Source organism: Streptomyces sp. NPDC093801, assembly GCF_040701585.1.
Taxonomy (GTDB): Bacteria; Actinomycetota; Actinomycetes; order Streptomycetales; family Streptomycetaceae; genus Streptomyces.
In genome coordinates, this window is sequence record NZ_JBFBDP010000022.1 from 18149 (window position 1) to 129913 (window position 111765).

The window sequence follows — 111765 nt, forward strand, 5'->3', positions numbered from 1 at the left end:
CGTCGTCACGACGGAAACCACCGGACGGACGGTCATCGCGGCGGAAGCCACCACGGTCACCGCGGTCGTCACGGTTGAAGCCACCCGACGGACGGTCGTCACGGCGGAAACCACCCGACGGACGGTCGTCACGACGGTCGTCACGACGGAAACCACCGGACGGACGGTCATCGCGGCGGAAGCCACCACGGTCACCGCGGTCGTCACGGTTGAAGCCACCCGACGGACGGTCATCGCGACGGAAACCACCCGACGGACGGTCGTCACGACGGTCGTCACGACGGAAACCACCGGACGGACGGTCATCGCGGCGGAAGCCACCACGGTCGCCACGGTCACCGCGGTCGTCGCGGCGGTTGTCGCGGCGCTCGTAGTTGCCCCGGTCGTCGCGGCGCTCGAAGCTGCGCTGCTCCTGGGCGGCGGCCTGCGCGGCCTGCTCGGCCACGGCGGCGGCGAGCTCGGCCTCGGCGGCCTCGACGACCTCGGCGACGGCGGCCTCCGGGTCCTCACCGCGCTCGCGGGCGGAGCGGGCGACGAGGCGGTCGGCCTCCTCGCGCAGCTCGGCGGCGCGGCGGGTGGCGCGCTCCAGCTGCTTGGTCAGGTCGGCGACCTCGCGCTCGGCCTGCTTGGCGGCGTTGTTCGCGGAGTCGGCCTGGACCTCGGTGAGCGAGCGCGCACCGGTGATCTCGGCGACCTCCGGGTCGAACGCGCCGGCACCGCCGACGATGTGGCGCGAGGCGTCGACGCCCGCGTCCTCCATCAGGCGGAAGATCTGGCGGCGCTGGTGCGGCAGGGCGAGGGAGACCACGACGCCCGACTTGCCGGCGCGGGCGGTACGGCCCGAGCGGTGCAGGTAGTCCTTGTGGTCGCCGGCCGGGTCCACGTTGAGGACCAGGTCGATGCCGTCGACGTGGATGCCACGGGCGGCGACGTCGGTGGCGACGAGGGCGTTGACGTAGCCGTCCTTGAAGTCGGCGAGGACGCGGGTACGGGCACCCTGCGTCATGCCGCCGTGCAGCGCGTCGGCCTTCACGCCGGCCTCGACGAGCTGCTCGGCGATGCGGTCGGCGCCCAGCTGGGTGCGGACGAAGATGATGGTGCGGCCCTTGCGGGCGGCGATGGCGGCCGTGACCGGGGCCTTGTCCTTCGGCTTCACGACGAGGACGTGGTGGGTCATGGTCGTGACGTTGCCCTGGGCGCTGTCGACCTCGTGGCTGACCGGGTTCGACAGGTAGCGCTTGACCAGGGTGCCGATCTCGTTCTCCATCGTGGCGGAGAAGAGCATGCGCTGGCCGCCGGCCGGGACCTGGTCGAGCAGCTCGGTGACCTCGGGCAGGAAGCCCAGGTCGGCCATCTGGTCGGCCTCGTCGAGGACCGCGACCTCGACGTTCTCCAGGGAGCAGGCGCCGCGGTTGATGATGTCGCGCAGACGGCCGGGGGTGGCGACGAGGATGTCGACACCGCGCTCCAGGGCGTAGATCTGGTTGCCCATGGAGGTACCGCCGCAGACGACCTTCATCTTCAGGCCGAGGACGTCGCCGTACGGCTGGAGGGCATCCGCCACCTGCATCGCGAGCTCGCGGGTGGGGGTGAGGATGACGGCGCGGGGCTTCTTCTTCTCCGTGTAGCCGTCGGCCAGGCGGGCCAGGGTCGGCAGACCGAAGGAGAGGGTCTTGCCGGAGCCGGTGCGGCCGCGGCCGAGGATGTCCTTGCCGGCCAGGGCGTCCGGGATGGTCGCGGCCTGGATCGGGAACGGGGTGGTGACGCCGTTCTGGCCGAGCTTGCGCACGACGCCCTCGGGCAGACCGAGGTCCGCGAAGGTGACGGTGGGCTCGGCGTCGGCGCCGTCCTCGTCGGAGTCGGCGGCAGCGGCGTCGGCCGTCACGTCGGCCTCGAGCGCCTCGATGATCTCGTTCGCCTCCGCGGCCTCCATGGCCTCGGTGACCACAAGGGCCTCAACGGCGTCGACGATCTCGGTGGAGTCGTTCTCGGGCATGACGGAACGGTCAGAACTGGAAATGGACATGCGAAATGCGAAACCTTCCGGAGTCTCGGCACGCGCCCAAACTCCGTGAATCGCAAATCGACCGCCTCAATGCGGTCAGCCACGGCTAGGGAGAGTACGCGCCACACGGCGCTCTTCGGATTCGGCGCCGGGCAATGGGATCAAACGATCTATAACCATACGCACCCTCCCGGGGGTCTGGCAAGTCGTTCCTGCAACACCCCCTCCGACCTGCGACGGGATCGACGGGATCCCCGGCGGCGGCCCGCCTCCGCGGGCTCAGGCGATGCTCGGGCCGGGGGTCGCCGGGGCGGTGTCGCTCGGCGTGGGTTGCGTCACAGGAGGGGTGCTCTCCCCTCCGCCGGGCGTGGTGGTCGACCCTCCGGAGCCGCCCGACCCGGACCCGCCGGCCCCACCTGCCCCGCCCGCACCACCGGACCCGGACCCTGAACCGGAACCCCCGGCTCCCGACCCCGAGCCGGAGCCGGATCCCGAGCCGGAACCACCCGCCCCCGACCCCGAGCCCGAGCCGGAACCGCCCCCGGAGGGCACCTGGCCCCCCTGCCCGCCGGCCCCGCCCCCGGGGCCGGCCGACGGCGAGGGCGGGCCCGGCCGGCCCGCGGGCGCACCCGGGCCGGGGGACGCCCCGGTCGCCCCGGAGGCCTTGCCGGGCTCCCCGGACTTCACGCCCTGGGGGCCCGTGCCGTCCTTCACGCCGTGCCCGTTGCCGTGGATCCCGGAGCCGTGCCCCGAGCCCGACGCCGCACCGGCCCCGCCGGCGCCCCTGCCGCCGACCGAGGCGGAGGGCCCCGGCTTCGCGGCGTCCTCACCGACGCTCATGCAGCCCGCCGTCGCGGCCACCGCGAGGGCGGAGACGGCCAGTCTGAGGGTCGCGGACAGGGAAGGGGGCAATGGGCGCACGGGGGCACCTCCGGGGCGCGGGACGGAGTCCGCGATGAGCGGGTCAATGACCCCAACTCCCTTTACCCCGTAAGAGACACGCCCCTTGCGCGAGTTGCGCGGACGGCCCGCGGGTCAGGCCGACAGCGCCTGCGCCACCTCCGAGCCCAGCGTCACGGCGCCCAGGCCGACGAGCACCGAGGCCGCCACGTTCGCCGCGGCGAGGAACTTCCAGCCGCGCTCGGCGAGCCGCAGCGTCTCGTACGAGAACGTCGAATAGGTGCTCAGCGCCCCGCACAGCCCCGTCCCCAGCAGCAGCGACAGGTGCGAGGAGGCGGCGCCCGCGAGGGCGGCCCCGGCCAGCGCCCCGAGCAGCAGGCAGGCCCCCGCGTTGACCACGAAGGTCCCCCACGGGAAGACGGAGTCGTGCCGCGCCTGGACGGCCCGGTCGGCCAGGTACCGCAGCGGCGCCCCGACGACCGCGCCCGCCACCACCAGCAGCCAGTTCACGCGGCCCCCCGGGTCCGTACCGCCAGCCGCGTCAGCGAGGCCGCCGCCCACACGGCGCCCAGCGCGCCCACGACGGTCAGCCCGGCGTACGCCAGTGCGAGCCCGGCCCGGCCGGCGTCCAGCAGCCGCGAGAAGTCCACGGCGTAGGTCGAGAACGTGGTGAAGCCGCCGAGCACCCCGGTGCCGGCGAAGGGCCGCAGCAGCGGGTGCGGGGAGCGCCGCCCCTCCTCGCTGATCAGCGCCATCAGCACGCCGATCAGCGCGCAGCCGGCGACGTTGGTCCAGAAGGTCGCCCACGGGAAGCCCGAGGCCCCGGCCGGCCACAGCAGGGCCAGCGCGTAGCGCGCGGTCGCTCCCAGGGCCCCGCCGACGGCCACCGCCGCGATGACGCGGGCCTGCGGCTCGGCCCGCTGGGCCGGGACGTGGAGGTCGACGTCGGGGTCGATCGCCTCCGCCCCCGGCACGGGCCGGGTCACCCGTAGCCCAGGGCGTGCAGGCGCTCGTCGTCGATGCCGAAGTGGTGGGCGATCTCGTGGACCACCGTCACCTCCGTCTCGGCGACCACGCTCTCCCGGTCCTCGCACATCCGCAGGGTGGGATTGCGGTAGATCGTGATGCGGTCGGGGAGCACGCCGGCGTACCACTCGCCGCGCTCGGTGAGCGGGGTCCCCTCGTACAGGCCGAGCAGCTCGGGGTCTCCGGCCGGCGGCTCGTCCTCGACGAAGACCGCCACGTTGTCCATGAGTCGCGTCAGCTCCGGCGGGATCCGGTCCAGGGCCTCTGCGACGAGCTCCTCGAACTCCTCGCGCGTCATCTCCAGCACCCGGCCATTGTCGCCCCGCCGGGGGCGGTTCCCGCGCGCGGGCGGAAGTCGTTTTGGCGTTACCTCCTCCGATCCCATATGCTTCTCACGTCCCCGACGCGCTGGAAAGTGCCCGGCGGGCCTTTAGCCCTCATCGTCTAGTGGCCCAGGACGCCGCCCTTTCAAGGCGGTAGCACGGGTTCGAATCCCGTTGGGGGTACGCAACACCATGTGCAAGACTTGCTCTTGCACACACCAGGTCCTGTGGAGCAGTTGGTTAGCTCGCCACCCTGTCAAGGTGGAGGTCGCGGGTTCAAGTCCCGTCAGGATCGCTGAGGCTTGAAACAGTCTCGTGGCTGGGTAGCTCAGTTGGTACGAGCGATCGCCTGAAAAGCGATAGGTCGCCGGTTCGACCCCGGCCCCAGCCACAGAAGGAAGGCCCCGTCTCCGGACGGGGCCTTCCGCGTTTCACTCCTCCTCCGCCTCCTTGCGGGCCGCGCGCCGCCGGTGCAGCAGCCCGAAGGCCACCGCCGCGACGCCGATCAGCCCGAGCAGGGCCCAGTCCGGGACGGCGTCCGCCACGGCGCCCACCTTCTCCTCGACCGCGTACGAGTCGTCCACGTCCAGCAGCCCCGGCAGCGCGCTCGCCCCGTCGTACAGCAGGAACAGGGCGCCGAGGGCGATGAAGAACAGCCCGGACAGCAGCGAGGTCGTGTGCAGTTCCAGGCGTCCCAGCCGTACGGTGCGGCCGCGCAGCCAGCGCCGCCGGCCGAGGTCGAAACGCTCCCAGAGCAGGGCCAGCACGAACAGCGGTACGGCCATCCCCAGCGCGTACACCGCCAGCAGCAGGCCGCCGTAGACCGGGCTGCCGCTGACCGCCGCCACCGTCAGGACGCTGCCCAGGATCGGGCCCGCACAGAACCCGGCCAGCCCGTAGACGGCGCCGAGCGCGTACACCGACAGGGCGGTGGTCGGGCGGATCCGCCCCGAGAGCTCGGAGAGCCGCTTCGGGGCGAAGCCGAGGCCGAGGATCTGGGCCACCCCCAGCGCGATGATCAGCCAGCCGCCGGCCAGCACCAGCTGGTCGCGGTGGGAGTGGAAGAACCGGCCCGCGAACGAGCCGGCCGCGCCGAGCGGCACGAGGGTGGTGGCGAGACCCGCGTAGAAGATCCCGGTGCGGGCCAGCAGCCGGGAGCGGGAGTCGATGGAGTAGGCGAAGAAGGCCGGCAGCAGCAGGGCGCTGCACGGGCTGAGCAGGGCGAGGAGGCCGCCCAGCAGGGCGGCCGCGTACCCGATGCCGGTCACTGCCCGGCCCGCGCCTGGGCCTTGGCCCGGTCGATGGCCGTGGCGAAGGCCTCGAAGGGCTGGGCGCCCGCGATGGGCCGGCCGTTGACGAGGAAGGAGGGGGTGGACTGCACGCCGATGCGGTAGCCCTCCTCCCGGTCGCGCCGCAGGGCGGCCGCGGCCGGCTCGCCGGCCATGTCGGCCTTGAACCTCTCCAGGTCGGGGACCCCGGCTTCGCGGGCCAGCTCGACCAGCCGCTCCTCGCCGAAGCCCTTGGCCTTGGCGCCCTCGGCGTAGGCGGCGGCGTGGAAGGCGGTGAAGCGGTCCTGCTGCCCGGCCGCCCAGGCGGCCTTGGCGGCGGCCTCGGACTCGGCGCCGAAGATCGGGAAGTTGCGCCACTCGATGCGCAGGGTGCCGTCGTCGACGTACTTCTTCACCAGTTCGGGCTCGGTGTCCCGGGCGAACTTGGCGCAGTAGCCGCACTTGAAGTCGGAGTACTCGATCAGGACGACGGGTGCGTCGGTGCGGCCCACGGCGAGCTTGTCGCCGCTTTCGCGGCGGGCCAGTGCCTTCAGCTCGGCGGCGGCGCCGGTCTCGGGGGCGTCGGGGGCCGAGGCGCTGGCGCTGGCTCCGGCCGAGGTGCCGTGCTCCTTCTCCGGGGGCGCGGTGGCCTGCCAGGAGGCGAGGCCGAGGGCGACCGAGGCGACGGCGACCGCGGCGGCGTACAGAAGGGGCTTGCGGGAGGTCTTGCGGGGCGTGGGCATACGGGTGCTCCAGAACGGGACGTATAGGGGTGATACCGGCGAACCGGCTCCCCTACACCCGCATCACGGACAGCTCCACCGGTCCGGGCGCCCGCGGGGCGGGCCCGCGCACGGGCACCCGTACGCACTCGGCCCGGTACGGCCGCACCCCGTCGGGCGCGGGGCGCGCGGCGGGGACGGAGGCGTGCTCCTGCCCGGCCCGGGGCGGCACGGCCGGGGCGGTGCCGAGCCCGTCGGAGCCGGGCGCACAGGACGGCCCCCGCTCCGGGAGGACACCGGCGGCCGGGAAGGCCGCAGAGGCCGCGGACACACCGGAGGCCGAGGCAGCCGCAGGCGCACCGGAGGCCGCAGAGGCCGCGGACGCACCGGAGGCCGCAGAGGCCGCGGGCGCGCCGGATCCGGCAGCGGGGCGGACGCCCGGACCGGCACCCGGGGGCGTCACGCGCGCCGCGTCCGGGCCGGAACCGCCCGGAGCCGGATCCGCCCCGGGCGCGGAGGCCGCGGAGGCCGCCCGCGGGGCGGGAGCGGGGTCCGCCGCCGCCCGCAGGCCGCCGGCCAGGGCGAGGGCCAGCACACCCAGGACCAGCGCGAGCACGGCGGCGGCCGACGGGCACCACACGTGACGACGGCCTGACAAGGTGGGCTGCCTCTCACTCGCTCGGCTGGGGGACTCGTCCCGAAATGGTACGGGGCGGGGCACAAATGCGTTCGCCACCCGCCGGGCCCAGGTGAGATCCTCGATCAGGTATGTCTACTTCCTTCGCCGCCCTGCAGACGCTCCTCGGTGAGATCTCCCTCCGGGACGCACACCGCCTCGGCCGCCGCCTCGAGGGCGCCCGCCGCATCCGCAAGCCCGAGGCCAAGCAGGCCGTGCTCGACGAGATCGCCGCGGAGGCCGAGAAGGCCGCCGCGCGACTGGCCGGCCGCGCCTCGCGCATGCCGGAGGTCACGTATCCCGAGAACCTGCCCGTCAGCCAGAAGAAGGACGAGATCGCCGAGGCGATACGCGACCACCAGGTCGTGATCGTCGCGGGCGAGACCGGCTCCGGAAAGACCACGCAGATCCCCAAGATCTGCATGGAGCTGGGGCGCGGCGTCCGGGGCATGATCGGGCACACCCAGCCCCGCCGGCTCGCCGCCCGCACGGTCGCCGAGCGCATCGCCGAGGAGCTGCGTTCCGAGATCGGCCGCACGGTCGGCTGGAAGGTCCGCTTCACCGACCAGGTGAACCCGGACGAGACCTTCGTGAAGCTGATGACCGACGGCATCCTGCTCGCCGAGATCCAGACGGACCGCGAGCTGCGCGCCTACGACACGATCATCATCGACGAGGCCCACGAGCGCAGCCTCAACATCGACTTCCTCCTCGGCTACCTGGCCCAGCTGCTCCCCAAGCGCCCCGACCTCAAGGTCGTGATCACCTCCGCCACCATCGACCCGGAGCGCTTCTCCCGCCACTTCGGCGACGCCCCGATCGTCGAGGTCAGCGGCCGTACGTACCCGGTCGAGGTCCGCTACCGGCCGCTGCTGGAGGAGGACTCCGAGGAGAGCGACCGCGACCAGATCACCGCGATCTGCGACGCCGTGGACGAGCTCCAGGGCGAGGGCGCGGGCGACATCCTGGTCTTCCTCTCCGGCGAGCGGGAGATCCGCGACACCGCCGACGCGCTGATCAAGAAGAAGCTGCGCTTCACCGAGGTCCTCCCCCTCTACGCCCGCCTCTCGCACGCCGAGCAGCACCGGGTCTTCCAGCCCCACACCGGCCGCCGGATCGTCCTGGCGACCAACGTCGCCGAGACCTCCCTGACGGTCCCCGGCATCAAGTACGTGATCGACCCGGGCACGGCCCGCATCTCCCGCTACAGCCACCGCACGAAGGTGCAGCGGCTGCCCATCGAGCGGATCAGCCAGGCCAGCGCCAACCAGCGCAAGGGCCGCTGCGGGCGCACCAGCGACGGCATCTGCATCCGGCTGTACTCCGAGGACGACTTCAACGCCCGCCCGGAGTTCACGGACGCCGAGATCCTGCGGACGAACCTGGCCTCCGTCATCCTCCAGATGACCGCCGCCGGGCTCGGCGAGATCGAGAAGTTCCCCTTCATCGACCCGCCGGACCACCGCAACATCCGCGACGGCGTGCAGCTGCTCCAGGAGCTCGGCGCGCTCGACCCGGCGGAGAAGGACCCGAAGAAGCGGCTCACCCCGATGGGCCGCCAGCTGTCCCAGCTGCCGGTGGACCCGCGACTGGCCCGCATGGTCGTGGAGGCGGACAAGAACAACTGCGTCCGCGAGGTCATGGTCATCGCGGCGGCCCTGTCGATCCAGGACCCGCGCGAGCGCCCGTCGGACAAGCAGACCCAGGCCGACCAGAACCACGCCCGGTTCAAGGACGAGACGAGCGACTTCCTCTCGTTCCTGAACATGTGGCGCTACATCCGCGAGCAGCAGAAGGAGCGCGGCTCGTCCTCCTTCCGCCGGATGTGCAAGCAGGAGTACCTGAACTTCCTGCGGATCCGCGAGTGGCAGGACATCTACGCCCAGCTGCGCTCGGTCGCCAAGACGATGGGCATCCACGTCAACGAGGCGGACGGCGCCGAGACGAACATCCACGTCTCGCTGCTGGCCGGCCTGCTGTCGCACATCGGCCTGAAGGACACCGACAAGAACGAGTACCTGGGCGCGCGGTCCGCGAAGTTCGCGGTCTTCCCGGGGTCGGCGCTGTTCAAGAAGCAGCCGCGGTTCCTGATGTCGGCGGAGCTGGTGGAGACCTCGCGGCTGTGGGCGCGGGTCAACGCCAAGGTGGAGCCGGAGTGGGTGGAGCCCCTCGCCCAGCACCTGATCAAGCGCACGTACAGCGAGCCGCACTGGGAGAAGGACCAGGCGGCCGTGATGGCGTACGAGAAGGTCACCCTGTACGGGGTGCCGATCGTCGCCCAGCGGAAGATCAACTACGGCCGGATCGATCCCGATGTCTCGCGCGAGCTGTTCATCCGCAACGCGCTGGTCGAGGGCGACTGGCGCACCCACCACAAGTTCTACGCGGACAACCGCAAGCTGCTGACCGAGGTCGAGGAGCTGGAGAACCGGGCGCGGCGCCGCGACATCGTCGTGGACGACGAGACCCTGTTCGACTTCTACGACCAGCGGATCCCCGAGCACGTGGTGTCGGGGGCCCACTTCGACTCCTGGTGGAAGCACAAGCGGCGCGAGGAGCCCGAACTCCTCGACTTCGAACGCGAGATGCTGCTGACGGAGAAGGCGGCCGGGGTCACCAAGGCCGACTATCCGGACTCCTGGCGGCAGGGGCAGCTGAAGTTCCGGGTGACCTACCAGTTCGAGCCCGGCGCGGACGCGGACGGCGTGACCGTGCACATCCCGCTCCAGGTGCTGAACCAGGTCACCGACGAGGGCTTCGACTGGCAGATCCCGGGCCTGCGCGAGGAGGTCGTCACCGAGCTGATCCGCTCGCTGCCGAAGCCGATCCGCCGGCACTACGTGCCCGCGCCGAACTACGCCTCGCGCTTCCTGGAGCAGCAGCCCGCGCTCCGGGAGCCGCTGCCGTCGGTGCTGGCGCGCGAGCTCCAGCGGATGGTCGGAGTACCGGTCTCGGCGGAGGACTTCGACCTCTCCCGGATCCCCGACCACCTGAAGATCACCTTCCGGATCGTTGACGAGCGCCGGCGCAAGCTCGCCGAAGCCAAGGACCTGGAGGCCCTGCGGCTCCAGCTGAAGCCCAAGGCCCGCCAGGCCCTCTCCCAGGCCGCGGCCGCCACCGCCGAGCGGGCGGGCGGAGAGTCGGTGGAGCGCACCGGGCTGACCGACTGGACGATCGGCAGCCTGGTGAAGGTCTTCGAGACCCGGCGGGCCGGCCAGCCGGTGAAGGCCTACCCGGCGCTGGTGGACGAGGGGACGAGCGTCTCGGTGCGGCTCTTCGACACCGAGGCCGAGCAGCAGCGGGCGATGTGGCTGGGCACCCGGCGGCTGATCCTGCTCAACATCCCGGTCAACCCGGCGAAGTTCGCCTCGGAGAAGCTGACCAACCAGCAGAAGCTGGCCCTCTCCCGCAATCCGCACGGCTCCATCCAGGCGCTGTTCGACGACTGCGCCACCGCGGCCACGGACAGGCTGATCGCCGACCACGGCGGTCCGGCCTGGGACGAGGCGGGCTTCCGCCGGCTGTTCGACGCGGTGCGGGCCGACCTGGTGGACACCACCGTGCGGACCGTCCAGCAGGTGCAGCAGGTCCTGGCGGCCTGGCAGGCCTGCGAGCGGCGTCTGAAGGCCACCGGCAGCCTGGCCCTGATGGCGAACGTCGCGGACGTGAAGGCGCAGCTGGCGGCCCTGATGCCGACCGGTTTCGTGACCCTGACCGGGCTGAAGCGGCTGCCGGACCTGATGCGCTACCTGGTGGCGATCGACCGGCGGCTCCAGCAGATGCCGACGGGCGCCCAGCGCGACACCACGCGCATGGAGAAGGTCCACGAGATGCGGGACGAGTACCTGTGGCTGCTGGAGCAGTTGCCGAAGGGACGCCCCGTGCCGGAGGCCGTCACCGAGATCCGCTGGATGATCGAGGAGCTGCGGGTCAGCTACTTCGCGCACGCGCTGGGGACGGCGTACCCGATCTCCGACAAGCGCATCGTGAAGGCGGTGGACGCCCTCGCTCCGTGATCCGGTTCGACCTCACCCCCTGACCTGCTGTACAGTCTGACTCGCAGCCGAGCGATCGGCAGCGATCGAGGACCTGTGGAGCAGTTGGTTAGCTCGCCACCCTGTCAAGGTGGAGGTCGCGGGTTCAAGTCCCGTCAGGTTCGCAGAAACGTCAGGGCCCGTATCCCGCAAGGGATACGGGCCCTGACGCATTGCCGGGCCCGGCACCGGGCCCTCGCGGACGCGCTCCGCCACCCCATGATCACGCGGGGCTCACGATGCCCCTGGAAGCCCCTCAGGCGGCTCCGGCCGACCGCCCGGACCTCCCAGGCCCGCGCGCACGCCCACGGCCCCTCCAGGGCCCTTCCAGCCGACCGGGGGTGCACATCACCCAGAGGGGAGAAATCCCCCATTCGCGTGAGGCACTCTGCGCGGGACGTCCCTTTACGAGGCGCATTGCCGGATGTACAAGAGATATCAGCTGTGACGGGAGTCACCCTACGAGTTTTTGAGACTCATACGTTTATCGGAGCCCTACGGCTGCTCGATTTAATATGTGCAATGGCACCCACCCGTCCGGGATCCGGCCCGGTACCCGGCGGTAGCCTCCGGAGCCCCCGGGACCCCCGAGTCCCTCCGGGACCCCCGAGGACCTCCGGGCACAAAAAAAATCGCGCTGGACCCGGCGGAGTCCAGCGCGATCGACGACGGTGCCTGTTGGGGCAGGCCCCGCCGCATGAAGCTGTGTGGGTTCATCGGATTGGGGGATCCGATACGCACCCTTTAAAGCGGTGGTGCTGCGGGACCTCAGGCCTCGCTGCGCTGCTGCGGAATTCCCGCGAGCAGTGCGCGAACCTCGGCCTCGCGGTAACGGCGGTGTCCACCCAGGGTGCGGATGGACGTGAGCTTGCCGGCCTTGGCCCAGCGGGTAACCGTCTTCGGGTCCACGCGGAACATGGTGGCAACCTCAGCCGGGGTCAGCAGCGGCTCGGCATCAGGGGTGCGAGCGGTCATGAGCGGCCTCCTCGGGAGAACCGAACCATCTCGGTTCTTTCCTCTAAATTCTGCACCTTGGCCCACGTTGCCCGAAATGGACATACGCAGGCCGAGTCGGTTATAGGACGAACGGCTTGTCCTCGGCACTACAACTACACCATCCGTCCAGCCTCGACGGCCAAACCGATGGAATTGCCCTCCGAGGTGTTCATCAGCGGCGGAAGCCGATGGACCGCCCTATAACGGACAGTCACCCCACTGTGACGATCAGTCACAGAGCGATCAGGAGTCGTCAGACCCCCCATAGAGTGCAATACCGAGCATTCCGCCCGAAGTTGGGCGGAAGGAACCCTCCCCGGACTCCTTGTCCTATTTTGGCATGAGGATAGGGGATGGGCGCAAGGGCGTGGATAGTGCGGTCCGTCACGCTTGAGCCAATGGCCCGGATCGGGACGTAGGTCCTGGAACAAAGACCCTAATACCGTGATCAAGCCCCTGATCTGCGACTTGTGGGCCATTCAGCCGATCATGACCGATACGGGCGATACGCGTAGCGCCCGAACGGGTTCCGAACAGGTACGTCCATGATCTACGCAGACCCCGGCTCCGGAAAGGGTCAAGGCTGCCTCTAGTTCGCGAAAAGTCTCTCCCTCACCGCCCGCCAGCGCCCCGCCAGCTCCTCGTACACCGCCACCGCCCCGTCGTCGTCCCCCTCGCGCAGGGCCGCGATCCCCTCCGCGAGGTCGCGGGCCGACCGGTCGCCGGCCAGTCCGTCAGCCGGGAGCGCGTGCAGCAGCCCGCCGTAGTCCAGTTCGACCATCGACCTCGGGTGGAACTCCTCCAGCCAGCGGCCTACCTCCGCCAGCCCCTCCGCCAGCGGCCCGTACCCCTGCCGCCCCCGCTCCTCGGCCTGGCGCAGCGTCCGCAGACCCCGCGCGAGCCGGCGCCGCGCCTGCACCATCGGCGTCCGGTACCGCAGCCGCTCGCCCGGCAGGTACTCCCGCTCCTCGTCCGCCACCAGCACGAACCAGCGCAGCGGCACCTGCCACACCCCGGTGCGGATCCACGGGCGGGCGTCGGGGTTCCGCTCCCGCCAGGCCTCGTACTCGGCCGCGGCCCGCCGGCGCGCCGACGGCGGGAGCGCCGCGTCCAGCACCGGTGCCGGGAAGTTCGCCACCAGTTCCTCCAGCGCCAGCCAGCCGCGCAGCCGCGTCCGCCAGGGGCAGACCAGCAGCACCCCGTCCAGCTCAGCCGTGAACGCGTCCCCGCTCTCGTGCACCGGCACCCCGACCACGGGCACCCGCACCAAGTCGGACAGGGACCGGCGCAGTTCGTCCTGGGCGGTCGGCGCGGGCCCGCGCCGGGCGTACGCCGCCCAGTGCGTGCGCTCCGGTTCCGGGAAGGAGGACAGGGGTTCGTAGACCCTCAGGTAGGAGGCGTACGGGACCGTCGGCGCGGGGCGCGCGGACGGCGGCCGGAGGTCGGGGGATTCGCTCACCCCCTCGTCCTCCCCGTTCCGGAGGCCGGGTTCACCTCCAACTCGCGGCCCGGAAAAGGAATCCGGCGACCGGCGCGGGAGGGGTCCGCGACCCGGGAGCGTTCCGATCCCCGGACAAGGGCCACCCGTACCGGCCACAGGTCTTACTCTGCTCCCAGTGCGCCCTCCCCCACCCGCAGGGCGGGCGTCTTTCCGCCGCATCTCTTCCATGGGAGTCACCACCGTGACCGAAATGACCGACGGCGTCCTGCACACCCTGTTCCGCAGTGAGCAGGGCGGCCACGAGCAAGTCGTGCTGTGCCAGGACCGGGCCACCGGACTCAAGGCCGTCATCGCCATCCACTCCACCGCCCTGGGCCCCGCCCTCGGCGGTACGCGCTTCCACGCGTACGCCTCCGACGAGGAAGCCGTCCGTGACGCGCTGAACCTCTCGCGCGGCATGTCGTACAAGAACGCCCTCGCCGGTCTCGACCTCGGCGGCGGCAAGGCCGTGATCATCGGCGACCCCTCCGTCCTGAAGACCGAGGAACTCCTCCTGGCCTACGGCCGCTTCGTGGAGTCGCTCGGCGGCCGCTACGTCACCGCCTGCGACGTCGGCACGTACGTCGCCGACATGGACGTCGTCGCCCGCGAGACCCGCTGGGCCACCGGCCGCTCCCCCGAGAACGGCGGCGCCGGCGACTCCTCGGTGCTCACCGCCTTCGGCGTCTTCCAGGGCATGCGCGCCAGCGCCCAGCACCTGTGGGGCGACCCGACCCTGCGCGGCCGCAAGGTCGGCGTCGCGGGCGTCGGCAAGGTCGGCCGCCACCTGGTCGAGCACCTCCTGGAGGACGGCGCCGAGGTCGTGATCACGGACGTCCGCGAGGAGTCCGTGCGCGAGATCCTCGACAAGCACCCCGGCGGCAAGGTCACGGCCGTCGCGGACACCGAGGCCCTGATCCGCACCGAGGGCCTGGACATCTACGCCCCCTGCGCGCTCGGCGGCGCCCTGAACGACAGCTCCGTCCCGGTGCTCACGGCCTCGGTCGTGTGCGGCGCGGCGAACAACCAGCTGGCCCACCCGGGCGTGGAGAAGGACCTCGCGGACCGCGGGATCCTCTACGCCCCGGACTACGTGGTCAACGCGGGCGGCGTGATCCAGGTCGCCGACGAGCTGCACGGCTTCGACTTCGACCGCTGCAAGGCCAAGGCCTCGAAGATCTTCGACACCACCCTGGCCATATTCGCACGTGCGAAGGAAGACGGCATCCCGCCGGCCGCCGCGGCCGACCGGATCGCCGAGCAGCGGATGGCCGACGCCCTCGCCGCGCGCGCGGCGGCCCGCACGGCCTAGCCCCGCCGGGGTCCGGCCGGACCCCCGCCGGACCCCTGCCGGAGCGCGGCGAGACGGAACTCACTGCGCTTCGGCGGGTCGGCGGCCAGGAAAGCGTTAAAATCGCAGCTGACCAGCGAGTACGGGGTGTCCCGCTGGTTCTGTGGAGAGGCACGTCATGCGGGCGGCGTACCGTATGGCCGCGGAAGCAGGTACCGTTAAACCCCTACGGACGGTCTCTCCACGGAGAGCCCGCTCCGAACCATGAACGCGTGTCAGACTCTGGGGCCGTCGAGCCCCGTCACCGAGGGGGTCGAGCCATGGGGCGCGGCCGGGCCAAGGCCAAGCAGACAAAGGTCGCCCGCCAGCTGAAGTACAACAGCGGCGGGACCGACCTGACGCGTCTGGCCAATGAGCTGGGCGCATCGCCGACAGAGCCGCTGATCAGCGCGCCGGTCGAAGTCGATGACGATCTGGACGACGACGACCCGTACGCCAAGTACGCGGATCTCTACAACGATGACGACGAGGACGAGGACGACGAGTCCGGTCCGTCGGCGCACCGTCGCGGGGCTTGACGCGCAGCACCTCTGCATCGAGCGTCTGCACAGCCCAGCTCTTGCTGGCTGACAGCTGAAGAATGCCGAAACCCGGTCCAGGGCCTTGCCCCGGACCGGGTTTCAGCGCTGCTCAGCCCGCGTAGCTGCCGGTGAGGGCGGCACCCTCGGTGTGGTCGCCGCGGTCCAGGATCTCGCCCGCGACCCATGCCTCGACACCCCGGTCGGCCAGCGCGGTCAGGGCCACGTCCACCGACTCCTGCGGGACCACGGCCATCATGCCGACGCCCATGTTCAGGGTCTTCTCCAGCTCCAGCTGCTCGACGTTCCCCGCCTTGCCTACCAGGTCGAAGACGGCACCCGGGGTCCAGGTGGAGCGGTCGACCGTGGCGTGCAGGTGGTCCGGGATGACCCGGGCCAGGTTCGCGGCGAGGCCGCCGCCGGTGATGTGCGAGTAGGCGTGGACCTCGGCCGTACGGGTGAGGGCCATGCAGTCGAGCGAGTAGATCTTGGTCGGCTCCAGCAGTTCCTCGCCGAGGGTCCGGCCGAGCTCCTCGACGTGCTGGTCGAGGGACATCCCGGCGCGGTCGAAGAGGACGTGGCGGACGAGCGAGTACCCGTTCGAGTGAAGGCCGGACGATGCCATCGCGATGACGGCGTCCCCCGTACGGATGCGATCGGCGCCCAGGAGGCGGTCGTACTCGACCACGCCCGTGCCGGCGCCCGCGACGTCGAAGTCGTCCGGTCCCAGCAGGCCCGGGTGCTCGGCGGTCTCGCCGCCGACCAGGGCGCAGCCGGCGAGGACGCAGCCCTCGGCGATGCCCTTGACGATGGCCGCGACGCGCTCGGGGTGGACCTTGCCGACGCAGATGTAGTCCGTCATGAAGAGGGGCTCGGCACCGCAGACGACGATGTCGTCCATGACCATGGCGACCAGGTCGTGGCCGATGGTGTCGTAGACGCCCATCTGGCGGGCGATGTCCACCTTGGTGCCGACGCCGTCCGTGGCCGAGGCCAGCAGGGGGCGCTCGTAGCGCTTGAGGGCGGAGGCGTCGAAGAGGCCGGCGAAGCCGCCGAGGCCGCCGAGGACCTCGGGGCGCTGCGTCTTCTTCACCCACTCCTTCATCAGCTCGACGGCGCGGTCGCCCGCTTCGATGTCGACGCCGGCGTCTGCGTAGCTGGCACCGGTGGTCTTCTCTGTCATGACAGGCGAGAGCTTTCGTGTCGTTGCTGCGTGTGGTGCCGGGCCCCGGGAGAAGCCTCAAAGACAGGGCGCGGCGCAGGTGGAGCCGGGCCGGCCCGGGAAGGGCCGGCCCACGGACCTACGGGCGGCGGAGCGCGTCGGCGGCGTCGGTGCCGCCCGCGAGCTCGTTCTCCAGGAGCTGCTTGCCCAGGAGCTGCGGGTCGGGCAGCTCCATGGGGTACTCGCCGTCGAAGCAGGCGCGGCAGAGGTTGGGCTTCTGGATGGTCGTCGCCTCGATCATCGAGTCGAGCGAGATGTACGACAGCGAGTCCGCGCCCAGCGACGTGGCGATCTCGTCGACCGTCATGCCGTTGGCGATCAGCTCGGCCCGGGTGGCGAAGTCGATGCCGAAGAAGCACGGCCACTTCACCGGCGGCGAGGAGATCCGGATGTGGACCTCGGCCGCGCCGGCCTCGCGGAGCATCTTCACGAGGGCGCGCTGGGTGTTGCCGCGGACGATCGAGTCGTCGACGACGACGAGGCGCTTGCCCCGGATGACTTCCTTGAGCGGGTTGAGCTTGAGGCGGATGCCGAGCTGGCGGATCGTCTGCGAGGGCTGGATGAAGGTCCGGCCGACGTAGGCGTTCTTGACCAGGCCGGAGCCGTACGGGATCCCGCTGGCCTCGGCGTAGCCGACGGCGGCGGGCGTGCCGGATTCCGGCGTCGCTATCACCAGGTCGGCGTCGACCGGGGCTTCCTTGGCGAGGCGCCGGCCCATCTCGACGCGCGAGAGGTAGACGTTGCGGCCGGCGATGTCGGTGTCCGGGCGCGCCAGGTAGACGTACTCGAACACGCAGCCCTTGGGCTTCGCTTCTGCGAAGCGCGAGGTGCGCAGGCCGTTCTCGTCGATCGCGATGAGCTCGCCCGGCTCGACCTCGCGGACGAAGCTGGCGCCGCAGATGTCGAGGGCGGCGGTCTCGCTCGCGACCACCCAGCCGCGCTCCAGGCGGCCGAGGACCAGCGGGCGGATGCCCTGCGGGTCACGGGCGGTGTAGAGGGTCCCCTCGTCCATGAACACCAGCGAGAAGGCGCCCTTGACCTGCGGGAGGACCTTGGCGGCCGACTCCTCGATGGTCAGGGGCCTGCCGTCCTCGTCGGTCTGTCCGGCGAGGAGGGCGGTCACCAGGTCGGTGTCGTTGGTGGCCGCCACCTGGGTGGCGCGGCCGTCCTGACGGGGGAGGTCGGCGACCATCTCGGCGAGCTCGGCGGTGTTCACCAGGTTGCCGTTGTGACCCAGGGCAATGGAGCCGTGGGCGGTCGCCCGGAAGGTGGGCTGAGCGTTCTCCCAGACGGACGCTCCGGTGGTCGAGTAGCGGGCGTGACCGACCGCGATATGACCCTGGAGCGAGCCGAGAGAGGTTTCGTCGAAGACTTGGGAAACGAGGCCCATGTCCTTGAAGACGAGGATCTGGGAACCGTTGCTCACAGCGATTCCCGCGGACTCTTGTCCGCGGTGCTGCAGTGCATACAGTCCGAAGTAGGTGAGCTTGGCGACCTCTTCACCCGGAGCCCAGACACCGAAGACGCCGCAAGCGTCCTGGGGGCCCTTCTCGCCGGGGAGCAGGTCGTGGTTGAGTCGTCCATCACCACGAGGCACGTCCCCGAGTGTAGGCGAGATCGACCACTGGTCCGAATTGGGGACGGCCGGGAAATGTCACAGCACAGAGGGTGACCGAATGCCTCCGTCTCGCGATTCGATCTTTTGTTGACATCTACGAGGGCATTCGTACAGGCTCTCGCCCCATGCAGCCTCTCGGTGACCGCGCGGTCACCCTCGTCGAGCGCCGGCACGTGGACCTGGTCCGTGTCGCGAGCGCCATCTGTCGCTGTTTCGCGTAGCCGCAACTCCGCTTCTCCCTCCCACCCTTCCGCTCAGCCCCGGCCTGCCCCGGCGCGCCGCGCGCCGTCCCGCGCCCCGCCGGGGCGGGCGGCTGAGCCGTGCCCTGGAGTTCCTGTGTCTTCGCACAACAGCAAGTTTTCCCGCCGTGCCTTCGGAGGCGCCGTCGGAGCGACCGCGGCGGCCGCCGCCGCGGGGCTCGGAGCGGCTCCCGCCCGGGCCGCCGACGGGTCCGCCGACGCCCGTGGGGCCGCTCTCGGGGAGCGGGACTTCCGGGCCGCCCGCGAGCGCCGCTCACGGCGCCCGAACATCCTGTTCGTCCTGGGCGACGACATCGGATGGGCCGACCTGTCCTCGTACGGCTCCCCGCACATCAAGACCCCGAACCTGGACCGGCTCGCCCGCCAGGGGGTCCGGTTCACCGACGCCTACTCGGGTTCGGCGACCTGCTCCCCGACCCGTTTCAGCCTGTACACGGGCCGCTACCCGGCCCGTACGAAGGGCGGGCTGGCCGAGCCGATCGCCGACAGGTCGGTGGGCCTGGACCCGACGCACCCGACGCTGGCCTCCCTGTTGCGGGAGGCCGGGTACTCCACCGCGCTGATCGGCAAGTGGCACGCGGGCTACCTGCCGGACTACGGCCCGACCAGGTCGGGCTGGGAGGAGTTCTTCGGGAACTTCGGCGGGGCCCTGGAGTACTACTCCAAGCTGGGCCTGGGCGGCGAGTACGACCTGTACGAGGGCGACGCCGAGTACGAGGACCTGCGCTACTACACGAGGATCATCACGGAGCGGGCGAGCGAGTACGTCTCCCGCGACCACCACGGCAAGCCCTGGCTGCTGAACCTGAACTTCACCACGCCGCACTGGCCGTGGATCGCCGACGGGGACATCGCGGAGAGCGCCGGGATGGTCCGGCGGATCAAGGCGGGCGACGCCCGGGCGCTGTGGCACCAGGACGGCGGTTCGGTGGAGAAGTACAAGCAGATGGTGGAGGACCTGGACCGCTCGGTGGGCCGGGTGCTGGACGCGCTGAGGCGCTCGGGCCAGGAGGAGGACACCCTGGTCGTCTTCTCCAGCGACAACGGCGGCGAGCGCTTCTCGTACAACTGGCCGCTGTCGGGCAACAAGGCCTCCCTCCAGGAGGGCGGCATCCGCGTCCCGAACATCCTGCGCTGGCCCGCCCGGATCGACGGCGGCCAGGTCAGCCGGGTCCCGGTGTTCAGCCCGGACTGGACGGCGACCCTGCTGGAGCTGGCCGGGACCCGGCCGCACCGGGCGTACCCCCTGGACGGCGTGAGCCTGGCCGGGTACCTGCTGCGGGGTGAGGAGCCGGCCGAGCGGGACCTGTTCTGGCGGGTCCGCGGGGAGCGGGCGCTGCGGCGCGGGGACTGGAAGTACTACCGGGGGAAGTCGGGCCGCGACCAGCTGTTCGACCTGGCCGGGGACCTGCGCGAGCAGGCCGACCGCGCGGCGGCGGAGCCGGCCCGGCTGGCGCAGCTGCGGGCCGCCTGGGAACGGACGGACGCGGGACTGCTCCCGTACCCAGCCTGACCGGGGTCCCCGGCGGGAGCCCGCGTCCGGTCATTCGGCCGCCGAGGCCGCCTCGGCGGTCAGGATCCGGCCGTCGGCGGCGGTGAGGGTGAGGGTCCGGCCCCGCACCGTCCAGCTGAGGGTGCCCGCGCCGAAGAGGCCGGTCAGGGCCCGTTCGACCGCGCCCGCCGGGCCCTCGCAGGCCATCCGGGTGCTCGTGACGGGCCCGAAGGTGACGGTGGCGCCCTCGACGGTGGCCGCGGCGCTGAACCGGTTGCAGCCGAGGCTGCCGCCGGCGGTGCCGTCGGGTGCCAGGGCGAACCGGGCCCGGCCGGCCGCCCCGGCGGGGACCGGCACGCCGTCCAGGGAGGTCACGGTCCATTCGGTCGCGGTCAGCGGGGCGTCCGCCACCGGGGGCGTGGCGGAGGCCTGCCCGGTCGCGGCGGTGTCGCTCCCGTCCTGCGGGGCGGCGGTGCAGCCGGCGAGGGCCAGCAGGAGGGCCAGCCCTGCGGCGGCGGGCCCGGCGGGGTGCCTGGGGGTACGCATGCCCCTGGGACGGTCCCGGCGCCCGTCGGGTTCCCCCCTCAGCTCATCAGCGGCAGCAGCCCGGACAGGTCGGCCCGCTCGCCGCTGGCGCTGACCCGGGCCTCCGCCAGGGCCTCGGCCCAGCCGGTCCGGCCCGTGGCGAGCCGGAGCCAGGTGAGCGGGTCGGTCTCCACCACGTTGGGCGGGGTGCCGCGGGTGTGCCGGGGGCCCTCCACGCACTGGACCACCGCGAAGGGCGGGATCCGCACCTCCACCGACCCGCCGGGCGCCTTCACCGCGAGGGCGTCGGCGAGCAGCCGGGTGCAGGCGGCCAGGGCCTGCCGCTCGACGGGGATGTCCAGGCCGGCGGCCCGGTTCAGGTCGTCGGTGTGGACCACCAGCTCCACGGTCCGGGTGACCAGGAAGTCGGCGAGGGTCATGTCCCCGATCCACAGGTCCATCACACGGCTGCCGGGGTTCGCCTCCAGGGCCTCTGCCAGCCGGGCGCCGGCCCGTTCGAACAGCTCGGGGACCGGGGCGCCGGTGAGGGTCTCGCGGGCCGCCTCGGAGATCTTCCCGGCGAGGGAGGCCGTGGCGAAGGGCCACTCGACGGCGCTCAGCTCGGCGACGGCGGCCGGCGGCCGGGCCAGCCCCGCGGCCAGCGAGTCCGCGATCCAGGCGACGTGCCCGGCGAGGTCCCCGACGCTCCAGTCCCCGAGCCCGCTGGGCAGCCCCAGCTGCTCGGGCCCCAAGTCCCGTACGCCTTCGGCCACGTGCCCGAACTGCGCGGTGACGGCCGCGCGGATCTTCGCCTGGTCGTAGGTGCGCTGCTTCTTCTTGGCGGGCGACATGCCCCGACCCTACTGGGGCGGGGCGGCCGCCCGACACGGTCGCGGGCCCACGCGCCGAGGCCCCGCCCACGGGGTGTGGGCGGGGCCTCGGGCAGCCGGGGGCGGTCAGGCCAGGAGGGCCGGGATGGTCGCCTCGTGGGCCTCGCGGAGTTCGGCCAGGGGGAGGGTGAACTCGCCCTGGACCTCGATCTCCTCGCCGTCCACCACACCGATGCGGGTGGCGGGCAGGCCGCGGGCGCCGCACATGTCGGTGAAGCGGAGCTCCTCGCTGCGCGGGACCGACACGATGGCGCGGCCGGCGGACTCGGAGAACAGGAACGTGAACGCGTCCAGGCCCTCCGGGACCACGATCCGCGCACCGTTGCCGCCCTTGAGGCAGGACTCGGTGAGCGCCTGGATCACGCCGCCGTCCGACAGGTCGTGCGCCGCGTCGACCATGCCGTCGCGGGAGGCGGAGATCAGGATCTCGGCGAGCAGCTTCTCGCGGCCCAGGTCCACCTTGGGCGGCAGGCCGCCGAGGTGGTCGTGGACGACCTGGGACCAGGCCGAGCCGCCGAACTCCTCGGAGGTGTCGCCCAGCAGGTACAGCAGCTGGCCGGCCTCCTTGAACGCCATCGGCGTGCGGCGGTTGACGTCGTCGATCACACCGAGCACCGCCACGACCGGGGTCGGGTGGATCGCGGTGTCGCCCGTCTGGTTGTAGAGGGAGACGTTGCCGCCGGTCACCGGGGTGCCCAGCTCCAGGCAGCCGTCCGCCAGACCGCGCGTGGCCTCGGCGAACTGCCACATGACGCCCGGGTCCTCCGGCGAGCCGAAGTTCAGGCAGTCGGAGATGGCCAGCGGCTTGGCACCGGTCGCGGCGACGTTGCGGTACGCCTCGGCCAGGGCCAGCTGCGCGCCCGTGTACGGGTCGAGCTTGGCGTAGCGGCCGTTGCCGTCCGTGGCCATGGCCACGCCGAGGTTGGACTCCTCGTCGATGCGGACCATGCCCGCGTCCTCGGGCTGCGCCAGGACGGTGTTGCCCTGCACGAACCGGTCGTACTGGTCGGTGACCCAGGACTTGGAGGCCTGGTTCGGGGACGAGACCAGCGCCAGGACCTGCGCGCGCAGCTCCTCGGAGGTCTGCGGCCGCGGCAGCGCGTTCGCGTCGTCCGCCTGGAGGGCGTCCTGCCAGTCCGGACGGGCGTAGGGGCGGTGGTAGACCGGGCCCTCGTGGGCGACGGTGCCCGGGGGCACGTCCACGATCTGCTCGCCGTGCCAGAAGATCTCCAGGCGCTCGCCGTCGGTCACCTCACCGATGACGGTGGCGATGACGTCCCACTTCTCGCAGATCGCCATGAAGCGGTCGACGTGCTGCGGCTCGACGATCGCGCACATGCGCTCCTGCGACTCGCTCATGAGGATCTCCTCGGGCGAGAGCGTCGCGTCGCGCAGCGGGACGGTGTCCAGCTCCACGCGCATGCCGCCGGAGCCCGCGGAGGCCAGCTCGGACGTGGCGCAGGAGAGCCCGGCGCCGCCGAGGTCCTGGATGCCGGCGACCAGCTTCTCCTTGAAGATCTCCAGGGTGCACTCGATGAGGAGCTTCTCCTGGAACGGGTCGCCGACCTGGACGGCGGGGCGCTTGGTGGGCTTGGTGTCGTCGAAGGTCTCGGACGCGAGGACCGAGACGCCGCCGATGCCGTCGCCGCCGGTGCGGGCGCCGTAGAGGATGACCTTGTTGCCCGGGCCGGAGGCCTTGGCGAGGTGGATGTCCTCGTGCTTCATCACGCCGATGCAGCCGGCGTTGACCAGCGGGTTGCCCTGGTAGCAGGCGTCGAAGACGACCTCGCCGCCGATGTTCGGCAGGCCCAGGCAGTTGCCGTAGCCGCCGATGCCCGCGACGACGCCCGGCAGGACGCGCTTGGTGTCGGGGTGGTCGGCCGCGCCGAAGCGCAGCGGGTCCACGACCGCGACCGGGCGGGCGCCCATGGCGAGGATGTCGCGGACGATGCCGCCGACGCCGGTGGCCGCGCCCTGGTAGGGCTCGATGTACGACGGGTGGTTGTGCGACTCGACCTTGAAGGTGACCGCGTAGCCCTGGCCGACGTCGACGACGCCGGCGTTCTCGCCGATGCCGACGAGCAGGGCGTCGTTCTCCGGGGCCTTCTCGCCGAACTGCTTCAGGTGGACCTTGCTGCTCTTGTAGGAGCAGTGCTCGGACCACATGACCGAGTACATGGCGAGCTCGGCACCCGTGGGACGGCGGCCGAGGATCTCGCGGATCCGGGCGTACTCGTCCTCCTTGAGGCCGAGTTCCTTCCAGGGCTGCGCCGCGTCCGGGGTTTCGGTGGCGTTCTTGACGGTGTCGAGGCTCATGCGCTGACCAGCTTCTTCAGGACCGACGTGAAGAACGGGAGGCCGTCGGTGCGGCCGGTCCCGATCAGCGGCTCGACCGCGTGCTCGGGGTGCGGCATGAGGCCGACGACGTTCCCCTCGGCGTTGGTGATGCCGGCGATGTCGCGCAGCGAGCCGTTGGGGTTCACGTCCAGGTACCGGAAGGCCACTCGGCCCTCGGCCTCCAGTTCGTCGAGCGTGCGCTCGTCGGCGACGTACCGGCCGTCCATGTTCTTGAGCGGCACGGAGATCTCCTGGCCGGCGGTGTAGTCGCCGGTCCACGCGGTCTCCGCGTTCTCCACCCGCAGCTTCTGGTCGCGGCAGATGAAGTGGAGGTGGTTGTTGCGGAGCATCGCCCCCGGCAGCAGGTGGGCCTCGGTGAGGACCTGGAAGCCGTTGCAGATGCCGAGGACCGGCATGCCGGCCCTGGCCTGCTCGATGATGGTCTCCATCACCGGCGAGAAGCGGGAGATGGCCCCGGCGCGCAGGTAGTCCCCGTAGGAGAAGCCGCCCGCGAGGACGACCGCGTCGACCTGGTGCAGGTCCTTGTCGCGGTGCCACAGCGAGACCGGCTCCGCCCCCGCGAGGCGGACGGCGCGCAGCGAGTCACGGTCGTCGAGCGTTCCGGGGAACGTGACGACACCGATGCGAGTGGTCACCCTCAGGCCTCGACCTTCACGGTGAAGTCTTCGATGACGGTGTTGGCGAGGAACGTTTCGGCCATCTTGTGGATGCGGTCGAGGGCGGCCTGGTCGACCGGTCCCTCCACTTCCAGTTCGAAGCGCTTCCCCTGGCGGACGTCGGCGATCCCCTCGAAGCCCAGGCGCGGCAGTGCACGCTGCACCGCCTGGCCCTGGGGGTCGAGGATCTCCGGCTTGAGCATGACGTCGACTACGACGCGTGCCACTGGCACTCCCGATGAGGTGGTTGGTGCAAGGCGGTTCCCTCAGCGTACCCGTCCGAAATTTCTACGCGGGTAGATATCAGCCGGGGTCGCCCGGGCCGCGGTTTCGGCTTCACCAACGCTTCGCAAAATCCACCGGAAAACCACTCGCCCGGCATTGCGGCGGGACACGCGGGAGGAATTAACTGGGCTTCGCAATTCAATGGGAATCGCGGTACAAAGGAATCAGCCGGGACCGCAACATTTGCCGCTTCACGACGGGCAAGGTTTGCCGCATTCCACCGAAACCTCCACACAGGCGACATCACCGCACGTCAGCGCGCGGCGAGGCGCACGAAGGGACCGATATCCGTGGCGCAGCGCGTAGTAGTCACGATCTCCGACGACCTCGACGGCGGGGAAGCGGCGGAAACGGTGACGTTCGCCCTGGACGGTAAGTCCTACGAGATCGACCTCAATGTGGCGAACGCAAAGAAACTGCGGAAGAGCCTCGAGCCCTTCGTGGCCGCCGGCCGCCGCCAGTCCCGCTCGGGCAAGACCTTCAAGCACACGGCCGTCGCCCCGGACCCGGCGGTCGTCCGGGCCTGGGCCCGCTCCAACGGGCACGACGTGCCCCCGCGCGGGCGCATCCCGAAGGCGGTCTACGCCGCCTACAACGACGCCCACTGACCCCGGATTTGCCATGCACCCCCTCTGATCGGCTAGTGTGTGGATCACGCCGAGGGGCCAGGCCGAAAGGCCGGGAACCGAAGTCGTGCGGGTGTAGTTCAGTAGCAGAACACCCCCCTTCCAGGGGGGAGGCGCAGTGTGCAATCCCTGTCACCCGCTCTGCATCGCTTTACCGACCACGGTCGTGGATCAGGTAGAGTGAGGCACGCAGTGAACGGCCCACAAGCCGTCGCTGGGCATGCGGACGTAGCTCAGTTGGTAGAGCACCACCTTGCCAAGGTGGATGTCGCGCGTTCGAGTCGCGTCGTCCGCTCAGACGACAAAGGCCCCGATCTCAGATCGGGGCCTTTGTCGTTGTGGCGTGCGCCCGTGCCGTTGTGACGCGGCCCACTCCCGATGACAAATGTCATCGGGGGTCATGACAGCGCGCACTGCTCCCCCGCCAAGCCCGCCGGGAGCCTTGGAGCATGACCACCGACACAGTGATCCGGGCTCAGGGACTCCGCCGCGGCTACGCCGGGGGCTTCGAGGCCGTGCGCGGCATCGACTTCTCCGTCGCCCGTGGCGAGGTCTTCGCCCTGCTCGGCACCAACGGCGCGGGCAAGACCTCCACCGTCGAACTCCTGGAGGGGCTCGCCGCCCCCACCGGCGGCGAGGTCCGCGTCTTCGGGCTCGACCCGTACGCCCGCCGGGCCGAGGTCCGCCCGCGCACCGGGGTCATGCTCCAGGAGGGCGGATTCCCCTCCGACCTGACCGTCGCCGAGACCCTCCGGATGTGGGGCGGGGTCACCACCGGCGCGCGCCCGGCCGGGGAGGTGCTGGAGCTGGTCGGACTGGCCGCACGGTCCTCCGTACGGGTCAAGCAGCTGTCCGGCGGCGAGCGGCGCCGGCTCGACCTGGCGCTGGCCCTGCTGGGGCGGCCCGAGGTGCTGTTCCTCGACGAGCCGACCACCGGGATGGACCCCGAGGGCCGCCAGGACACCTGGGACCTCGTCCGGGAGCTGCGGGCCCAGGGCACCACCGTGCTGCTGACCACGCACTACCTGGAGGAGGCCGAGTCCCTCGCGGACCGGCTCGCGATCATGCACGAGGGGGAGCTGGTGCTGTCCGGCACGCCCCGGGAGGTCACCGCGACCCGGCCGTCCCGGATCCGCTTCGCCCTGCCCGACGGGGTGCCCGCCGGACGGCTGCCGCTGGCGCTGCGCGCCGCCGCCGACGGCCCGCGCGTGGAGATCCGTACCGACCGGCTCCAGACCGACCTCACCGTGCTGCTGCGCTGGGCCGAGGAGGCCGGGGTCGAACTGGCCGGGCTCGACGCCCGCCACGCCTCCCTGGAGGAGGCCTTCCTGGAGATCGCCCGGAGCCGCCGCGGCGCGGCCGCCGGCGCCCACCGCACCGACGGCACGATGGCGGGGACCCGATGAACGCGCTCATCCCGAACCCCGGCCGGCTCGCCACGCTGGGCCGGTCCGAACTGACCCTGCTGGTCCGCAACCGGGCCACGCTGAGCGTGGCCGTGCTGATGCCCGCGTCGATGGTCTTCGTCCTGCGCACGATCGCCGGCGGGGACACCGCGGCCGCCGTCGCCCGGGCCACCCTCACCGGGGGCATCGGGATGGTGCTGGTCCTCGTCGTCTACATGAACCTGGTCTCCGCCTACGTCGCCCGGCGCGAGGAGCTCGTCCTGAAGCGGCTGCGCACGGGCGAGGCCGGCGACCTGGAGATCCTCACCGGGACGGCGCTGCCCTCGGCGGTCATCGCCCTCGTCCAGATCGCCGCCCTCGCGGTGGCCGGGGCCGCGGTGCTGGGCGCGCCGCTGCCGCAGCACCCGGCGCTGCTGCTCGCGGGCGTCCTCGGCGCCCTGCCGCTGCTCGCCGGACTGGCCGCGCTGACCAGCGCCTTCACCCGGAACGTGGAGACCGCGGGACTGACGACGCTGCCGCTGTTCCTGGTGACGGCGATCGGCTCGGGGCTGTTCGCGCCGACGGACTCCCTGCCCGACACCGTGGCCCCGGTGTGCGCACTGCTGCCGCTCAGCGGGGTGATGGCGCTGGTCCGGGCCGGCTGGAGCGGCGGGGCCGGGGGCCACGAGCTGCTGGGGGCCGCGCTCAACACGCTGGCCTGGATCATGGTCACGGTGTTTGCTGTCCAGCGGTGGTTCCGCTGGGAACCGCGCCGCTAGACGAGGGAAAGAGCCGGGGGGACGGGCCGTGTCGAAGCTGACCGGGTGGTGGAAGAACCGCAGCAGTGCGGGCAAGGTCGAGGTGTACACGCGCTGGTCGTTCCACTTCTTCGTGCTCGTGGAGATCCTGTCCTTCGGGTCGATGGCCTTCACGGTCCGCGACCCCGCCTCCCCGAAGCCGCTGGCACCCGCCGTGGCGGCCTTCCTCGCGGTGTGCGCGCACTCCCTGCTCGTCGGGTTCCTGTCCTCCAGGGCCCTGGACGGGGTGACCGGCCGGCGCGAACGGCCGGTGCGGCTCGCGGTGGCCACCTCGGTCGTCACGGCCGCCACCGTCCTGCTCTTCCTCGGCCTGCGCCGGGTCGGCTGGCTCCACGAGGCCGCGGCGCCCGGACTGGTGGTCGGGGTGAGCTGCTTCGGCTGCGGATCCCTCGTGCTGACCCTGCAGAAGGTCCGCCACATGAGGCTCGTCCCCCTGGCCGCCGCCGCGGGGACCGCGGCGGCCGTCGCGGCGCTGGGCCTGCCGCTGAACGAGGTCGTCGGGTACTTCATCGGGGTCCTGATCACCTGTGCCTTCCTCGCCTTCACCTGCGGGTTCTCCGGATGGCTGCTGCGCACCGTCTACGAGCTCGACCAGGCCCGGGAGGTCCAGGCCCGGCTGGCGGTCGCGGAGGAGCGGCTGCGGTTCGGGCGGGACCTGCACGACGTGATGGGCCGCAACCTGGCGGTGATCGCCCTCAAGAGCGAGCTGGCGGTGCAGCTGGCCCGGCGCGAACGCCCCGAGGCCGTGGACCAGATGATCGAGGTGCAGCGGATCGCGCGGGAGTCGCAGAAGGAGGTGCGCGACGTCGTGCGCGGCTACCGCGAGGCGGACCTGGCCGTGGAACTGGAGGGTGCGCGCGGGGTGCTCAGCGCGGCCGGGATGGACTGCCGGGTGGAGTTCTCGGCGGCCGGGCGGGAGCTGCCGGGCGAGGTGCAGTCGGCGCTGGGCTGGGTGGTCCGGGAGGCGACGACGAACGTACTGCGGCACGGGGACGCCCGCAGCTGCCTGATCCGGCTGACGGACCGGGAGGCTCCGGGCACCCTGACGCTGCTGGTGGAGAACGACGGGGTGCCCGACGCCCCGGCCGGACCGCCCGGATCCGGGCTCGCGGGCCTGCGGGAGCGGCTCGCGGCCGTGGACGGGACCCTGCACGCGGGGCCGGCCGGGGGCGGCCGGTTCCGGCTGCGGGCCGAGATACCCCTGGACGCACGACGAGTGGAGGTGCGGGCGTGAGCCCCGTACGGGTACTGCTGGCGGACGACGAACACCTGATCCGGGGCGCGCTGGCCGCCCTGCTGGGGCTGGAGGACGACCTGGCGGTCGTCGCCGAGGCGGCCTCCGGGCCGGAGGCCCTCGCCATGGCGCGGGCGCACCGGCCCGACGTGGCGGTGCTGGACCTCCAGATGCCGGGGGCGGACGGTGTGAGCGTCGCCACATCGCTGCGGACCGAGCTGCCCGACTGCAAAGTCATGATCGTGACCAGTCACGGGCGCCCCGGGCACCTGAAGCGGGCCCTCGCGGCGGGGGTGCGGGCCTTCGCCCCGAAGACGGTGTCGGCGCAGCGGCTGGCCGAGCTGATCCGTACGGTGCACGCCGGAGGCCGTTACGTGGACCCGGAGTTGGCGGCCGACGCGATCAGCGCGGGGGACTCCCCGCTGACGGCCCGCGAGGCGGAGGTGCTGGAACTCGCGGCCGACGGGGCGCCCATCGCGGAGATCGCGGAGCGGGCCCGGCTGTCGCAGGGGACCGTGCGGAACTACCTGTCCTCGGCCGCCATGAAGCTCGGCGCGGAGAACCGTCATACGGCAGTGCGTCTCGCCCGGTCCCGGGGTTGGGTATAGTAGGCATCGCGCTGAGGCGCACAGGCGGACATAGCTCAGTTGGTAGAGCACCACCTTGCCAAGGTGGATGTCGCGCGTTCGAGTCGCGTTGTCCGCTCAGTGAACGAAGGCCCCGATCGGTTGATCGGGGCCTTCGTCGTATCAGCTCCAGGTCTGGCCGGTGAGGCGCTCGTAGGCCTCGACGTACTTGGCGCGGGTCTGCGCCACGACGTCCTGCGGGAGGACCGGCGGCGGGAGCTCGCCCTTGGAGTCCCAGCCGGAGGCCGGGGAGGCCAGCCAGTCGCGGACGTACTGCTTGTCGAACGAGGGCTGCGTGCGGCCCGGCTGCCACTGGTCGGCGGGCCAGAAGCGGGAGGAGTCCGGGGTGAGGACCTCGTCGGCGGCGACGAGCGTGCCGTCCTTGTCGAAGCCGAACTCGAGCTTGGTGTCCGCGAGGATGATCCCGCGCTCGCGGGCGATGTCGCGGGCGCGGCCGTAGACGGCGAGGGTGGTCTGGCGCAGCAGCGCCGCCGTCTCGGCGCCGGTGGTGCGGGCGACCTCCTCGTAGGAGACGTTCTCGTCGTGGTCGCCGACCTCGGCCTTGGCGGCCGGGGTGAAGATCGGGGCGGGCAGCTCGGAGCCGTCGACGAGGCCCTCGGGCAGGGCGAGCCCGCAGACCGTCCGGGACTGCACGTACTCCTTGAGGCCGGAGCCGGTGAGGTAGCCGCGGGCCACGCACTCGACCGGGACCATGTCGAGGCTCTTGCAGACCAGCGTGCGGCCCTCCCAGTCGGCGGGGGCGCCGGCGGGCAGGTCGGTGCTGATGACGTGGTTCGGGACCAGGTCCGAGAGCTGCTCGAACCACCAGAGGGAGAGCTGCGTCAGGATGCGGCCCTTCTCCGGGATCTCGGTGGGCAGCACCCAGTCGGCGGCGGAGATGCGGTCGCTGGCGACCATGACGAGGTTGCCGTCCTCGCCGCGGTAGAGGTCGCGGACCTTGCCGGTGTGGAGGTGGACGAGGCCGGGCACCTGCACCGGCTCGGGCTTTTCGACGAATCCGGGCACGGGGTCTCCCTGTGGTTCTGTACGAGCGCGGTTCCATTCTCCCGCACGGGGTGCCGTGCCCGGGGCAGGGGGGTGGGCCGGTCGTCCGGCCGGTCCGGGCGGTCCGGGTTCGGGGCGTCCCGTCAGTCCCGCTTGCAGATCCGGTCGAGGAGGTTGGCCGTCGCCCGCTGGATCCGCTCGTCCACGTGTCCGGGGCGGTCCAGGGCCGGGGACCAGGCGAAGGTGCCGGAGGCGAAGACGAGGGCCCCGCTGGGCGCCCGGTAGAGGGAGGTCTCCTGGTGGCGCTTGGCTCCCTCGCCGTCGAGGTACGGGGAGTGGGCGAGCAGGATCCGGTCCTGGTGCTCGGGGAGCTGGGTGCGCGGGAAGTACCGGTCGGCCTCGCCCGCGACCAGACCGTCGAGCTCGTCGTTCTCGGCGGCGCCGGTGGAGTCCCAGAGCCAGTGCGTGGCGTTGCGGACGATCAGGGGTGCGGGTTCCGGGACCCGGCCCGCGTACTGGATGCCGAGCAGCTGCTGTTCCGGGCGGTCCACCTCGCGCCACAGGCTGGGGCGGCCGGGGCCGCGGCGTTTTCGGCAGGTCAGGAGCCGGTCGGGGACTCCGGAGGGGGAGGGGGCCAGCTCGACCTGCCAGTACATGGTGTTGGCGGACAGGAAGACGAGCGAGGTGCCGCGGTCGCGGGCGCGCTCGACGGTGCGGCGCATGGGGAGCGACCAGTACTCGTCGTGCCCGGGGAAGACCAGGCCCCGGTAGCGGGTGGGGTCGACGCGGCCGGCGTGGAGGTCGCGGGTGTCGGCGTAGGCGAGGTCGTAGCCGTAGCGCTCGGCCCAGCGGATGAAGTCGTAGGCGTGGCCGACGTGCAGGGGCAGCCCGGCGCCCGCGTAGGGGCGGTCGAAGGAGACGGTGATGGCGGCGTCCCGCTCCCCGAGCAGCCGGCCCTCCTCGTCCCAGGCGTGGTACAGGCTGGCGCCGGTGTGGCCGTCCTCGGGGTAGAGGTTGTAGGCCTGCCAGGTGATGTCGGGGAGCAGGAGGAGCAGGTCCGCGGGGTGGTCGTCGCGGACCGTGAAGGGGATGTGGGAGCGGTAGCCGTCGGCGGTGGTGAGGACGGCCACGTACGCGCCGACGGTCCAGTACGAGGGGATCTGGAGCCGCCAGGACTGCCACCAGTGGTGGCAGGACACCGTGCGGTCGGCGGTGAGCGGGGGCGGCTGGACGATGCCGGACAGCCGGGGGCTGGTGGTGATCTTCGAGGCGCCGTCGCCGCCGTAGTGGCCGATGCGGTAGACGTCGACCTGGAACTGCTGGGGCGGGTCGACGGTGATGTGGAAGTCGATGGCCTCGCCGGGGGCCACGGCTCCGGTGGAGCTGAAGCCCTTGATCTGCCGGTGCACGTCGTCGGCGGTACGGGGGCCGCCGCCGCGGTGGGCGCCGGGCTTCTGGCCGGGCGCCAGGGCCGGGTCCACGTACCAGGGGACGACGTGGCCCGTGTCGTCGAAGTACAGCTCGCTGCCCCGGAACCAGGGCAGCGGGCCCTGGCCGAAGGGGTCGTTCACCGCGTGCGCGAGCGCACCCGATTCCCAGCGCCGGATCTGGTCCGCACCCATTCCGCTCCCCTCCCTCGCTCCCCCGAACGCGTTCTCGACACGGTGGCGCGGGCCGGGTTCGGACACCGGCGTCGCGACCGGTCCCAGCACATCACATAACGCACTCACTCCGTCACCGTTCGTCGTGAATTGACGGGAATGGAACCTGAGACGCCGCTTTGCATGGCGCGGCGGGTGGCGCCGGGGTGGCCCCCGGTGGCGCGGAGCCCTTGCCCGGCCGGGCGTGACGGCGGGCGCGGCGGCGTACGCGGGCACCTGCCGCCGGAGCGGGACGGCGGGCGGCCGGGCCCGGGGGGTGGCCGGGATCCGCGCCGGGGCGGGGCGCTTTCGCCGGGGCGGGGCGCTCAGACGAGGCGGACGGGCTTCTCCGGGCGGACGCCGAGCTCGGCGAGCCAGTCCCGCAGGGGCTCCGGGTCCCCGTCCTCGACGAGGGAGAGCACCCGGGCGGCGAGGTCGGCCCGCCGCTCGCCGCCGACCAGCAGGACCGGGCCGTCCAGCCAGTCCAGTCCGGGGTCGGCCCCGGCCGAGTCCACGGCCGCGCAGCACACCAGGGCGGTGACGTGGTCGGCCAGCAGGTCGCGGCCGCTGCGCGGGGGCTGGAGCGGGAACAGGGGCAGGGTGTCGGCGCCCCCGGACCGGCCTCCGGGGCCTGCCGTACGGGCTCCGGCGGTACGTTCCTCCCGCGCGAGGTCCCCGCTGAGCCGGCCGGCGAGGGCCTCGCCGGCGGCGCCGTCCCCGGCGGGGTCCGTGAGGTAGCCGAGCACCCGCTCCAGCGTCGGCCCGCCGAAGGCGTCGGCGGGGGCGGGGGCCTTCGCCGGGGCGGCCGCGGAGGGCGCGGGCCGGACGGCGATCGGCGCGGGGGCCGACGGCTCCGGGCGGGGCGTGCCGGAGGCGGCGGGGAGGCCCGGGCCCGCCGGGACGGACAGGGCGTCCAGGGCGGCGTGCAGGCGGGCCGCCTCCGTACGCCACTTGCGGTCGACGACCTCCTCCGGGTAGGCCGCCCAGTCCACCGGGGACCAGTCCGGGCCGGCCTCGGCCGGACCGCCGTGGAACAGCCGGGCCGCCAGCAGCGAGGCGGCCTCGTCGATCATCCCGGGCTGCTCCAGCAGGTCGCAGGCGGGACGCTCCCCGAGCCGCGAGGCGAAGCCTTCCGCCAGCCGGTCGCGCCGGGACAGTTCGGTCAGGGCGGAGACGACCCCCGCGTCGAGGTGCGCGGGCCAGCGGCCCATCCGCCAGGCGGGCAGCGCGACCCGGGTCAGCAGCCGGTCCCAGCCCGCATAGGCCAGGCCGACCTGCTCCTGGGCGACGGTGCGCATCCCCTGGTCCACCCCCTGCGCGCGCTCCGAGGCGGCCGCGGCCACCCCGCGCTCCATCTCGGCGGCGTCCGGCCCGCACAGCCGCAGCAGCAGCCGGGCCGGGCGGCCGACCAGCCAGCCCAGTCCGGGCCGGCCGCCGATGTCCGCCGCGGCGTCGAGCCCCCGGACGAAGCCGCGGGCGTCGGCTATGTCGGGGTGGGCGGAGGGGCCCGTGCCGGCGACGACGGGCGCGAGGAGGGCCCGCAGCTCCGCGACGCGCATCCACCACAGGAACGGCGAGCCGATCACGAGCACGGGGGCCGCGCCGGGCTCCGACTCCGGGCCGTCGGATATGCCGCTCCGGCGGTGCGCGCCGTGGCTGCGGTCCTCCAGCCAGCTGTCGCAGTCGGGGGTCAGGGCTATCGCGGAGGGCGCGGGCACGCCCATCCGGTCGGAGAGGTCCCGTACGAGCCGGTACAGGTCGGGCGCTGCGGCCTCGGGCAGCGGCACGGTGGGCGTCACGGCGGGGCTCGCCCGCAGCACCACGGCACCGAAGATCCCGCCCGCCAGCAGCACGAGCACGGCCACCGCGCAGACGGCCAGGGTCACGGAGGGCCAGGGGTCGCCGGCCAGCCTGCCCGTGAGCCGGGCGGTGACCAGCACCACGGCGAGGGCGGCGGGCAGCAGCACGGCCGCCATCGCCCGGCTGCGGACCCGCAGCACGGCGAGGGCCCGGGAGCGCGCGGACGGCACGCCCACTTCTGCGATCGAACCGGTTCCGGACACGGCCGGACCTCACCCCCTCTGCCCTGCGGCGGCTTTGCTCACTCCCCCACTGTGACACCCGCCACTGACATCGCAATGCCGGTGGGCCATGTGCCGGAATGCTTGCGCCGCACCCTAGTTGGGGTGCACGCGGCCGTCAGGCGGACAAGGGGACCATCACCCGATGGAATGGCTTTGGGTAAAGGTGGGTGCACTCGAGCGCCGCTGGAGGCAGGCGCACGCGGGCGCACGCGAGGGCCCGGCGCGCGCTGTCGCGCACCGGGCCCCCGGTTGCCCACAGGCCTGCTGGTCAGCGGCCCTCGGCCGCCTTGGCGGCGATGTCCGTACGGTGCTGCGCACCGTCGAGGCGGATCCGCGCGACGGCCTTATACGCCCTCTCGCGCGCCTGCGCCAGGTCGGAGCCGGTCGCCGTCACGGACAGCACGCGGCCGCCCGCGCTGACGACGGCGTCGCCCTCCTGCCGGGTCCCGGCGTGCAGCACGTAGGCCTCCGGCCCGTCCTCGGCGGCCACCTCGGCGAGGCCCTCGATCGGGTCGCCGGTGCGCGGGGTGCCGGGGTAGTTGTGCGAGGCGATGACCACCGTGACGGCGGCCTCGTCGCGCCAGCTCAGCGGCGGCAGCGCGTTCAGGGTGCCGTTCGCGGCGCCCAGCAGCACGCCCGCGAGGGGGGTCCGCAGCCGGGCGAGGACCACCTGGGTCTCGGGGTCGCCGAAGCGGGCGTTGAACTCGATCACGCGGGTGCCGCGGCCGGTGAGGGCGAGCCCGGCGTACAGCAGCCCGGAGAAGGGGGTGCCGCGGTGGCGGAGCTCGTCCACGGTCGGCTGGAGGACGGTCTCCAGGACCTCGTCGACCAGCTTCGGGTCGGCCCACGGCAGCGGGGAGTACGCGCCCATGCCGCCGGTGTTGGGGCCCTCGTCGCCGTCGAGCGCGCGCTTGAAGTCCTGCGCGGGCTGGAGCGGCAGCACGGTGACGCCGTCGGTGATGGCGAAGAGGGAGACCTCGGGGCCGTCGAGGTACTCCTCGATGACGACGCGGTCGCAGCCGGCGGCGTGCGCCCGGGCGGCCTCGCGGTCCCCGGTGACCACGACGCCCTTGCCGGCGGCCAGGCCGTCGTCCTTGACCACGTACGGGGCGCCGAAGGCGTCGAGCGCCGCGTCGACCTCCTCGGCGGTGGTGCAGACGTAGCTGCGGGCGGTCGGGACGCCGGCGGCGGCCATCACGTCCTTGGCGAAGGCCTTGGAGCCCTCCAGCTGCGCCGCCTCGCCGGACGGGCCGAAGACGGGGATGCCGGCCGCGCGGACGGCGTCGCCGACCCCGGCGACCAGCGGCGCCTCCGGGCCGACGACGACCAGGTCGGCGCCGAGTTCGCCGGCGAGCGCGGCGACCGCGGCGCCGTCGAGGGCGTCGACCGGGCGCAGCTCCGCCACCTCGGCGATGCCGGCGTTGCCGGGGGCGCAGTACAGCGCGGAGACGTCGGGGTCGAGGGACAGAGAGCGGCACAGGGCGTGTTCGCGGGCGCCGCCGCCGATGACGAGGACCTTCACGCCGCCCAGGGTAGCCCGGACGGCGTGGCCGGTTTCGTGCGGCCACCCATATACCGGGGGCCTACTCGTTCGTATATTCCTCCACAACGGTCGCTCCGAGCTCGCGCACGATCAGGTCGTGACCGGTCAGGGCGCTGTCGACGAGGTCGGGGTCGTCCGCCTCGGGCACGTCGTCCTCGGGGGCCACCGGCGGGGGCGCCTGCTGCACGGGGGGCTGCGGCGCGGGGGGCGCCTGCGGGGCCGGCGGCTGCGGGGACTGCTGCGGGGACGCGGGGGCCTGCGCCGGCGGCGGCGGACTGTACGCGGGCGCCGGGGGCGGGCTGTAGGCCGGGGCCGGGGCTCCGTAGGAGGGCGCCGAGGGAGCGGGGCCCCCGCCGCCGACGACGGCGTCGATCTTCCAGTGGACCTGGAACTGTTCGGCCAGCACCGCCTTGAGGACGTCCTCGCTGCCGCTGCTCGCGAAGTTGTCGCGGGCGCCGGGGTTGGGGAAGCCGAGCTGGAGGGTGGTCCCGTCGAAGCCGGTGACCTGGGCGTTCTGGCTCAGCAGGATCCAGGTGAAGCGGCGGCGGTTCTTCACGGCCTCCAGGACGCCGGGCCACATCGCCTGCACCTGGCCGGCGCCGGCCGCCATCTCGGCGGAGGGCGGGGCGGAGGCGGGCGCGGCGGGACCGGCCTGGGTCGGGGCCGGGGCGGGCGCGGGGGTCCGCGCGGGGGCGCCGCTGCCGGGCGCGGCCGCGGTGGGCCAGGCCCCTGCGGCGGGCGCGGCGGCTCCCGGCCAGGCGCCGGGGGCGGAGGCGGAGGGAGCGGGGGCCGCGGCCGGGGGAGCACCTGCGCCGGGCTGCGCCGCCCCGGGCCACGCCCCGGGCGCCTGCGCGGGGGCACCGCCGCCCGGCTGGGCGGCGCCGGGCCAGGCGCCGGCCGCCTGCGCGGGCGCGGCGGGAGCCTGGGCCTGCACGGGTGCGGGGGCCTGCACGGGTGCCGGGGCCGGCGCCGGGGCGGGGACGGGGGCCGGTACGGGCTCCTCCGCGGGCGGGCGGACGGCGGCGCGGGCTGCGGCCACCCCGCCCCCGGGACCGGCCGGGGCCATCCCGTGCGCGTCGGGCGCGGGCACGTAGCCCATGGCGGGCGCGGCGGCCGGGGCCGCGAAGGCGGCGCCGGCGGGCGGGCCGCTGCGCTCCAGCCGGTCGAGCCGGGCCTGGACGGACCGTTCGTCGTCGAAGGCGGCCGGGAGCAGCACCCGGGCGCAGATCAGCTCCAGCTGCAGGCGCGGCGAGGTGGCCCCGCGCATCTCCGTCAGGCCGGCGTTGACCAGGTCGGCGGCGCGGCTGAGCTCGGCGGCGCCGAACACCGACGCCTGCGCCTGCATCCGCTCCACCACGTCGGCGGGGGCGTCGATGAGCCCCTTCTCCCCGGCGTCGGGCACGGCGGCCAGGATCACCAGGTCGCGCAGCCGCTCCAGCAGGTCGGCGACGAAGCGGCGCGGGTCGTTCCCGCCCTCGACCACCCGGTCGACGACCTCGAAGGCGGCGGCCCCGTCCCCGGCGGCGAAGGCGTCCACGACGGAGTCGAGCAGCGACCCCTCCGTGTACCCGAGCAGGGAGGTGGCCATGGCGTATGTCACACCCTCCTCGCCCGCGCCGGCGAGGAGCTGGTCCATGACGGACATGGAGTCACGCACGGAACCGGCGCCGGCGCGCACGACGAGCGGGAGCACCCCGTCCTCGACCGCGGCCCCCTCGCGCCCGCACACGTCCCCGAGGTACTCGCGCAGGGTCCCGGGCGGCACGAGCCGGAAGGGGTAGTGGTGCGTACGCGACCGGATCGTCCCGATGACCTTCTCGGGCTCGGTGGTCGCGAAGATGAACTTGAGGTGCTCCGGCGGCTCCTCGACCACCTTCAGCAGGGCGTTGAAGCCCGCCGAGGTGACCATGTGGGCCTCGTCGATGATGTAGATCTTGTAGCGGCTGGACGCGGGCCCGAAGAAGGCCTTCTCCCGCAGGTCGCGGGCGTCGTCGACACCACCGTGCGAGGCGGCGTCGATCTCGATCACGTCGATGGACCCGGGGCCGTTCCTCGCGAGGTCCCGGCAGGACTGGCACTCGCCACAGGGGTCGGGGGTGGGACCCTGCTCACAGTTGAGGCAGCGGGCCAGGATGCGCGCGCTGGTCGTCTTTCCACACCCGCGCGGCCCGCTGAACAGGTACGCGTGGTTGACCCGGTTGTTCCGCAGGGCCTGCATCAGCGGGACAGTGACATGCTCCTGCCCGATGACCTCGGCGAACGACTCGGGGCGATAGCGGCGGTACAGCGCAAGGGACGACACGTCTACGAGGTTATCCGGGCCCACCGACAACAGCCGCCCGCCGCCGCCCCCGGAACGCAAAGCGCCCCCCACGCACCCGCCAGAGCCCACTTACCCTTGCTGCCTTCCGGCCCTGGGGGAGTTGGGTGAGATAGCGCCACGTGAGGGGCTGGGCCCCACCCTAGCGGATGGAACCCCCGGGAATCGAGCCCGCCCCGGCCGCCCTCCCCCGCCCCGACCCCCGATCCGGATCGTGTTCGCGAGCACCCCTCAACGTCTTGTATTGTTTGCGGCGGAGGATTCGCCTAGAGGCCTAGGGCGCACGCTTGGAAAGCGTGTTGGGGGCAACCCCTCACGAGTTCGAATCTCGTATCCTCCGCAGTCGCCTGAACAGGCGAAACGAAGACCCCGGACCGCTTCAGCGGCCGGGGTCTTCGGCATGCCCTGGTCTCATTCGCGGTCTCATCCATTCCTGACATTCATTACGTGTCGGGCGATATGTCGAGAGCGCCGGCAACGGCCCGTCAGCAGCTCGACCGCCGGGTGAACCCGTCCGTACGGCACTTGCGGATCGATGGGATGCGCGATCCTTGGTCCCGGTGCGGGCCAGATCTGGCCCTCTTGTGCGTTCCCCGCCGGGCGAGGTGCTGTCATGACGTTCCGATCCACACTGACCTCCTGGCTCGCCGGTCTCGACGGCGCGCGGCTGGCACGCGTCATCGCAACGCGCAAGGACGCTGTGGCCGCTCCGGAGCCCCGCTCGATGGAGGAGGTGGCGGAACGCCTTCAGCGGCCGGGGTCGGTGGCGCTCGTTCTGCCGCAGCTCCCGCTGCCGTGCCTGCAGGTAGCCGAAACGCTGGCCGCCCTGGGGGTGGTGTCGCGCGGCGCCCTGGCGAGGACCCTGGGAGCGACGGCGCCCGCTGCCACCCGGGAACTCGACGTCGTATTGGAGGCTCTGGCAGATCACGCGCTGGTTTGGCCGGACGGCGACGGAGATCTCCACATGGCCGGGCCGTTGCGGCACGCGTGGGACGCCCCCTTGGGGCTGGACGCTCCGCTGGAAACGCTTCTGGAGGGCGTGACCTCCGAGGGACTGCGCGGCATGCTCGTGGCACTGGGCATCAAGCCGGTCCGCACCAGGCAGCAGCGAGCGGCCGCTGTCCTGGAACACCACGGCGATCCAGAGCGCGTGGCCTCCCTGATCGCGAATGCCCCCTCTGCCGCCCGGGAGCTGCTTCAGCGACGAGCGGAGTCAGTGTCGCCGCAGACGGAGTTCATCGCGTTCGGGGCTCCCGGGGCCGATTCCCGGCCGGGCGCACGATGGGCCCTGGACCGGGGCTTCCTTGTCCGCGATCACCACGGATACGGGAGGGATCGCATGCCCGCCGAAGTGGCGCTGGCGTTGCGTGGGCCCGACTGGCATGCCCCGTTCCAACCCGTACCGCCCGCCGCGGAGCTGGTGTCCGTCACCGCTGTGGAGGCGGAGCGAGAGGCAGCAGCTGCAGCCACGGCCTTCGCGGCCCACGCCGCGTCGGTCCTGTCGGTCTGCTCGGCGGCTCCACCGGCCCGCCTGAAGTCCGGTGGGGTCGGTGCGCGCGAACTGGGCCGAATCGGCAAGACCGCACGTGCCGTTGACGTCATGGTGCGCATCGCCTTGGAGACCGCGTACTCGGTCGGGCTGCTGGCCACGGACGGCCCCCGCGTCGCGCCCACCAAGGAGTACGACGCCTGGGCAGCGCAGGAACCCGCGGCCCAGTTCGCCGTACTGCTTCAGGCATGGTGGAAGCTGCCGCTCACCCCGTCCCAGACCCGCGACGAGGATGACAAGGCGCTCCCGGCCCTGGCCGGACTGCCTCCCTGCGACGGCTGCCTGCAGGCGCGCGATGGGCTCCTCGCCGCGGCGGCACGGCTCCCGGAGGGGCGGGGCGCGCGGGTCGCCACGGATCTGGGCCCACTCGTCGCATGGCACCGCCCGCTCGCCCACCCGTCATTCTCGGATGAAACACCATTCGCCACTACGGTCAGCGAGGCCGAGCTGCTGGGCGTCATCGCCCGGGGCTCCCTCTCTCCGCTCGGCGCGGCTCTGCTGGCCGGTGACGCCGAGGAACTGGCCGCCGAGTGCCGGCGACTGCTGCCCGAGGCCACCGGCACTGCCCGGCTCGGCGGCGACCTCACGGCCGTCGTCAGCGGCACGCCCGCGGCACGCCTCGCCGAGCTCTTGGATGCGACCGCGGCCCGTGAGACCAGCGGGGCGGCGTCGGTATGGCGGTTCAGCGCCGACACCATCCGCCGGGCCCTGGACGCCGGCCGCACTCCGGACGGGATCTCGGCCGAGCTGACCGCCATTGCGGCGGGGCCCCTGCCACAGCCGCTGTCCTACCTCATCGCAGATGCGGCACGCCGCCACGGCCGGGTACGCATCGCCACCGCCGCCTGTGTCATCCACGGCGACGAGCCGGCGCTCCTGGCCGAGCTCGCCGCCCACCGAGGACTCACCTCACTCGGGCTGCGGCAGCTCGCGCCAACGGTGCTCGTCAGCGCCACCGCGCCCGACCAGACCCTGGCCGCGCTACGGAGCGAGGGCTACGCCCCCGTAGCCGAAGCCGCCGACGGAACCGTACGCATCGAGAAGGTCCCACCTCGGAGGGCCGCCGCTGTTCCGACCCCGCGGAAGAGCTCCGCGAAGATCGGCACGGGGCACGCGGCGCACCGGGCGGCAGAGGCGTCGGCGATTGTTGACGCACACCCTTTGGCAGCCCGACTGCTGAACGTCCCGCCAACCGCTCCCGAGCCCGATCCCTTCGGCGCCGGAGTTCCCTTCGGAACGGATACGGAGGAGATCGTCGCCGGGTACGCCAAGCAGCTGACCTACGCCGACGTCCGCCAACTCGGCCACGCCCTCGACGCCGGCACCGCCATCACGGTCGAATACGTCGCCGCCTCGGGCAGCCGCACCGTCCGCACCCTCAGCCGCCTCGAACTCGACCCGCCCTACCTCGAAGCGTGGTGCCACCTGCGGGACGCCGAACGAGTCTTCACACTGTCCCGCATCCACGGCGTCATGCCGACGTAGGCCAGGCCGTGCACGAGGTCAGCGCTGCAGCCCGAGAATCAGACGGACCGAGTCCTCCACACGGTGCAGTTCACCCGGAGCAAGCAGCCCCAGCCTTCTCCGCAACCGCGACTTCGCAACCGTGTGGAGGTCGGCGCAGTTCACGTACGACTCGTCGTACTTCGTGAGTCCGGCGTCAGGCCCGATCGGAACGTGCGTGACCTGCGGACCGGACGTGGCGGTGATCAGCGCCACCGTCACCGAGGCCAGCGGCTCCGCGATCCGGTTGACGGTGAGGACGACGACGGGGTGCGGCCCGACCGGTTGCGGCAGTGCGCAGACCCACACTTCGCCACGCAGCGCCGTGCCTGCGCTCACCACTGCATCTCGTCCGCTGCCGCGAGCTCTTCATCGGTCGGCTCGACCACGCCCTCGGGCAGAGGTGCACCCTGCTTCTCGTAGAAGGCGCGGATCTCTTCGGCCGCCCCGACCTCGGCCGCTTCCCGTGCGAGGAGCCTCAGCCCTTCGCGAAGGGCGTCCGAGGTCGAGTTGAGGTGCAGTGTCCGCATGACCTCCTGAAGGGCCTGCACCTCATCGCCACGGAGCCGGACCTGCGCCAGCCGACTGGGCCCGAGCACGGCCGCCGCCGCATTTCGCTTCACCGCCGTCGCGGCGGCCTTCTTGGCGGCCTTCTTCTTGCGAGCTTCTGTGGTCTCCACGCCCCCTCCAGCCTGTCGTACAAATGTCATACACATAGTGTGGAGTGGAGAGACCGACCCGGTCAAGGCAATCCCACAGGGCAGCCCTCACCGCACGGGCAAGACCGAACGCCGCGGCGAGGGTCTCATTCACCCCTGTCCGGGCCCGTCCAGACGGGGGCGAACTCGTTCGCTCCGCCGCAGGTCAGGGCGGGTATGGCCTCCTCCGTACCCCCGTACGGACATTTGGAAAGCGTGTGGGGGCAACCCCTCACGAGTTCGAATCTCGTATCCTCCGCCAGCCCAGAGGGCCGGATCCCGGCTTCCCGGCTCCGTTTCCCGTCCCGGCTTCCGTCCCGGTTCCCGTCTCACCCGGATGTGCGCAGCCGTGCTCCCGGGCGGTCCGCCCGGCGCCTCCCCCACGCCCCCGACCTCGCCCTCTAGCGGCGCTCAACGGGGGCTCCGGCGCCCGCGCCTACCGTCGGGACGGGATCGCGGTGTCCGCGTCCTCCGCCCTCAGGCGTCTTTTCAACAAGGAGTCCGACCATGACCGTTCGCGTCCTCGCCCTCGTCGGCAGCCTCCGGGCCGGCTCGCACAACCGTCAGCTGGCCGAGGCGGCCGTCAAGCACGCGCCCGGCGACGTCTCCGTCGAGATCCACGAGGGCCTCGCCGAGATCCCCTTCTACAACGAGGACATCGACGTAGAGGGTTCCGTCCCCGCCGCGGCGACGGCCCTGCGGGAGGCGGTGTCCGGTGCGGACGCGCTCCTGCTCGTCTCCCCCGAGTACAACGGCACCATCCCCGCCGTCCTGAAGAACGCGATCGACTGGCTGTCCCGCCCCTACGGGACCGGCGCGATCACCGGCAAGCCGGTCGCCGTCATCGGCACCGCCTTCGGCAGCTACGGCGGCGTGTGGGCGCAGGACGAGGCCCGCAAGTCCGCCGGTGTCGCCGGCGGCGCCGTCCTGGAGGAGGCCCGCCTCTCGGTCGCCGGATCCGTCACCCGCTTCGCCGACACCCACCCCGCCGACGACGCCGAGATCGCCACCGCGGTCCTCGCCGTCCTGGAGCAGCTCGCCACCAAGGCGAACGCCTGACGCACCCCGCGGCCGCAGCTCCGTCGGCCCTCCACGCTCTCGGCCGGGCGACCGGCCGGAAAGGAACACCGCCATGCTCACCCTGACTCCCCGCGAGGGCGCGGCCCCGAAGGTCTTCGGCCCGGCCCCGCACGGCCAGGGCTCCCAGATCTCCCCGATCATGCTTCAGGAGGAGCTGTGGGGGCGGATGCGCGCGCTGCCCTACGTGTACATGGCGCCCACGCTCGTCTCGGTCCCGCACGCCCGGGCGCTCTTCCTGCCCGAGGGCGTGGGCACGGGCCCGGCCGAGGCCTTCCAGCGCGGTAGGGAGTGGGCCCACATCCACCCCCACCACGACGGCTCCCTCCACCTCACGCTCCCGAAGGAGGCCGAGGAGGAGGTGATCTCCGCGGGCTGGGGCGTGCACCACCCGGTCCAGGCGGTGACGCTCGTCTACGGCCCCCGCAGCTATGCGGAGCTGGAGACGGTCTGGAAGATCGTCCACTTCTCGTACCGGTACGCCGTCGGCATGAAGTGACCCCTGGGGGACCTCAGCCAGGAGAGGGCCGGACCGCGGCGGCGGTCCGGCCCTCCGGCGTCTGCCGTCGTCCCATGGGCAGCCACTTCCAGACGGTCGTCGGCCTCGACGCCACTCCCGCCGACGCCGCGGCCCGCGCCGCCGCCGGGCATGACGGGGCCCGAGCGCCCTAGCGCAGCCGGTCGGCCGCCCAGCGGGCCCACTCCCGCTGCATCTCGTTGAGGCGCAGGCCGTACTCCAGCGCGATCCGGCCGTACACCGACAACTGGTCCTCGCCCCAGTCGATCGACCGCTCCAGGGCGCGCAGGGCCTCGTACTCCTCGTCGGAGTGGTCCATCAGCCCCGTCAGGTAGGCGCTCGCCTGCTCCCGGGGGAGCACACCGAGGAAGAAGACCCTCAGCAGGGTGTCGCTGCGGGGGGTGCGCTGCGGCCTGGTCTCCGTCAGCCAGTGGCGCAGTTCGGCCATCCCCTCGTCGGTGAGGGTGTACTCCTTGCGGCCGCGCGGGCCCTCCGCCGAGACGGTGATCAGCCCGGCGGCGGCGAGCTTGGACAGCTCGCCGTACATCTGGCTCTGGGTGGCGGGCCAGACGTTGGCCAGCGAGGTCTCGAAGCGCTTCAGCAGGTCGTAGCCGCTGGCCGGGCGCTCGGCGAGGAGTCCGAGGAGGGCGTGTCGAAGGCTCATGCCCCTCACCTTACATTCCATCCTTGACATGTCAGTTTTGGAAGGTCTACCTTCGACATGTCAGAACAGGAACGTCAGGGCAGCGAGCAGCACACAACCGGGGGTCTTCGATGTCGTACCTGCGCACCTTCCTTCCGTGGATCGTCTTCGCCGTGGTCCCCTCCGCCCAGTGGCAGTGGGGCGCGCTCGCCGCGCTGGCGGCCGCGGTCGCGGTGGCCGTGCAGCAGCGCCGCGAGGGGGCCGGGCCCGACGCGCTGATCATCGAGATCGGTTCGGCGGTCTTCTTCGCGGCCCTGGCGGGCATCGCCTTCGCCGACCCGGGGTCGGCCGTGCACGACTACTCGGCGGCCCTCTCCTCGGCCACGCTGGCCCTGGTCGCCGCCGTCTCGCTGCTCATCCGCAAGCCCTTCACGCTGGGCATCGCGAAGCGCACCACCCCCCGCGAGGTCTGGGGGCTGCGCCCCTTCGTCCGGGCCAACACGGTCATCACCGGCGCCTGGACGGCCGCCTTCGCCCTGACCGCCGGCGCGCTCGCGGTCCTCGCCCACGCAGGCCAGGGCCACTCGACGGCCGCCACGGCCGTCCAGGCCGCCGGCTTCGTCCTCCCGATGCTCTTCACCTCCCGCTACGTCGCCTCCCTCCAGACGAAGGCCGGTGCCCGATGACCACCTCCGACACGACCCCCCGCCACCTCTCCGGCAACTACGCCCCCGTCATGGACGAGCTGACGGCGCACGACCTGCCCGTCACCGGCCGGATCCCCGAGGAGCTGGCCGGCTGGTACCTGCGCAACGGGCCGAACCCGGCCGACGCCGCCTCCGGCCACTGGTTCTTCGGCGACGGCATGGTCCACGGCGTACGCCTCGAGGGCGGCCGGGCCCTCTCGTACCGCAACCGCTGGGTCCGTACGGCGCAGCTCACCGACGGGGCCCGGACGTACGACGGTCGCGGGCGGCGCGACCTCACCGCCGGACCGGCCAACACCCACGTCGTCCGGCACGCCGGCCGCACCCTCGCCCTCGTCGAGACGGCCCTGCCGTACGAGCTCACCCCCGCGCTGGACACCGTCGGCCCGTACGACTTCGGCGGGCGGCTGACCACCGCGATGACCGCGCACCCCAAGGCCTGCCCCGTCACCGGGGAGCTGCACTTCTTCGGCTACGGCATCGCCGAGGCCCCCCACCTCACCTACCACCGGGCCGACGCCTCCGGGGAACTGACGGTCAGCCGGCCGGTGGAGGTCCCCGGGGCGACGATGATGCACGACTTCGCCCTCACCGCCGGGCACGTCGTCTTCCTGGACCTGCCGGTGGTCCTCGACCTCGGCCTGCTGGGCAGCGGCACCATGCCGTACCGCTGGGACGACGGGTACGGGGCCCGGCTGGGGGTGCTGCGCCGCGACGACCCGTACGGGCGGGTGCGCTGGTGCGCCCTCGACCCCTGCTACGTCTTCCACGTGCTGAACGCCTACGACGCCCCGGACGGGACGGTCGTGGTCCACGTGATGCGCTACCCCGAGCACGCCCGGCGCGCCGCGGACGGGACGGTCGCCGGGGGCGGGGAGGCCGTGCTGTGGAAGTGGACGGCCGACCCCGCCACCGGGACGGTCCGGGAGGAGCAGTGCGACGACCGGCCGGGCGAGTTCCCCCGGATCGACGACCGGCTGGCCGGGCTGCGGGCGGAGCACGGGCACGTGACCTGCGGGAATTCCCTGGTCCGCTACGACCTGGAGACCGGGGCGTCCACCGCCCACGACTTCGGCCCGGCCCGGACGCCCGGCGAGGCCGCCTTCGCCCCGGCCGCCGAGGGGTCGCCGTCCGGGACGTCCGGCTGGCTCGTGACGTACGTCCACGACGCCGGGACCGACCGCAGCGACCTGGTCGTCCTCGACGCCGAGGACCTCGCGGCCCCACCGGTCGCCACGGTCCGCCTGCCGGCCCGCGTCCCGCACGGCTTCCACGGCAACTGGCTGGCGGACGCGGCCGGGTAGGGGACCGGCGGTCGGCGGGCCGGCGGGCCGGCGGACGGCGGGCCGGCGGGCCGGCGGGCCGGCGGAGGCGTACCGGACCGCCGTGGGCGACCTGGAGCGGATGACCCGCGACCTGGAGCGGGCGAAGGTCTGGGCGCTCCGGCCCCGGCCGGTGCGCGGGGGCGCCGATAGGGTGGGCGGGTGCCCTCGTACTCCATCGGTCAGGCCGCCGGTCTGCTGCGCGTGAGTCCCGAGACCGTCCGCCGCTGGGCCGAATCCGGGAGGCTGCCCGCCCTGCGCGCGCCCGACGGGACGCGGGCCGTCGACGGGCCGGCGCTCGCCGCCTTCGCCAAGGAGCGCGCCGCCGGGCTGCACCCGGTGCCGGACCGGGCCGCCGCCACCTCCGTGCGCAACTCCTTCGCGGGGATCGTCACCGCCGTCCGGATGGACGAGGTGGCGGCCCAGGTGGAGATCCAGTCGGGTCCGCACCGGATCGTCTCGGTGGTGACCCGGGAGTCGGTGGAGCAGCTGGGGATCGCGGTCGGGGTGAGCGTCACCGCCCGGGTGAAGTCGACGGAGGTCCACGTCAACGTACCGGGCGGACCGGGCGGGCCGACCGGGGCGTAGGCGCCGTGCTCAGCGGCAGCGGAGGGCGGCGTACAGGTCGAGCTTGTGGTCCAGGCGGGACAGGTCGCGGCCGGTCAGGACCTGCACGCGCTCCATCCGGTAGTGCACGGTGTTGACGTGCAGGTGGAGCGCCTGCGCGGTCCGCGCCCACGAGCAGTTGTTGGCCAGGAACACCTCCAGGGTCTCCCGCAGCATCCCGTCCCCGAGCGCCCCCAGCACCCGTTCGCCGAACACCGCCCGGACCTCCTCGGGCACGCCCGCCATCAGCCCGCCCAGGGTGTCCAGCTGCTCGACCCCCCGCACCGGGGCGACCGCGTCGGCGGCCGTCAGCGCGAAGCGGGCCTGGGTCAGGGAGGCCCGCAGGTCCTCCGGCCCGACGGCGGTCGCGCCCGCGCCGAGGCGCAGGTCGGCCTCCGGGCCCCCGCAGACCTGGAGCAGCGGCCACAGCCCGCGCAGTCCGGCCGCCGTGTCCTGCGGGGCGTGCGGGCCCTCGTACAGGACGGCCACCGCCTCCCCGCCGGCCGCCTCGCCCAGCGCCCACCGCACCCCCTCCAGGTGCGCGAGGGCTTCGGCCAGCGCCGGAACCGAGGTGGCCACCAGCACCCGGTACGGTCCCTGCGGCGGGAGTCCGGCGGTGGTGAGGGCCTCCTCCAGCGCCGCGGGCTCGCAGTCCGCCGACAGCAGCCCGGCCAGCTCCCGCCCCGCCGCCCGCGCGGCGGCGGCCTCGCGGTGGGCCGGGCCGTCGCGGTGCTGGGCCAGCACCTCGGCGATCTCGTGCAGCACGCGCGGCGGCGCCGCGTCCGCGTCGGGCAGGTGGAGCTGCCAGGCGTCGTACGGGGAGCCGTCGGCCTCGATCCGCAGCGTGAGCCCGCCCCGGGAGGGCGAGGCCGCCCGCTGGGCGGGGATCACGGGGGCCGAGGGCGTACGGGCCACCGTGCGGCCGCTCGCGGTGAGCAGGTAGCAGTCCACCCGGCCCAGGTGGGCGCAGGCCCGCTCCAGCAGCTCGCCGGGCGCGGCCCCGTCCTCCAGCAGCCGGCTCAGCTCGGCGCGCGCGTTGGAGGGGAGGGCGAAGGTCCGGGTCGGCCGACGGCTCAGGTCCCCCCAGTGCCGCAGGTACACGGCCTCGGTGACGGCCCGGAAGCTGGTCCGCGCCGGGACGGCCACGATCGGCACCCGGTGGGCCCGGCAGGCGTCGACGAGGGCGTCGGGGACCCGCCCGTGGGTCTCCTCGCCGGCCAGCAGGGCGGTGGCCCCGGCGTCGGCGAGCGCCGAGACGAAGCGGTCCGCCTTCCCCAGGTCGCCGTCCGCCCACCACACCAGCCCGCTCAGCACGATCTCGCCGGGCCCCAGGAAGCGGCCCGGGTCCTCCAGGTCGGTGGCGGTGACCCCGCTGACCTCCTGGCCGAGAAGGGCTTCCTCGCCCCAGAGCAGGGTGAGGCCGAGACTGTCGGACCGGAGCAGGTCGAGGACGTGCATGGCAGGGACTCCTTGCGGTGGGGATCACCCACATTCGCCAGGCGAATACGAGGAAGCCCATCGTAAATGCAAGGGCATCGCCCGCCTATGCCCCGTCTGTGCCCCTTGGTGAATCCTCCAGGACGGCCGCTTCCGGACTGTCTTGTTTCCGTGGCCTGGACCAGTCGTTTCGCCCCCTTCGCCGTTGCTTCACTGAAGCGCACGCCCCGGACGACAGAGAGGCTGGTGGCGCGAAATGGACCTCAACACGGTGCTCGACGTGCGCGATGCCCGCCGCCGCGAACCCTGGCGCCCCGGCGACGCCTTCCTCGGCGGGGGCACCTACCTCTTCTCCGAGCCGCAGCCCCACATCCGCCGACTCGTCGACCTCTCCCGGATGGGCTGGCCGCCCCTGTCGTGGCAGCCCGACGGCTCCCTCGACATCGCCGCGACCTGCACCATCACCGAGCTGTCCCGCTTCGGCCGCAGCCTGCCGGCCCCCGCCGCCCCGCTCTTCGAGCAGTGCTGCCGGGCCTTCCTGGCCAGCTTCAAGATCTGGAACATGGCCACCGTCGGCGGGAACCTCTGCAACGGCCTCCCGGCCGGGCCGTGCATCTCCCTGACCGCCGCCCTCGACGGCACCGTCCTGCTCCAGGGCCAGGACGGCACCACCCGCCGCATGCCCGTCACCGAGTTCGTCCGCGGCGCCGGCGTCAAGGACCTGCGCGACGGGGAGATGCTGCGCTCGGTGCGCCTGCCGGCCCGCGCGCTGGACACCCGCACGGCCTTCCGCCAGGCCTCCCTCTACGGGCTCGGCCGCTCCGCCTCCCTGGTGATCGGCACGAGCGACCCCCAGGACGGCTCGCTCGCGGTCACCGTCTCCGCAGCGACCACCCGGCCGTTCCGCTTCTGGTTCGCGCTGCCGCCCACCGCCGCCGAGCTGCGCGCCGTGATCGACGGCGCCGTCCGCCCCGACGAGTGGTTCGACGACATCCACGGACTGCCCGCATGGCGGCGGCACATGGCCCTGCTCCAGGCCGAGCAGATCCGCCGCGAACTGCTCCCCCCGGAGGGACCCCGATGAGCTACGAGATCGAGATCAACCGGCAGCGCTTCGAGGACGAGCCCCGGGCGGGCCAGTGCCTGCGCACCTACCTGCGCGAACGCGGCTGGTTCGGTGTCAAGAAGGGCTGTGACCAGGGCGACTGCGGGGCCTGCACCGTCCACGTCGACGGGCAGCCCGTGCACAGCTGCCTCTACCCCGCCGTCCGCGCCGAGGGCCGCTCCGTCACCACCGTCGAGGGCCTGGCCTCCCCGTGCGGGGACCTCCACCCGGCGCAGAAGCAGTTCCTGGAGGCCCAGGGCTTCCAGTGCGGCTTCTGCACGGCCGGCTTCCTGATGACCACCTCCGCCCTCCAGGCCGAGCGGGGCACCGCCCACGACGACGGGAAGCTCGACGACCTGCCGCGCGCCTTCAAGGGCAACATCTGCCGCTGCACCGGCTACCGCGCCATCGAGGACGCCGTCCGCGGGGTCAGGCACATCGAGGAGCCCGAGGCCGGCCGGGCCGTCGGCCGCAGCCCGGGCGCCCCGGCCGGCCCCCAGGTCGTCACCGGCACCGCCCGCTACACCTTCGACGTCGAGGTACCCGGGCTGCTGCACATGAAGCTGCTGCGCTCCCCGCACCCGCACGCCCGCATCGTCGGCATCGACGTCCGCGACGCCCTCCAGGTCCCGGGCGTGCAGGCCGTGTTCACCCATCACGACGCCCCGGACCACCTGTACTCCTCCGCCCGCCACGAACACCCCACCGAGGACCCGATGGACACCCGGGTCCTGGACGACGTGGTCCGCTTCGTCGGCCAGCGCGTGGCGGCCGTGGTCGCCGACAGCGAGCAGGCCGCCGAGGAGGGCTGCCGGCGCGTGGTCGTCACGTACGAGGAACTCCCGTACGTCATCGACCCGGAGGAGGCGATGCTGCCGGGCGCCCCCGTCCTGCACCCCAAGGGCCCCGAGTCGGGGATCTTCCGCGCCGAGAACAACGTGTGCGGCGAGGTCCACGGCACCGTCGGCGACATGGAGAAGGGCTACGCGGAGGCGGACGTCGTCCACGAGGAGACCTTCCGGACGCAGCGCGTACAGCACGCCAGCCTGGAGACCCACGGCTGCGTGGCCTGGTTCGAGCCCAAGGAGGACGGCGAGGGCGAGCGGATCACCGTCCGCACCTCCAGCCAGGCCCCCTTCCTCACCCGGCGGGCGCTGTGCGCCCTCTACGGCCTGGACGAGGACGAGGTCCGCGTCGTCGCGGGCCGCGTGGGCGGCGGGTTCGGCGGCAAGCAGGAGATGCTCACCGAGGACATCGTGGTCCTCGCCGCCCTGAAGCTGCGCCGCCCGGTGAAACTGGAGTTCACCCGGGCCGAGCAGTTCTACGGCGCCACCACCCGCCACCCCTTCAAGGTCACCATCAAGATCGGTGCGAAGAAGGACGGCACGCTCACCGCGCTGCGCATCCGCATCGTCTCCAACACCGGCGCGTACGGGAACCACGGCCCGGCGGTCATGTTCCACAGCGCCGGCGAGTCCTTCGCCGTCTACAAGGCGCCGAACAAGCAGGTGGAGGCGTACTCGGTCTACACCAACGGCGTGCCCGCGGGGGCCTTCCGCGGCTACGGCCTGGGCCAGGTCCTCTTCGCCCTCGAATCGGTGATGGACGAGCTCGCCATCCGGCTCGGCATGGACCCCCTCGCCCTGCGCGAGAAGAACGTCATAGGCGCCGGCGACCACATGGTCACCCCGATCGGCCACGAGGAGGACCTGTTCATCGCCTCCTACGGGATGAAGCAGTGCATGGACGTCGTCCGCAGGGCCGAGGCGGAGGACCGCAGCCACGAGGACGTCCCCGAGGGCTGGCTCACCGGCACCGGATCGGCGGTCGCCATGATCGCCACCGGCCCCCCGGGCGGCCACTTCGCCGACGCGCGGGTCAGCCTGCTGAGCGACGGCACGTACGACATCGCGGTGGGCACCGCCGAGTTCGGCAACGGCACCACCACCGTCCACAAGCAGATCACCGCCGGTGCGCTGAACACCACGGTCGACCGGATCACGGTCCGCCAGTCCGACACGGACGTGGTCCGCCACGACACCGGCGCGTTCGGCTCGGCCGGCACGGTGGTGGCGGGCAAGGCCGTGATGCTGGCGGCCGATTCGCTCGCGGAGCGCCTCAGGACCTTCGCGGCCCGCCACACGGGCGTGGCCCGGCACCTGTGCACGCTGGAGGCCGAGGCCTTCGACTGCGCGGGCCGCGTCGTCCCCCTCAAGGAGCTCTACGAGGCCGCCCACGACAAGGGCGCGCTGGACGAGATCGCGGCGGACGGACACTGGGGCGGCTCCCCGCGCTCGGTCGCCTTCAACGCCCAGTGGTTCCGCCTCGCCGTGGACCCGGACACGGGCGAGATGAGGATCCTGCGCAGCGTGCACGCGGCCGACGCGGGCAAGGTGATGAACCCGATGCAGTGCCGGGGCCAGGTGGAGGGCGGCGTGGCCCAGGCCCTGGGCGCCACCCTCTTCGAGACGGTACGGGTGGACGAGCGCGGGGAGGTCACCACGGCCGCCTTCCGCCGCTACCGGCTCCCGCAGTACGCGGACGTCCCGCGCACGGAGGTCCACTTCATGGAGACCTCGGACGCGATCGGCCCGCTGGGCGCCAAGTCCATGAGCGAGAGCCCTTTCAACCCGGTGGCCCCGGCCTTCGCGAACGCCCTGCGGAACGCGACGGGGATCCGCTTCACGGAGATGCCGGTGACCCGTGACGTGGTGTGGCGGGAAATCAACCGGAAACTGCAAGGGGGAACCGCCAAGGAGGCGCACAGCTGCGACTCATAGGACCCTCCCAACCTGGCAGATGAGGTTCCACCACTCCTCCGGCGGGGCATGACTGGCCCATGGCCTCACTCCTGCTGCACGGCGACCTCGACCACCCGGCGACCCTGACCGTCGCCGACCTGCGGCGATGGCCGCAGCACCGGGCGAAGGTCGTCTTCGACTGCGCGACGAACGGCCCGCAGCACCACGTCTTCGAGGGCGCGCTGCTGCGGGACGTCATCTCCGGCGCCGGCCCCGTCTTCGACGCCCGCCGCCGCAAGGACCGCGGCCGCTACCTCCTGGCGGTCAGCGGCGGCGACGGCCACCACACCGTCCTGTCCTGGGCGGAGCTGGACGACGACTTCTGCGGGAGCCCGGTCCTGCTGGCCACCCGCCTCGACGGCGAGGACCTCGACGGCTCGGGCAGCCAGCTGGTGGTCCCGTCCGACCGCTGCGGGGCCCGCTACGTCAGCGCGGTGACCCACGTGTGGTTCGGCACCCTGGACGTCCCGGCGCTGATCGGGGTCTGAACACGCGCCCCTCCGCCACCGCGGGACACGCCGTCACCCTGAGCCACGGCTCGCTACCATCAGCGACGACAGCTGGTCGGACGGGTCGAGAGGTGGACGGACGATGTTGCGAACGGCACGACGCACGGGGAAGGCCCTGGGAGCGTGCGCGGCGGCCGCACTGCTGGCGCTGGCCACTCCGGCGGGCACGGCGCAGGCGGCGGACGGGGTCCTGGTCATCGACGGGACGGAGCACGAGGACCCGTCGGGCTGCTACCGGCTGGGCGACTTCGCCCCGCCGCAGGTCGTCAACCACACGGACGAGGTGGCATGGGTGTGGGACGGGACGGACTGCGACGGCCGGGTGACGCAGCAGATCGACCCCGGCGCGAGCACCATCGGACGCGGCCGGAGCCTCTTCATCGAGTGACGGCCCCGGCCGGTGCCCGGCGGGGCTCAGGCGGCCTGGAGGGAGACCTCGGTCGACTTGATCAGCGCGACGACGGAGGAGCCGGCGGCCAGGCCGAGCGCGTCGACGGCGTCGGCGGTGATCGCGGCGGTCAGCCCGCCGCCGTCCACGTCCACCTTGACGGAGGCCATGGCCGGACCGGCGGCGACGTCGACGACGGTGCCGGCGATCTGGTTGCGGATGGACAGCCCCTCGACGGGACCGGTCGCCAGGGCCACCTCGGTGGCCTTGACCAGGGCCTTCACGGAGGAGCCGGCCGCCAGGCCCAGTTCCTTGACGGCGTCGACGGTGATGGCGGCGGTGATGTCCTGACCGCCGTCGAGACGGACCTTGACCGTCGCCATGGCCTCACCGGCGGTGATGGCGGTGACGGTTCCGGCGATCTGGTTGCGGATGCTCAGGCTCATGGGTGCCCCGACCTCTTGCGTAGTGATGTCGCGCGGCCCGGGAAGAACCGCGCGGGATCGACCGTAGGACGGATTCGATCACCGCGCCGAGAGCCCCTCGCATCCACGAACCGGAACCACCCGTGCGCCTCGCCTCTGCCGTGCGGGACGCGGCTAGCGGGACCGGGCGGTGGCGGGCCGGCGTCCGGCCGCGCGGCAGCCGAGGCACTCGACGTGGCCCTCGCGCGCGGTGTGGTCGCGGGTCCCCATGGCCCAGTGCGACTGCGGCCGGGGGCCGGGCCCCTTGCCCCAGCCCGCCAGGTGCAGCACCCAGGTGAGCAGGGCCGCCGCCGCGAGGACGCCGGCCCCGATCCAGAGGCCCGGCGTCCAGCCGCACACCCCCAGGCCCACCACCGCGGCTCCGACGGCGGCGACGGCCGTTCCGGCCCATCCGGCGACCGTGTGCCCCTCGTCGTATCCCTGCGCGCTCATACGTCACCCCTTCCCGACCTATGATGTCTTAGTCAGTAAGCAATTTATCTTAGGCACTAAGGGATTTTCAATGGAGGGCACACCCCGACCCGCCGCCTCCGTTCCGGCGGCGATCGGCGCGATGGACGACCTGATCGCGACGAGCATGGTGGCCCAGCAGGAGTTCGCCCGGAACCTGGGCCTGAGCCCGACGGACCTCATCTGCTTCGCGTACGTGCTCCAGGCCGGGGACGCCCCCGTCACCGCCGGCGACCTCGCCGCCCGCGCGCACGTCACCACGGGCGCCGTCACCGGCATCGTCAACCGGCTGGAGCGCGGCGGCTTCGTGACCCGGCAGCCCGACCCCGCCGACCGGCGCCGGGTGCGCGTGGTCGCCGTACCGGAGGCCGCGCAGCGCGTCCGCGCCGTCTACGAGCCGTACTACGCCCTCCTCGCGGAGCTCTTCGCGCGGTACAGCCCGCAGGAGGTCGCGGTGCTCAACGACTGGTTCACCCGCGCGGGCACCCTGGCCGCCGACTACCTCGCGGAGTCCTGCGGCCCCTGACCCGGGCGGCGCGGCCGGGCGCGGCGCGGCGTGGCGGGGCGGGGCGTGGCGGGGCGGGGCGTGGCGGGGCGTGGCGTGGCGTTCACTTCCATTCCATTGCAACGAAATTCGCGGATTCATTGCATTAAACCGCAGGCCCACTGCAACGATTTCGCAGCCCTGAGCTGCATATATGCACCTCACTCGCAACTCTGCCGTTGCCGCACACCTGAACGCAACATAGCGTTTCTCTTGTCGGAAACGCCGATGGACCACCGCAGAGCGCAGGAGCCCACCATGCAGAAGTTCGCCACCGCCGCCCCCGTCTCCGCCGTCCTCGACATCCCGGCCGGACGCATCCAGCTCATCGCCGCCGACCGCGCCGACGCCACCGTCGAGATCCGTCCCGCCAACCCTTCCAAGAGCCGCGACGTGAAGGCGGCGGAGCAGATCACGGTCGACTTCCGCGAGGGCGTCCTGCGGATCGCGGCCGCCCCGGCGAAGAACCGCCTCCTCGGGAACTCCGGAGCCGTCGAGGTGACCGTCCAGCTGCCCGCCGGCTCCCGCGTCGAGGCGAAGGCGGCCGCCGCCGACCTCCGGGGCGTCGGACGCCTGGGCGACGTCGTCTTCGACGGCGCGCACGCCCAGGTCAAGCTGGACGAGACGGCCTCGGCCCGGCTGACCGTCCAGGCCGGTGACGTCGCGCTCGGCCGCACCGGCGGCCCGGTCGAGGTCAGCACCCAGAAGGGCGACATCAGCATCGCGGAGGCGGGCCGGGGCACGGTCACCCTCTCCACCCGGTACGGCGGCATCTCCGTCGGCGCCGCCCGCGGGGTCTCCGCCTCCCTGGACGCCGGCACCTCCTACGGCCGGATCCACAACGCCCTCACCAACAGCGGGGGCGGAGACGCCGCCCTGAGCATCCGCGCGACCACCGCCTACGGCGACATCACCGCCCGCAGCATCTGACCGCCCCGCCACCACCGCCGCATGACCGCCGCACCGCGGAACCAGAGGGCCGACCGGCACGCGGGAGAGCGCGATCCGGTCCGCCCGTACGTTTCTTTTGCTTCGCAAGAACCGGGGAAAGAACCCTCTCCCCACCCCACCAGCCTCCCGCGGCGGCCGTCTCACTCGCACGGGTGAAGAAGTCCAACTCCGCTGGATTTCGGACGGGTTGCCGGGCATATGCTCGCCCCGATCACCCACCAACGAAGACGGCCCCCGCCGGGACGGCAATCCCGGACGAGGGCCTGACCAAACAGGAAGTAACCCAGACTTCCCATGGCTCTTCAGCACCCTAGCGCGCCGGAGCGCGCCACGTACGGCGTTCATCACTCCAACGTCCGTCACACGACCAGGTACACCGTCATCGGCAACCACCTGGCGCAGCACCCCCATCTGACGCTGACGGCACGCGGGTTGGGCGCGTACATCCAGTCGCTGCCGTCCGGAACGCCCATCGGCATCAAGGACCTGGCCCGGCGCCTGCCCGAGGGCGAGATCCGCATCGCGTCGGCCCTGCGCGAACTGGAGGCGTACGGCTACCTGAAGCGGGTACGGGAACAACTGCCCGACGGGCGGTTCGTCACGCACACGGTGTCCTACAACCACCCCAAGGCCGCCGCCACGCGCCCGCCCCGGCCGCAACCGGCACCGCCCCCCGAAGCCCCACCACCGCCACCACCCCCGCCGCCGCAGCCCGAAGTGCCCTCCGCCGCAGCGCAGTCACGGCCCGAGGCAACGCCTCCCGCTCCGGAACCGGAACCACCGGCCGAACCCCCGCCCGCCCGCCGGGCGGCGCAGACGGTCCTCGCAGAACTGCGCCGCACGGACCACCGCCTCCTCCTCGGCCGCCGGGACATCGAACGCCTCGCCCCCCGGCTGGAACCCTGGCTGGAACGCGGTGTGACCAGGGAAGCGGTGATCTCCGTCCTCACGGCGGACATCCCCGCCGAACTCCGCAACCCCGCGGGCCTGATCTCCTACCGCCTCACCGCCCAGGAACCCCCGGACCTCCCGCCCGCCCTCCGCAGACCCGCCTACGTCCCGCCGGACCCCCTGGTGTCCTGCACGAAGTGCGACAGGGCCTTCCGCAGCCCCGTCCCGGGAACCTGCAAGGACTGCTCGTAGCGCGGCCGGGGGCCCGGCGGGCGGTCCAGGCCGTGTCTAGGTGAAGTCCGGCATCTCGCCGACCCGGGTGTTCATGTCGATCACCGCGAACACCGCGCCCTGCGGGTCGCCGAGGGCGGCGAAACGGCCGAAGGGGCTGTCCATCGGGCCGAAGTACAGCTGCCCGCCGCGCGCCCGCGTCTTCTCCACCGCCAGGTCGCAGTCCGGCACACCGAAGTAGACCTGCACGTAGGACGGCACCTGCGGCGGGAACTCGTCGCCCATCTTCATCCGGCCCAGCACCGGGTGGTCCGCGCCGCCCACGCTGAAGATCTTGAAGTCCATCCCGGCCGCCTCCGGGTCGTCCCCGGCCGCCATCTGCAGGGAGGAGTACGGGAAGACCCGCTCCAGGAACGGGTCCGCCTTGCCCGGCTCACGGGTGTAGACCTCGGCCCAGGCGTACGAGCCCGCCTCGCCCAGCTTCTCGAAGCCCTTGTGCTCACCCGGCTGCCAGACGCCGAAGACCGCGCCGCTGGGCTCCTTGGCGATCGCCATCGTGCCGAACGTGCCGACCTGCATCGGCTCCATCATCAGCGTGCCGCCCGCCGCCCTGATCTTCTCCGCGGTGGCGGCGGCGTCGTCCGAGGCGAAGTACAGGCACCACTGGGACGGCGCGTCGCCGCCCGGCATCGGCGGTACGACCGCCGCGACCGCCTTGCCGTCGGAGTAGGCCTGCGTGTAGTTGCCGTGCTCGCTGCTGGCCTCGCCGAAGGTCCAGCCCAGCACGTCGGCGTAGAACTCCTTGGCGGCCTCCACGTCGGTGAACATCGCGTCCACCCAGCAGGGGGCGCCTTCCGGGAAATCGGCCATGGTCGATCGACTCCTGTGTCGTCCGTCGTCCGTCGTCTCTCGTCTGCCCGTACGTCCCTCCCACGCTAGGGCCGGGGTCCGACGACCGCGCGCCGAACGGGCGCGGGCGCCGGTCCCGGGGGAGGCTGGGGGGCATGGACGACATCACCATCCGGCTCGCGCAGCAGCCCGAGGCCGACGACCTGCTCGCCCGCAGCCCGCTGGCCGCCCTCACCGGGATGCTGCTCGACCAGCAGGTGCCGATGGAGTGGGCGTTCTCCGGGCCGTGGACGATCGCCCAGCGGCTCGGCGCCGACGACCTGGACGCGCACGCCATCGCCGCCTACGACCCGGAGGCGTTCGCGGCGCTGCTGTCGCAGAAGCCTGCCGTCCACCGGTACCCGGGGTCGATGGCGAAGCGGATCCAGCAGCTGTGCGCGTACCTGGTGGAGCACTACGCGGGGGACGCGGCGGCCGTCTGGGCGGACGCCGCGACGGGGGCGGAGCTGCTGAAGCGGCTGAAGGCACTGCCGGGCTTCGGGGAGCAGAAGGCCCAGATCTTCCTGGCGCTGCTGGGGAAGCGGTACGGGGTGCGGCCGAAGGGGTGGCGGGAGGCGGCCGGGGGCTACGGGCCCGCGAACGTCTACCGCTCGGCGGCGGACATCACCGGACCGGAGTCGCTGGCGAAGGTCCGCGCGTACAAGCAGGCGGCGAAGGCCGCGGCCAAGGCCTCCGGCGGCGCGTAGGCCCCGCCGCGCGAAGCGGCCACCCGGCCCCGCGCGGCGGACGGCGCCCCACGGCCCTTGCCGCCGGGGCTGTTTGACGGACCGGCCGGCCGTACGGGCCGATGTCCGAGCCTCCGGGTAGCGTCGGCGGGATGACCGAGAACCTCACCCGTGCCACCACCGCCGAACGCATCTCCGACGGCCCCGGCAGCGTCATCACCCTGCTCACCGACACCGCCGAACTCACCTGCAACACCGCCAGCTTCGAGGTCGGCGCGGCCGGCGCCCCGGTGCACTTCCACACCAAGGCCACCGAGTTCTTCCACGTCACCGACGGCCGCCTCGACGTCCTCGTCGGCGACGAGGTCCACACCCTCTCCGAGGGCGACTTCCTCAGCATCGCCCCCGGCGTGAAGCACGCCTTCGCCCCGGCCGCCGGCCACACCGCCGAGGTGTTCGTCGGGTTCACCCCCGGCATGGGCCGCTTCGACTACTACCGGCTGCTCGGCCGGGTGCGGGCGGGCGAGGCCACCGTGCAGGACATCATCGACAGCCAGCCCACCTACGACAACCACTACGCCGAGAGCGAGGCCTGGGCCGGCCGGCTGCTGCGCAGCGCCGAGGCGTAGACCTCGTCGGCGTCCAGGCGCCGCAGCTCCTCCGCGATCAGCTCGGCCGTGCTGCGGATCTTGAGGGCGACCTTCCGGTCGGGCCACCCCGGCAGGACCAGGGTGGCCAGCGAGCCGGTGGGCCGGTCCACCACGACCTCGCCGGCGGCCGTCTCCAGCCGGACGCGGGTGATGACCGGCCCGCCGGTCGCCACCCGGGCCACCGGCGCGCCCAGCCGGTCCTCCAGCCAGCGCGCCAGCAGCTCGGCACTGGCGTTGTCGGGCTCGCTCTCCACCGCCGCCGCGGTCACCGGCAGGGCCTTCTGGTCGAAGGCGCAGGCCAGCAGCGAGCGCCACGGCGTGAGCCGGGTCCACGCCAGGTCGGTGTCGCCGGGGGCGTAGGCGGAGGCCCGGGCGCCCAGGACGCCGACCGGGTCCACCGCCGCCTGCGCGTCGGTGATCCGGCGCTGCGCCAGCGCGCCCAGGTCGTCGCGGGCCGGGTCGGCGGGGGCGTCGGCCGGCCACCAGGCGACCACCGGCGCGTCCGGCACCAGCAGCGGCAGCACGATCGAGCCGGCCTGGGTGGTGAGGTCGCCGTGCAGGCGCAGGATGACGATCTCGCCGGACCCGGCGTCCGAGCCCACGCGCAGCTCGGCGTCGAGCCGGGTCCGCCGCCGCCGCTCCGGGCCGCGGTGGGTCCGCTTGATCACCGCGATGATCCGGCACGGGTGCTCGCGGGCGGCCTCGGAAGCCGCGCGTACGGCGTCGTAGGCGTTCTCCTCGTCCGTCACGATGACGAGGGTCAGCACGAGCCCCATGGTGGGGCTGCCCACGGCTCGACGGGCCGCCAGCATGGCCCGGTCGATCTTGCTGGACGTGGTGTCGGTGAGTTCGGTCCGCATGCCTACGAGTCTGTCAGCGGCTGCCGCAACGCGGACAACCGGTTCGCTCGATTCCCCCTGGAGCGCCGCGCCTCAGCGGCGCCGGCGGGCCGTGCCGAAGAGGGAGCGGGAGATCTCGCGCCCCAGCTGGGTGCCGATCGAGCGGGCCAGTGAGCGGAACAGGCCGCTGCCGACGACCTGTTCGACCACCGAGGGCTCCGGCTTCGGGGCTCGGCCCGCGGACCGCCGCGCCGCCCCGGCCCGCTGGTCGGCCCCCGCCCGCTCGTCGGCCTCCGCCGCGGCGGCCGCCTCCGCCGCGGCCTCCGCGGCCGCCTGTTCGGCGGTGATCTTCTCGTACGCGGACTCGCGGTCGACGGGCTGCGCGTAACGCGGGTACAGCGGGGAGGCCTTGACCGCCGCGTCGAGGGCCGCGGCGTCGACCGGGCCCATCAGCGACTGCGGGGCGCGCAGCCGGGTGGCGGCGACGGGGGTGGGGGCGCCCTTCTCGCCGAGCACGGTGACGACGGCCTCGCCGGTCCCGAGGCCGGTCAGCAACTCCTCCAGGTCGTAGGCGGAGTTGGGGAAGGTCCGGACGGCGGCCTTGAGGGCCTTGGCGTCGTCGGGGGTGAAGGCGCGCAGTGCGTGCTGGACCCGGTTGCCGAGCTGGCCCAGGACGTCGGCGGGGACGTCCTTGGGGGTCTGGGTGACGAAGAAGACGCCGATCCCCTTGGAGCGGATCAGGCGCACGGTCTGGGTGACGGATTCCAGGAAGGCCTTCGAGGCCCCGTTGAAGAGGAGGTGGGCCTCGTCGAAGAAGAAGACCAGCTTGGGACGATCCGGGTCGCCGACTTCGGGGAGGTCGGCGTAGAGGTCGGCGAGCAGCCACATGAGAAATGTCGAGAAAAGCTGTGGTTTGTCCTGTACGGAGGGGAGTTCCAGTACGGAAATCAGCCCGCGCCCGTCCGGGGCCGTCCGCAGGAATTCACCGGTGTCGAATTCGGGTTCGCCGAAGAATTCCGAGGCGCCCTGCTGCTCGAATGCGGTGAGGGCCCGCAGAATCACCCCGGCGGTGGCGGCGGAGAGCCCGCCGATCCCCTTCAGCTCCGGTTTTCCCTGGTCGGAGACGAGGAAGGCGACGACCGCCCGGAGGTCCTTGAGGTCGATCAGTTCCAGGCCCTTGGAGTCGGCGTAGTGGAAGATCAGGCCGAGCGACTGCTCCTGCGTCGGGTTCAGCCGGAGCACCTTGGACATCAGGACCGGGCCGAAGGCGGTCACGCTCGCCCGGAGCGGGATGCCGGGGCCGATGCCGCCGAGCGAGTAGAAGGCGGCGGGGCATCCGGTGGCCTCCCACGCCTGGCCGACCTCCGTCGCCCGCTCCGCGGTCCGGCCGCCCGGCGCGCCGGGGGCGGAGATCCCCGAAAGGTCTCCTTTGACGTCGGCGAGGAAGACGGGGACGCCGTGCGCCGACAGCTGCTCGGCGATCAGCTGGAGGGTCTTGGTCTTGCCGGTGCCGGTGGCGCCCGCGACGAGCCCGTGGCGGTTGAGCACCGACAGCGGGACGCGGATCCGCCGGTCGGGCAGGCAGGCGCCGTCCCAGAGCAGGGCCCCGAGCTCCAGCGCGGGCCCCGTGAAGGCGTACCCGGCGGCGATCCCGGCGGCCGGACCCTCCGGGTCCGCTTGACCCCCCGCAGCGGCCGTCGGCTCGGGCGGGTCGGTGCTCTGGCTCATGCGTCACTCCCGGAATAGCCCTGAGTGCCACTTTTGCACCGCCGGAGCGAGGCTGCGCCCGGAGGCACCGGCCCGGTAGGCTTTCCGTGTGATCTTCAAGCGCATCGGAAGCGGACGGCCGTACCCCGACCACGGCAGGGAAACCACCCGGCAGTGGGCGGACGTCGCCCCGCGCCCGGTCCGGCTGGACCAGCTCGTGACGACCAAGGGACAGCTGGACCTGGAGACGCTGCTCGCCGAGGACTCCACCTTCTACGGCGACCTCTTCGCGCACGTCGTGAAGTGGCAGGGCGACCTGTACCTGGAGGACGGACTGCACCGCGCCGTGCGCGCGGCCCTCCAGCAGCGGCAGGTGCTGCACGCCCGCGTGCTCGAAATGGACTGACCGGAGGCCCTCCGAGAGGCCCGCAGGCGGCCCGGTCGGGCCGCGGTTGCGCCTTTCGGGTCTGCCTTACCCGATCAACAGATCATTTAGTAGGCATCGTTCCGGTACGGCACTACGCTGCGCCCATGAGCATGCTCACTCCCCCCGGCATGGGCGGAAAGTACCGCGTCACGGGGACTGCGTACCCCCGCATGAGCCGGCCTCGGCGACGCCGGAAGATCGTGTTCGCCCTGCTCGGATCGGTCCTCGCGCTGGCCCTGCTCGGCTACGGGGCACTGCAGCTCATCGACGTGTTCCGGGGCGGCGACGGCGACCGGCGTGCCGCCGCGGCCGCGAAGGACTGCCCGACCAAGAGCCCCGCCGCCCCCGCCCGTCCCGCCAACGCCGCGAACCCCGGCCCGGCCGCCTCGGGCGTCCCCGCGGCCGCCCTGCCGCAGCCCGGCCAGATCACCGTCAACGTCTACAACGCCACCCCGCGCGCAGGCCTCGCCAAGGCCGTCGGCGACGAGCTGAAGAAGCGCGGCTTCACCATCGGCCACGTCGGCAACGCCCCCGCCGACTTCGACAAGAAGGTGCCCGGGCCCGGGATACTGCTCGGCTCCCCGCGCACCGACAAGGCGGTGTACTCCGTCCTCGGCACCCAGCTCACCGGCGTCACCCAGCAGACCGACACCCGCGAGGGCGCGGACGTCGACCTGATCCTGGGCGACGCCTTCAAGGAGCTGAACACGAAGGAGGACGCGGACAAGGCGCTGGCCGTACTGGCCAACCCCGCGCCCGCGCCCTCCCCGAAGTGCTGAAGGCGGGCCCCGCTACTCGGCCGAGCCGTACATGCGGTCGCCCGCGTCGCCCAGGCCCGGCACGATGTAGCCGTGCTCGTTGAGCCGCTCGTCCACGGCGGCCGTCACCACCGTCACCGGCGTGCCCGCCAGCTCGCGCTCCATGACCTCGACGCCCTCGGGCGCGGCCAGCAGCACCACGGCGGTCACGTCGTCGGCGCCGCGCTTGATGAGCTCCTGGATCGCGGCGACCAGCGTGCCGCCGGTGGCCAGCATCGGGTCCACGACGTAGACCTGGCGGCCGGAGAGGTCCTCGGGCATGCGCGTCGCGTACGTGGAGGCCTCCAGGGTCTCCTCGTTGCGGACCATGCCCAGGAAGCCCACCTCGGCGGTCGGCAGCAGCCGGACCATGCCGTCCAGCATGCCGAGGCCGGCGCGCAGGATCGGCACGACCAGCGGGCGCGGGTGCGACAGCTTTACACCGGTGGTCGGGCCGACCGGGGTCTCGATGTCCGACTGCTCGGTGCGCACGTCGCGGGTGGCCTCGTACGCGAGGAGCGTCACCAGCTCGTCGGCGAGCCGCCGGAACGTGGGGGAATCGGTGCGCTTGTCGCGCAGCGTGGTGAGTTTGTGCGCCACCAAGGGGTGATCGACGACCTGCAAACGCACAACATCCTCCAAGACTCAGCCGGGCTTCGACCTGCGATCCGCGACCTGCGACCCTGCTACCTGCGATAAACGGCCGCTGTTCGCGACCTGCTGCCAAAAGGCTACGCGGTGGAAGGGGCGCGGCGCGTCCCGCGCACGCCCCGGGGCCCATGAGATGCGGGCCGCCGCGACGGCCAGCACCCTTGACGGGTGAGCAACGGCCAAGTGAGCGGCGGCCTCGTGATCGCCGCCGTCGACGGATCCGAGCACAGCCTGCGCGCCCTGGAATGGGCCCGCCTGGCCGCCCTGCGCCACGGCGCCGGCCTGATGGTCGCGCACGTCCTGCCCGACGTCTCCCAGCTCTACGCCGGGCGCCGCTCGTCCCTCCACGACCCGAACGAGCCCGAGGAGTACGCCGACCCCGTGGGCGACCGCGTCCGGGCCCTGCTGGAGGAGGGACCGCAGTACCCCGCCCAGGTCCGCTACGAGGCCCTGGAGGGCTCCGTGCCCGAGGCGCTGCGGGTCGTGGGCGCCGAGAACGCGCCCCTGATGCTGGTCATGGGTTCGCGGGGGCGCGGCGGGTTCGCCACGCTGATGCTCGGCTCCAACAGCCGGGCCGTGGCCGGCAGCGCGAGGTGCCCGGTGGTGGTCGTCCCGCACGAGGACCGCGCGGTCGAGGACCCCTGGGGCGCTTCCGCCGGGCGGGTGGTGCTCGGGCTGCACGCCGCCGAGACGCCCGAGGACGTGCTGCGCTTCGCGTTCGCGGAAGCCGCCGCCCGGGGGACCACCGTCCAGGTGGTCTCGGCGTACGCCGTGCCGCCCGGTCCGACGGCGCTGGTCGACGCCCCCTTCGAGGTGGTGCCGCCCGAGGGCCTCGCCGACGGCGGGGACGGGGTGCCGGCCGAACGGGAGATGCTGCGGGCCCAGACGGAGCGGCTGGCCCCGCTGCGGGCCCGCCACCCGGACGTACCGGTCGAGCAGGCGGCCGTGCCCGGGGACGCGGCGGGGCGCCTGGTGGAGGCGTCCCGGTCGGCCGCGCTGGTCGTGGTGGGCCGCCACCATCCGCGCCGGCGCTCACTGCTGATGGGGTCGGTGGCGCACGCCGTCCTCCACCACGCGCACGGCCCGGTGGCCGTCGTCCCGGCGCTCACGGACGACGCGGACTGAGGCCGGCCGAGGTCACCGGGCGTGACCTGACCACTCAGGAGTTCCCCGTCCTGACCTGGGCCTATCCGGAAGAGGGTGGCATCAAACGCGCCGACGGGGGGAAGGTGGGAGCCGGGGGGTCTGCTTCGCGCCGGCGGAGGAGGACGACCGGACCAGCCTGGGGTGGTGCCGATGCCCAAGACGCAGCCCGAGAACGACGGCAGGGGGAGCGAGGCGGACCGAGCGCCGGAGACCGCGGCGCAGCGCAGGGCGCGGCGCGCCCAGTTCCTGCGCGACCTGATGGAGGCCCGGGCCCTGCGCGACCGGGTCCAGCCCCGCCGCGCCCGCGCGGCCCGGATGCGGCAGCAGATGCGGATGCGTACGTTCCGTTGGTGAGGGGCACGATGCCCACGGCAGCGACCGGCCCCTGACCGGCCCTCCGCCCGGCGCCGCGACACGGCCGCCGCGCGGAAGACCTCTCGCAAAGCCGCTGTTTCTGCCACGATGCCGATTGGGCGGGGTGCGAACAGCTTGTGTCACGACCGTTCACACCCCAACCTCCGGCCGGGGGGACCTCCAACCGGCACGCCTATGACCAGTGGGAGAGTCACGGTGTATTTCGCCGCACTGCTCGCGCGCACCGAAGACGGGTGGGAAGCGAGCGACCTGGAACTCGACGACGTCGAGTCCCTCAGTGATCTGATCGATCTCGCACGTTCCGCCGCTGTCGACGACGACACGGTGGTCGCCCTCATCGAGCAGGAGGACGCCTGGTTCGGCGTCATCCGCGTGGACGGAGAGGAGGACCCCCGGTACTTCGTGTCGAACGCCTCCGCCGCCGACCGGAGCTCCTACGGATCGATGCTGACCAAGGAGCTGCTGGGCAGCGTCGACGAGGACGACGAACTCGACGAACTGGACCTGGACGGCACCGAGGACGGGGAGGACGAGCCCGTCGCCGCCTATGCGGACGAGGACGACGGGGCGGAAGCCGGGGCGGGGTCCGGCTCCGAGCCGGTGCCGGCCGGCCCGCTCGGCGATCCGCGCCTGCTGGACGACCTCGGCGTCGGCCACAAGGAGCTGATGTCCCTCGACGGGGAGGCCCTCTCGGAGATCGCCGACGCGCTCGGCGCCACCGAGGTGCTGGAGGCCGTCCGCTAGTGATCGCCGCGCACGACCTCACGTACGACACGCAGGACCCGCAGGACCCGCACGGCGCCGGACCCGGGGACGGGCCCGGCGCCTGCCCCGACCCGGTCCGGGACCCCTGGCGCGCACCCATGCGCCTGGCGCTCCGGGAGGCCGCCCTGGCGGTGCCGGCCGGCGACGTGCCGGTCGGCGCCGTCCTGCTCGGACCGGACGGGGCCGTCCTCGCCACCGGGCACAACGAGCGGGAGGCCGTCGGGGATCCCACGGCGCACGCCGAGGTGCTGGCGCTGCGCCGGGCGGCCGCCCGGCTCGGGGAGTGGCGGCTCACCGGGTGCACCCTGGTGGTCACCCTGGAGCCGTGCGTGATGTGCGCGGGCGCGCTCGTCCAGTCCCGGGTGGCCCGGGTGGTCTACGGCGCGGGGGACGAGAAGGCGGGCGCGGCGGGGTCGCTGTGGGACCTCGTGCGGGACCGCCGGCTCAACCACCGCCCGGAGGTGATCCGCGGGGTGCTGGAGGAGGAGTGCGCGCGACAGCTGACGGAGTTCTTCCGGGAGCGGTGACCGGCCGGTGGGGTGGGTGAGCAGGGCCACTCGGCCGGAAGTTGCGAAGCACTCCCCACCATCGGCTAGGATCTCTCTCGGTGGTGTGTCCGAGTGGCCGAAGGAGCTCGCCTCGAAAGCGAGTATGGGGCAACCCATCGGGGGTTCAAATCCCTCCACCACCGCTCTGGAAACGAGAGCCCCGGTTCGTACGAACCGGGGCTCTCGTGCGTTCCCGCCGTGACCGGGCGTCGGCTCGGCCGTTGGACACGGCATGACCAAGACCCAGCGCCTCCTCGCCGCCTTCGCCCTCGCGGGGGCCGCCGCGGGCCTCGCCGCACCCGCGGCCTCCGCCGCGCCGCCCGCCCCGCTCACCCTCCCCGACCTGCCGACGGCCGCCCCGGGCATGCCCGCGGGCGCCACGCCGGCCTCGGTCCAGGAGATCGGGGGGAAGATCGGCGAGGGGGCCAACCAGCTCAACCAGCTGATGACGCTGCCGGACCAGCTCCAGCCCGCGATCGCCCCCGTGGCGCCGGTCCTGGACCTGCTGGGCGCCATCCAGTAGGCCGCCCCGGAGGGGCTCCGCCCAGGCCTTCGCCCCCGCTCCGTCCCGGCTCCTTCCGGCACGCGCCGGGGCACGCGAAGAAGGCCCCGACCGGAGCCGGGGCCTTCCACGCGGACGGGGGAAGTGACATCGGGGGGACAAGCCACTTCCCCCGGTGAGGACGGAACCTGCCGACCCGGGCCGCGGTCAGGGGGGAAGCCCGCGGCTCGGACCCCGCAGTGAGGCCCTGTCCCTCACCCACCGGTTTCCTGCCAGAACCGGTGGGCTCGTGTTCCATCCTGCTCCTCCCGCGACCGGACACCCAGCGGCAAAAGACCTGTACGACAGGGTCATTGGTCCTTAAAGGACAGGTGAGTGTCCAAACCTGACCGGTTAGACTCACCCGACTTCGCAGTACCGGTTGGGGAGGCCGACACCGTTCATGGACACCAAGAAGCTCATCACGGGCGCCCTCACGGTGTTCGTCCTCTTCGTGATCATCACCCAGCCCAAGCGGGCGGCCGAGATGGTCGGAATAGGCTTCCAGGGCATATCGGATGCCGCATCCGGCATCGGCGAGTTCATCACCGAACTGGTGACCTGAGCCCGTACGCTGAAGCGATTTCCGGGCATCCAGGCCCCTCACTCCGCGGGTGGGGGGCTTTTCGCGTTCTCACCGGTAAAAAGAATACCCCTAAATGCCCAACTTGCCCTCAACACGGCTATATACGGTGCTTGCACACAGTCCACATCTCTTGTGATGCTATGACCGCTTTTGACGGATGAGACGGATGAGTTGACCGAAGGGGTGGCGTGACCGTGCCGGCCAGTACTGCGCCTCAGGTGCCTCCCCAGCATGAGCCCCGGCAGGAGCCCAGGCCGGAGCCGCCGCACGAGCCGCCCGCCGACCCCCAGGAGCCCGCGGCGGCCGCGGCGAGACCCCAGGGCCGGGGCGCCGACACCCGGGCCCTGACACAGGTCCTCTTCGGCCAGCTGAAGGGCCTGGAGCCGGGCACCAGCGAGCACAACCGGGTGCGCGGGGCCCTGATCGAGGCCAACCTCCCGCTGGTGCGCTACGCGGCCGCCCGGTTCCGCAGCCGCAACGAGCCGATGGAGGACGTGGTCCAGGTCGGCACCATCGGGCTGATCAACGCGATCGACCGGTTCGACCCCGAGCGCGGGGTCCAGTTCCCCACCTTCGCCATGCCGACGGTCGTGGGCGAGATCAAACGATACTTCCGGGACAACGTCCGCACCGTGCACGTCCCGCGCCGCCTCCACGAGCTGTGGGTGCAGGTCAACGCCGCCACCGAGGACCTCACCACCCTCCACGGCCGCACCCCGACCACCCCCGAGATCGCCGAGCGGCTGCGGATCAGCGAGGACGAGGTGCTCTCCTGCATCGAGGCCGGCCGCAGCTACCACGCGACCTCGCTCGAAGCCGCCCAGGAGGGCGACGGCATGCCCGGGCTGCTCGACCGGCTCGGCTACGAGGACCCCGAGCTGGCCGGCGTCGAGCACCGCGACCTCGTGCGCCACCTGCTCGTACAGCTGCCCGAGCGGGAACAGCGGATCCTGCTGCTGCGCTACTACAACAACCTGACGCAGTCGCAGATCAGCGCCGAGCTCGGGGTCTCCCAGATGCACGTCTCCCGGCTGCTGGCGCGCAGCTTCGCCCGTCTGAGATCCGCAAACAGGATCGAGGCGTAACCGGATCGGGTGGAGCCCGGCCCGCGATTCCCTACAGAAACGGCTCATTCCGCTCGGTCGGCCGTCTGTCGCTGGAGATACTTGTCGACATGACGCTACAGCGTGTTGCCGACATGTGACATTCTGCTGGAACCGCGTTTGCCGCAGCCCCGCCTCCGGTATTCAGGTGGAGGCTGCGTTCCTCCGACGGACGCGCCGATACGCGACCGTCCGCGACCTCAAGGGGGTGGCATGTCCGTAGACCAGGGCAGCTCCAAGGTGCTCACGCTCGACGAGCGTGAGCTGCCGGCAGTGGCCGACCGCTCGGAAGCCATCGACACCCGCACCCTCTCCCGCTCCCTCTTCCAGCGACTCGCCACCCTGGACCCGGACAGCCCCGAACGGGCGTACGTACGCGACACCCTGATCGAGCTGAACCTGCCGCTGGTGCGCTACGCGGCGGCCCGGTTCCGCAGCCGCAACGAGCCGATGGAGGACATCGTCCAGGTCGGCACCATCGGCCTGATCAAGGCGATCGACCGGTTCGACTGCGAACGCGGAGTGGAGTTCCCGACGTTCGCGATGCCGACCGTCGTGGGCGAGATCAAACGATTCTTTCGGGACACGTCCTGGTCCGTCCGCGTCCCGCGCCGGCTCCAGGAGCTGCGCCTCGCGCTGACCAAGGCCAGCGACGAGCTCGCCCAGCGCCTCGACCGGTCCCCGACCGTGCCGGAGCTGGCGGCCGTCCTCGGCGTCTCCGAGGAGGAGGTCGTCGACGGCCTCGCCGTCGGCAACGCCTACACCGCCTCCTCCCTGGACTCCCCCTCCCCGGAGGACGAGGGCGGCGAGGGCTCCCTCGCGGACCGGCTCGGGTACGAGGACAGCGCGCTCGAAGGCGTCGAGTACCGCGAGTCGCTCAAGCCGCTGCTGGCCAAACTCCCGCCCAGGGAACGGCAGATCATCATGCTGCGGTTCTTCGCGAACATGACCCAGTCGCAGATCGGCGAGGAGGTCGGCATCTCCCAGATGCACGTCTCCCGGCTGCTGACGCGCACGCTCGCGCAGCTGCGCACGGGTCTCATCGGCGAATAGTCCCGCCGGCCGGCCCGGCCGGTGCCGGACCGGTCATCCGCCCATCCGCCGGTGCGGGGTTCACATTTGACGTAGCGTCAGGAACACTGGCGCGATGCGAACGGGATCCCGCGCGGCGCACGCCCTCGCCCTGGCCCTCTGCTGCACGGCGGCCGCCGCCCTGACCGGATGCAGCGGCCCGGACCGCGACGGCTACGCCGCCGTCGGCGCCGCGGCCGCCGGGCCCGAGCGGGGCGCGGGGGAGAACGTACCGCCGCAGGGGCGGGTGGAGTTCCAGCCGATCGCGTCGGCGGGCTCGGCCGCGTCCGCGAGCGCCTCCGGCCCTACGACGCCCGGCGCCCCGGGGTCCCCGGCGGCCGGGGTCTCCGCCCGGGGCGGAGCGACGGCCGGCGCCCCGGGGGGCTCCGACCCCGCACCCGGCACCCCGCCGGCCCCGGGCGCCCCCGCAACCGCCCCCGGAGCCGGGGGCGCGGGCGGCGGGAACGGCAGCGCGGCGGGCGGCACGGGCGGCCCCGGCACCCCGACACCCCAGCCGGGCGGCACGGGCGGCGGCGCGAGCGGCGGCGGCGCGGGAGGCTCCGGCGGCTCCGGCGGCGGCTCTGGCAGCCCCGGCGGGCCCGGCGGCACCACGCCCCCGCCCGCCACCCCGGCCGCCCTCACCCTGAGCGCCCCGGCCCGCGCGGCGGCGTCCGACCGCTGGTGCGAGCGCGTCACGGTGACCTTCACCAACACCGGTACCACGGCGGCCCGTTCCGGCACGGTCGGCTTCGCGACGCACGTCATCGGCGCCCTGGGCATCGACTGGGCCACGATCACCACCACCCAGCCCCTGCCCGCCCCCATCGCGGGCCGGACCTCCAGGACGCAGGCCTACACGGTCTGCGTGGAGGCCTGGCGGGTCCCGCTGGGCATGCACGTGGAGACCCGCGGGGTCACCGCGAGCTGGAGCTGACCCGGCCCGGCGGTCAGTGCAGGACCACCCACAGCGCCGCCCCGAGCATCAGCGCCAGCGCCAGGACCAGCGCGATCCGGCCGGCGCCCGTCGAACCGGACTCCTTGGGCCGGCGGCGCGATCCCGGCACCGACGGCGTGCGGGCCGCCTGATCGTCGCCCTCCGCCACGAACGCGCGGAACATCTGCGTGCTGCCGGCGGGGTCGTAGGAGCCCTCGGCGTCGTGTGAGTCGTGCTGTGCGGACATGGCTGGACCCTAGCGGGTTTTCCGATTCCTTTACCGCCCCACCCCCGAAATTCATTTGCCTGTAGCAACCATGCTCTTCTATGGTTGCCCTAAGCAACGAGATAGGGGCGGTCCGGTGGACACGCAGACGACGCAGAGCACCCGGTACGAGGAGCTGGCCCGCCAGCTCACCGGCATCGGGGCGGTCAAACGCGACCTCGCCCGGATCCTGCCCCCGCACTGCCCGCCCGGCGCCGCCGCCGTCCTCACCGTGCTCGACCGGCACGGCGAGATGCGGCTCAGCCGGCTCACCGAGTTCATGGCCGTCGACATCTCCGTCAGCAGCCGGCACGTCGCCCACGTGGCACAGCGCGGCTGGATCGACCGGGAGACCGACCCCGGCGACGGCCGCTGCCGGATCCTGCGCCTGACCGACGAGGGACGCGCCGTGCTCGCCGAGCTCGGCGCCCGCTACACGGACGCGCTGGAGAAGGCCCTGGCCGACTGGTCGGCCGAGGACATCGACGCACTCAACACCCTGCTGGCCCGACTCCGATCGAGCTTCTAGGCAAAGGAAACACATGGCTACGACCACACCCGAGGGTGTGCGGGGAGGCGGCCGGTCGGAGACCACGTCCGACGGCGCGCCCATGACCCACTCCCAGATCATGAAGGCGCTGTCCGGGCTCATGCTCGGCATGTTCGTGGCGATCCTGTCCTCCACGATCGTCTCCAACGCCCTGCCCCAGATCATCAGCGACCTCGGCGGCACCCAGTCCTCCTACACCTGGGTCGTCACCGCCGCCCTGCTGTCGATGACGGCCGCGACCCCGCTGTGGGGCAAGCTGTCCGACCTCTTCAGCAAGAAGCTGCTCGTCCAGATATCCCTGGTGATCTACGTCCTCGGCTCCGTGGTCGCGGGCCTGTCCCAGAACACCGGCATGCTCATCGCCTGCCGCGTGGTCCAGGGCATCGGCGTCGGCGGCCTCTCCGCCCTCGCGCAGATCGTGATGGCGGCGATGATCTCCCCGCGCGAGCGCGGCCGCTACAGCGGCTACCTCGGTGCGGTCTTCGCCGTCGCCACCGTCGGCGGCCCGCTGCTCGGCGGCGTCATCACCGACACCTCGTGGCTCGGCTGGCGCTGGTGCTTCTACGTCGGCGTGCCCTTCGCGGTCATCGCCCTGATCGTCCTCCAGCGCACCCTGCACCTGCCGGTCGTCCGCCGGGACGTGAAGGTCGACTGGCTGGGCGCCTTCCTGATCAGCGGCGCCGTCTCGCTGCTGCTGATCTGGGTCACCCAGGCCGGCGACTCCTACGACTGGATCTCCTGGACCACCCTGGCGATGACCGGCGGCGCCGTCGTGCTCGGCCTGCTCTTCCTGCTCGTGGAGTCCCGCGCGAGCGACCCGATCATCCCGCTGCGCCTCTTCCGCAACAAGACCATCAGCCTGGCCTCGGCCGCCTCGCTCTTCGTCGGCGTCGCGATGTTCTCCGGCACGGTCTTCTTCAGCCAGTACTTCCAGCTGGCCCGCGGCGAATCCCCCACCATGTCGGGCATCCTGACCATCCCGATGATCGGCGGCCTCTTCGTCTCCTCCACGGTCTCCGGCCAGATCATCACCAAGACCGGCAAGTGGAAGGCCTTCCTGGTCTCCGGCGGCGTGCTGCTGACCGCGGGCCTCGGCCTCCTGGGCACCCTGCGCTACGACACCCCGTACTGGCGCATCGCCCTGTTCATGGCGCTGACCGGCCTCGGCCTCGGCATGATGATGCAGAACCTGGTCCTCGCCACCCAGAACCAGGTCGCCCCCGAGGACCTCGGCGCGGCCAGCTCCGTCGTCACCTTCTTCCGCTCCCTGGGCGGCGCCATGGGCGTCTCGGCGCTGGGCGCGGTCATGGCCAACCGGGTCACCCACTACGTCAAGGACGGGCTGGCCGCACTCGGCCCGAAGGCGGCGGCCCTGGGCCACGGCGGTACCGGCGGGGGCGGGATCCCCGACCTCGACAAGCTGCCCGCGCCACTGCGGCAGGTCATGGAGTCCGCGTACGGGCACGGCGTCGGCGACGTCTTCCTCTACGCCGCCCCGAGCGCGCTCCTCGGACTGGTGCTGGTCGTCTTCATCAAGGAGGTCGCGCTGAAGTCGAAGCCGGCCGCGCACGCCCCGGGCGCGGAGGGCACCACCGCCGGGGTCCCGCCGCAGTCGTCCGGCGAGGGCTCCAAGGCCTCCTCTCAGGCCTCGTCCCAGGCCTGAGTCCGGCGGTCGGCCGCCTTGGCCTCGATGCCCGCGATCAGGACGTCGAGGGCCAGGGCGAAGTCCGCCTCGGGCGCCCGCCGGACCGTGCCCCCGCAGCCGTGCAGCGCGCAGCCGTTCAGGAACTGCGACACGGCCAGGTGGGCGCCGGTCCGGCCGGCGTCCGCCAGGCCGGCGGCCTCCAGCAGACGCTGCAGGGCGGCGTCGAAGGCCCGCGCGTGCGGGCCGATGTTCGGGTAGACGGCGCTGAGCGGAGCCACCCACGGGTGCTCCGCCAGCAGCCTGCGGTAGCCGCAGGCCAGTCCCCTCAGCCGGCTCGGCCAGGACTCCTCCGGCGGCGGGCCGGCCGGCAGCGGCTGCTGGCCCAGGGCACTGTCCAGGGCCAGTTCGAGCAGGTCGTGCTTGGTGTCCACGTACCAGTACAGGGACATCGCGGTGACGCCCAGCTCGGCCGCCAGCCTCCGCATGGAGAAGCGGCCGAGCCCCTGCGCGTCGAGCAGCCGCACGGTGGCGGCGGTGATCCGGTCCCGGTCCAGCCCCGAGGGGGCCTCGGTACGCCGTCTGACGGGGGCGGCGGGCCTCGCGGCCAGCCACACACTGGTCCTGGCGTCGCCCGGATCAGCCTCGGTCACCATCGAGGTGCCCTCCTCATCACAAGGGGATCAGCCCGGAATGCCCGGTCCGCCCTCTTGATGCTAGGGGGTGCCGCGTGGATCGGGGCGGGTTCAGGACGTGCCGGTCGAAGGGGCCGTCAGGTCGTAGAAGGTGGCCCCGCCGATGGTGGTGGGCTTGAACGTCGCCCTCACCCAGCTGTCGATGGCCGTACTGGTCGAGCCGCCCGGGCCGCCCTGCCCGCCCGCCCGGCCCGCTGCCCGGGACTCACCGCCGCCCGCGCCGCCCTCGGGGCCGCCCTGGGCGATGAACCAGTGGATCCTCCCGGCCTTCACGTAGGCCTTGAACTGCTCCAGCGTCGGGGAGGGGTCACTCCCGTTGAAGCCGCCGAGGGGCATCACGGGCCGGCCGGAGGCCAGCTGGTAGCTCGCCGCGTTCTGCGAACCGACGGCGGCCGCCGCCCAGGTGTGGCGGTCGGCACCGGCCCGCAGCGCGGCCTTGGCCTCGGCGGAGACCCGGGCCCCGTCCAGCAGTCCGCCGGCTCCGCCCCGCATGCCCGGGCCGCCGCTCCGGGCGCCCCGGCCGGACCCGGACCGGCCCGCGCCGCCCGTACCGCCGGCGCCGCCAGGCTGTCCGAAGCCCGGTGCGCCGCCCGGCGGGAAGCCCTGGGGCCCGCCCTGCGGCATGCCCCCCTGGCCGCCCTGCGGGGCTCCCTGCGGGGCTCCCTGCGGGGCCCCTTGAGGCGCGGCTCCGCCCGGACCGCCTCCGGGAACGCCCGGCAGGCCGCCCCCGAACCGCTCCCCGACCGGACCGAAGCGCATCCCCCCGGGACCGCCCCGCCCGCCGGCCACCGCCGGACCGGCCGTCACGATCGACCCGGTGTGGCCGGTGGAGACCGTGGTCATGCAGTACGCGAACGGCCCCGCCAGAGCCGCTCCCAGCCCCAGCGCCGCCGCCCCGAGCAGCCCCCGGCGCCCCAGCCGGGCGGCGAACGGCAGCGCGACGGCGGCGAGCAGGCCGGCCACCAGCACCGCCCAGCGCAGCCACGGCAGATAGCCCGAGGAGCGGCCGAGCAGCACGTACGACCAGACGGCGGTCAGGGCGAGGGTCCCGGACAGGGTGAGTGCGGCGGCCCGGCCGCCCCGTTCCTCCCACAGCACGGCCACGCCCATGCCCACGAGCGCGGCCACGAAGGGGGCCAGCGCGACCGTGTAGTACTGGTGGAAGATGCCCTGCATCCAGCTGAACACCGCGGCGGTGACCAGCAGGCAGCCGCCCCAGGCCAGGAAGGCCGCGCGGGCCATGCTCTGCAGGGAGTCGGCGGCCCGGGCGGCCCGCCAGGTCACCACCAGCCCCGCCACGAGGAGCACCAGCGCCGCGGGCAGCAGCCAGGAGATCTGACCGCCCACATCGGCCGAGAACAGCCGGCCCACGCCGGTCTCCCCCCAGCCCCCGCCGCGCAGGCCCGGCCCGCCCTCGGGCAGCCCGTACGCCCCGGGCCCTGAGAAGGCTCCGCCGGTCCGGCCGCCGCCCACACTGCCGGTCTCGTTGCCGTTCAGCCGGCCGAGACCGTTGTAGCCGAAGGTCAGCTCCAGGAAGGAGTTGTGCTGCGAACCGCCGATGTACGGGCGCGAGGAGGCGGGCCACAGCTCCACGACCGCCACCCACCAGCCGCCGGCCGCCACCATCGCGGCGCCGGCCAGCAGCAGCTGTCCGAGCCTGCGGCGCAGCCGGGTGGGCGCGCAGACGGCGTACAGCAGGGCCAGCGGCGGCAGGATGAGGAAGGCCTGGAGGGTCTTGGTCAGGAAGCCCAGGCCGATCGCCGCCCCGGCCGCCACCAGCCACCCGGTCCGCGCTCCGTCGAGGGCGCGCAGCACGCAGTACACGGTGACGGTCAGCAGCAGCGTCAGCAGCGCGTCGGGGTTGTTGAAGCGGAACATCAGCGCGGCGACGGGCGTGAGGGCGAACGCCGCCCCGCTCAGCAGCGCGGCCGCGGGCCCGAACTGGCGGCGCACGGCGGCGTACAGGACGGCGGTGGTGCCGACGCCCATCAGGGCCTGCGGGACGAGGATCTGCCAGGAGCCGAGGCCGAACATCCGGACGGACAGCATCATCGGCCACAGGGCGGCCGGGGGCTTGTCGACGGTGATGGAGTTCCCGGCGTCGGAGGAGCCGAAGAAGAAGGCCTTCCAGCTCTCGGAGCCGGCCTGTACGGCGGCGGAGTAGAAGGAGTTGGCGTAGCCGGACGCGCCCAGGTTCCACAGCAGGAGGACGGCGGTGGCGAGCAGCAGCGCCGCGTACGCGGGCCGTTCCCAGCCGGGCCGGGCGGCGGCGGCCCGCTGCGCGGCCGGGGCGGTGGCCCGCTCGGGGAACGGGGATCCGAAGGAGGGCAGGGCCGTGGTCATCGCTGGTCGTCCTTCACGGGAACGGGAGTGGTGCGGCGCTCGGGGAACACCCAGGCACGGAAGAGCAGGAACCGCAGCACGGTGGCGGCGAGGTTGGCCGTGATGAGCACGGCCAGTTCGGTGCCGTGGGCGGGGTCGTCGGTGGCCACGCCGAGGGCTGCGAGCGAACCGCTGGTCAGGGCCAGTCCGATGGCGAACACGACCAGGCCCTGGGCCTGGTGGCGCAGGGCGCGGTCGCGGCCCCGGACGCCGAAGGTGAGCCGGCGGTTGGCGGCGGTGTTGGCCACGGCGGAGAGCAGCAGGGCGGCGGCGTTGGCGGCCTGCGGTCCGGTGCCGAGCCGGAAGAGGGAGTACAGGGCGAGGTAGCAGAGGGTGGAGAGGACGCCGACCGCGCAGAAGCCGAGCAGCTGGCGGGCCAGCCCGCGCGGCACCCCGGGCAGGGCGGTGCGGTCGCGCGGGTCGTCGCCGAAGGGGCGCGCCAGCCGGTCCAGGGGGAGCGCCCCCAGGGCCAGCGCCCGGCCCACCCGCCAGACGCCCTTCAGGTCCTCGGTGGCGGTCCTGACGATGTGGACCGTGGAGTCGGGGTCGTCGACCCAGTCGACCGGCACCTCGTGGATGCGCAGCCCGGCCCTCTCTGCGAGCACCAGCATCTCGGTGTCGAAGAACCAGCCGGTGTCCTCGACGAGCGGCAGGAGCCGCTGCGCCACCTCGCGCCGGATGGCCTTGAATCCGCACTGGGCGTCGCTGAACCGGGCGGCGAGCGAGGAGCGCAGCAGCAGGTTGTAGGCGCGGGAGACGAACTCCCGCTTCGCTCCCCGCACCACCCGCGAGGAGCGGGCGAGCCGGGTGCCGATGGCCAGGTCGGAGTGGCCGGAGATCAGCGGGGCGACCAGCGGCAGCAGCGCGTTCAGATCGGTGGAGAGGTCCACGTCCATGTACGCGAGGACGGGTGCCTCCGAGCGGGTCCAGACGGTGCGCAGGGCGCGGCCGCGGCCCTTCTCCTCCAGCCGGACGCTGCGTACGCCGGGGATGCCGGCGGCGAGCGCGGCCGCGCACGCGGGGGTGCGGTCGGTGCTGGCGTTGTCGGCGATGGTGATGCGGAAGGGGTAGGGGAAGGTCCGGGTGAGGTGTGCGTGCAGCCGGCGCACGCAGGGGCCGAGGTCCCTTTCCTCGTTGTAGACCGGGATCACCACGTCGAGTACGGGCTCGCCGGGCACGGGCGCGAGGGGCGCCCGTGCCGGGAGGGCGCCGGAAGAGGTGTCGGTTGGCATGCTCCGAGCCTCACCGGGCGCCCTGTCACCTCGGTGTGCTGAGCCTGTGGCCCCTCTGTGAGTCCGCAGGGGTCAGGGGGCGGGGGGCCGCGGTGAGGGGGAGCAGCACCTCGAAGCAGGTCCGTCCGGGCTCGCTGCGTACGTCGACCCGGCCGTCGTGCGCCGTGACCACGGCCTGGACGATGGCCAGGCCCAGCCCGGTGGAGCCCGCCGTGCGGGAGCGGGAGGCGTCACCGCGGGCGAAGCGCTCGAAGACGTGCGGCATCAGCTCGGCGGGGATCCCGGGGCCGTCGTCCTCGATCCGCAGCCGGACGGCGGATGTTTCACGTGAAACACGGGCCGTGACGGTGGTCCCCGGCGGGGTGTGGGTGCGGGCGTTGGCGAGGAGGTTCACCAGGACCTGCTGGATCCGGGCCGGGTCGGCCGGCACGGGGGCGGGCTCGTCGGGCAGTTCCAGGCGCCAGTGGTGTCCGGGGCCGGCGGCCCGGGCGTCGCTGACGGCGTCGACGACGAGCGGGGCCAGGTCGGTGTCCTCGCGGGACAGCGGTCGGCCCGCGTCCAGCCGGGCCAGCAGGAGCAGGTCCTCGACCAGCCCGGTCATCCGGGTGGCCTCCGACTCGATCCGGGCCAGCGCGTGGCGGGTGTCGGGACCGGGCTCCTCCCTCCCCCGGCGGGTGAGTTCGGCGTAGCCGCGGATGGAGGCGAGCGGGGTGCGCAGCTCGTGGGAGGCGTCCGCGACGAACTGGCGGACCTGCGTCTCGCTCTGCTGCCGGGCCGTCAGTGCGGAGGAGACGTGGCCCAGCATCCGGTTGAGGGCCGCGCCGACCTGTCCCACTTCGGTACGGGGGTCGGCTTCGGCCTCGGGCACGCGTTCGTGCAGGGCCGGCTCCCCGCTGTGCAGGGGGAGTTCGGAGACCCGGGTGGCGGTGGCGGCGACCCGGCGCAGCGGGCGCAGGGCGACCGCGACCAGTGCCTGTCCGGCGAGCGAGGCGGCGAGCAGCCCGGCCAGGGTGACGCAGACCTCGACGGCGATCAGGGTGTTCACGGTGGAGTCCACGCCCCTGAGGGGGAAGGCGAGCACCAGGACCCCGTCGGGCGCGGCCAGCGCCCGGTAGGCGCCGAGGCCGGGCAGGTCCACGTCCACCGTGCGGGCCCGGCCGGGGCCGGCGGTCCGCGCGACGTGCTCCAGGACGGCCGTCTGCGCCTCGGTGAGGACCTCGCGGTGGTCGAGGCCCGGTCCTTCCACGGGGGCGATCCGGGCGCCGCCGATCGTCTTCCCGGCCGGGTCGAGCCGGATCCCGGCGGCGCCCATGGGGGAGCCGGGGGCGAAGACGAAGCCGAGGCTGCCCTCTCGGGCCGCCTTGCCCGCGCCCGGACCCCGGACGGCCATCTCCACGGAGTTGTTCAGCTGCTTGTCCAGCTCGCCCATCAGGCGGGAGCGCATGGCGAGTGTGGTGACGGTCCCGATGGCCGCGCCCACCACGGCGATCAGCGCCACCGCGGACACGACCAGCCGGGTCCGCAGCGACCACGGCCGGCGGCGGCGCGGCCCGCGGCGTCCGGAGCGCGGCCCCGGGAGGCGGAGGGCCACTACTCGGCCGGCTTGATCAGGTAGCCGGCGCCGCGCCGGGTGTGGATCATCGGGGGCAGCCCGGTGCCGCCCTCCAGCTTCCGCCGCAGGTAGGAGATGTAGAGCTCGACCACGTTGGCCTGGCCGCCGAAGTCGTACGACCACACCCGGTCCAGGATCTGCGCCTTGCTGAGCACCCGGCGCGGATTGCGCATCAGGTAGCGCAGCAACTCGAACTCGGTGGCGGTCAGATGGACCTCGCGGCCGCCCCGGACCACCTCGTGGCTGTCCTCGTCGAGGCTCAGGTCGCCCACGGTGAGGACCGAGCCGCCGCGCGCGGCCTGCGCCGCGCCGGAGCGCCGGACCAGACCGCGCAGCCGGGCCACGACCTCCTCCAGGCTGAACGGCTTGGTGACGTAGTCGTCGCCGCCCGCCGTCAGGCCCGCGATGCGGTCCTCGACGGAGTCCTTGGCGGTCAGGAACAGCACCGGGACCTGCGGGATCTCCCGGCGCAGCAGGCCGAGCACGGCCAGCCCGTCCATGTCCGGGAGCATGACGTCGAGGACCACCACGTCCGGCCGGAACTCCCGCGCCGCCCGTACGGCGCCCGCTCCGTCACCGGCGCTGCGGACCTCGCAGCCCTCGTAGCGCAGGGCCATGGACAGCAGCTCGGAGAGGGAGGCCTCGTCGTCGACGACGAGGACCCGGCAGGGGCCCCCGTCGGGGCGCCGCAGCGCCGTCGGGTTCGCGGTGGACGTGGACGCGGGGGAGGTGGTCGTCGCTGTCATGCCCCCACGCTGGCCCGCGCCCGTGAGAGCGTTCTTGCCCCAACCTGTGAATCTCCTGAGAAAGGGATCAGCGCGGCCCGGGCGGTCGGCCGGGCAGGGAGAACAGCCGGGCGCCGTTGTCGTGGCAGACCGCGCGCAGCCAGTCGTCGCCGAGCCCGAGGCGTTCCAGGGCCTCCAGCTGGTGCTCGTAGGGGTAGGGGATGTTGGGGAAGTCGGTACCGAGCAGGATCCGGTCCCCGAGGTCGGCGAGCCGTCCGAGGTCCGCGGGCGGGAAGCCGCTGAACTGCGCCGAGAAGTCGGTGAAGGCCATGGTGGTGTCCAGCCGCACCTCGCGGTGGCGGTCGGCGAGGTCGAGGAAGTCGGCGTACTCGGGCATCCCCATGTGTGCGACGACCAGCGGCAGCCGGGGGTGGCGGGCCAGCAGCCGGGCGATCGGCCCGGGCCCGGTGTGCGCGGCCGCGACGGGCCCGGAGCCGCAGTGGACCACGACCGGGATCCGCGCCTCGGCGAGCAGCCCCCACACCGGTGTGAGCAGAGGGTCGTTCGGGTCGTACCCGCCGACCTGGAGGTGGGCCTTGAAGACGCGGGCTCCCCGCTCCACGGCCCGCCCGACGTAGGCGGCCGCGTCCTTCTCCGGGAAGAAGGTCGCGGTGTGCAGGCAGTCGGGGGTGCGGGCGGCGAAGTCCTCGGCCCAGGCGTTGAGCCAGGCGGCCATGGCGGGCTTGTGGGGGTAGAGCATCGAGGTGAAGGCCCGGACGCCGAACTCCCGGAGCAGCGCGACCCGCTGCTCCTCCTCGTGCCGGTAGGTGATGGGCCACGCGACGCCGGTCAGCGGGCCGGCGGCGTCGAAGTAGTCCCACACCTTGCGCATCACCCGGTCCGGCATGAAGTGCGTGTGCACGTCCACCAGACCGGGCAGCCCCAGCCGGTCGCGGAAGGCCCGGACGGTCTCAGCCGTTGCGGGCAAAGCCGTGGCTCCGCTCGACGGTCGCGACGTGCAGGGAGTAGCTCTCGTACCAGTCGGCGCGCCCCTGCTTCATGGCGGCCTGGTGCTCCAGGTCCGTGCGCCAGGCGGCCAGGGACTCGTGGTCGCGGAAGTAGGCGACGGTGATGCCGAGGCCCCCGGGGGTGCGCGCCGACTCGTACCCGAGGAACCCGGGGTTCTCCCGGACGAGCTCGTTCATCCGGGAGAGGACCTCCGGGTACCCGGTGTCGTCGGAGGTGCGGACATTGCTGAATACGGCCATGACATAAGGCGGTTCGAACGCCGGCACGGGCTGGATGCTCATGACCGCCACCCTCTGCGGAAGCCCCTTGGCATGTCCACCAGAAACAGGCCCGGACGTCCAAAGGGATCCAAGTTTTGACCTTCGGGGGTTCCGCGGCTCCCGGTCAGAACAGCCCGTCCTGCCCGTCCGCCCGGGCCGGCGGGGCGACGGCCGCCGTCGGGGCGTCGGTCGCCGCCCGGTCGGGTGCGGCGGCCAGCTCCCAGCCGGCCAGCAGCCGGGTGTCCACCACGAGCCCGTCCGCGAAGTGCAGGTCCGGCCCCGCGGCGCCCACCAGCCGCCCCACGACGGCCGCACCGGGCACCAGTTCCGTGACCACGCGGACCGGGGCGGGCAACGCGGCCAGCCCGAACGGCCCGGCGTGGTCGGTGGTCGCGCACCCCAGCCGCTCCAGCGACTCCGGCCACCCCGGGAGCGCCGCGGCCCGGGCGTGCAGCTCGGCCACCTCCCGCGCCCGTTCGGCCTCCGGCGGCAGCCCGGCCCGCACGGCGCGCTTGCGGGCGTAGGGGATCCGGTCCGGTACCCCGAGGGCGGCGCGCAGCAGCTCCTCGGTCCGGCGCGCCGCCATCAGCGGCCCGCGCCCCAGCCAGGTCCAGGTCACCGCCCCCTGCTCCAGCAGCCGCACCGCACCGCGCTCCTCGGCGGTGATGCCGACCTTGACCATCCCGGGCCCGAACCACGCCAGGTACACCCGGTACGGACGCGGATCGGCGGCGTTGGTGTCGGCCGCCACCGAGAAGGACCGGTCGAGCCGGGCGCACTCGGGACACTGGGCGCTCGCGGCCCGTCCCGGTACGGTCCGGCCCGCCGGGCACGGGGTCCGCTTCCCGGCGCGCCGCACGCCGAGGCAGTGCCGCTCGCCCCGGGCGGCGAAGGCCAGCCGCTGTCCCGAGGAGAGCGGACTGCCGCGCTCCGCACGCCCGGGCCCGGACCACCCGACGGCGGGCCGTTCCCCGCTCCACCGGATCCCGGTGCACCACCAGCCCCCGGCGGTGCCGGTCACAGGGGCAGGGGCCGCTCGAAGAAGGTCTCCAGGACCACGGTCGCCTGCGTCCCGCTGACCCCGTCGATGGCGTAGAGGCGGCGCAGCACGTCCTGGAGCTGCTCGGTGGTGGCCGTGCGGACCTTCACCAGCACGGAGGCGCTGCCGGCGATGATGTGCGCCTCCTGGATCTCCGGAATCGCCGCGAAGTCCCCGGCCGACTCGCCCATCCACGCGTTGGAGTCGACCATCACGTAGGCCAGCACCCCGCTGCCGACGGCCGCCGGATCCACGTCGACCGTGGTCCGCCGGATCACACCGCGCTCGCGCAGTTTGCGCACCCGCTCGTGGGTGGCCCCCGCCGAAAGCCCCACGGCCGTCCCGAGAGCGGCGTAGGACTGCCCCGCGTCCTCCTGGAGGCGCAGGAGCAGCGCCCGGTCGATGTCGTCCACGCGATCTTCCTCCCATATGCCCGCCCACCCTTGCGAAGACGGTACCTGATCCTGCAATCTCACCATCAAGCCGAATCATATTCGGTCCTTCGCTCTGATGGGGGAACCATGTTGGGAATTGCCGACCTCACCTTGTACGAGATCCTGGACGAGCGCTTCCGGACCGGCCGCTGCGCCAACGGGGACCTCCGCCTGGAGCGCCTCCACGACGGCTGCCGCTGGGCCGAGGGGCCCCTGTACCTGCCGGCGTGGCGGCAGCTGGTGTGGAGCGACATCCCGGGCGACCGGATGCTCCGCTGGGACGAGGCGACGGGCGCGGTGTCCGTCTTCCGCACCCCGGCCGGCCACTCCAACGGCAACACCCTCGACCGCGAGGGCCGGCTGATCACCTGTGAACAGGGCAACCGCCGCGTCACCCGCACCGAGCCCGACGGCAGCCTCACCGTCATCGCCGACCGCTACGACGGCAAGCGGCTCAACAGCCCGAACGACGCGGTGGTGCGCTCCGACGGGTCGGTCTGGTTCTCCGACCCCGACTTCGGCATCACCAGCGACTACGAGGGCGGGCGCGCCCCGAGCGAGATCGGCTCCTGCAACCTCTACCGCGCCGACCCCTCCACCGGCGAGGTCCGCCTCGTGGCCGACGGCTTCCTCGGGCCGAACGGGCTGGTCTTCTCCCCCGACGAGAGCGAGCTGTACGCGGCCGACACCCGCGCGGGCCACATCCGCGCCTTCGCGGTCGGGGACGACGGCACGCTGAGCGGGGACCGCGTCTTCACGGCCTGCCCCTCGGTCGACAACATCCGCTTCGACGACGAGGGACGGCTGTGGGCGGCCGCGATGGAGTCGGGCGTGCACTGCTACGCGGCGGACGGCGACCTCATCGGCCGCCTGCGCGTCCCGGAACCCGTCTCGAACATCGCCTTCGGCGGCCCGAAGAACAACCGGCTCTTCATCACCGCCACCACCTCGCTCTACTCGCTGGTGATGTCGGTGACGGGTCTCCCCCGCGCCCTTCCCGCCCGCCGGCCCTAGCCGGCGGGACGGACCGGCCGGGCATACGCGAGAGGCCCCCAGGATTTTTCCTGGGGGCCTCTCGGGCTGTGCACTCGGCAGGATTCGAACCTGCAACCTTCTGATCCGTAGTCAGATGCTCTATCCGTTAAGCTACGAGTGCTTGGCTTCCCGGCGTTTCCTGCCCGGTTGGCCTTGCGAGAACAACAATACATGGACCTCGCCGGGACGCGAAATCCATAAGCCACAACACCCCTGACCTGCGGAAACGTGCTGAACGAAGATCATCGGCCCGGATCCGGCCGGAGCGCGGGAGCCCCGGCGGGTACCCACGGAGGGCCATCCCAAACGCCAGGGCCCGCCTTCGAGCCCCGAACGCACCGGCACACCGGCGGCACGCAGGCACCCCGAACGCACCGAAGCCCCGGTCCGTCAGGACCGGGGCTTCGGTGAGGTGCGGAGGCGGAGGGATTTGAACCCTCGATGGGGTGTAAGCCCCAAACCGCATTAGCAGTGCGGCGCCATAGACCGGACTAGGCGACGCCTCCAGCACACCCCCGTAACGAGGGTGCGTGCAGATGATGACACAGCCGCGGGGCCGGTCACCAATCCGCTCCCACGGTACAAGGAGCCGGGCCCACAGGGCAAAGCCTTAAGCCCTCTTCCTTGATCCCTTCTCCCGGACCCTCCCCCTCGCAACGTCCGGGCGGGCGGGTCGTTGGTGAGGCGTACGACGTACGGACGACCTGGAGTGCCCCATGCTGCGTCTCGCCGCCTTCGCCGTCACCTCCGCGCTGGCCGCCGCGGCGGCCGGACCGCTGCCGCCGCTGCCCCTGGGCCGGCTGCTGGCTTCCCCCGACCGGCTGACGATCGACATCTCCAAGGCGGGCGGCCTCGACGGCCGGTACCGCCTCGACTGCAGGCCGGTCGGCGGCGACCACCCCAAGGCGGAGGAGGCCTGCGCCCGCCTCGACGCGCTCGCGAAGCAGGGGAAGGACCCGTTCGCCTCCGCGCCGAAGCCCGCCATGTGCACCTTCCAGAGCGGCGGACCGGCCACCGCGCACGTCACGGGAACGTGGCACGGCCAGAGGGTGGACAGCTGGTTCGGACGCGAGAACGGGTGCGACATCGCCCGCTGGGACAACCTGGAACCCGTCCTTCCGACTGCGGGTGCCTGACCTGGGAGGATGCGGCGGATGCGCGGTTTCCCCCGTTCATCCGCCCCCTCTCGGCGGGACGGTGCCCTTAGACTCCTCCCGTGACATGCCGGTAGTCGTGGTCAGGGAGGACGCTCGTCGTGAGCAGCAGGCCATCCCGAGGCGCTGCTCGCCTCGCAGCAATACTCGACGCGCTTCCGGACGCGCTGTTGCTCGTCAACGCCAACGGCACGGTCGTCAACGCGAATTCGATCGCCCTCGAGGTCATGGAGAGCCCCGGCACCGGTCTCGTCGGCCGTGGTGTGCTCGACCTCTTCCCCGAGTTCGACTCGAAACTGATCCCCGGTTCGATGCGCCGTCCCGGCGACGAGCTGACGGGCCGCTCCAAGCCGAAGCGGATGACCGCGCGCCGCACCGACGGCACCGAGTTCCCCGTCGAGGTCACCAGCGCCCACCTCGACGGCCGTGACGCCTACCGCGAGCCCCAGCCGTACACCGGCGACGAGCTGCTGATGCTGGTCGTGCGCGACCTCACCGAGGCCGTGGACACCGAGGCCGAGCTGGCCCGGTCCCAGCGGCAGACCGAGATGATCCTGCGCGCCGCCGCCGAGGGCGTGGTGGGCACCGACACCGACGGCCGCGTGGTCCTGGTCAACCCGGCCGCCGCCCAGATCCTGGGCTACCGCGCCACCGACCTCGGCAACCGCGAGCTGCACGGCCTGATCCAGCACTCGCGCGCCGACGGCTCCCCCTTCCCCTTCGACGAGTCCCCGCTCGCCGACACCCTGCGCAGCGGGCGCAAGCACCGGGTCCGCGGCCAGGTGCTGTGGAACAAGGCCGGCCAGGCCGTGGCCGTCGACCTGACCACCTCGCCCGTACGGGACGGGGACGTGCTCGTCGGCGCCGTCATGACCTTCACCGACCGGCGCCCCTACGACGCGCTCGCCGCCCGCCACGCCCAGCTGGTGGCCGTGCTCGGCGACGCGCTGCGCGGTCCGCTGGAGGAGCTGCGCGGGGAGCTGGCCACGCTGGCCGCCGACGACGGCGGGCAGCTGTGGCCCGAGGCCAACCAGCTGCTGCACCATCTGGCGGCCGGGTACTCCCGGATGACCACCCTGGTGGACAACGTCCTGGGCTACCAGCGCCTGGACGCGGGCAGCGAGAAGCTCAAGAAGCGGAACGTCCTCATCAACGAGGTCGTCAAGACGGGCATCGACGGAGCGGTCGAGCTGATCGGCCCCGGCCGGGCCCAGTTCGCCGTCCACGCCCCGACGATCGAGGCCGAAGTGGACCCGGAGCGGGTCGCGACCGCCCTGGCGCACCTGGTCGCGGACGTCGCCGGGGTGGACGCCACCGGCAAGACCCGCCAGGGCAGCGGGTACAGCGACTCCACGATCGTGGTGGCCGCGGCCCAGCGAGGCGAGGTCGTACGGATCGAGGTGCGCGGCCCCTACGAGGGCGGCAACCCCGTGCACGAGCCGATCGTGCGCGGCGTCGTCACCGCGCACGGCGGGCTCCTGCAGACGGTGGAGGTGCCCGGCGCACCGGGCGGGGCGTACGTCCTGGAGCTGCCGCTGGGCGCGGGGGCCGGGACGGTGGAGCTGCCCGAGCCCGAGCCGGAGGCCGCACCCGAGCCCGAGGCCGCCCCGGCGACGGTCTCCGGCGGCCGGCGGGGCCGGCGCGGGGTGGACGCCTTCCTGGAGGACGGCACCGGCGAGGACGAGGGCGCCGGGGGTCGCGGGGCCGGAGGCGCGCTGGCGCTGCCGTCCGGACGCCGCCGCGCGGACGGCGAGGCCCCCGCGCAGGACGCCCAGGGGTCCTCGGGTCCGGCGGAGCTCGCCCAGTCGCCCGTGAACCCGGCGGGGCTCGGTACCGGGCGCCGGCGGGGCCGCGACGGCGACGACGGCCCGGGCTCCGGGCGGGCGGACGGCGGACGGCCCGTGCCCCCGCAGGGCACCGCCCTGCCGGCGCTGCCGCCCGTACCGGCCGTTCCCTCCGTACCGGTGACCGAGCATCCGGCCGGGCGCCGGCGGGCGCTGGGACCGGTGGCCGCACCCGCGCAGCCCGGCGGTCCGGTGCCCGCGGCCGGTCTCGCGGCTCCCGCCGGATCCCGCGTCGCACCCGAGGGCGGCTTCGCGCTGCCCGCCGGCCCGTCCGCGGCCGCCCCGGGCGGCTCCGCCGAGGCCGAGGCCGACGCCGACGGCTCGGGCGGGCGCCGTGCCCGCCGGGTGCTCGGCGCGCCCGCGACCCCCGCCCCGCAGGCCCCGGCCGCCCCCGGCGAGGACCCCGCGCTCCCGACCGGGCGGCGCCGTGCGCTGCCCGCGACCCCCGCCTGGCCCGTCCCGGCGGCCCGGACCGCGCCCGAGGACGCCGCGTCCGCGGCGACCGCCGTGCCCGGCGCCCGGCAGCCCGGGGACACCCCGACGAGCGGGCAGCCGATCAGCGTGCGCGCGCTCGGCACCCTGGGCCAGGGCATCTCCGTGGACCCGGGTGCCGCGGGCCCCGGCGGGTCCGGCTCCGGCCGGCGCCGCAGGCTCTCCGAACCCGCGCCCCAGGGGCGGGCCTTCGCCATAGGAGCCCCGGAGGCGGGTGCCGCCGAGGGTCCCGAGCCGCTCGACGGGCCGGGCGGTGCCGTCGAGGTGGTCAACCGCCCCGTGCCGCAGCCCGTGGACGACGAGCTCCCGCCCGAGCCGCTCGACAACCCGCGCCGGCTGCTCGTGTGGCCCGCGCCGGACGCGCAGACGCAGCAGGCGCTCAGCGAGCGCGGCTACCGACCGGTGATCGTGCACTCCCGCGAGGAGGTGGACGCGCAGATCGCGGCCTTCCCGGCAGCGCTGTTCGTCGACCCGCTGACCGGGCCCATCACCCGGACCGCCCTGCAGTCCCTGCGCCAGGCCGCGGTGGCCGCCGAGGTCCCCGTCCTGGTCACGGCCGGACTGGGGCACGCCACGCGCGAGGCGGCGTACGGGGCCGATCCGGCCGTCCTGCTCAAGGCGCTCGCGCCGCGCGACAGCGAGCAGCACCCTTCGCGGGTCCTGCTGATCGAGGAGCACGAGGAGGTGGCCACCGCGCTGACCGCCGCGCTGGAGCGGCGCGGCCTCCAGGTCGCCCGTGCGGGCGCGGACACCGACGCCGTGGAGCTGGCGACCCGGATGCGGCCCAACCTGGTGGTCATGGACCTGATGCAGGTGCGGCGCCGGCGGGCCGGGATCGTGGACTGGCTGCGTGCCAACGGTCTGCTGAACCGCACCCCGCTGGTCGTCTACACGGCCACCGGGATCGAGCCGGCCGACCGGCCGCGGCTCGCCTCCGGTGAGAGCGTGCTGTTCCTGGCCGAGCGGTCGACCACCGCGGACGTACAGGGCCGCATCGTGGACCTCCTGGCCAAGATCGGCACCAACTAGCCATCCTGGCCCGATGGCCATCACCGACACGACCGAGCACAGCGTCCCCGCCGACAACGGGGAGGTGAGCCTGCTCATCGCGCGCCAGGTGGAGCCGGGCTACGAGGAGGCGTTCGAGACCTGGGCGCGCGGCATCCTGGAGACCGCCGCGCGCTTCCCGGACCACCTCGGCTACGGGCTGTTCCGGCCGGCGGCCGAGGGCGCCCCATGGTTCCTCGTCCACCGCTTCCGCGACCAGGAGGCGTTCCAGCGGTGGCAGGACTCGCCCGAGCGGGCCGAGTGGTTCGCGAACTGCGAGGGCCACCACCACACCGAGATAGCCCGGCGCGAGCTGCACGGCATGGAGACCTGGTTCGCCAAGCCGGGTACGACCCGGCCCGCGCCACCGCGGTGGAAGATGGCGATCAGCTCGGGGCTGGCCATCTTCCCGATCTCGCTGGTGGGCAACGCGGTGCTCGGGCCGTACCTGGCGGACCTCGACCCCGTGCTGCGGACGGCCGCCTTCGCAGCCGTCTTCAGCACCCTGATGACCTACGCGGCCATGCCCGCCGTCAGCCGGCTGCTGCGGCCGTGGCTGACCCGCGGCTGACGTCCGGCCGGCCGCTGCGGACCTAGGCGAGGGTGGTGACGTCCAGGTCGCCCTCGGCGTACTGCTTGCGGATCACCTTCTTGTCGAACTTGCCGACGCTGGTCTTCGGCACGGTCGCGACGAAGGTCCAGCGCTCGGGCAGCTGCCACTTGGCGATCGACTCGCCGAGGAACGCGCGCAGGGCGGCGTAGTCGGCCGTGGCGCCCTCCTTGAGGACGACCGTGGCCAGCGGGCGCTCGCCCCACTTCTCGTCGGGAACGGCGACCACAGCCGCCTCGGCGACCTCGGGGTGGGCCATCAGCGCGTTCTCCAGTTCGACGCTGGAGATCCACTCGCCGCCGGACTTGATGACGTCCTTGGCCCGGTCGGTGAGGGTGAGGAACCCGTCGGCGCTGATCACGCCCACGTCCCCGGTCTTGAGCCAGCCGTCGGCGCTGAACTTGTCCTCGGGGCGCAGGGGTTCGCCGGACGCGCCGCCGTAGTAGGCGCCCGCGATCCAGTTGCCGCGGACCTCCAGCTCGCCCGCCGACTCCCCGTCCCAGGGCAGGACGTCGCCGCCCGGTCCGATGAGGCGGGCCTCGACGCCGGCCGGGAAACGGCCCTGGGTGACCCGGTAGGGCCACTCCTCCTCGGCGCTGAGACCGGCCGGCGGGTGCGCCATGGTCCCCAGCGGGGAGGTCTCGGTCATGCCCCAGGCGTGGCAGAGGCGGACGCCGAGCTTGTCGTAGGCCTCCATCAGGGAGGGCGGGCAGGCGGCGCCGCCGATGGTGACCTGCTTCATCGAGGTCAGGTCGCGCGGGTGCGCGGTGACCTCGGCGAGCAGCCCCTGCCAGATGGTGGGGACGGCCGCGGCGTGCGTGGGCTTCTCCCGCTCGATCATCTCGGCCAGCGGGGCGGGCTGGAGGAAGCGGTCCGGCATCAGCATGTTGATGCCGGTCATGAAGGTGGCGTGGGGCAGGCCCCAGGCGTTCACGTGGAACTGCGGGACCACGATCAGGCTGGTGTCGTGGTCGGTGAGGCCCATCGACTCGGTCATGTTGACCTGCATGGAGTGCAGGTAGACCGAGCGGTGGGAGTAGACGACGCCCTTGGGCTCCCCGGTGGTGCCGGAAGTGTAGCACATGGCCGCGGCCTGGCGCTCGTCCAGCTCGGGCCAGTCGTAGTGGTCGGGGCGGCCTTCGAGGAGCTCCTCGTACTCGTGCACCCGTACGCCGAGCCCGTCGAGGGCGGAGCGGTCGCCGACGCCGACGACCACGACGTGCTCGACCGTCGGCAGGTGCGGCAGCAGCGGCGCCAGCAGCGGCAGCAGGGTGCCGTTCACCAGCACGACCCGGTCGGCCGCGTGGTTGACGATGAAGACCAGCTGCTCGGGGGGCAGCCGCAGGTTGAGCGTGTGCAGGACCGCGCCCATGGACGGGATCGCGAAGTACGCCTCGACATGCTCGGAGTTGTTCCACATGAGCGTCGCGACCCGTTCGTCCTGCTGGACTCCGAGCCCGTCGCGCAGGGCGTGCGCGAGCCGCGCGGCGCGGACGCCGATCTCGGCGAAGCTGCGCCGGTGCGGCTCGGCCTCCCCGGTCCAGGTCGTGACCTGGGAGTCGCCGTGGATCGTCGACCCGTGGGCCAGGATCCGCGAGATCAGCAGCGGTACATCCTGCATGGTGCTCAGCAAAGCGTCCTCCCGGTGAGCGCTGCGGCGCTGCGGCGGCTGTCGGATGCTGCCGATTCTGCGCACGTACCGGTCGGCATGTCACTACCCGGGAGTACAAACAGGCTGGTCGATCACTGTCCGGGCCCGCGGTCTGGCCGATGTTTCACGTGAAACAGGGGTCAGCGCACCGGGGTGAGTTCGGGGTCCTCACGGAGCTTGACCAGCGCGCGGGAGACGGCGCTCTTGACCGTGCCCACCGAGACTCCGAGCAGCTCGGCGGTCTGCGCCTCGCTCAGGTCCTCGTAGTAGCGCAGGACGACCATGGCCCGCTGGCGGTCGGGCAGCCGCGTCACCGCCCGCCACATCGCGTCGCGCAGCACCTGCGCCTCCGCCGGGTCGTCGGAGGACTGCTCCTCGGTCTCGGGGACCTCCCCGCAGGAGAACTCGTCGACCTTCCGCTTGCGCCACTGCGAGGTGCGGGTGTTGACCAGGGCCCGCCGGACGTAGCCGTCCAGGGCCCGGTGGTCCTCGATGCGGTCCCAGGCGACGTAGGTCTTGGCGAGGGCCGTCTGGAGCAGGTCCTCGGCGTCGCACGGGTTGGCCGTCAGGGAGCGCGCGGTGCGCATCAGGGCCGTGCCACGGGTCCGGACGTACGCCGAGAACGACGGGTACGGCGTCGGGTTCGAGGCGAGCGTGCACACAGGCGTGGTCATGGCTCCACGCTAGGAGCGCGGGGGGCTCCTGGGATCGCCCGCAGGTGCCGAAGCGGGGTCCCCCTCAGGTTGTACGGCCCTGCCGCGCCCCACCTCCTGAAGGTGGAGGAGGGGGCGCGCGACCAGGACCGGGGTCAGAGGCCGGCGCCCAGGACCAGGCCGGAGGTCGGTACGCCGGTACCGGCCGTGACGAGGACGTGCTCGGCGCGCGGGAGCTGGTTGACGGAGGTGCCGCGCAGCTGGCGGACGGCTTCGGCGATGCCGTTCATGCCGTGCAGGTAGGCCTCCCCGAGCTGGCCGCCGTGGGTGTTGAGCGGGAGCGCGCCGGCGGCCGTGAAGTCGGCGGCCTCGCCGGGTCCGCAGAAGCCGAACTCCTCCAGCTGCATCAGGACGAAGGGCGTGAAGTGGTCGTAGAGGATGGCCACGTCGATGTCGGAGGGCCGCAGCCCGCTGGTCCGCCACAGCTGGCGGGCGACCACGCCCATCTCCGGGAGTCCGGTGAGGCCGTCGCGGTGGAAGGAGGTCATCGCCTCCTGGCGGCGGCCCGCCCCCTGGGCGGCCGCCGTGATCACGGCGGGTTTCCGCCGCAGGTCGCGGGCCCGCTCTGCGGTGGTGACGACGAGGGCCTGGCCGCCGTCGGTCTCCTGGCAGCAGTCCAGCAGCCGCAGGGGTTCCACGATCCAGCGGGAGGCGGCGTGGTCGGCGAGGGTGATGGGCTTGCCGTGGAAGTAGGCGGCGGGGTTGGTGGCGGCGTACCTGCGGCCGGTGACGGCGACGTGCCCGAAGGCCTCCGGGGTGAGCCCGTAGGTGTGGAGGTAGCGCTGGGCGGCCATGGCCACCCAGGAGGCGGGGGTGAGCAGGCCCCAGGGCAGGGACCAGCCGAGGGCCGCACCCTCCGCCGAGGGCTCGCGCTGCTGGACGCCGGAGCCGAAGCGGCGGCCGGAGCGCTCGTTGAAGGCGCGGTAGCAGACGACGACCTCGGCGACCCCCGTGGCGACGGCGAGGGCGGCCTGCTGCACGGTGGCGCAGGCCGCGCCGCCGCCGTAGTGGACGCGGGAGAAGAAGGAGAGCTCCCCGATGCCGGCGGCCTGGGCGACCGTGATCTCGGGGCTGGTGTCCATCGTGAAGGTGACCATGCCGTCGACGTCGGCCGGGGTGAGCCCGGCGTCGTCGAGGGCCGCGTGCACCGCCTCGACGGCGAGTTTGAGCTCGCTGCGGCCGGAGTCCTTGGAGAACTCGGTCGCGCCGATGCCGGCGATGGCGGCGCGGCCGCCCAGGTCGTCGCGGACGCGGACGCTCATGCCCCGGCCCCCAGGGTGACGGTCACGGTGCCCGTGACGTGGTGGCCGAGGCCGTTGGCGCCGAGGACCCGGATCTCGGCCGTGTCCCCGTCGAGGGCGGTCACGGTGCCGGTGAGGGTCATCGTGTCGCCCGGGTGGTTGGGGGCGCCGAGGCGGATGGCCACCTTGCGCAGGACGGCCCGCGGACCGAGCCGGTCGGTGACGTACCGGCCGACGAGGCCGTTGGTGGTCAGGATGTTCATGAAGATGTCCGGGGAGCCCTTCTCGCGGGCGAGTTCCGCGTCGTGGTGCACGTCCTGGTAGTCGCGGGAGGCGATGGCGCCCGCGACGATCAGGGTGCGGGTGACCGGGATCTCCAGCGGTGGCAGCGCGTCGCCGACGTTCATGCGTCCTCCTCCTCGGATATGAGCGCGCCCAGCTCGGACAGCAGCTCGCTGCCGCAGCCCAGGTGGGCGTCGAGCTGGCGCCCCCACAGGAAGTGCCGGTGGACGGGGTGGTCGAGGTCGGCGCCCATGCCCCCGTGCAGGTGCTGGCCCGCGTGGACGACCCGCTTGCCCGCCTCGGAGGCCCACCAGGCCGCCGTGAGGGCGTGCTCGCGCGCCGGGAGACCCGCGTCGATGCGCCAGGCCGCCTCGTACGCGGTGACCCGGATGGCCTCGGTGTCCATGTACGCGTCGGCCGCCCGCAGCATGACCGCCTGGTTCGTGGAGAGGGGACGGCCGAACTGCTCGCGGGTGGAGGTGTACGCGACGGCGCGGGCCAGCGAGCCGGCGCAGACGCCCGCCTGGAGCCCGGCGAAGGCGGTCCGCGCGGAGGCCAGCACCGCGTCGTACGCGTCCGGGCCGCCGAGCCGTTCCGCCGGGGCGCCGGTCAGGGTGAGGCGCCCCGCCGACCAGGGGGCGGTCGTCTCCACCGGCCGCGTGCCGACGCCGGGAGCGTCCACCCGTACGAGCCACAGCGCCCGGTCGCGGTCCGGGACCAGGACGTGCGTGGCGTCGCGCAGCCAGGGGACGGCGGGGACGGTACCGGTGAGGCGGCCGTCGGGGGCGGCGGTGACCGCCCGGCGGGCCGGAAAGGCGCCGGTGGCGACCGCTGCGCCCGAGCCGAGGGCGGGCAGCAGGCGGGCGCGCTGCTCGGGGCTGCCGTGCGCGGCCACGGGCAGGATCCCGTAGGCGCAGGTGGCGGCGTACGGGATCTGGGCGGTGGTGCGGCCCTGCTCCTCCAGGAGGAGGACGAGTCCGAGGAGGCCGACCTCCTCGACGGCGGCGGTCAGGCCGGCGGCGGTGAGGGCCTTCCACAGTTCGGCGTCGCTGCCGGTGCCGGCCGCGGCGAGGCGTTCGTGGGTGGCGAGGTCGCGGAAGATCCGGGCGGCCAGTTCCGCCGCCGCGGCCTGTTCCTCGGTGGGGTGGAAGTCCATGTCAGCCCGCCTCTGCACGGAAGACGGGGAGTTCGAGGGTGTCGTCCACGCGCAGGAACTCCAGCCGGACGGGGAGGCCGATGCGCACCTTGTCGTACGGGACACCGGTGATGTTGCTGATCATGCGCACGCCCTCGGCCAGCTCGACCAGGGCGACCGCGTACGGGGGGTCGAAGGCCGGGAAGGGCGGGTGGTGCATGACGACGTACGAGAAGACGGTGCCGGCGCCGCTCGCCTCGACGGTGTCCCAGCCGGGGGAGGAGCAGGCGTTGCAGCCGGGCAGCCAGGGGAAGCGCAGGGTGGCGCAGGCGGTGCAGCGCTGGATCAGCAGCCTGTGGTCCCGGACTCCGTCCCAGAAGCCCTGGTTGTCGCGGTTGACCACGGGGCGGGGCCGCTGCGGCCCCGCCGTCCCCGCAGGCTTCGGCGGTGCGGGCCGGTGCGCCGCCGGGGCGTACTTGAGGATGCGGAAGCGGTGCGTTCCGGCGGGTTCGCCGTTGGCGCGGACGTCCATCCGGGTCGTCACGAAGTGCCCGGTGCCCAGCTTGGTGGTCTTGCGCGGGGAGACCGACTCGATCACGGCGTCGAAGGTCACCTCGTCGCCGGGGCGCAGCGGGCGCAGGTACTCCTGTTCGCAGTCGGTGGCGACCACGGAGGTGCAGCCCGCGCCGTCGAGGAGCGCGAGGAGTTCGTCGTAGGCGGAGGTGCGGCCGGTGTGGCCGGAGAGGCCGCCCATCGTCCAGGCCTGGAGCATGGTGGGCGGGGCGATGGCGTCGGGGCCCGTGTAGGCGGGGTTGGTGTCGCCCATGGCCTCGCACCAGTGGCGGATCATCGGCGCGTTGACCGGGTCCTTGCCCCGGCCGCCGGTGGCGGCGGGGCGGCCCTCGAAGGCCCTGAGGCGCCGGAGCAGCTCCGCTTCCCGCGCGGCGGCGTCCGACGCCTCGGCGGCGGTGGCCCGGTCGGCCGTGGCCCGGTCGGTGCTCATCGCTTCCTCCCCTTCATGCCGAGCCGCATCATGGCGACGATCTCGCGCTGGACCTCGCTGACCCCGCCGCCGAAGGTGTTGATCTGGGCCGCGCGGTTCATCCGCTCCAGCTCCCCGCCGAGGAAGGCCTGCGGGCCGCGGACGAGGGCCTCCTCCCCGACCACCTCCTGGCAGATCCGGTACACCTCGACGGCGGACTCGGTGCCGAGGAACTTCACGCCGCTGGCGTCCCCGGGGGCCAGCGTGCCGGCGCCCACGTCCTGGACGAGGCGCCAGTTGAGGAGGCGGACGGCGGCCAGCCGGGCGTGCGCCTCGGCGAGCCGGGCCCGGACCCAGGGCAGGTCGGCCGGTCGTTCGCCCGTGACGGGGTCGGGGGTGCGGGCATGGGCGCGGGCGGCCTCGTAGAAGTCCTCGGCCTGCATGCCGATGGCGGCGAGGGCGACGCGCTCGTGGTTGAGCTGGTTGGTGATCAGGCCCCAGCCGCCGTGTTCGGGGCCGACGAGGTGTCCGGCGGGGACCCGGATGCCGTCGTAGTACGTCGCCGTGGTCGTGAGGCCGCCGACGGTGTCGATCGGGGTCCAGGAGAAGCCGGGGCTGTCGGTGGGCACCAGGATGATGGAGATGCCCCGGTGCTTGGGGGCCTGCGGGTCGGTGCGGCAGGCGAGCCAGATCCAGTCGGCGTTCTGGGCGTTGGAGGTGAAGATCTTCTGTCCGTCGATCACCCAGTCGCCGCCGTCGCGGACGGCCCGGGTGCGCAGGGCGGCGAGGTCGGTGCCGGCCTCGGGCTCCGAGTAGCCGATGGCGAAGACGGTCTCGCCCCGCAGGATCCGGGGCAGGAAGTACTGCTTCTGCTCCGGGGTCCCGTATTTCATCAGGGTGGGACCGACGGTGTTGAGGGTGACCATGGAGACGGGCGCGCCGGCCCGGTAGGCCTCGTCGAAGAAGACGAACTGCTCGTCGGGGCCGCGGCCCCGGCCCCCGTACTCGACGGGCCAGCCCAGGCCCAGCAGCCCGTCGGCGCCGATGCGGCGCAGCAGGGCGCGTTGGGCTGCCGGGTCGTCGGGGACCCCGTTCGGCAGCAGGTCCCGGAAGTACTCGCGCAGTTCGGCGCGGAGCCGTGACTGCCCTTCGGACGGAGCGAGGTGCACGGCGCTGGCCTCCCGGCATCACATCGGACGAGTGGAACTGACTGTCCGTCAGATTTACCGGGGATGTCAAGGTCGGGAAGCCCCGCGATGGCCGTACGACGGGGTTCAGGAGGCCCCTGCCGCCACCGGAAGAAGTTCACCGCGCCCGGGAGTCGGCCCGGTGGATCGCCGTGAAGGCGGAGCCGTTGACCTGCGCGTCCCGGACATGCCGAAGAGGGCCGCGCCGTCCGGGAACCCCGCCGTCTCCCGGCCCTGCGACCCTGCCGTACCAAGCTCCACGCCCCCGCGCGCCCCCGCAATCCGCCGGAGCAAGCCCGCTGCGCCCCGCCACGACCCCCGTGCGCCGTCGCGCACGATGTCCTCGCACCCCAGCCGCGGCTCCCGCTCACGCCCCTGCCACGGCTTCCGCTCCCGCTACGCGGCGAGTGCGACCGACTCCCGGTCCGGGGCGGGCGCCAGGGCGGCGGCGGTCGAGGAACGGCGCACGGACGGGCTCTTGCCGTGGGCCTCGGCCCGGATCCGCTGCTTGATCGTCGGCGGGAGCGAACCGCCGCGCATCATCGCCCGCCAGGTCCGCCGCGCAACCGGAGCCGTCCGCCGCACGACGGGGGCCGAAGGAGTGGCCACCGCGGTCGGCGCACCCGCCGCCGGAGCCGTCCTGCCCGCCAGTCCGAGCGCGGCCAGGAGCGCCACGAGCGCGGCGAGGAGGGAGGTCCAGATCGACGTGGTGCTGCTGCGGTGGGTCATGACGAACGCCTCGATTCGCGATGTTCCGACGGGCGGATCTGCATACATTCGTCATGATGCGACCGCAACCGCACGCCCCCGGCGACGCGCGCCGATCTTCAGACAAACACCACCCGGAAGGACCAGGGCCTGCCGGACGGGCACGCGGGCACGCAGAAGGGGCGCCCCTCCCTGAGGGGCGCCCCTTCCCGCCGGCGCACGCGCCGGCCTGTGGCGGTGGGTGTGGGATTTGAACCCACGGTGACTCGCGCCACGACGGTTTTCAAGACCGTTCCCTTAGGCCGCTCGGGCAACCCACCTGGCCGGTACAGAGTACCGGGATGTGGGGGTGGCTGGGGTGGGAGTTGCCGCGGCGGGGGTCAGGACGTCTGGGCCTTGTCGTAGGCCGCCTTGGCCTCGTTGCCGAAGTACGGGCCGAACATCGTGTTCGGCAGGAAGTTGTAGCCGAAGCTGTTCACCGAGACCTGCGTGCCCAGGCCCGTCGACTCGTCGAAGTCCTGGAACCAGGGGCCTCCACTGGAGCCGCCGGTCATGTTGCAGGACATGCTGTGGTCCTTGGTGAGCAGGAAGTCCTTGCCCGTGTTGGCACTGCAGTAGACGAGCTTGGTGCCGTCGTAGGGTGCGGCCGCCGGGAAGCCGAAGGAGTACATCTTCTTGTTGTAGGCCCCGTTGAACTGGATCCCCTGGGCTCCGACGACCTGGCTGAGCTTCTGGCCGTTCAGCGGGGCGACGACCGCGAGGCCGACGTCCGTGTTCATGTCCTCGCTCGCCGCCCACTGGTCGGTGGCGAAGGTCTTGGTGGCCGGCCACTGGCCGTACGGGGCGTTGCCGTTGTCGTACCCCGGGACGAAGATCCAGTCGGTGTGCCAGGCGCCCTGGTACTTCACGCAGTGCCCGGCGGTGATGACCGTGCTGCCGTTCTGGCTGGTGATGGAGTCGCCCGAGCAGGAGGCCGTGCGGCCCTGGAAGGTGAAGAACACCCGGCCGGAGGTCTTCACGACCGCCCCGCCGGACGTCCAGGCCCCGCCGGCCTGCGGGAACGCGGTGGGGGAGGTCGGCGGCACACGGCTGGGCAGGGCCGTGGTCGCGGGCGCCGCGCGGACCCCGGCCGGGGACGCCGCCACGTCGAGCGGTGTCGCCTGCCGCATCCGTTCGGCCGTCCAGAAGCCGGGGGTCTGCCGGGGCCGGAACGAGGAGGGCGATTCCGCGGCCGCCGAGGAGGAGGTGGCCGTCACGGTGGCGGCGAGCAGGGCGCCCGCGGCGAGGAGGACGGACAGCGCCGTGCGAGGACGATTCACGCAGGACTCCTTCTTCCGTGCCCGGACCGGACGGAGCCGGGCAGGGTGGGGTGAAGAGCTGTCGGTGCGGATCGGCTGTTCGGCTTGCGGGGGCAGGGTCGCACGAGGGCCCGGAGATGTCAGGGGGCAGTCCGGACGTTCGTTCGGTTCCGGCCAGGAATTGGCCAACTCCCCCCGGGTCGGGCGGTCATGCGGTCACGAGCACCCCGGCGTAGGAGACCCCTGCCACCACCACCCAGGCCCCGAGTCCCAGCAGTGCGGCACGGCCGCCGGTACGGGCCAGGGTCGGCAGGTGAACGGCGCTGCCGAGCCCGAAGAGGGCCGCCGCCAGCAGGGCCTCCTGCGCGGTGTGCGCCCAGTCCAGGGCCGCGTGGGGCAGCAGGCCCGTCGCACGTACCGCGGCCGCCACCAGGAACCCGGCGACGAACAGCGGCACCGGCGCAGGCCGCTTCCCCGAGGCGGTGCGCACGCCGCGCCGGCGGGCCCGCATCGAGAAGGCCACCGCGGCCACCAGCGGGGCCAGCAGGGCCACCCTCATCAGCTTGACCAGCACCGCCTCGCCGAGCGCGCCGGGGCCGGCGGTCTGGGCGGTCGCCACCACCTGGCCCACGTCGTGGACGCTCGCACCCACCCAGCGCCCGAAGGCCAGGTCGGAAAGGCCCAAGGGGCCCTGGAGCAGGGGGAGTACGGCGATCGCGAGGGTGCCGCAGAGGGTGACCAGGGCCACCGAGGCGGCCACGTCCTCCTCGTCGCTGCCGGACACCTCGCTGACCGCGCCGATGGCCGAGGCCCCGCAGATGGAGTACCCGGTGGCGATCAACAGGGGCTGGTCGCCGGGGAGTCCGAGACGGCGGCCCAGCCAGATCGTGCCGAAGAAGGTGGCCGCGACCACGGCGCTCACCATCGCCACCGTCGCCCAGCCCAGCCGGAGCACCTGGTCCAGGCCGAGGCCGAGGCCCAGCAGGACGATGCCGATCCGCATCAGCCGGCGCCCGGCCAGCGACAGGCCCGGGCGGGCCGGCCCGCGTACGACGGTCCGTACGCCGGGGACGTGGGCCACCGCGATGCCGAGCACCACCGAGGCGGTCAGCATCGGTACGCCGGGAACCAGGCGGTGCACGCACCAGGCCACCAGCGCGCCGCCGGCGGCCAGTGCGAGGCCGGGCCAGGGCGTGGGTGTTTCACGTGAAACAACGGGGACCGCCTCGGTCTGCGGGCGGTGGAGGAGGGCCATCAGTCGACGGGGAGCGTGTAGACGCGGCGGATGCTGCTGCCCAGCCGGGCGACGTCGGCTCCGTAGACGTGGATCGATATGGCCTTGTCGGTACAGGAGTTGCGCACCTTGTGGATGTCACCGGGCGGGGCGAAGCCGCAGACCTCCCCCTGGGCGTTGACCACGTCCTCGGTGGCCACCAGACGGGCCGCGTCCGCGCCGGGCGCGAGCCGGTAGCGGCGCTCGCTCTCCTCGCCCTGGTGCACTCCGGCCACGCACCAGGACACGTGGTCGTGGATGCAGGTCTCCTGACCGGGCATCCAGACCAGCGCCACGACCGAGAAGCTGCCGTCGGGCTCGGCGTGCAGGATGTGCTGCCGGTAGCGCTCCGGGTCTCCCTCCTGCTGCTCCGCGGTGAGCAGGTCGGACGCGCCCAGGTGCGGGGAGAGGCGCTCGCCGACGAGGTAGGCGGTCAGGTCCGGGGCCAGCCCCCGGTCGACGACCGTGCGGATCTCACTGACGAGGGCGGCCATCCTCGTGGTCGTACGGGCCGGCGTGGTGGTGGTCATACAAGCAGCGTCCGACGGCCGATCCATCACGTCCAACGACAGTTGTGACCTGAAAACCCAACCACAGCTTATGGATCGGGGACGACGGGGCGCCGCCGGTCAGCAGCCGACCCGGTTCGACGCGACCCGCTTCAGCTCGTCCAGCACCACGGCCGTCGCCGGGATCCGCAGGTGGTCGCGGTAGACGTACGCGGCGATGTGACGCCGGGCGGCGGGCTCCAGAACCCGGCCGCAGACCCTGCTCAGCGAGAGCGAGGGCAGGACCAGCGCGGGCATCATCGCCACCCCCAGCCCCTGGGCGACCAGGCTCTGGACGACGAGGTTGTCGTCGGTGGCGAACCGTATGTCGGGGACGAAGCCCAACTCGGCGCACTCGTGGAGCAGGTTGGCCCGGCAGCGCGGACAGCCGGCGATCCACTTCTCCTCGGCGAGGTCGGCCAACTGCACGGCCCGGCGGCGGGCGAGCGGGTGTCCGGTCGGCAGCAGCACCGTCAGCTGGTCCTCCAGCAGCCTGACCTCGGCGACCTCCTCGGGGACCTCCTCGTGCAGCCCCGGGTAGGTGAAGGCGAGCGTGATGTCGCACTCGCCGCGCTGGAGCCTGCGCAGGGACTCCGGCGGCTCCCCTTCCAGCAGCTCGACCTGCACCCCGGGATGGTCCTTGGCCAGGCCGCTGAGGGCCTCCGGGACCAGGGTGACGTTGGCGCTGGGGAACCCGCAGACCCGTACGCGCCCGGTGCGCAGCCTCGTGTACGCCTTCAGCTGGGCCTCGGCGGCCGAGAGGCTGCCGAGGATGGACTCCGCGTGCCGGGCCAGGGACTCCCCGGCCTCGGTCAGCTTCATCCTGCGGCCCACGCGGGTGAACAGCGGAGTGCCGACGGCGCGTTCGAGCGCCTTCATCTGCTGGGTGATCGCGGGCTGGGTGTAGCCCAGGACGCGGGCGGCGGCCGAGTACGAGCCTGCGGCGACCACCTCGTGGAATGTCCGTATGTGCCGTGAATCGAACACCAGGGAAGCATAAGCGGATGTTGGGAGGGGCCGTAGCCGGATTCCCGGCCACGGCCCCTCCCATCAAGCCACCGTCGAGCGGCTTCCCGGTGCGCGCCGCTACTTGTCGCCGACGCGCGAGCCGAGCGTGATGTCGACCGTGGTCGGCTTGCCGCCGCGCAGGTAGGTCAGCTTCACGGTGTCGCCCGGCTTGTACGTCCAGATCAGGCTGATCAGGGTCGGGCCGCTGTCGACCTGCTTGCCGCCGAACTCCGTGATGATGTCGCCGGGCTTGAGGCCCGCCTTGCCGGCCGGGCCGTTCGGATCGACCAGCTCGTTGGCCGGGGCACCCTGCTCCGAGATCTTGGCGCCGTCCGACTTGGCCTGGAGGTCCACGGAGACCGAGATCACCGGATAGACCGGCTTGCCCGTGTCGATCAGCGATTTGGCGACGTTCTTGGCCTGGTTGATCGGGATGGCGAAGCCGAGGCCGATCGAGCCGGCCTGGCCGCCGCCGAACCCGCCGTTGCCGGCGGACTGGATCGCCGAGTTGATGCCGATGACCGCGCCGCGGCCGTCGAGCAGCGGACCGCCGGAGTTGCCCGGGTTGATGGAGGCGTCCGTCTGCAGCGCGCTCATGTACGAGTTCTTGCCGCCGGAGCCGTCGCCGGAGGCAACCGGACGGTTCTTGGCGCTGACGATGCCGGTGGTGACCGTGTTGGACAGGCCGAAGGGGGCGCCGATCGCGATGGTCGGGTCGCCGACCGCGACCTTGTCGGAGTCGCCCAGCGCCAGCGGCTTGAGGTTCGCCGGCGGGTTCTTCAGCTTGATGACGGCCACGTCGTAGCCCTGGGCCCGGCCCAGGACCTCGGCGTCGTACTTCTTGCCGTCGGGGAAGGTGGCGGAGAGTTTGCCGCCGTTCGCGGCGGAGGCCACCACGTGGTTGTTGGTGAGGATGTGGCCCTGCTCGTCGTAGACGAACCCGGTGCCGGTGCCGCCCTCGCCGTCCCCCGCCGAGGCCTCGATGGTGACCACGCTGGGCAGCGCGGAGGCCGCGAGGCCCGCGACGGAGCCGGCGTCCCGCTTGAGGTCCTTCGGGGTGTTGGTCGCACTGATCGTGGTCGAACCGGTGCCGGCGTGGTCGCGCTGGGCCGCCCAGTAGCCGATGCCGCCGCCCACGCCGCCCGCGAGCAGGGCCGCCACCAGGACCGCCGCGATCAGCCCGCCCCGGCCCTTCGGCTTGGGGTGCGGAGCGCCGTCGGCGGTGAGCGGGACGCCCCAGGTGCCGCCGCCCTGGCCGCCGGCCGCTCCGCCCGCACCGTAGGCGGGGACCGCCGGCGGGGGCGGGGGCCAGGCCTCGGCACCGTACGCCGCCGTCGCGGGGCCGGCCGGCTGGGCGGCCGGGGGCTGCTCGTGGCCGTACGCCGGGGGTGCGGGCGGGGCCGGCGGGGTGGGGGGCAGCTGCTGGGTGTGCTCGGCGCCCTGGGCCGGAGCCGGGGCGTCCTGCGGCGCCGGGGCCGGAGCCGGGGCGTCCTGCGGCGCCGGCGGCGCCGCCGGTTCGGGGGTGGAGGCGGCCACCGGCACGGGGGGTGCGGACGGGGCCGCGGGGGGCGTCGGGGCCGCGGTGCCCTCGTTCTCGGTGCTCACAGCTCTCTCTCCTCGTCACACACGGCTTGCACGGCCAATACGGCTGCTGGAAATATCAGGCGATATCGACCCGACACCCTCCGGGCATCGGTCCGACTGAACGTTCGATGCACCATAGAAGTTCCAGGGTGAAGCCTTTCCCATGACCCGTCAGAGCACTGTAAGCCGGACCTGTGCGTCTACCGCTCTCCTTTATATCCGACATATCGGACACACCTCCAGGAGTCACCCCGACGCGCGGGGGTCCCTCGGTGGCACCATGACCGGGTGACCCACGCAACGCCGCGCCCCATCCAGGTCGTCGCCCACCGCGGCGCCTCGGAGGATGCTCCCGAGCACACCCTGGCCGCCTACCGGAAGGCCATCGAGGACGGCGCCGACGCCCTCGAGTGCGACATCCGGCTGACCGCCGACGGCCACCTGGTGCTGGTCCACGACCGCCGCGTGAACCGCACCTCGAACGGCCGGGGCGCCGTCTCGGCACTGGAGCTGGCCGAGCTGGCCGCCCTGGACTTCGGCTCCTGGAAGGACCGCGAGGAGTCGCCCGACTGGGTCGGCGACCCCGAGCGCACCTCCGTGCTCACCCTGGAGCGGCTGCTGGAGCTGGTGGCCGACGCCGGCCGGCCCGTGCAGCTGGCGATCGAGACGAAACACCCCACCCGCTGGGCCGGACAGGTGGAGGAGCGCCTCCTCTTCCTCCTCAAGCGCTTCGGACTGGACGCCCCGCCCGCCGCCGGCCCCCACCCCGTCCGGGTCATGAGCTTCTCCGCCCGCTCCCTGCACCGGGTGCGGGCGGCCGCCCCGACGGTCCCGACCGTGTACCTGATGCAGTTCGTCTCGCCCCGGATGCGCGACGGCCGACTGCCCGCGGGCGTGCGGATCGCGGGACCGGCGATGCGGATCGTCCGCGGCCACCCCGGCTTCATCCGCAAGCTCCAGGCAGCGGGGCACTCCGTCCACGTGTGGACCGTGGACGATCCGGACGATGTTCAGCTTTGCGCTGATCTGGGTGTGGAAGCGATCATCACGAACCGGCCGCGCCAGGTTCTGTCACAGCTCGGACGCTGACGTCCCGATTTGCGCACCCGTCGCAGGAACCCCACCCGTGACAGGGCGTGCCCCGGCGCATCCACTCCGCATTCGTTGGTCATGAATGCGTCAGAGGTGTGTGTGCCGGCGGTTTCCGGTCCAGGCCAGTGGGGCATCCAGACCATGGCGTGGGGCTAAGGAGGTTCCGGGGGTGGCGTTGGTGATGGCACAGGAAGTGCCCACGTCGTCGTGCATGGACATTCGCCATGGTCCTGCGGGCGTGGGCGAGGCGCGACACCGCATGCGCGAACAGCTGCGCATCAGCGGAGTGTCCGAATCGGTCGTCGACGATGCCGTACTGATCCTTTCCGAACTCCTCAGCAACGCCTGCCGGCACGGCCGGCCGCTGGGCGCCCGGGACGTCGGTGACGGCGAGGTGCGCGCCGCGTGGTGCGTCGACAAGGCGGGGCGGCTGACCGTCGAGGTGACGGACGGCGGCGGTCCGACCCGCCCGGTCCCGGCCACCCCCTCGGTCACCGCGCACGGGGGCCGGGGGCTGAACATCATCAGCGCGCTGGCCCAGGACTGGGGCGTCCGGGACGGAGCGGCCGGCGAGGTCACCGTATGGGTGATCGTCGCCCGGGGGCACCGGCACGACGACTTCGCTACGCGCGTCGCTCCCCCCGCGATCGACTTCGCCGCCGCCTTCGACGATCTCGACGCCTGACGGTCCCGACGCCCGACGCCCACGCCGCCCGACGGTCCCGGCATACGACGGTCCCCACGCCCGACGTCCGATGTCTCGACGTACGACGGCCCGGCCCGCACGACCGACCGACCGACCGGCGTCAATGGTCCGTGCCGTCCGCCGGCGTCGCCCGCCTGCCCCCTCGGCCGCCGGCGCCGTCGACCGGCACCACCCGCCCTCCGCACACGCGGCCCCGGGAGCGCACGCCGACCGTGCTCCCGGCCGCACCCCGCCGGTTCCGGCGGTACGAACGGCTAGGCTCGCGCCCAGAGACACCGCCGTACCGCCGCAACCGGGAGACACCCACGATGGCCAAGAAGCGCCCCGCCGCGAAGACCGCGAAGCCTCAGCTCGACAACGGGGAGATCCCGGTGGTGGGCGCGCGCGAGCCCTGCCCCTGCGGTTCCGGGCGCCGTTACAAGGCCTGTCACGGAGCGGCCGCGGCGCACGCCGTCACCGAGCACGTGCGGCGCCCCTTCGAGGGACTGCCGGGCGAGTGCGACTGGGTGGCGCTGCGCGAGCTCGTCCCCGCGGCCACCGTGCCGCTGAACCTCAAGGGCGGCCTGCCCGAGGGCGTCCCGTCCGTCACGCTGGTGACCGTGCTCCCCATGGCCTGGCCGGCCCTGCGGCGCGAGGACGGCTCCGTCCTGCTCGGCCTCCAGAACGAGTCCACCTCCGGGGACCTCGCCCGCGACATGGCCGACACCCTGGAGCGCGCGCTCGCCACCGAGCCCGGCAACCCGGTCGCCGCCCGCCGCGTGCCGGCCGAGGGACCCCGACTTCAGGATCTCCTGGACCTGGACGGCGTTTTCGAGCCGGTTGTGCACGCCGGCTTCGAATTCTGGATTCCGGACGCGGAAAGCGCCCAGAACGCCTCCCCGGAGATCGCGGCCTCGCTGGAGCGCGCCAACGCCGCCGCCATCCCGACCGTCAAGCTGACGGGCGTAGACGCCGCCTACTGGTGCGAGACCCCGGACAAGAACCACCTCCGCTGGGTCATGCCGCACGCGGAGGAGAAGCTGCTCGACGCCCTCGCGCGGCTGCACGCGGCGGGCACCTCCTCCCTCGGCGAGGGCACCAAGCTCGTCGGCTCCTTCCGCGCCCACGGCCTGATGGTCCCCGTCTGGGACCTGCCCACCGGGGTCACCGCCGAGGACGTGGAGAAGCCCGCCGCCGAGTTCGCGGAGCGCCTGGCCACCGCCCTGGCCGCCGACGCCCCGCTGACCGCCGAGGAGCGGCGGGCGCGCGGCGGACTCACCAACCGCCAGGTGACGCTGAGCTGACGCCCGCCCGGCGCGGGAGTGGACCGCGTACGGCGCACGAGCCGTGCGCGGTCCGGTGACCGGTGTCACAACTCCCGCTAATCGCCTGCAAATCGATGTCTGAATATCAGAGATCGAATTTGCGAACAGGCGATCTCTTGTTACCGTTCTTGTAGCCCGGTCGCTGGTGCATCCCCCGTCGCCAGCGACCGGGCCTCTGTCTTTCGGCGGTGCTCAACCGCCCGACGGCGCCGGTGAGTTGCTCCCGGACCGCAGCAGCAGCCGCCCTTCATCGTCCGGAACTGCAAACTCCGCCACGGCCGAGTAGGCGCCCGGCGCCCCCGCCGACTCCTCCCGGGGCGTCTCGCACAGGCCCGGTTCGTCACCCGCCGCCACCGCGCAGTGGATCTGCACCGTCCGCCCCGCCGGCCCCATCACCGTCAGCACGGCGTCCAGCGGGCGGCCGCCGGTGTTGCGGTAGTAGCTCCGGCCCCAGGTCCGTCCCTCGCTCACGAGCACGCATGTCTGCGCCTCCAGGCCCTGCGGGGCGGAGAGTTCGGGACCGCAGCGCGCATCGGTGCGGGGCTGCTCCGGCGGGCCGGGCCGTGCGGGGTCGCCGGCGGGGCGCACCGCGTCCGGTGCGCCGGAGGAGGGGGAAAGGCCGAGCGAGGCGAGCAACCCCCCGCCTTTCCCGTCGCCTTGACCGGCGAAATCCGGCCCGGCGATCGCTCCGGCCAGGGGAAGCGACAAGATGATCAGCACACCGGCGCCGATACCGATGAGGCGGAGATTCATTCGCCGAAGATAGCGACGCGGGAATGGGGCACGGAGATGCCCGCGCCCAATTCCCTTGGAAACTCGCCGTGGTGACACCCGTACGAGTGATGCGCAGGCCGTGCGCGCTCAGTACGCGAGCCGACTGCCGCCGCCGGGAGCACCGCTGCTCGCCTCGACGAGCGCGTCCACGACCGCCTCCACCTCCGGCAGCCACAGGGCGCCCGAACCGGGGTGGCGCGGCTCGGGCTCCCGCTCCCAGCGGACCTGTCCGCCACCGGACGCCGGGGAGGGCGGCAGCAGCAGGTAGCCGCCCTCGCCGTGGAAGCGCAGCGAGGAGGGCACGTGGTCCTTGGCGTAGAGGAGTTCGCCGAGCCGTTCCAGCGAGTAGGGCGCCACGAGCAGGGACCAGCGGGTGGGCGTGGCGACGACCGGACCGAGCCGCATGCCCTGCGCGTCCAGCCGTACGACGGCGCGCGCGGCCGCCTTGGCCGGCAGGCTCACCGCACACGGGGCGGCCCCGCCGGTGGCCAGCAGCAGCGGGGCGGCGGGCCGTTCCCCCCACCACCAGGCCACCATCCGGGCGTCGGTGGTGGCTGCGAGCAGTCCGGGATCGAAGGGATGGGCTCCGGGCACCACGCAGTCGGGGTCGGGACAGGCGCAGCGCCGACTGTCGCCACCGGCCCGGCCCACGCCGGGCAGTACGGGCCACTGCCGGACGGTGGCACAGGTCAGGGCCGCGTCGAGGAGGGACGGAGCCGCGCCGGCACCGGGCTCCACGGCGGTACGGGAGGCGGCGCGCGGGAACTTCAAGCGATCGCGGAGCCGCTGGAGACGCCTTCCGAGGATCTCGCGCATGAGCGCTCGTTCCTTTCCGTTGAACGTCGAGGGCCACATCACACCACGTGAGCGGTGTTTCACCACACGTACACGTTTCGCGTCACTAGTCCGCCAGAAGCAGGTTCACACGGTTCGTGCAGTTGTCTTACGGGTCCGTCAAACGTCCGGCGGGGGCCCGGAGCGAGCGGTCCGAGCGACCCGCACCGGTGTCGAGACCGGCTGCCGCCGCTTAGGACGACGACCCGGGCCGGGCGGTTCCCGGCGGTGCCGGGGGCGCCAACTGGCCCCGGGCACTAGCGACTACGTACCCGGACCCCTGGAAGCGCCTGTCCAGTCGATCGCAAAAACCGTCCGCTTCCAGCTTTTTCCAGCCAAGTTTTAGCCCTGGCTGGACAGTGAGTTGCCGTCCCACGGACACCAGGATTCCCACCGGGACAATGCTGGACATCGATCCTCGGGTGCGTGTAGATGTGGATCCATTGATGGCGGCGCAGCACGATCTGGGGGTTTGCGATGCTATATGGCGAATCGCACCAGGTGGAAAGGCGGACGCCATGAGCGCCCCGCATCTGCCGAAAGTGGCTGGAATCGATCCAGCAGTCAACGGGTCGGCGCACACTGTCGCGCCCGCGCCCGGCTCCCTGTCCTCCGCCGCGGCCACCTCCGCCCGGACCGCCCCCGCCCAGGCCTCCCCGCCTGCCGCGAGCAGCGTCATCCAGGACCGGCTGGCGGGCATGGTCTCCGACCTCACCACCCTCCACGAGCTGACCGAGCGCCTCGCCCGGACCCGCGACCTCGACTCCTCCCTGCGGGAGTTCCTGCGCGCCGGGGCCGTCCTCGTCGGCGCCCGGCGCGGACTGGTGGTCCTGGAGCCCTCCGACGGACTCGGCCCCACCTCCACCATCGGCCTGGGCCTGGGCCGTGCCGACCTCGGCCACATCGAGACGGTGCCGCGCAGCGCCACCTCGTACGGCCGCATCCTCGACGGGCTCCCCGACGCCCACGGCGGCTCCGAGGTGCTCCCGGAGCCCGGCGCGGCGGCCGCCCCCGGCCCCGCGGGCCACGCACCCGCCGTCGACCCCCGCCACCGCGAGGTGGCCGCCCGCCTCGGCTACGCCGCCAGCTACGCGCTGCCGCTGACCGCCGAAGCCACCGGCCGGCTCGGCGCGGCCGTCTGGCTCTACGACGAGCAGGCCGAACCGAGCGACCGCCAGCGCGACCTGGTCGGCCTCTACGTCCGGCACGCGGCCGAACACCTGGCCCGGATGCTGGAGGTGGACCGCTCCCGCACCCGCCTGGCCACCGTCTCCGAGGAGCTGCTGCCCAGCCGGCTGCCCCGGATCCCCGGGGTCCGGCTCGCCGCCCGGCACCGCAGCGGCCCCCTCGGCGGGGGCGACTGGTACGACGCGCTGCCGCTGCCCGAGGGCGCCATGGGGCTCGCCGTCGGATCGGTCACCGGATCCGGTCCGAGCGCCGTCGCCGCCATGGGCCGGCTGCGGGCCTCGCTGCGCGCGTACGCCGTCATGGAGGGGGAGGACCCCGTCGCGGTCCTGTCCGACCTGGAGCTGCTGCTGCGCCTGACCGAGCCCGCGCGGTCGGCCACCGCCCTCTTCGCGTACTGCGAGCCCGCCGCCCGCAAGATCCTCCTGGCCGGCGCGGGGCACATGCCGCCGCTGCTGATCGGCGAGCGGCGCACCGAGTACGTCGAGACCTCGCTCTCGGCGCCGCTGGGGATGCTGGCCTGCTGGGAAGCGCCCAGCGTGGAGATCGAGCCCGCATCCGGAGAAACGGTGCTGCTGTACACGGACGGGCTGCTGCGCCGTACGGGCGACCCCATGGACCGGGCGTACGCCCGGCTGCACGCGGCGGCCGCCGGGGTTCCGCGCGGCGCCCGGGAGGACCCGGCGGCCCTCTGCGACCACATCCTGCGCACGCTGCTCCCCGAAGACGGGACGGGCCCGGCCGCGTCCGACCCGTACCGGGACGGCGAGGACGTCGTCCTGCTCGCGGCCCGGTTCGACTGAGCGGCCGAGGCCCACCGGCAGGCGCCCGTTTTGACTGGTATGTCACAGGACTGGCCGGGCGCCGCCTCCTCACACATACGATGAACGGGGTTCGCACCCGGACCCGTGCGTGTCGTAGCGGCTGAGGAGATGACGTGGCTGACGAGCTCACCCCGGAGACCCCGGAAGAAGAGCAGCCCCAGAAGAAGCACAAGCAGCGCAAGAACGGGCTGTACCCGGGCGTCAGCGAGGAACTCGCGGAGAGCATGCGCACCGGCTGGGCCGACACCGAGCTGCACGGGCTCGAGCCCATCGCCCAGGCCGGCCACACCGCCGACCGCCGCGCCGCGCTGTCCGCCCGCTTCCCCGGCGAGCGCCTGGTGATCCCCGCGGGCCGGCTGAAGACCCGCTCGAACGACACCGAGTACCCCTTCCGCGCCTCCACCGAGTACGCGTACCTCACCGGCGACCAGACCGAGAACGGCGTCCTGGTCCTGGAGCCCACGGAGACCGGCCACGAGGCCACGGTCTACCTGCTGCCCCGCTCGGACCGCGAGAACGGCGAGTTCTGGCTGTCGGGCCAGGGCGAGCTCTGGGTCGGCCGCCGCCACTCCCTCACCGAGGCCGAGCAGCTCCTGGGCATCCCGGCCAAGGACGTCCGCGAGCTGCCCGAGGCCCTGACCGAGGCCACCGGCCCGGTCCGCGCCGTCCGCGGCCACGACTCCGTCATCGAGTCCGCCCTCACCGACAAGGTGACCAAGGAGCGGGACGAGGAGCTGCGCGTCTACCTCTCCGAGGCCCGCGCCGTGAAGGACGCCTTCGAGATCGGCGAGCTGCAGAAGGCCGTGGACTCCACCGTCCGCGGCTTCGAGGACGTCGTGAAGGTCCTCGACAAGGCGGAGGCCACCTCCGAGCGCTACATCGAGGGCACCTTCTTCCTGCGCGCCCGCGTCGAGGGCAACGACGTCGGCTACGGCACCATCGCCGCCGCCGGCGCCCACGCCTGCACCCTGCACTGGGTGCGCAACGACGGCGCGGTCCGCTCCGGCGACCTGCTGCTGCTCGACGCCGGCGTGGAGACCCACTCCCTCTACACCGCCGACGTCACGCGCACGCTGCCGATCAACGGCACGTACACCGACATCCAGCGCAAGGTCTACGACGCGGTCTACGCGGCGCAGGAAGCCGGCATCGCCGCCGTCAAGCCGGGCGCGAAGTACCGCGACTTCCACGACGCCGCCCAGCACGTGCTGGCCGAGAAGCTCGTGGAGTGGGGCCTGCTGGAGGGCCCGGTCGAGCGCGTCCTGGAGCTCGGGCTGCAGCGCCGCTGGACCCTGCACGGCACCGGCCACATGCTCGGCATGGACGTCCACGACTGCGCCGCCGCGCGCACCGAGGCGTACGTCGACGGCACCCTGGAGCCGGGCATGTGCCTGACCGTCGAGCCCGGCCTGTACTTCCAGGCCGACGACCTGACCGTGCCCGAGGAGTACCGGGGCATCGGCGTCCGGATCGAGGACGACATCCTCGTCACCGAGGACGGCAACCGGAACCTGTCGGCCGGGCTGCCGCGCACCTCGGTCGAGGTCGAGGCCTGGATGGCGCGCCTCAAGGGCTGACGCCGCCGCCGTACCGTCGGGGCGGGGACCGGATCCGGTCCCCGCCCCGACGGCGTTCCTAGGACACCCTCAGCAGCGCGTCGTCACGCCACTTCAGCATCCGCTCGAAGCTCACCACCGCGCCCCGGCCCGGGCGGTTGCGCAGGCGGACGTGGTCGGCGAGCTCCGCGATCAGGTGCAGGCCCCGGCCGTGCTCGGCCAGGGAGGGTCTGCGGCGGGCCACCGTCGAGGGCGGGAACCCCGGCCCCGAGTCGGCGACCTCGATGCGGCAGCGGTCCCCGTCGAGGTAGGCGGTGACGTGGTACGCCTCGGTGCCGTCCAGGACGTCGTCGGCGGGGACGCCGACCGGGCCCCCGGCCGGACCGCCGCGGCCGCCGTGCTCCACCGCGTTGGCACACGCCTCGCTCAGCGCGACCGACAGCTCGTAGGAGATGTCCGGGTCCACCCCCGCGGTCTCCATCGTCCCCAGCAGCAGTCGCCGGGCCAGCGGCACGCTCGCGGCTTCGCGCCGCAAGTGGAGAGACCACCAGATGCTCATACGGGTACCTATTGCCGCCTCCGGTGGCGCGTAAGCCCCCGGCGGCCGGCACAGCCCTCATTCGGCCGACGCGGCATGTGCGTCCGGCGTGTATCAGGCGCGTAGGCGCACGGGCCGGCCGCGCCGGGACGGTACGGCCGGAGCCCTGGTCAGCGGCCCGTCAGCCGGCGGCAGGCGCCCGGCCGGGGCGCCGTCAGGGTCCGGTCCGGGCGCTGACCGCGCGCTGACCGCGCACCGACGGGATACCCGTCGCACACCGGAACCATAGGGTCCCTCCAGCACCTGCCGTAGGCAGCGCCCGGGCCCAGTGCGATGATGGCCCGGCCATGTCTGCCACCCACACGACGCGCGCCGGAGCGGGGCTCCGGACCACACGGGCCGCGGTGTTCACCGCGGTCTGCGTCGTGCTGTCCGCGGCCGGCCACGCCGTGGCCTCCTGCGCGACCGTGCCGTGGTGGGCACTGGCCCTGGCCTTCGCAGCCGTCTTCGCGATCGCGGCACCCCTCGCGGGACGCCGCCGTTCGCGGCCCGGCATCGCCGCCGGACTGGCCGTGGGCCAGCTCGGGCTGCACACGCTGTTCGGCCTCGGCCAGCACGGCGCCGCCCTCGCACAGGCCCCGGCCGCGGGCTCCGACACCTCGCTGGCGGCGCTCGCCGCCCAGCTGGTCTGCGGGGGCAACTCCGTACCGCTGAGCCCGGCCGACGCCCGCCGGATCCTGGAGGCCGCCGGGCTGGACCCGGCCGCCCTGGCCGCGCAGGCGTCCGCGTCGGGGCACATGGGCCACATGCACCTGGCCGAAGCCCCCACCGGAGCCCCGGGGATCGGGCTCTTCAGCCCGGCCATGCTGCTCGGCCACCTGCTGGCCGCGCTCGCGGCCGGCTGGCTGCTGGGCCGGGGCGACGCCGCGCTGTTCCGGCTCGTCGAACTGTCCCGGCTCTCGGGCGAAGCCGACCCGATACGTCCGCTGCGCGCCGCGCTGGCCTTCGTACGGGTTCTCGCGGCCGGGCTCCTCGGCGCTCCCGCGCGCGGCCCCCGGGCCCGCCGGACCGCCTCCGCGCCCGCCGTGACGACCGGCCGGGACGCACTCCTGCACACCGTGATCCGGCGTGGGCCGCCGGCTGCGCTCGTCCTCGCAGCCTGACGCGGCACCTCCACTCCTCGGGACACCCGGCGGGAGCACCGGTGCCGTGACCTCCGCGCGCGCCCGTACGTGCGGACCCACCGTTCACCCCTGCTCTGTGGAGTGTTTCTGCCATGAA

Annotated in this window: 106 protein-coding genes, 12 tRNA genes and 1 other RNA gene (1 of these 119 running past the window's edge); 58 read left to right on the forward strand and 61 right to left on the reverse strand. The window is 73.1% G+C overall.

The genetic code is table 11. The annotated features are described in order from the left end of the window. The 4 genes from AB0469_RS24950 to AB0469_RS24965 form a co-directional block, all read right to left on the reverse strand. The coding region (locus tag AB0469_RS24950) for a DEAD/DEAH box helicase (protein ID WP_366453663.1) at window positions 1–1996 on the reverse strand (1996 nt) is incomplete at its 3' end. Between the two features lie 1044 nt (window positions 1997–3040). Beyond that, window positions 3041–3415: a CrcB family protein gene (locus AB0469_RS24955; RefSeq protein WP_366453664.1), complete on the reverse strand. Its 375-nt coding sequence runs from the start codon at window positions 3413–3415 to the stop codon at window positions 3041–3043. Then, on the reverse strand, window positions 3412–3891 hold the full coding sequence (locus AB0469_RS24960; RefSeq protein WP_366453665.1) for a CrcB family protein: 480 nt from the start codon (window positions 3889–3891) through the stop codon (window positions 3412–3414). Before AB0469_RS24960 ends, AB0469_RS24955 begins: the two co-directional genes overlap by 4 nt. Continuing rightward, window positions 3888–4238, reverse strand: coding sequence for a metallopeptidase family protein (locus tag AB0469_RS24965; RefSeq protein ID WP_042814671.1), 351 nt, complete (start codon window positions 4236–4238; stop codon window positions 3888–3890). The genes AB0469_RS24960 and AB0469_RS24965 overlap by 4 nt, the downstream gene beginning before the upstream one ends. A 126-nt stretch (window positions 4239–4364) precedes the next feature. On the opposite strand from AB0469_RS24965, the gene AB0469_RS24970 reads away from it, so the two are divergent. From AB0469_RS24970 to AB0469_RS24980, 3 genes are all read left to right on the forward strand, one after another. Beyond that, window positions 4365–4437, forward strand: a tRNA-Glu gene (locus AB0469_RS24970). A gap of 38 nt (window positions 4438–4475) precedes the next feature. Further along, a tRNA-Asp gene (locus AB0469_RS24975) sits at window positions 4476–4549 on the forward strand. Window positions 4550–4571: 22 nt separating this feature from the next. Next, window positions 4572–4645, forward strand: a tRNA-Phe gene (locus AB0469_RS24980). A gap of 40 nt (window positions 4646–4685) precedes the next feature. Here AB0469_RS24980 and AB0469_RS24985 read toward each other — a convergent pair. From AB0469_RS24985 to AB0469_RS24995, 3 genes are read right to left on the reverse strand one after another with little or no spacing between them, the layout of a single operon-like run. Then, the gene (locus AB0469_RS24985) at window positions 4686–5522 is read right to left on the reverse strand and encodes a cytochrome c biogenesis CcdA family protein (RefSeq protein WP_366453666.1); all 837 of its coding nucleotides are present in this window, start codon (window positions 5520–5522) and stop codon (window positions 4686–4688) included. Next, window positions 5519–6265, reverse strand: a complete 747-nt coding sequence (locus AB0469_RS24990; RefSeq protein WP_366453667.1) for a thioredoxin domain-containing protein — start codon at window positions 6263–6265, stop codon at window positions 5519–5521. Before AB0469_RS24990 ends, AB0469_RS24985 begins: the two co-directional genes overlap by 4 nt. A gap of 52 nt (window positions 6266–6317) precedes the next feature. After that, window positions 6318–6902, reverse strand: coding sequence for a hypothetical protein (locus AB0469_RS24995; RefSeq protein ID WP_366453668.1), 585 nt, complete (start codon window positions 6900–6902; stop codon window positions 6318–6320). A gap of 110 nt (window positions 6903–7012) precedes the next feature. Between AB0469_RS24995 and hrpA the strand changes: the two genes are divergently transcribed. Both hrpA and AB0469_RS25005 read left to right on the forward strand, forming a co-directional pair. Next, the gene (gene hrpA / locus AB0469_RS25000; protein ID WP_366453669.1) at window positions 7013–10936 is read left to right on the forward strand and encodes an ATP-dependent RNA helicase HrpA; all 3924 of its coding nucleotides are present in this window, start codon (window positions 7013–7015) and stop codon (window positions 10934–10936) included. A 69-nt stretch (window positions 10937–11005) separates the two neighbouring features. After that, a tRNA-Asp gene (locus tag AB0469_RS25005) sits at window positions 11006–11079 on the forward strand. A gap of 643 nt (window positions 11080–11722) precedes the next feature. Here AB0469_RS25005 and bldC read toward each other — a convergent pair. Both bldC and AB0469_RS25015 read right to left on the reverse strand, forming a co-directional pair. After that, window positions 11723–11929, reverse strand: a complete 207-nt coding sequence (gene bldC / locus AB0469_RS25010; RefSeq protein ID WP_003949541.1) for a developmental transcriptional regulator BldC — start codon at window positions 11927–11929, stop codon at window positions 11723–11725. A 610-nt stretch (window positions 11930–12539) separates the two neighbouring features. After that, on the reverse strand, window positions 12540–13409 hold the full coding sequence (locus AB0469_RS25015) for a hypothetical protein (protein ID WP_366453670.1): 870 nt from the start codon (window positions 13407–13409) through the stop codon (window positions 12540–12542). 223 nt (window positions 13410–13632) lie between these two features. Here AB0469_RS25015 and AB0469_RS25020 point away from each other — a divergent pair, with 223 nt between their 5' ends. After that, window positions 13633–14742 (forward strand): Glu/Leu/Phe/Val dehydrogenase dimerization domain-containing protein, encoded by a 1110-nt coding sequence (locus AB0469_RS25020; protein WP_042810688.1) that lies wholly within the window; start codon window positions 13633–13635, stop codon window positions 14740–14742. Window positions 14743–15041: 299 nt separating this feature from the next. Next, the gene (locus AB0469_RS25025; RefSeq protein WP_366453671.1) at window positions 15042–15299 is read left to right on the forward strand and encodes a DUF3073 domain-containing protein; all 258 of its coding nucleotides are present in this window, start codon (window positions 15042–15044) and stop codon (window positions 15297–15299) included. 112 nt (window positions 15300–15411) lie between these two features. Here the strand turns inward: AB0469_RS25025 and purM are convergent, their stop codons facing one another. Together purM and purF are read right to left on the reverse strand one after the other, a co-directional pair. Beyond that, complete coding sequence (gene purM / locus AB0469_RS25030) at window positions 15412–16482, reverse strand: phosphoribosylformylglycinamidine cyclo-ligase (RefSeq protein WP_366453672.1); 1071 nt, start codon at window positions 16480–16482, stop codon at window positions 15412–15414. A gap of 118 nt (window positions 16483–16600) precedes the next feature. Further along, window positions 16601–18118 (reverse strand): amidophosphoribosyltransferase, encoded by a 1518-nt coding sequence (purF, locus tag AB0469_RS25035; protein WP_366453673.1) that lies wholly within the window; start codon window positions 18116–18118, stop codon window positions 16601–16603. A 146-nt stretch (window positions 18119–18264) separates the two neighbouring features. Here purF and AB0469_RS25040 point away from each other — a divergent pair, with 146 nt between their 5' ends. Beyond that, on the forward strand, window positions 18265–18360 hold the full coding sequence (locus AB0469_RS25040) for a putative leader peptide (RefSeq protein ID WP_365076803.1): 96 nt from the start codon (window positions 18265–18267) through the stop codon (window positions 18358–18360). A 115-nt stretch (window positions 18361–18475) separates the two neighbouring features. Next, window positions 18476–19912, forward strand: a complete 1437-nt coding sequence (locus tag AB0469_RS25045; RefSeq protein ID WP_366453674.1) for a sulfatase-like hydrolase/transferase — start codon at window positions 18476–18478, stop codon at window positions 19910–19912. 30 nt (window positions 19913–19942) lie between these two features. Here the strand turns inward: AB0469_RS25045 and AB0469_RS25050 are convergent, their stop codons facing one another. The 5 genes from AB0469_RS25050 to purS form a co-directional block, all read right to left on the reverse strand. Beyond that, window positions 19943–20437 (reverse strand): META domain-containing protein, encoded by a 495-nt coding sequence (locus tag AB0469_RS25050; RefSeq protein WP_366453675.1) that lies wholly within the window; start codon window positions 20435–20437, stop codon window positions 19943–19945. 38 nt (window positions 20438–20475) lie between these two features. Further along, the gene (locus AB0469_RS25055; RefSeq protein WP_366453676.1) at window positions 20476–21267 is read right to left on the reverse strand and encodes a sterol carrier family protein; all 792 of its coding nucleotides are present in this window, start codon (window positions 21265–21267) and stop codon (window positions 20476–20478) included. Between the two features lie 105 nt (window positions 21268–21372). Beyond that, window positions 21373–23622: a phosphoribosylformylglycinamidine synthase subunit PurL gene (purL, locus tag AB0469_RS25060; RefSeq protein ID WP_366453677.1), complete on the reverse strand. Its 2250-nt coding sequence runs from the start codon at window positions 23620–23622 to the stop codon at window positions 21373–21375. Continuing rightward, window positions 23619–24299: a phosphoribosylformylglycinamidine synthase subunit PurQ gene (purQ, locus tag AB0469_RS25065; protein WP_031156354.1), complete on the reverse strand. Its 681-nt coding sequence runs from the start codon at window positions 24297–24299 to the stop codon at window positions 23619–23621. The genes purL and purQ overlap by 4 nt, the downstream gene beginning before the upstream one ends. Window positions 24300–24301: 2 nt before the next feature. Then, entirely contained in the window at window positions 24302–24553 is a 252-nt protein-coding gene (gene purS / locus AB0469_RS25070) for a phosphoribosylformylglycinamidine synthase subunit PurS (RefSeq protein ID WP_008740952.1), read from the reverse strand. Between the two features lie 342 nt (window positions 24554–24895). Between purS and AB0469_RS25075 the strand changes: the two genes are divergently transcribed. The 8 genes from AB0469_RS25075 to AB0469_RS25110 all read left to right on the forward strand — a co-directional run bounded on the left by AB0469_RS25075 (window position 24896) and on the right by AB0469_RS25110 (window position 29373). After that, window positions 24896–25213 (forward strand): Lsr2 family protein, encoded by a 318-nt coding sequence (locus AB0469_RS25075; RefSeq protein ID WP_366453678.1) that lies wholly within the window; start codon window positions 24896–24898, stop codon window positions 25211–25213. A gap of 87 nt (window positions 25214–25300) precedes the next feature. Then, window positions 25301–25372: transfer RNA gene (locus AB0469_RS25080), tRNA-Gly, on the forward strand. Between the two features lie 81 nt (window positions 25373–25453). After that, window positions 25454–25526 (forward strand) — tRNA-Gly (locus tag AB0469_RS25085). A gap of 154 nt (window positions 25527–25680) precedes the next feature. After that, window positions 25681–26637, forward strand: coding sequence for an ABC transporter ATP-binding protein (locus tag AB0469_RS25090; RefSeq protein WP_366453679.1), 957 nt, complete (start codon window positions 25681–25683; stop codon window positions 26635–26637). Then, window positions 26634–27395, forward strand: a complete 762-nt coding sequence (locus AB0469_RS25095; RefSeq protein WP_366453680.1) for an ABC transporter permease — start codon at window positions 26634–26636, stop codon at window positions 27393–27395. Before AB0469_RS25090 ends, AB0469_RS25095 begins: the two co-directional genes overlap by 4 nt. Window positions 27396–27423: 28 nt before the next feature. Then, window positions 27424–28668, forward strand: coding sequence for a histidine kinase (locus AB0469_RS25100; protein ID WP_366453681.1), 1245 nt, complete (start codon window positions 27424–27426; stop codon window positions 28666–28668). Continuing rightward, entirely contained in the window at window positions 28665–29276 is a 612-nt protein-coding gene (locus tag AB0469_RS25105) for a response regulator transcription factor (protein ID WP_366453682.1), read from the forward strand. The genes AB0469_RS25100 and AB0469_RS25105 overlap by 4 nt, the downstream gene beginning before the upstream one ends. 24 nt (window positions 29277–29300) lie before the next feature. Next, window positions 29301–29373 (forward strand) — tRNA-Gly (locus AB0469_RS25110). A gap of 44 nt (window positions 29374–29417) precedes the next feature. Here AB0469_RS25110 and AB0469_RS25115 read toward each other — a convergent pair. From AB0469_RS25115 to ffs, 6 genes are all read right to left on the reverse strand, one after another. After that, window positions 29418–30320, reverse strand: coding sequence for a phosphoribosylaminoimidazolesuccinocarboxamide synthase (locus AB0469_RS25115; protein ID WP_366453683.1), 903 nt, complete (start codon window positions 30318–30320; stop codon window positions 29418–29420). A 122-nt stretch (window positions 30321–30442) separates the two neighbouring features. Continuing rightward, the gene (locus tag AB0469_RS25120) at window positions 30443–31921 is read right to left on the reverse strand and encodes a N,N-dimethylformamidase beta subunit family domain-containing protein (protein WP_366453684.1); all 1479 of its coding nucleotides are present in this window, start codon (window positions 31919–31921) and stop codon (window positions 30443–30445) included. 344 nt (window positions 31922–32265) lie between these two features. Further along, window positions 32266–34002: a hypothetical protein gene (locus AB0469_RS25125; RefSeq protein WP_366453685.1), complete on the reverse strand. Its 1737-nt coding sequence runs from the start codon at window positions 34000–34002 to the stop codon at window positions 32266–32268. Between the two features lie 289 nt (window positions 34003–34291). Next, the gene (gene purD / locus AB0469_RS25130) at window positions 34292–35545 is read right to left on the reverse strand and encodes a phosphoribosylamine--glycine ligase (protein ID WP_366453686.1); all 1254 of its coding nucleotides are present in this window, start codon (window positions 35543–35545) and stop codon (window positions 34292–34294) included. 61 nt (window positions 35546–35606) lie between these two features. Then, window positions 35607–37868: a DNA polymerase III subunit gamma and tau gene (locus AB0469_RS25135; RefSeq protein ID WP_366453687.1), complete on the reverse strand. Its 2262-nt coding sequence runs from the start codon at window positions 37866–37868 to the stop codon at window positions 35607–35609. Window positions 37869–37922: 54 nt separating this feature from the next. Next, window positions 37923–38021, reverse strand: an RNA gene (ffs, locus tag AB0469_RS25140) — signal recognition particle sRNA small type. Between the two features lie 120 nt (window positions 38022–38141). Here ffs and AB0469_RS25145 point away from each other — a divergent pair. Continuing rightward, window positions 38142–38226, forward strand: a tRNA-Ser gene (locus AB0469_RS25145). A gap of 273 nt (window positions 38227–38499) precedes the next feature. Beyond that, entirely contained in the window at window positions 38500–40920 is a 2421-nt protein-coding gene (locus AB0469_RS25150; protein WP_366453689.1) for a helicase-associated domain-containing protein, read from the forward strand. 18 nt (window positions 40921–40938) lie between these two features. Here AB0469_RS25150 and AB0469_RS25155 read toward each other — a convergent pair whose 3' ends face one another. Together AB0469_RS25155 and AB0469_RS25160 are read right to left on the reverse strand one after the other, a co-directional pair. Continuing rightward, window positions 40939–41277, reverse strand: a complete 339-nt coding sequence (locus AB0469_RS25155; RefSeq protein WP_366453690.1) for a type II toxin-antitoxin system PemK/MazF family toxin — start codon at window positions 41275–41277, stop codon at window positions 40939–40941. Then, window positions 41274–41618 (reverse strand): hypothetical protein, encoded by a 345-nt coding sequence (locus tag AB0469_RS25160; RefSeq protein WP_366453692.1) that lies wholly within the window; start codon window positions 41616–41618, stop codon window positions 41274–41276. The genes AB0469_RS25155 and AB0469_RS25160 overlap by 4 nt, the downstream gene beginning before the upstream one ends. A gap of 525 nt (window positions 41619–42143) precedes the next feature. Here AB0469_RS25160 and AB0469_RS25165 point away from each other — a divergent pair. After that, window positions 42144–42695: an NADPH-dependent FMN reductase gene (locus AB0469_RS25165; protein WP_366453694.1), complete on the forward strand. Its 552-nt coding sequence runs from the start codon at window positions 42144–42146 to the stop codon at window positions 42693–42695. Window positions 42696–42768: 73 nt separating this feature from the next. Further along, window positions 42769–43212, forward strand: coding sequence for a luciferase family protein (locus AB0469_RS25170; RefSeq protein WP_042809829.1), 444 nt, complete (start codon window positions 42769–42771; stop codon window positions 43210–43212). Window positions 43213–43381: 169 nt separating this feature from the next. Here AB0469_RS25170 and AB0469_RS25175 read toward each other — a convergent pair whose 3' ends face one another. Continuing rightward, entirely contained in the window at window positions 43382–43894 is a 513-nt protein-coding gene (locus AB0469_RS25175; protein WP_366453695.1) for a PadR family transcriptional regulator, read from the reverse strand. 110 nt (window positions 43895–44004) lie between these two features. Between AB0469_RS25175 and AB0469_RS25180 the strand changes: the two genes are divergently transcribed. The 3 genes from AB0469_RS25180 to AB0469_RS25190 all read left to right on the forward strand — a co-directional run bounded on the left by AB0469_RS25180 (window position 44005) and on the right by AB0469_RS25190 (window position 46490). After that, complete coding sequence (locus AB0469_RS25180; protein WP_366453696.1) at window positions 44005–44559, forward strand: hypothetical protein; 555 nt, start codon at window positions 44005–44007, stop codon at window positions 44557–44559. Next, window positions 44556–45884, forward strand: a complete 1329-nt coding sequence (locus tag AB0469_RS25185) for a carotenoid oxygenase family protein (protein WP_366453697.1) — start codon at window positions 44556–44558, stop codon at window positions 45882–45884. The genes AB0469_RS25180 and AB0469_RS25185 overlap by 4 nt, the downstream gene beginning before the upstream one ends. Before the next feature lie 180 nt (window positions 45885–46064). Then, window positions 46065–46490: a TOBE domain-containing protein gene (locus AB0469_RS25190; protein ID WP_366453698.1), complete on the forward strand. Its 426-nt coding sequence runs from the start codon at window positions 46065–46067 to the stop codon at window positions 46488–46490. A 9-nt stretch (window positions 46491–46499) separates the two neighbouring features. On the opposite strand, the gene AB0469_RS25195 is transcribed toward AB0469_RS25190, so the two are convergent. Next, window positions 46500–47966 (reverse strand): helix-turn-helix domain-containing protein, encoded by a 1467-nt coding sequence (locus AB0469_RS25195; RefSeq protein WP_366453699.1) that lies wholly within the window; start codon window positions 47964–47966, stop codon window positions 46500–46502. 235 nt (window positions 47967–48201) lie between these two features. Here AB0469_RS25195 and AB0469_RS25200 point away from each other — a divergent pair, with 235 nt between their 5' ends. From AB0469_RS25200 to AB0469_RS25215, 4 genes are all read left to right on the forward strand, one after another. Continuing rightward, window positions 48202–49029, forward strand: a complete 828-nt coding sequence (locus AB0469_RS25200) for an FAD binding domain-containing protein (RefSeq protein ID WP_366453700.1) — start codon at window positions 48202–48204, stop codon at window positions 49027–49029. Then, window positions 49026–51830 carry a molybdopterin-dependent oxidoreductase gene (locus AB0469_RS25205; protein WP_366453701.1) on the forward strand — a complete coding sequence of 935 codons (2805 nt, stop codon included), beginning with the start codon at window positions 49026–49028 and terminating at the stop codon, window positions 51828–51830. Before AB0469_RS25200 ends, AB0469_RS25205 begins: the two co-directional genes overlap by 4 nt. 59 nt (window positions 51831–51889) lie before the next feature. Further along, window positions 51890–52339, forward strand: coding sequence for a molybdopterin-dependent oxidoreductase (locus AB0469_RS25210; protein ID WP_366453702.1), 450 nt, complete (start codon window positions 51890–51892; stop codon window positions 52337–52339). Window positions 52340–52442: 103 nt separating this feature from the next. After that, on the forward strand, window positions 52443–52748 hold the full coding sequence (locus tag AB0469_RS25215) for a hypothetical protein (RefSeq protein WP_366453703.1): 306 nt from the start codon (window positions 52443–52445) through the stop codon (window positions 52746–52748). 26 nt (window positions 52749–52774) lie between these two features. Here AB0469_RS25215 and AB0469_RS25220 read toward each other — a convergent pair whose 3' ends face one another. Together AB0469_RS25220 and AB0469_RS25225 are read right to left on the reverse strand one after the other, a co-directional pair. Beyond that, window positions 52775–53194 (reverse strand): TOBE domain-containing protein, encoded by a 420-nt coding sequence (locus AB0469_RS25220; protein WP_366453704.1) that lies wholly within the window; start codon window positions 53192–53194, stop codon window positions 52775–52777. A gap of 153 nt (window positions 53195–53347) precedes the next feature. After that, entirely contained in the window at window positions 53348–53665 is a 318-nt protein-coding gene (locus tag AB0469_RS25225) for an HGxxPAAW family protein (protein WP_366453705.1), read from the reverse strand. Window positions 53666–53735: 70 nt separating this feature from the next. Between AB0469_RS25225 and AB0469_RS25230 the strand changes: the two genes are divergently transcribed. From AB0469_RS25230 to AB0469_RS25240, 3 genes are all read left to right on the forward strand, one after another. Beyond that, entirely contained in the window at window positions 53736–54209 is a 474-nt protein-coding gene (locus tag AB0469_RS25230; RefSeq protein WP_366453706.1) for a MarR family transcriptional regulator, read from the forward strand. 276 nt (window positions 54210–54485) lie between these two features. Next, a complete protein-coding gene (locus AB0469_RS25235; protein WP_366453792.1) occupies window positions 54486–55157 on the forward strand; it encodes a DUF4097 family beta strand repeat-containing protein in 672 nt (223 codons plus the stop codon). A 315-nt stretch (window positions 55158–55472) separates the two neighbouring features. Beyond that, on the forward strand, window positions 55473–56321 hold the full coding sequence (locus AB0469_RS25240; protein ID WP_366453707.1) for a helix-turn-helix domain-containing protein: 849 nt from the start codon (window positions 55473–55475) through the stop codon (window positions 56319–56321). A 36-nt stretch (window positions 56322–56357) separates the two neighbouring features. On the opposite strand, the gene AB0469_RS25245 is transcribed toward AB0469_RS25240, so the two are convergent. Then, complete coding sequence (locus tag AB0469_RS25245) at window positions 56358–57170, reverse strand: VOC family protein (RefSeq protein ID WP_366453708.1); 813 nt, start codon at window positions 57168–57170, stop codon at window positions 56358–56360. A 134-nt stretch (window positions 57171–57304) separates the two neighbouring features. On the opposite strand from AB0469_RS25245, the gene AB0469_RS25250 reads away from it, so the two are divergent. Both AB0469_RS25250 and AB0469_RS25255 read left to right on the forward strand, forming a co-directional pair. Further along, entirely contained in the window at window positions 57305–57895 is a 591-nt protein-coding gene (locus AB0469_RS25250; protein WP_366453709.1) for an HhH-GPD-type base excision DNA repair protein, read from the forward strand. Between the two features lie 131 nt (window positions 57896–58026). Beyond that, entirely contained in the window at window positions 58027–58503 is a 477-nt protein-coding gene (locus AB0469_RS25255) for a cupin domain-containing protein (RefSeq protein WP_366453710.1), read from the forward strand. Here the strand turns inward: AB0469_RS25255 and opcA are convergent. Then, window positions 58449–59384 (reverse strand): glucose-6-phosphate dehydrogenase assembly protein OpcA, encoded by a 936-nt coding sequence (opcA, locus tag AB0469_RS25260; protein ID WP_366453711.1) that lies wholly within the window; start codon window positions 59382–59384, stop codon window positions 58449–58451. The genes AB0469_RS25255 and opcA overlap by 55 nt on opposite strands. Before the next feature lie 72 nt (window positions 59385–59456). Then, the gene (locus tag AB0469_RS25265) at window positions 59457–61091 is read right to left on the reverse strand and encodes a helicase HerA-like domain-containing protein (protein ID WP_366453712.1); all 1635 of its coding nucleotides are present in this window, start codon (window positions 61089–61091) and stop codon (window positions 59457–59459) included. Window positions 61092–61179: 88 nt separating this feature from the next. Here AB0469_RS25265 and AB0469_RS25270 point away from each other — a divergent pair, with 88 nt between their 5' ends. Together AB0469_RS25270 and AB0469_RS25275 are read left to right on the forward strand one after the other, a co-directional pair. Next, window positions 61180–61476, forward strand: coding sequence for a type II toxin-antitoxin system VapB family antitoxin (locus AB0469_RS25270; RefSeq protein ID WP_008740979.1), 297 nt, complete (start codon window positions 61180–61182; stop codon window positions 61474–61476). A 125-nt stretch (window positions 61477–61601) separates the two neighbouring features. Then, a complete protein-coding gene (locus AB0469_RS25275) occupies window positions 61602–62276 on the forward strand; it encodes a LytR C-terminal domain-containing protein (protein WP_366453713.1) in 675 nt (224 codons plus the stop codon). 12 nt (window positions 62277–62288) lie between these two features. On the opposite strand, the gene upp is transcribed toward AB0469_RS25275, so the two are convergent. Then, window positions 62289–62924: a uracil phosphoribosyltransferase gene (upp, locus tag AB0469_RS25280; protein ID WP_030225496.1), complete on the reverse strand. Its 636-nt coding sequence runs from the start codon at window positions 62922–62924 to the stop codon at window positions 62289–62291. Window positions 62925–63113: 189 nt separating this feature from the next. Here upp and AB0469_RS25285 point away from each other — a divergent pair, with 189 nt between their 5' ends. The 10 genes from AB0469_RS25285 (at window position 63114) to AB0469_RS25330 (ending at window position 70014) form a co-directional block, all read left to right on the forward strand. After that, complete coding sequence (locus AB0469_RS25285) at window positions 63114–64070, forward strand: universal stress protein (protein WP_366453714.1); 957 nt, start codon at window positions 63114–63116, stop codon at window positions 64068–64070. A gap of 171 nt (window positions 64071–64241) precedes the next feature. Then, window positions 64242–64445, forward strand: a complete 204-nt coding sequence (locus tag AB0469_RS25290; protein WP_366453715.1) for a hypothetical protein — start codon at window positions 64242–64244, stop codon at window positions 64443–64445. Between the two features lie 216 nt (window positions 64446–64661). Continuing rightward, window positions 64662–65210, forward strand: a complete 549-nt coding sequence (locus AB0469_RS25295; RefSeq protein ID WP_366453716.1) for a hypothetical protein — start codon at window positions 64662–64664, stop codon at window positions 65208–65210. A 119-nt stretch (window positions 65211–65329) separates the two neighbouring features. Beyond that, a complete protein-coding gene (gene tadA / locus AB0469_RS25300) occupies window positions 65330–65758 on the forward strand; it encodes a tRNA adenosine(34) deaminase TadA (RefSeq protein ID WP_366453793.1) in 429 nt (142 codons plus the stop codon). A 79-nt stretch (window positions 65759–65837) separates the two neighbouring features. Then, window positions 65838–65922: transfer RNA gene (locus AB0469_RS25305), tRNA-Ser, on the forward strand. A gap of 89 nt (window positions 65923–66011) precedes the next feature. Next, a complete protein-coding gene (locus AB0469_RS25310; protein WP_042811775.1) occupies window positions 66012–66302 on the forward strand; it encodes a hypothetical protein in 291 nt (96 codons plus the stop codon). A gap of 421 nt (window positions 66303–66723) precedes the next feature. Then, window positions 66724–66885 carry a hypothetical protein gene (locus AB0469_RS25315; protein WP_167747595.1) on the forward strand — a complete coding sequence of 54 codons (162 nt, stop codon included), beginning with the start codon at window positions 66724–66726 and terminating at the stop codon, window positions 66883–66885. A gap of 215 nt (window positions 66886–67100) precedes the next feature. Continuing rightward, the gene (locus AB0469_RS25320; protein WP_366453717.1) at window positions 67101–67991 is read left to right on the forward strand and encodes an RNA polymerase sigma factor SigF; all 891 of its coding nucleotides are present in this window, start codon (window positions 67101–67103) and stop codon (window positions 67989–67991) included. A gap of 231 nt (window positions 67992–68222) precedes the next feature. Then, entirely contained in the window at window positions 68223–69062 is an 840-nt protein-coding gene (locus tag AB0469_RS25325; RefSeq protein WP_042811776.1) for an RNA polymerase sigma factor SigF, read from the forward strand. A gap of 94 nt (window positions 69063–69156) precedes the next feature. Further along, the gene (locus tag AB0469_RS25330; protein WP_366453718.1) at window positions 69157–70014 is read left to right on the forward strand and encodes a hypothetical protein; all 858 of its coding nucleotides are present in this window, start codon (window positions 69157–69159) and stop codon (window positions 70012–70014) included. A gap of 13 nt (window positions 70015–70027) precedes the next feature. On the opposite strand, the gene AB0469_RS25335 is transcribed toward AB0469_RS25330, so the two are convergent. Next, a complete protein-coding gene (locus tag AB0469_RS25335; RefSeq protein WP_366453719.1) occupies window positions 70028–70261 on the reverse strand; it encodes a hypothetical protein in 234 nt (77 codons plus the stop codon). A 115-nt stretch (window positions 70262–70376) separates the two neighbouring features. On the opposite strand from AB0469_RS25335, the gene AB0469_RS25340 reads away from it, so the two are divergent. Together AB0469_RS25340 and AB0469_RS25345 are read left to right on the forward strand one after the other, a co-directional pair. Further along, the gene (locus AB0469_RS25340) at window positions 70377–70808 is read left to right on the forward strand and encodes a MarR family transcriptional regulator (protein ID WP_366453720.1); all 432 of its coding nucleotides are present in this window, start codon (window positions 70377–70379) and stop codon (window positions 70806–70808) included. Window positions 70809–70821: 13 nt separating this feature from the next. Further along, on the forward strand, window positions 70822–72492 hold the full coding sequence (locus AB0469_RS25345) for an MDR family MFS transporter (RefSeq protein ID WP_366453721.1): 1671 nt from the start codon (window positions 70822–70824) through the stop codon (window positions 72490–72492). On the opposite strand, the gene AB0469_RS25350 is transcribed toward AB0469_RS25345, so the two are convergent. The 9 genes from AB0469_RS25350 to AB0469_RS25390 form a co-directional block, all read right to left on the reverse strand. Beyond that, window positions 72471–73127 carry a TetR/AcrR family transcriptional regulator C-terminal domain-containing protein gene (locus tag AB0469_RS25350; protein WP_366453722.1) on the reverse strand — a complete coding sequence of 219 codons (657 nt, stop codon included), beginning with the start codon at window positions 73125–73127 and terminating at the stop codon, window positions 72471–72473. The two genes, AB0469_RS25345 and AB0469_RS25350, sit on opposite strands and share 22 nt — an antisense overlap. Window positions 73128–73217: 90 nt before the next feature. Then, window positions 73218–75509, reverse strand: a complete 2292-nt coding sequence (locus AB0469_RS25355; RefSeq protein WP_366453723.1) for a glycosyltransferase family 39 protein — start codon at window positions 75507–75509, stop codon at window positions 73218–73220. Further along, complete coding sequence (locus tag AB0469_RS25360; protein WP_366453724.1) at window positions 75506–76780, reverse strand: bifunctional glycosyltransferase family 2/GtrA family protein; 1275 nt, start codon at window positions 76778–76780, stop codon at window positions 75506–75508. Before AB0469_RS25360 ends, AB0469_RS25355 begins: the two co-directional genes overlap by 4 nt. A gap of 25 nt (window positions 76781–76805) precedes the next feature. Further along, window positions 76806–78371: a HAMP domain-containing sensor histidine kinase gene (locus AB0469_RS25365; protein ID WP_366453725.1), complete on the reverse strand. Its 1566-nt coding sequence runs from the start codon at window positions 78369–78371 to the stop codon at window positions 76806–76808. Continuing rightward, entirely contained in the window at window positions 78371–79138 is a 768-nt protein-coding gene (locus tag AB0469_RS25370; RefSeq protein ID WP_366453726.1) for a response regulator transcription factor, read from the reverse strand. The genes AB0469_RS25365 and AB0469_RS25370 overlap by 1 nt, the downstream gene beginning before the upstream one ends. A 67-nt stretch (window positions 79139–79205) precedes the next feature. Continuing rightward, a complete protein-coding gene (locus tag AB0469_RS25375) occupies window positions 79206–80105 on the reverse strand; it encodes an amidohydrolase family protein (protein ID WP_366453727.1) in 900 nt (299 codons plus the stop codon). Beyond that, window positions 80089–80427 carry an antibiotic biosynthesis monooxygenase gene (locus AB0469_RS25380; protein ID WP_366453728.1) on the reverse strand — a complete coding sequence of 113 codons (339 nt, stop codon included), beginning with the start codon at window positions 80425–80427 and terminating at the stop codon, window positions 80089–80091. Before AB0469_RS25380 ends, AB0469_RS25375 begins: the two co-directional genes overlap by 17 nt. 103 nt (window positions 80428–80530) lie before the next feature. After that, the gene (locus tag AB0469_RS25385; RefSeq protein WP_366453729.1) at window positions 80531–81427 is read right to left on the reverse strand and encodes a DUF2797 domain-containing protein; all 897 of its coding nucleotides are present in this window, start codon (window positions 81425–81427) and stop codon (window positions 80531–80533) included. Continuing rightward, window positions 81424–81858: an Lrp/AsnC family transcriptional regulator gene (locus AB0469_RS25390; protein ID WP_366453730.1), complete on the reverse strand. Its 435-nt coding sequence runs from the start codon at window positions 81856–81858 to the stop codon at window positions 81424–81426. The genes AB0469_RS25385 and AB0469_RS25390 overlap by 4 nt, the downstream gene beginning before the upstream one ends. A 108-nt stretch (window positions 81859–81966) precedes the next feature. Here AB0469_RS25390 and AB0469_RS25395 point away from each other — a divergent pair, with 108 nt between their 5' ends. After that, window positions 81967–82893: an SMP-30/gluconolactonase/LRE family protein gene (locus AB0469_RS25395; protein ID WP_366453731.1), complete on the forward strand. Its 927-nt coding sequence runs from the start codon at window positions 81967–81969 to the stop codon at window positions 82891–82893. 69 nt (window positions 82894–82962) lie between these two features. Here the strand turns inward: AB0469_RS25395 and AB0469_RS25400 are convergent. Both AB0469_RS25400 and AB0469_RS25405 read right to left on the reverse strand, forming a co-directional pair. Next, window positions 82963–83035: transfer RNA gene (locus tag AB0469_RS25400), tRNA-Arg, on the reverse strand. A 294-nt stretch (window positions 83036–83329) separates the two neighbouring features. Beyond that, window positions 83330–83420, reverse strand: a tRNA-Ser gene (locus tag AB0469_RS25405). 210 nt (window positions 83421–83630) lie between these two features. On the opposite strand from AB0469_RS25405, the gene AB0469_RS25410 reads away from it, so the two are divergent. From AB0469_RS25410 to AB0469_RS25420, 3 genes are all read left to right on the forward strand, one after another. Further along, entirely contained in the window at window positions 83631–84050 is a 420-nt protein-coding gene (locus AB0469_RS25410) for an SSI family serine proteinase inhibitor (RefSeq protein ID WP_366453732.1), read from the forward strand. A gap of 119 nt (window positions 84051–84169) precedes the next feature. Continuing rightward, entirely contained in the window at window positions 84170–87433 is a 3264-nt protein-coding gene (locus AB0469_RS25415) for a PAS domain-containing protein (RefSeq protein ID WP_366453733.1), read from the forward strand. Window positions 87434–87446: 13 nt separating this feature from the next. Then, window positions 87447–88022 (forward strand): antibiotic biosynthesis monooxygenase, encoded by a 576-nt coding sequence (locus AB0469_RS25420; RefSeq protein WP_366453734.1) that lies wholly within the window; start codon window positions 87447–87449, stop codon window positions 88020–88022. 22 nt (window positions 88023–88044) lie between these two features. Here AB0469_RS25420 and AB0469_RS25425 read toward each other — a convergent pair whose 3' ends face one another. The 14 genes from AB0469_RS25425 to AB0469_RS25490 form a co-directional block, all read right to left on the reverse strand. Beyond that, a complete protein-coding gene (locus AB0469_RS25425) occupies window positions 88045–89694 on the reverse strand; it encodes a long-chain fatty acid--CoA ligase (RefSeq protein ID WP_366453735.1) in 1650 nt (549 codons plus the stop codon). A gap of 158 nt (window positions 89695–89852) precedes the next feature. Then, window positions 89853–90386, reverse strand: a complete 534-nt coding sequence (locus tag AB0469_RS25430) for a SigE family RNA polymerase sigma factor (protein ID WP_366453736.1) — start codon at window positions 90384–90386, stop codon at window positions 89853–89855. A 134-nt stretch (window positions 90387–90520) separates the two neighbouring features. Beyond that, window positions 90521–91687: a lipid-transfer protein gene (locus tag AB0469_RS25435; RefSeq protein WP_366453737.1), complete on the reverse strand. Its 1167-nt coding sequence runs from the start codon at window positions 91685–91687 to the stop codon at window positions 90521–90523. Further along, window positions 91684–92073: a MaoC family dehydratase gene (locus tag AB0469_RS25440; protein WP_366453738.1), complete on the reverse strand. Its 390-nt coding sequence runs from the start codon at window positions 92071–92073 to the stop codon at window positions 91684–91686. The genes AB0469_RS25435 and AB0469_RS25440 overlap by 4 nt, the downstream gene beginning before the upstream one ends. Beyond that, entirely contained in the window at window positions 92070–93104 is a 1035-nt protein-coding gene (locus AB0469_RS25445; RefSeq protein WP_366453739.1) for an acyl-CoA dehydrogenase family protein, read from the reverse strand. Before AB0469_RS25445 ends, AB0469_RS25440 begins: the two co-directional genes overlap by 4 nt. 1 nt (window position 93105) lies before the next feature. Further along, the gene (locus AB0469_RS25450) at window positions 93106–94086 is read right to left on the reverse strand and encodes an OB-fold domain-containing protein (protein WP_366453740.1); all 981 of its coding nucleotides are present in this window, start codon (window positions 94084–94086) and stop codon (window positions 93106–93108) included. Then, a complete protein-coding gene (locus tag AB0469_RS25455) occupies window positions 94083–95234 on the reverse strand; it encodes an acyl-CoA dehydrogenase family protein (RefSeq protein ID WP_366453741.1) in 1152 nt (383 codons plus the stop codon). Before AB0469_RS25455 ends, AB0469_RS25450 begins: the two co-directional genes overlap by 4 nt. A 414-nt stretch (window positions 95235–95648) precedes the next feature. After that, window positions 95649–95981 (reverse strand): DUF6344 domain-containing protein, encoded by a 333-nt coding sequence (locus tag AB0469_RS25460; protein ID WP_366453743.1) that lies wholly within the window; start codon window positions 95979–95981, stop codon window positions 95649–95651. Window positions 95982–96192: 211 nt separating this feature from the next. Further along, window positions 96193–96280: transfer RNA gene (locus tag AB0469_RS25465), tRNA-Ser, on the reverse strand. Window positions 96281–96340: 60 nt separating this feature from the next. Continuing rightward, window positions 96341–97279, reverse strand: a complete 939-nt coding sequence (locus AB0469_RS25470) for a peptidase (RefSeq protein ID WP_366453744.1) — start codon at window positions 97277–97279, stop codon at window positions 96341–96343. Window positions 97280–97466: 187 nt separating this feature from the next. Beyond that, a complete protein-coding gene (locus tag AB0469_RS25475) occupies window positions 97467–98513 on the reverse strand; it encodes a putative sulfate exporter family transporter (RefSeq protein WP_366453745.1) in 1047 nt (348 codons plus the stop codon). Further along, window positions 98513–99061, reverse strand: coding sequence for a cysteine dioxygenase family protein (locus AB0469_RS25480; protein ID WP_366453746.1), 549 nt, complete (start codon window positions 99059–99061; stop codon window positions 98513–98515). Before AB0469_RS25480 ends, AB0469_RS25475 begins: the two co-directional genes overlap by 1 nt. A gap of 99 nt (window positions 99062–99160) precedes the next feature. Then, window positions 99161–100066 (reverse strand): LysR substrate-binding domain-containing protein, encoded by a 906-nt coding sequence (locus AB0469_RS25485; protein ID WP_366453748.1) that lies wholly within the window; start codon window positions 100064–100066, stop codon window positions 99161–99163. 99 nt (window positions 100067–100165) lie between these two features. Further along, complete coding sequence (locus AB0469_RS25490; protein ID WP_366453749.1) at window positions 100166–101692, reverse strand: trypsin-like peptidase domain-containing protein; 1527 nt, start codon at window positions 101690–101692, stop codon at window positions 100166–100168. A 267-nt stretch (window positions 101693–101959) separates the two neighbouring features. Here AB0469_RS25490 and AB0469_RS25495 point away from each other — a divergent pair, with 267 nt between their 5' ends. From AB0469_RS25495 to AB0469_RS25505, 3 genes are all read left to right on the forward strand, one after another. Next, entirely contained in the window at window positions 101960–102760 is an 801-nt protein-coding gene (locus AB0469_RS25495; RefSeq protein ID WP_366453751.1) for a glycerophosphodiester phosphodiesterase, read from the forward strand. An 85-nt stretch (window positions 102761–102845) separates the two neighbouring features. Further along, window positions 102846–103448 carry an ATP-binding protein gene (locus AB0469_RS25500; protein WP_366453752.1) on the forward strand — a complete coding sequence of 201 codons (603 nt, stop codon included), beginning with the start codon at window positions 102846–102848 and terminating at the stop codon, window positions 103446–103448. A gap of 329 nt (window positions 103449–103777) precedes the next feature. After that, window positions 103778–104752: a DUF5926 family protein gene (locus AB0469_RS25505; protein ID WP_366453753.1), complete on the forward strand. Its 975-nt coding sequence runs from the start codon at window positions 103778–103780 to the stop codon at window positions 104750–104752. Between the two features lie 213 nt (window positions 104753–104965). Here the strand turns inward: AB0469_RS25505 and AB0469_RS25510 are convergent, their stop codons facing one another. Further along, the gene (locus tag AB0469_RS25510; protein WP_366453754.1) at window positions 104966–105526 is read right to left on the reverse strand and encodes a hypothetical protein; all 561 of its coding nucleotides are present in this window, start codon (window positions 105524–105526) and stop codon (window positions 104966–104968) included. 108 nt (window positions 105527–105634) lie between these two features. Then, on the reverse strand, window positions 105635–106363 hold the full coding sequence (locus AB0469_RS25515) for a bifunctional DNA primase/polymerase (protein WP_366453756.1): 729 nt from the start codon (window positions 106361–106363) through the stop codon (window positions 105635–105637). A 419-nt stretch (window positions 106364–106782) separates the two neighbouring features. Here AB0469_RS25515 and AB0469_RS25520 point away from each other — a divergent pair, with 419 nt between their 5' ends. Then, window positions 106783–108369 (forward strand): PP2C family protein-serine/threonine phosphatase, encoded by a 1587-nt coding sequence (locus tag AB0469_RS25520; RefSeq protein WP_366453757.1) that lies wholly within the window; start codon window positions 106783–106785, stop codon window positions 108367–108369. A 134-nt stretch (window positions 108370–108503) separates the two neighbouring features. Next, window positions 108504–109967, forward strand: coding sequence for an aminopeptidase P family protein (locus tag AB0469_RS25525; protein WP_366453758.1), 1464 nt, complete (start codon window positions 108504–108506; stop codon window positions 109965–109967). Window positions 109968–110025: 58 nt separating this feature from the next. Here the strand turns inward: AB0469_RS25525 and AB0469_RS25530 are convergent, their stop codons facing one another. After that, entirely contained in the window at window positions 110026–110505 is a 480-nt protein-coding gene (locus tag AB0469_RS25530; RefSeq protein ID WP_366453760.1) for an ATP-binding protein, read from the reverse strand. Window positions 110506–110831: 326 nt separating this feature from the next. On the opposite strand from AB0469_RS25530, the gene AB0469_RS25535 reads away from it, so the two are divergent. Further along, a complete protein-coding gene (locus AB0469_RS25535) occupies window positions 110832–111647 on the forward strand; it encodes a hypothetical protein (RefSeq protein WP_366453761.1) in 816 nt (271 codons plus the stop codon). Between the two features lie 113 nt (window positions 111648–111760). Next, a protein-coding gene (locus tag AB0469_RS25540) for a YcnI family protein (RefSeq protein WP_366453762.1) crosses the window boundary here: on the forward strand, window positions 111761–111765 show its 5' portion. The gene runs 712 nt beyond the window's last position; only the first 5 of its 717 coding nucleotides appear in the window; its start codon is at window positions 111761–111763; its stop codon lies beyond the right edge, outside the window.

What these genes read in the sequence shown, in the direction of transcription:
- AB0469_RS24990 (WP_366453667.1), bottom strand. Translation starts at nt 6,265, where the DNA reads ATGCCCACGCCCCGCAAGACCTCCCGCAAGCCCCTTCTGTACGCCGCC.
- hrpA (WP_366453669.1), top strand. Translation starts at nt 7,013, where the DNA reads ATGTCTACTTCCTTCGCCGCCCTGCAGACGCTCCTCGGTGAGATCTCC.
- bldC (WP_003949541.1), bottom strand. Translation starts at nt 11,929, where the DNA reads ATGACCGCTCGCACCCCTGATGCCGAGCCGCTGCTGACCCCGGCTGAG.
- AB0469_RS25025 (WP_366453671.1), top strand. Translation starts at nt 15,042, where the DNA reads ATGGGGCGCGGCCGGGCCAAGGCCAAGCAGACAAAGGTCGCCCGCCAG.
- purM (WP_366453672.1), bottom strand. Translation starts at nt 16,482, where the DNA reads ATGACAGAGAAGACCACCGGTGCCAGCTACGCAGACGCCGGCGTCGAC.
- AB0469_RS25040 (WP_365076803.1), top strand. Translation starts at nt 18,265, where the DNA reads ATGCAGCCTCTCGGTGACCGCGCGGTCACCCTCGTCGAGCGCCGGCAC.
- AB0469_RS25050 (WP_366453675.1), bottom strand. Translation starts at nt 20,437, where the DNA reads ATGCGTACCCCCAGGCACCCCGCCGGGCCCGCCGCCGCAGGGCTGGCC.
- AB0469_RS25055 (WP_366453676.1), bottom strand. Translation starts at nt 21,267, where the DNA reads ATGTCGCCCGCCAAGAAGAAGCAGCGCACCTACGACCAGGCGAAGATC.
- purL (WP_366453677.1), bottom strand. Translation starts at nt 23,622, where the DNA reads ATGAGCCTCGACACCGTCAAGAACGCCACCGAAACCCCGGACGCGGCG.
- AB0469_RS25090 (WP_366453679.1), top strand. Translation starts at nt 25,681, where the DNA reads ATGACCACCGACACAGTGATCCGGGCTCAGGGACTCCGCCGCGGCTAC.
- AB0469_RS25095 (WP_366453680.1), top strand. Translation starts at nt 26,634, where the DNA reads ATGAACGCGCTCATCCCGAACCCCGGCCGGCTCGCCACGCTGGGCCGG.
- AB0469_RS25120 (WP_366453684.1), bottom strand. Translation starts at nt 31,921, where the DNA reads ATGGGTGCGGACCAGATCCGGCGCTGGGAATCGGGTGCGCTCGCGCAC.
- AB0469_RS25150 (WP_366453689.1), top strand. Translation starts at nt 38,500, where the DNA reads ATGACGTTCCGATCCACACTGACCTCCTGGCTCGCCGGTCTCGACGGC.
- AB0469_RS25165 (WP_366453694.1), top strand. Translation starts at nt 42,144, where the DNA reads ATGACCGTTCGCGTCCTCGCCCTCGTCGGCAGCCTCCGGGCCGGCTCG.
- AB0469_RS25170 (WP_042809829.1), top strand. Translation starts at nt 42,769, where the DNA reads ATGCTCACCCTGACTCCCCGCGAGGGCGCGGCCCCGAAGGTCTTCGGC.
- AB0469_RS25175 (WP_366453695.1), bottom strand. Translation starts at nt 43,894, where the DNA reads ATGAGCCTTCGACACGCCCTCCTCGGACTCCTCGCCGAGCGCCCGGCC.
- AB0469_RS25180 (WP_366453696.1), top strand. Translation starts at nt 44,005, where the DNA reads ATGTCGTACCTGCGCACCTTCCTTCCGTGGATCGTCTTCGCCGTGGTC.
- AB0469_RS25185 (WP_366453697.1), top strand. Translation starts at nt 44,556, where the DNA reads ATGACCACCTCCGACACGACCCCCCGCCACCTCTCCGGCAACTACGCC.
- AB0469_RS25195 (WP_366453699.1), bottom strand. Translation starts at nt 47,966, where the DNA reads ATGCACGTCCTCGACCTGCTCCGGTCCGACAGTCTCGGCCTCACCCTG.
- AB0469_RS25200 (WP_366453700.1), top strand. Translation starts at nt 48,202, where the DNA reads ATGGACCTCAACACGGTGCTCGACGTGCGCGATGCCCGCCGCCGCGAA.
- AB0469_RS25205 (WP_366453701.1), top strand. Translation starts at nt 49,026, where the DNA reads ATGAGCTACGAGATCGAGATCAACCGGCAGCGCTTCGAGGACGAGCCC.
- AB0469_RS25210 (WP_366453702.1), top strand. Translation starts at nt 51,890, where the DNA reads ATGGCCTCACTCCTGCTGCACGGCGACCTCGACCACCCGGCGACCCTG.
- AB0469_RS25215 (WP_366453703.1), top strand. Translation starts at nt 52,443, where the DNA reads ATGTTGCGAACGGCACGACGCACGGGGAAGGCCCTGGGAGCGTGCGCG.
- AB0469_RS25220 (WP_366453704.1), bottom strand. Translation starts at nt 53,194, where the DNA reads ATGAGCCTGAGCATCCGCAACCAGATCGCCGGAACCGTCACCGCCATC.
- AB0469_RS25225 (WP_366453705.1), bottom strand. Translation starts at nt 53,665, where the DNA reads ATGAGCGCGCAGGGATACGACGAGGGGCACACGGTCGCCGGATGGGCC.
- AB0469_RS25230 (WP_366453706.1), top strand. Translation starts at nt 53,736, where the DNA reads ATGGAGGGCACACCCCGACCCGCCGCCTCCGTTCCGGCGGCGATCGGC.
- AB0469_RS25235 (WP_366453792.1), top strand. Translation starts at nt 54,486, where the DNA reads ATGCAGAAGTTCGCCACCGCCGCCCCCGTCTCCGCCGTCCTCGACATC.
- AB0469_RS25240 (WP_366453707.1), top strand. Translation starts at nt 55,473, where the DNA reads ATGGCTCTTCAGCACCCTAGCGCGCCGGAGCGCGCCACGTACGGCGTT.
- AB0469_RS25245 (WP_366453708.1), bottom strand. Translation starts at nt 57,170, where the DNA reads ATGGCCGATTTCCCGGAAGGCGCCCCCTGCTGGGTGGACGCGATGTTC.
- AB0469_RS25250 (WP_366453709.1), top strand. Translation starts at nt 57,305, where the DNA reads ATGGACGACATCACCATCCGGCTCGCGCAGCAGCCCGAGGCCGACGAC.
- AB0469_RS25255 (WP_366453710.1), top strand. Translation starts at nt 58,027, where the DNA reads ATGACCGAGAACCTCACCCGTGCCACCACCGCCGAACGCATCTCCGAC.
- opcA (WP_366453711.1), bottom strand. Translation starts at nt 59,384, where the DNA reads ATGCGGACCGAACTCACCGACACCACGTCCAGCAAGATCGACCGGGCC.
- AB0469_RS25265 (WP_366453712.1), bottom strand. Translation starts at nt 61,091, where the DNA reads ATGAGCCAGAGCACCGACCCGCCCGAGCCGACGGCCGCTGCGGGGGGT.
- AB0469_RS25275 (WP_366453713.1), top strand. Translation starts at nt 61,602, where the DNA reads ATGAGCATGCTCACTCCCCCCGGCATGGGCGGAAAGTACCGCGTCACG.
- AB0469_RS25290 (WP_366453715.1), top strand. Translation starts at nt 64,242, where the DNA reads ATGCCCAAGACGCAGCCCGAGAACGACGGCAGGGGGAGCGAGGCGGAC.
- tadA (WP_366453793.1), top strand. Translation starts at nt 65,330, where the DNA reads ATGCGCCTGGCGCTCCGGGAGGCCGCCCTGGCGGTGCCGGCCGGCGAC.
- AB0469_RS25310 (WP_042811775.1), top strand. Translation starts at nt 66,012, where the DNA reads ATGACCAAGACCCAGCGCCTCCTCGCCGCCTTCGCCCTCGCGGGGGCC.
- AB0469_RS25315 (WP_167747595.1), top strand. Translation starts at nt 66,724, where the DNA reads ATGGACACCAAGAAGCTCATCACGGGCGCCCTCACGGTGTTCGTCCTC.
- AB0469_RS25325 (WP_042811776.1), top strand. Translation starts at nt 68,223, where the DNA reads ATGTCCGTAGACCAGGGCAGCTCCAAGGTGCTCACGCTCGACGAGCGT.
- AB0469_RS25330 (WP_366453718.1), top strand. Translation starts at nt 69,157, where the DNA reads ATGCGAACGGGATCCCGCGCGGCGCACGCCCTCGCCCTGGCCCTCTGC.
- AB0469_RS25335 (WP_366453719.1), bottom strand. Translation starts at nt 70,261, where the DNA reads ATGTCCGCACAGCACGACTCACACGACGCCGAGGGCTCCTACGACCCC.
- AB0469_RS25345 (WP_366453721.1), top strand. Translation starts at nt 70,822, where the DNA reads ATGGCTACGACCACACCCGAGGGTGTGCGGGGAGGCGGCCGGTCGGAG.
- AB0469_RS25350 (WP_366453722.1), bottom strand. Translation starts at nt 73,127, where the DNA reads ATGGTGACCGAGGCTGATCCGGGCGACGCCAGGACCAGTGTGTGGCTG.
- AB0469_RS25355 (WP_366453723.1), bottom strand. Translation starts at nt 75,509, where the DNA reads ATGACCACGGCCCTGCCCTCCTTCGGATCCCCGTTCCCCGAGCGGGCC.
- AB0469_RS25360 (WP_366453724.1), bottom strand. Translation starts at nt 76,780, where the DNA reads ATGCCAACCGACACCTCTTCCGGCGCCCTCCCGGCACGGGCGCCCCTC.
- AB0469_RS25370 (WP_366453726.1), bottom strand. Translation starts at nt 79,138, where the DNA reads ATGACAGCGACGACCACCTCCCCCGCGTCCACGTCCACCGCGAACCCG.
- AB0469_RS25380 (WP_366453728.1), bottom strand. Translation starts at nt 80,427, where the DNA reads ATGAGCATCCAGCCCGTGCCGGCGTTCGAACCGCCTTATGTCATGGCC.
- AB0469_RS25395 (WP_366453731.1), top strand. Translation starts at nt 81,967, where the DNA reads ATGTTGGGAATTGCCGACCTCACCTTGTACGAGATCCTGGACGAGCGC.
- AB0469_RS25410 (WP_366453732.1), top strand. Translation starts at nt 83,631, where the DNA reads ATGCTGCGTCTCGCCGCCTTCGCCGTCACCTCCGCGCTGGCCGCCGCG.
- AB0469_RS25420 (WP_366453734.1), top strand. Translation starts at nt 87,447, where the DNA reads ATGGCCATCACCGACACGACCGAGCACAGCGTCCCCGCCGACAACGGG.
- AB0469_RS25430 (WP_366453736.1), bottom strand. Translation starts at nt 90,386, where the DNA reads ATGACCACGCCTGTGTGCACGCTCGCCTCGAACCCGACGCCGTACCCG.
- AB0469_RS25435 (WP_366453737.1), bottom strand. Translation starts at nt 91,687, where the DNA reads ATGAGCGTCCGCGTCCGCGACGACCTGGGCGGCCGCGCCGCCATCGCC.
- AB0469_RS25440 (WP_366453738.1), bottom strand. Translation starts at nt 92,073, where the DNA reads ATGAACGTCGGCGACGCGCTGCCACCGCTGGAGATCCCGGTCACCCGC.
- AB0469_RS25445 (WP_366453739.1), bottom strand. Translation starts at nt 93,104, where the DNA reads ATGGACTTCCACCCCACCGAGGAACAGGCCGCGGCGGCGGAACTGGCC.
- AB0469_RS25450 (WP_366453740.1), bottom strand. Translation starts at nt 94,086, where the DNA reads ATGAGCACCGACCGGGCCACGGCCGACCGGGCCACCGCCGCCGAGGCG.
- AB0469_RS25460 (WP_366453743.1), bottom strand. Translation starts at nt 95,981, where the DNA reads ATGACCCACCGCAGCAGCACCACGTCGATCTGGACCTCCCTCCTCGCC.
- AB0469_RS25475 (WP_366453745.1), bottom strand. Translation starts at nt 98,513, where the DNA reads ATGGCCCTCCTCCACCGCCCGCAGACCGAGGCGGTCCCCGTTGTTTCA.
- AB0469_RS25480 (WP_366453746.1), bottom strand. Translation starts at nt 99,061, where the DNA reads ATGACCACCACCACGCCGGCCCGTACGACCACGAGGATGGCCGCCCTC.
- AB0469_RS25500 (WP_366453752.1), top strand. Translation starts at nt 102,846, where the DNA reads ATGCGTCAGAGGTGTGTGTGCCGGCGGTTTCCGGTCCAGGCCAGTGGG.
- AB0469_RS25505 (WP_366453753.1), top strand. Translation starts at nt 103,778, where the DNA reads ATGGCCAAGAAGCGCCCCGCCGCGAAGACCGCGAAGCCTCAGCTCGAC.
- AB0469_RS25510 (WP_366453754.1), bottom strand. Translation starts at nt 105,526, where the DNA reads ATGAATCTCCGCCTCATCGGTATCGGCGCCGGTGTGCTGATCATCTTG.
- AB0469_RS25515 (WP_366453756.1), bottom strand. Translation starts at nt 106,363, where the DNA reads ATGCGCGAGATCCTCGGAAGGCGTCTCCAGCGGCTCCGCGATCGCTTG.
- AB0469_RS25520 (WP_366453757.1), top strand. Translation starts at nt 106,783, where the DNA reads ATGCTGGACATCGATCCTCGGGTGCGTGTAGATGTGGATCCATTGATG.
- AB0469_RS25530 (WP_366453760.1), bottom strand. Translation starts at nt 110,505, where the DNA reads ATGAGCATCTGGTGGTCTCTCCACTTGCGGCGCGAAGCCGCGAGCGTG.
- AB0469_RS25535 (WP_366453761.1), top strand. Translation starts at nt 110,832, where the DNA reads ATGTCTGCCACCCACACGACGCGCGCCGGAGCGGGGCTCCGGACCACA.